Annotated in this window: 107 protein-coding genes and 1 tRNA gene (1 of these 108 cut by a window edge); 68 read left to right on the top strand and 40 right to left on the bottom strand. The window is 62.6% G+C overall.

From position 1 onward, the window contains the following. Window positions 1–3: 3 nt before the first annotated feature. From ATY77_RS21600 to ATY77_RS21580, 5 genes are read left to right on the top strand one after another with little or no spacing between them, the layout of a single operon-like run. Window positions 4–1,515 carry a tripartite tricarboxylate transporter permease gene (locus tag ATY77_RS21600; protein ID WP_088688768.1) on the top strand — a complete coding sequence of 504 codons (1,512 nt, stop codon included), beginning with the start codon at window positions 4–6 and terminating at the stop codon, window positions 1,513–1,515. A 33-nt stretch (window positions 1,516–1,548) separates the two neighbouring features. Then, the gene (locus tag ATY77_RS21595; RefSeq protein WP_088688767.1) at window positions 1,549–2,625 is read left to right on the top strand and encodes an Ldh family oxidoreductase; all 1,077 of its coding nucleotides are present in this window, start codon (window positions 1,549–1,551) and stop codon (window positions 2,623–2,625) included. Next, window positions 2,625–3,455 (top strand): TIM barrel protein, encoded by an 831-nt coding sequence (locus tag ATY77_RS21590; protein ID WP_088688766.1) that lies wholly within the window; start codon window positions 2,625–2,627, stop codon window positions 3,453–3,455. The genes ATY77_RS21595 and ATY77_RS21590 overlap by 1 nt, the downstream gene beginning before the upstream one ends. Then, window positions 3,452–4,831: an NAD-dependent succinate-semialdehyde dehydrogenase gene (locus ATY77_RS21585; protein WP_088688765.1), complete on the top strand. Its 1,380-nt coding sequence runs from the start codon at window positions 3,452–3,454 to the stop codon at window positions 4,829–4,831. The genes ATY77_RS21590 and ATY77_RS21585 overlap by 4 nt, the downstream gene beginning before the upstream one ends. A 12-nt stretch (window positions 4,832–4,843) precedes the next feature. After that, window positions 4,844–5,269 carry a cupin domain-containing protein gene (locus ATY77_RS21580; protein WP_088688764.1) on the top strand — a complete coding sequence of 142 codons (426 nt, stop codon included), beginning with the start codon at window positions 4,844–4,846 and terminating at the stop codon, window positions 5,267–5,269. Between the two features lie 148 nt (window positions 5,270–5,417). Here ATY77_RS21580 and ATY77_RS21575 read toward each other — a convergent pair. Further along, window positions 5,418–5,491, bottom strand: a tRNA-Gln gene (locus ATY77_RS21575). Between the two features lie 245 nt (window positions 5,492–5,736). Between ATY77_RS21575 and ATY77_RS21570 the strand changes: the two genes are divergently transcribed. Together ATY77_RS21570 and ATY77_RS21565 are read left to right on the top strand one after the other, a co-directional pair. Continuing rightward, on the top strand, window positions 5,737–7,296 hold the full coding sequence (locus tag ATY77_RS21570; protein WP_088688763.1) for a Ppx/GppA phosphatase family protein: 1,560 nt from the start codon (window positions 5,737–5,739) through the stop codon (window positions 7,294–7,296). A 10-nt stretch (window positions 7,297–7,306) separates the two neighbouring features. Continuing rightward, complete coding sequence (locus ATY77_RS21565; protein WP_088688762.1) at window positions 7,307–8,026, top strand: RlmE family RNA methyltransferase; 720 nt, start codon at window positions 7,307–7,309, stop codon at window positions 8,024–8,026. Between the two features lie 33 nt (window positions 8,027–8,059). On the opposite strand, the gene ATY77_RS21560 is transcribed toward ATY77_RS21565, so the two are convergent. After that, complete coding sequence (locus tag ATY77_RS21560) at window positions 8,060–9,484, bottom strand: MFS transporter (RefSeq protein WP_088688761.1); 1,425 nt, start codon at window positions 9,482–9,484, stop codon at window positions 8,060–8,062. A 245-nt stretch (window positions 9,485–9,729) separates the two neighbouring features. Here ATY77_RS21560 and ATY77_RS21555 point away from each other — a divergent pair, with 245 nt between their 5' ends. The 6 genes from ATY77_RS21555 to ATY77_RS21530 all read left to right on the top strand — a co-directional run bounded on the left by ATY77_RS21555 (window position 9,730) and on the right by ATY77_RS21530 (window position 17,778). Then, window positions 9,730–10,722 (top strand): MBL fold metallo-hydrolase, encoded by a 993-nt coding sequence (locus ATY77_RS21555; protein WP_088688760.1) that lies wholly within the window; start codon window positions 9,730–9,732, stop codon window positions 10,720–10,722. 242 nt (window positions 10,723–10,964) lie between these two features. Next, the gene (gene guaB, locus ATY77_RS21550; protein WP_088688759.1) at window positions 10,965–12,449 is read left to right on the top strand and encodes an IMP dehydrogenase; all 1,485 of its coding nucleotides are present in this window, start codon (window positions 10,965–10,967) and stop codon (window positions 12,447–12,449) included. 1 nt (window position 12,450) lies between these two features. Beyond that, window positions 12,451–13,005: a hypothetical protein gene (locus ATY77_RS21545; protein ID WP_088688758.1), complete on the top strand. Its 555-nt coding sequence runs from the start codon at window positions 12,451–12,453 to the stop codon at window positions 13,003–13,005. A gap of 103 nt (window positions 13,006–13,108) precedes the next feature. Then, window positions 13,109–13,525, top strand: a complete 417-nt coding sequence (locus ATY77_RS21540) for an MAPEG family protein (RefSeq protein WP_088678580.1) — start codon at window positions 13,109–13,111, stop codon at window positions 13,523–13,525. Window positions 13,526–13,775: 250 nt separating this feature from the next. After that, a complete protein-coding gene (locus tag ATY77_RS21535; RefSeq protein WP_088688757.1) occupies window positions 13,776–16,838 on the top strand; it encodes an autotransporter domain-containing protein in 3,063 nt (1,020 codons plus the stop codon). A gap of 298 nt (window positions 16,839–17,136) precedes the next feature. Beyond that, on the top strand, window positions 17,137–17,778 hold the full coding sequence (locus ATY77_RS21530; protein WP_088688982.1) for a TetR/AcrR family transcriptional regulator: 642 nt from the start codon (window positions 17,137–17,139) through the stop codon (window positions 17,776–17,778). Window positions 17,779–17,784: 6 nt separating this feature from the next. Here the strand turns inward: ATY77_RS21530 and ATY77_RS21525 are convergent, their stop codons facing one another. Beyond that, window positions 17,785–18,738 (bottom strand): LysR substrate-binding domain-containing protein, encoded by a 954-nt coding sequence (locus ATY77_RS21525; RefSeq protein ID WP_088678621.1) that lies wholly within the window; start codon window positions 18,736–18,738, stop codon window positions 17,785–17,787. Between the two features lie 202 nt (window positions 18,739–18,940). On the opposite strand from ATY77_RS21525, the gene ATY77_RS21520 reads away from it, so the two are divergent. Continuing rightward, window positions 18,941–19,240: a DUF1127 domain-containing protein gene (locus tag ATY77_RS21520; RefSeq protein WP_088688756.1), complete on the top strand. Its 300-nt coding sequence runs from the start codon at window positions 18,941–18,943 to the stop codon at window positions 19,238–19,240. 87 nt (window positions 19,241–19,327) lie between these two features. Here the strand turns inward: ATY77_RS21520 and ATY77_RS21515 are convergent, their stop codons facing one another. The 5 genes from ATY77_RS21515 to ATY77_RS21495 form a co-directional block, all read right to left on the bottom strand. Next, entirely contained in the window at window positions 19,328–20,197 is an 870-nt protein-coding gene (locus tag ATY77_RS21515; RefSeq protein ID WP_088688755.1) for a DUF937 domain-containing protein, read from the bottom strand. A gap of 106 nt (window positions 20,198–20,303) precedes the next feature. Continuing rightward, window positions 20,304–21,677, bottom strand: coding sequence for a glutamate--cysteine ligase (locus ATY77_RS21510; RefSeq protein WP_088688754.1), 1,374 nt, complete (start codon window positions 21,675–21,677; stop codon window positions 20,304–20,306). A 148-nt stretch (window positions 21,678–21,825) separates the two neighbouring features. After that, window positions 21,826–22,563, bottom strand: coding sequence for a 16S rRNA (uracil(1498)-N(3))-methyltransferase (locus ATY77_RS21505; protein WP_088688753.1), 738 nt, complete (start codon window positions 22,561–22,563; stop codon window positions 21,826–21,828). A gap of 17 nt (window positions 22,564–22,580) precedes the next feature. After that, window positions 22,581–24,080: an inorganic phosphate transporter gene (locus ATY77_RS21500; protein WP_088688752.1), complete on the bottom strand. Its 1,500-nt coding sequence runs from the start codon at window positions 24,078–24,080 to the stop codon at window positions 22,581–22,583. Between the two features lie 62 nt (window positions 24,081–24,142). Continuing rightward, window positions 24,143–24,655 (bottom strand): NUDIX hydrolase, encoded by a 513-nt coding sequence (locus ATY77_RS21495; RefSeq protein WP_088688751.1) that lies wholly within the window; start codon window positions 24,653–24,655, stop codon window positions 24,143–24,145. Window positions 24,656–24,918: 263 nt separating this feature from the next. Between ATY77_RS21495 and ATY77_RS21490 the strand changes: the two genes are divergently transcribed. Together ATY77_RS21490 and ATY77_RS21485 are read left to right on the top strand one after the other, a co-directional pair. Next, window positions 24,919–25,797 (top strand): LysR substrate-binding domain-containing protein, encoded by an 879-nt coding sequence (locus ATY77_RS21490; protein ID WP_088688750.1) that lies wholly within the window; start codon window positions 24,919–24,921, stop codon window positions 25,795–25,797. Between the two features lie 98 nt (window positions 25,798–25,895). Next, complete coding sequence (locus tag ATY77_RS21485) at window positions 25,896–27,053, top strand: adenosylhomocysteinase (protein WP_088688749.1); 1,158 nt, start codon at window positions 25,896–25,898, stop codon at window positions 27,051–27,053. 15 nt (window positions 27,054–27,068) lie between these two features. Here the strand turns inward: ATY77_RS21485 and ATY77_RS21480 are convergent, their stop codons facing one another. Then, window positions 27,069–27,965, bottom strand: a complete 897-nt coding sequence (locus ATY77_RS21480) for a LysR family transcriptional regulator (RefSeq protein WP_088688748.1) — start codon at window positions 27,963–27,965, stop codon at window positions 27,069–27,071. 258 nt (window positions 27,966–28,223) lie between these two features. Here ATY77_RS21480 and ATY77_RS21475 point away from each other — a divergent pair, with 258 nt between their 5' ends. From ATY77_RS21475 to ATY77_RS21460, 4 genes are all read left to right on the top strand, one after another. After that, entirely contained in the window at window positions 28,224–29,663 is a 1,440-nt protein-coding gene (locus ATY77_RS21475) for an FAD-linked oxidase C-terminal domain-containing protein (protein ID WP_088688747.1), read from the top strand. Further along, window positions 29,660–30,859 (top strand): glycolate oxidase subunit GlcE, encoded by a 1,200-nt coding sequence (glcE, locus tag ATY77_RS21470; RefSeq protein ID WP_088688746.1) that lies wholly within the window; start codon window positions 29,660–29,662, stop codon window positions 30,857–30,859. The genes ATY77_RS21475 and glcE overlap by 4 nt, the downstream gene beginning before the upstream one ends. Window positions 30,860–31,106: 247 nt before the next feature. Further along, window positions 31,107–32,417: a glycolate oxidase subunit GlcF gene (gene glcF, locus ATY77_RS21465; protein ID WP_088688745.1), complete on the top strand. Its 1,311-nt coding sequence runs from the start codon at window positions 31,107–31,109 to the stop codon at window positions 32,415–32,417. 42 nt (window positions 32,418–32,459) lie between these two features. Continuing rightward, on the top strand, window positions 32,460–32,900 hold the full coding sequence (locus ATY77_RS21460; RefSeq protein ID WP_088688744.1) for a hypothetical protein: 441 nt from the start codon (window positions 32,460–32,462) through the stop codon (window positions 32,898–32,900). A 107-nt stretch (window positions 32,901–33,007) separates the two neighbouring features. Here ATY77_RS21460 and ATY77_RS21455 read toward each other — a convergent pair whose 3' ends face one another. The 3 genes from ATY77_RS21455 to ATY77_RS21445 all read right to left on the bottom strand — a co-directional run bounded on the left by ATY77_RS21455 (window position 33,008) and on the right by ATY77_RS21445 (window position 35,464). Beyond that, entirely contained in the window at window positions 33,008–33,682 is a 675-nt protein-coding gene (locus ATY77_RS21455) for an outer membrane beta-barrel protein (RefSeq protein ID WP_088688743.1), read from the bottom strand. 122 nt (window positions 33,683–33,804) lie between these two features. Then, a complete protein-coding gene (locus tag ATY77_RS21450) occupies window positions 33,805–34,491 on the bottom strand; it encodes a L,D-transpeptidase (protein WP_088688742.1) in 687 nt (228 codons plus the stop codon). Between the two features lie 226 nt (window positions 34,492–34,717). Continuing rightward, window positions 34,718–35,464, bottom strand: a complete 747-nt coding sequence (locus ATY77_RS21445) for a L,D-transpeptidase (RefSeq protein ID WP_088688741.1) — start codon at window positions 35,462–35,464, stop codon at window positions 34,718–34,720. A gap of 226 nt (window positions 35,465–35,690) precedes the next feature. Here ATY77_RS21445 and ATY77_RS21440 point away from each other — a divergent pair, with 226 nt between their 5' ends. After that, entirely contained in the window at window positions 35,691–36,320 is a 630-nt protein-coding gene (locus ATY77_RS21440) for a DNA-3-methyladenine glycosylase I (protein ID WP_088688981.1), read from the top strand. After that, complete coding sequence (locus ATY77_RS21435; RefSeq protein WP_088688740.1) at window positions 36,317–36,820, top strand: hypothetical protein; 504 nt, start codon at window positions 36,317–36,319, stop codon at window positions 36,818–36,820. The genes ATY77_RS21440 and ATY77_RS21435 overlap by 4 nt, the downstream gene beginning before the upstream one ends. A 17-nt stretch (window positions 36,821–36,837) precedes the next feature. Here ATY77_RS21435 and ATY77_RS21430 read toward each other — a convergent pair whose 3' ends face one another. After that, window positions 36,838–37,542, bottom strand: a complete 705-nt coding sequence (locus tag ATY77_RS21430; RefSeq protein WP_088678562.1) for an HAD family hydrolase — start codon at window positions 37,540–37,542, stop codon at window positions 36,838–36,840. Between the two features lie 234 nt (window positions 37,543–37,776). Here ATY77_RS21430 and ATY77_RS21425 point away from each other — a divergent pair, with 234 nt between their 5' ends. Then, on the top strand, window positions 37,777–38,826 hold the full coding sequence (locus ATY77_RS21425; protein WP_088688739.1) for an aldo/keto reductase: 1,050 nt from the start codon (window positions 37,777–37,779) through the stop codon (window positions 38,824–38,826). A gap of 60 nt (window positions 38,827–38,886) precedes the next feature. Here ATY77_RS21425 and ATY77_RS21420 read toward each other — a convergent pair whose 3' ends face one another. The 3 genes from ATY77_RS21420 to ATY77_RS21410 all read right to left on the bottom strand — a co-directional run bounded on the left by ATY77_RS21420 (window position 38,887) and on the right by ATY77_RS21410 (window position 40,504). Then, window positions 38,887–39,246, bottom strand: a complete 360-nt coding sequence (locus tag ATY77_RS21420; protein WP_088688738.1) for a DUF305 domain-containing protein — start codon at window positions 39,244–39,246, stop codon at window positions 38,887–38,889. Window positions 39,247–39,320: 74 nt separating this feature from the next. Continuing rightward, the gene (locus ATY77_RS21415) at window positions 39,321–39,689 is read right to left on the bottom strand and encodes a hypothetical protein (protein ID WP_088688980.1); all 369 of its coding nucleotides are present in this window, start codon (window positions 39,687–39,689) and stop codon (window positions 39,321–39,323) included. Between the two features lie 59 nt (window positions 39,690–39,748). Next, window positions 39,749–40,504: a hypothetical protein gene (locus ATY77_RS21410; RefSeq protein ID WP_088688737.1), complete on the bottom strand. Its 756-nt coding sequence runs from the start codon at window positions 40,502–40,504 to the stop codon at window positions 39,749–39,751. Window positions 40,505–40,641: 137 nt separating this feature from the next. Between ATY77_RS21410 and hisS the strand changes: the two genes are divergently transcribed. The 3 genes from hisS to hisG all read left to right on the top strand — a co-directional run bounded on the left by hisS (window position 40,642) and on the right by hisG (window position 44,225). Beyond that, window positions 40,642–42,180 (top strand): histidine--tRNA ligase, encoded by a 1,539-nt coding sequence (gene hisS, locus ATY77_RS21405; protein ID WP_088688736.1) that lies wholly within the window; start codon window positions 40,642–40,644, stop codon window positions 42,178–42,180. 231 nt (window positions 42,181–42,411) lie between these two features. After that, window positions 42,412–43,533 (top strand): ATP phosphoribosyltransferase regulatory subunit, encoded by a 1,122-nt coding sequence (locus ATY77_RS21395; protein ID WP_088688735.1) that lies wholly within the window; start codon window positions 42,412–42,414, stop codon window positions 43,531–43,533. After that, window positions 43,530–44,225, top strand: a complete 696-nt coding sequence (gene hisG, locus ATY77_RS21390) for an ATP phosphoribosyltransferase (protein WP_088688734.1) — start codon at window positions 43,530–43,532, stop codon at window positions 44,223–44,225. The genes ATY77_RS21395 and hisG overlap by 4 nt, the downstream gene beginning before the upstream one ends. A gap of 80 nt (window positions 44,226–44,305) precedes the next feature. Here the strand turns inward: hisG and ATY77_RS21385 are convergent, their stop codons facing one another. Further along, complete coding sequence (locus tag ATY77_RS21385; protein WP_088678557.1) at window positions 44,306–44,719, bottom strand: DoxX family protein; 414 nt, start codon at window positions 44,717–44,719, stop codon at window positions 44,306–44,308. A 203-nt stretch (window positions 44,720–44,922) separates the two neighbouring features. Between ATY77_RS21385 and ATY77_RS21380 the strand changes: the two genes are divergently transcribed. After that, complete coding sequence (locus ATY77_RS21380; RefSeq protein WP_088688733.1) at window positions 44,923–45,633, top strand: glutathione binding-like protein; 711 nt, start codon at window positions 44,923–44,925, stop codon at window positions 45,631–45,633. Window positions 45,634–45,824: 191 nt separating this feature from the next. Here the strand turns inward: ATY77_RS21380 and ATY77_RS21375 are convergent, their stop codons facing one another. The 3 genes from ATY77_RS21375 to groES form a co-directional block, all read right to left on the bottom strand. Continuing rightward, window positions 45,825–46,271, bottom strand: a complete 447-nt coding sequence (locus tag ATY77_RS21375) for a hypothetical protein (protein ID WP_088688732.1) — start codon at window positions 46,269–46,271, stop codon at window positions 45,825–45,827. 633 nt (window positions 46,272–46,904) lie between these two features. Then, the gene (groL, locus tag ATY77_RS21370; protein WP_038687103.1) at window positions 46,905–48,542 is read right to left on the bottom strand and encodes a chaperonin GroEL; all 1,638 of its coding nucleotides are present in this window, start codon (window positions 48,540–48,542) and stop codon (window positions 46,905–46,907) included. Between the two features lie 72 nt (window positions 48,543–48,614). Continuing rightward, window positions 48,615–48,911, bottom strand: a complete 297-nt coding sequence (groES, locus tag ATY77_RS21365; protein ID WP_004675403.1) for a co-chaperone GroES — start codon at window positions 48,909–48,911, stop codon at window positions 48,615–48,617. A 283-nt stretch (window positions 48,912–49,194) separates the two neighbouring features. On the opposite strand from groES, the gene ATY77_RS21360 reads away from it, so the two are divergent. From ATY77_RS21360 to ATY77_RS21340, 4 genes are all read left to right on the top strand, one after another. Beyond that, window positions 49,195–50,043, top strand: a complete 849-nt coding sequence (locus ATY77_RS21360) for a TIGR01459 family HAD-type hydrolase (protein WP_088688731.1) — start codon at window positions 49,195–49,197, stop codon at window positions 50,041–50,043. Between the two features lie 14 nt (window positions 50,044–50,057). Beyond that, window positions 50,058–51,041: a bifunctional riboflavin kinase/FAD synthetase gene (locus ATY77_RS21355; protein ID WP_088688979.1), complete on the top strand. Its 984-nt coding sequence runs from the start codon at window positions 50,058–50,060 to the stop codon at window positions 51,039–51,041. 286 nt (window positions 51,042–51,327) lie between these two features. Continuing rightward, on the top strand, window positions 51,328–54,234 hold the full coding sequence (gene ileS / locus ATY77_RS21345; protein WP_088688730.1) for an isoleucine--tRNA ligase: 2,907 nt from the start codon (window positions 51,328–51,330) through the stop codon (window positions 54,232–54,234). Window positions 54,235–54,365: 131 nt separating this feature from the next. Beyond that, window positions 54,366–54,995: a hypothetical protein gene (locus ATY77_RS21340; protein WP_088688729.1), complete on the top strand. Its 630-nt coding sequence runs from the start codon at window positions 54,366–54,368 to the stop codon at window positions 54,993–54,995. 63 nt (window positions 54,996–55,058) lie between these two features. Here the strand turns inward: ATY77_RS21340 and ATY77_RS21335 are convergent, their stop codons facing one another. Next, a complete protein-coding gene (locus tag ATY77_RS21335; RefSeq protein WP_280950756.1) occupies window positions 55,059–55,514 on the bottom strand; it encodes a nucleoside deaminase in 456 nt (151 codons plus the stop codon). A gap of 72 nt (window positions 55,515–55,586) precedes the next feature. Between ATY77_RS21335 and ATY77_RS21330 the strand changes: the two genes are divergently transcribed. Genes ATY77_RS21330 through ATY77_RS21320 form a run of 3 tightly spaced genes read left to right on the top strand, consistent with a single transcriptional unit; the run spans window position 55,587 to window position 59,031 of the window. Next, window positions 55,587–57,593 carry a pseudouridine synthase gene (locus ATY77_RS21330; RefSeq protein WP_088688728.1) on the top strand — a complete coding sequence of 669 codons (2,007 nt, stop codon included), beginning with the start codon at window positions 55,587–55,589 and terminating at the stop codon, window positions 57,591–57,593. Continuing rightward, window positions 57,574–58,134 (top strand): 16S rRNA (guanine(966)-N(2))-methyltransferase RsmD, encoded by a 561-nt coding sequence (gene rsmD / locus ATY77_RS21325; RefSeq protein ID WP_088688727.1) that lies wholly within the window; start codon window positions 57,574–57,576, stop codon window positions 58,132–58,134. Before ATY77_RS21330 ends, rsmD begins: the two co-directional genes overlap by 20 nt. A 15-nt stretch (window positions 58,135–58,149) precedes the next feature. Beyond that, the gene (locus ATY77_RS21320) at window positions 58,150–59,031 is read left to right on the top strand and encodes a patatin-like phospholipase family protein (RefSeq protein ID WP_088688726.1); all 882 of its coding nucleotides are present in this window, start codon (window positions 58,150–58,152) and stop codon (window positions 59,029–59,031) included. Between the two features lie 3 nt (window positions 59,032–59,034). On the opposite strand, the gene ATY77_RS21315 is transcribed toward ATY77_RS21320, so the two are convergent. The 4 genes from ATY77_RS21315 to ATY77_RS21300 form a co-directional block, all read right to left on the bottom strand. After that, a complete protein-coding gene (locus ATY77_RS21315; RefSeq protein ID WP_088688725.1) occupies window positions 59,035–59,487 on the bottom strand; it encodes a copper uptake system-associated protein in 453 nt (150 codons plus the stop codon). Between the two features lie 13 nt (window positions 59,488–59,500). Next, window positions 59,501–60,877, bottom strand: a complete 1,377-nt coding sequence (locus ATY77_RS21310; protein WP_088688724.1) for a PepSY domain-containing protein — start codon at window positions 60,875–60,877, stop codon at window positions 59,501–59,503. 89 nt (window positions 60,878–60,966) lie between these two features. Next, the gene (locus ATY77_RS21305; protein WP_088688977.1) at window positions 60,967–61,371 is read right to left on the bottom strand and encodes a hypothetical protein; all 405 of its coding nucleotides are present in this window, start codon (window positions 61,369–61,371) and stop codon (window positions 60,967–60,969) included. A gap of 86 nt (window positions 61,372–61,457) precedes the next feature. After that, complete coding sequence (locus tag ATY77_RS21300) at window positions 61,458–63,272, bottom strand: monovalent cation:proton antiporter-2 (CPA2) family protein (protein ID WP_088688723.1); 1,815 nt, start codon at window positions 63,270–63,272, stop codon at window positions 61,458–61,460. Between the two features lie 118 nt (window positions 63,273–63,390). Here ATY77_RS21300 and ATY77_RS21295 point away from each other — a divergent pair, with 118 nt between their 5' ends. From ATY77_RS21295 to lpxK, 6 genes are all read left to right on the top strand, one after another. Then, the gene (locus tag ATY77_RS21295; protein WP_088688722.1) at window positions 63,391–64,737 is read left to right on the top strand and encodes a TldD/PmbA family protein; all 1,347 of its coding nucleotides are present in this window, start codon (window positions 63,391–63,393) and stop codon (window positions 64,735–64,737) included. Window positions 64,738–64,742: 5 nt separating this feature from the next. Then, a complete protein-coding gene (locus tag ATY77_RS21290) occupies window positions 64,743–65,552 on the top strand; it encodes a 3'(2'),5'-bisphosphate nucleotidase CysQ (protein WP_088688976.1) in 810 nt (269 codons plus the stop codon). Window positions 65,553–65,614: 62 nt separating this feature from the next. Beyond that, window positions 65,615–65,863, top strand: a complete 249-nt coding sequence (locus ATY77_RS21285) for a DUF4170 domain-containing protein (RefSeq protein ID WP_088678545.1) — start codon at window positions 65,615–65,617, stop codon at window positions 65,861–65,863. Between the two features lie 170 nt (window positions 65,864–66,033). Continuing rightward, window positions 66,034–67,353 carry a lipid IV(A) 3-deoxy-D-manno-octulosonic acid transferase gene (waaA, locus tag ATY77_RS21280; protein WP_088678544.1) on the top strand — a complete coding sequence of 440 codons (1,320 nt, stop codon included), beginning with the start codon at window positions 66,034–66,036 and terminating at the stop codon, window positions 67,351–67,353. A 9-nt stretch (window positions 67,354–67,362) separates the two neighbouring features. Beyond that, complete coding sequence (locus ATY77_RS21275; protein ID WP_088688721.1) at window positions 67,363–68,085, top strand: HAD family hydrolase; 723 nt, start codon at window positions 67,363–67,365, stop codon at window positions 68,083–68,085. 92 nt (window positions 68,086–68,177) lie between these two features. Continuing rightward, window positions 68,178–69,239, top strand: a complete 1,062-nt coding sequence (gene lpxK / locus ATY77_RS21270) for a tetraacyldisaccharide 4'-kinase (protein WP_088688720.1) — start codon at window positions 68,178–68,180, stop codon at window positions 69,237–69,239. Between the two features lie 36 nt (window positions 69,240–69,275). Here the strand turns inward: lpxK and ATY77_RS21265 are convergent, their stop codons facing one another. Together ATY77_RS21265 and mutL are read right to left on the bottom strand one after the other, a co-directional pair. Beyond that, complete coding sequence (locus tag ATY77_RS21265) at window positions 69,276–69,509, bottom strand: DUF2093 domain-containing protein (RefSeq protein ID WP_088678541.1); 234 nt, start codon at window positions 69,507–69,509, stop codon at window positions 69,276–69,278. Between the two features lie 67 nt (window positions 69,510–69,576). Continuing rightward, window positions 69,577–71,379 (bottom strand): DNA mismatch repair endonuclease MutL, encoded by a 1,803-nt coding sequence (gene mutL / locus ATY77_RS21260; protein WP_088688719.1) that lies wholly within the window; start codon window positions 71,377–71,379, stop codon window positions 69,577–69,579. Between the two features lie 183 nt (window positions 71,380–71,562). Here mutL and ATY77_RS21255 point away from each other — a divergent pair, with 183 nt between their 5' ends. Both ATY77_RS21255 and ATY77_RS21250 read left to right on the top strand, forming a co-directional pair. Next, a complete protein-coding gene (locus tag ATY77_RS21255; RefSeq protein ID WP_088688718.1) occupies window positions 71,563–73,284 on the top strand; it encodes a response regulator in 1,722 nt (573 codons plus the stop codon). A gap of 123 nt (window positions 73,285–73,407) precedes the next feature. Next, window positions 73,408–74,775: an EAL domain-containing protein gene (locus ATY77_RS21250; protein WP_088678538.1), complete on the top strand. Its 1,368-nt coding sequence runs from the start codon at window positions 73,408–73,410 to the stop codon at window positions 74,773–74,775. Between the two features lie 71 nt (window positions 74,776–74,846). On the opposite strand, the gene ATY77_RS21245 is transcribed toward ATY77_RS21250, so the two are convergent. From ATY77_RS21245 to ATY77_RS21225, 5 genes are all read right to left on the bottom strand, one after another. After that, a complete protein-coding gene (locus ATY77_RS21245; RefSeq protein ID WP_088688717.1) occupies window positions 74,847–75,455 on the bottom strand; it encodes a PRC-barrel domain-containing protein in 609 nt (202 codons plus the stop codon). 226 nt (window positions 75,456–75,681) lie between these two features. Further along, window positions 75,682–76,569, bottom strand: coding sequence for an SMP-30/gluconolactonase/LRE family protein (locus ATY77_RS21240; RefSeq protein WP_088688716.1), 888 nt, complete (start codon window positions 76,567–76,569; stop codon window positions 75,682–75,684). A gap of 4 nt (window positions 76,570–76,573) precedes the next feature. Further along, the gene (locus ATY77_RS21235) at window positions 76,574–77,206 is read right to left on the bottom strand and encodes a 2-dehydro-3-deoxy-6-phosphogalactonate aldolase (protein WP_088688715.1); all 633 of its coding nucleotides are present in this window, start codon (window positions 77,204–77,206) and stop codon (window positions 76,574–76,576) included. 13 nt (window positions 77,207–77,219) lie between these two features. Continuing rightward, on the bottom strand, window positions 77,220–78,134 hold the full coding sequence (locus ATY77_RS21230; protein ID WP_088688714.1) for a 2-dehydro-3-deoxygalactonokinase: 915 nt from the start codon (window positions 78,132–78,134) through the stop codon (window positions 77,220–77,222). After that, window positions 78,134–78,895 (bottom strand): SDR family oxidoreductase, encoded by a 762-nt coding sequence (locus ATY77_RS21225; protein ID WP_088688713.1) that lies wholly within the window; start codon window positions 78,893–78,895, stop codon window positions 78,134–78,136. The genes ATY77_RS21230 and ATY77_RS21225 overlap by 1 nt, the downstream gene beginning before the upstream one ends. A gap of 106 nt (window positions 78,896–79,001) precedes the next feature. On the opposite strand from ATY77_RS21225, the gene ATY77_RS21220 reads away from it, so the two are divergent. From ATY77_RS21220 to ATY77_RS21165, 12 genes are all read left to right on the top strand, one after another. Next, window positions 79,002–79,799 carry an IclR family transcriptional regulator gene (locus ATY77_RS21220; RefSeq protein WP_088688712.1) on the top strand — a complete coding sequence of 266 codons (798 nt, stop codon included), beginning with the start codon at window positions 79,002–79,004 and terminating at the stop codon, window positions 79,797–79,799. A gap of 250 nt (window positions 79,800–80,049) precedes the next feature. Next, window positions 80,050–80,784 (top strand): LuxR family transcriptional regulator, encoded by a 735-nt coding sequence (locus tag ATY77_RS21215; RefSeq protein ID WP_088678531.1) that lies wholly within the window; start codon window positions 80,050–80,052, stop codon window positions 80,782–80,784. Window positions 80,785–80,937: 153 nt separating this feature from the next. Then, a complete protein-coding gene (locus tag ATY77_RS32950) occupies window positions 80,938–81,312 on the top strand; it encodes a hypothetical protein (RefSeq protein WP_190237676.1) in 375 nt (124 codons plus the stop codon). A 7-nt stretch (window positions 81,313–81,319) separates the two neighbouring features. Further along, a complete protein-coding gene (locus ATY77_RS21210) occupies window positions 81,320–82,498 on the top strand; it encodes an Mrp/NBP35 family ATP-binding protein (protein WP_088678530.1) in 1,179 nt (392 codons plus the stop codon). 439 nt (window positions 82,499–82,937) lie between these two features. Then, window positions 82,938–83,915 carry a magnesium transporter CorA family protein gene (locus ATY77_RS21200; protein ID WP_088688975.1) on the top strand — a complete coding sequence of 326 codons (978 nt, stop codon included), beginning with the start codon at window positions 82,938–82,940 and terminating at the stop codon, window positions 83,913–83,915. An 18-nt stretch (window positions 83,916–83,933) separates the two neighbouring features. Beyond that, window positions 83,934–85,832 (top strand): potassium transporter Kup, encoded by a 1,899-nt coding sequence (locus tag ATY77_RS21195; protein ID WP_088678529.1) that lies wholly within the window; start codon window positions 83,934–83,936, stop codon window positions 85,830–85,832. 270 nt (window positions 85,833–86,102) lie between these two features. Beyond that, on the top strand, window positions 86,103–87,314 hold the full coding sequence (locus tag ATY77_RS21190) for a cell wall hydrolase (protein ID WP_088688711.1): 1,212 nt from the start codon (window positions 86,103–86,105) through the stop codon (window positions 87,312–87,314). 272 nt (window positions 87,315–87,586) lie between these two features. Next, the gene (locus ATY77_RS21185; protein WP_088678527.1) at window positions 87,587–87,925 is read left to right on the top strand and encodes an AtpZ/AtpI family protein; all 339 of its coding nucleotides are present in this window, start codon (window positions 87,587–87,589) and stop codon (window positions 87,923–87,925) included. Between the two features lie 62 nt (window positions 87,926–87,987). Further along, window positions 87,988–88,740 (top strand): F0F1 ATP synthase subunit A, encoded by a 753-nt coding sequence (locus ATY77_RS21180; RefSeq protein ID WP_003584570.1) that lies wholly within the window; start codon window positions 87,988–87,990, stop codon window positions 88,738–88,740. A 67-nt stretch (window positions 88,741–88,807) separates the two neighbouring features. Next, complete coding sequence (locus tag ATY77_RS21175; RefSeq protein ID WP_003588243.1) at window positions 88,808–89,035, top strand: F0F1 ATP synthase subunit C; 228 nt, start codon at window positions 88,808–88,810, stop codon at window positions 89,033–89,035. 78 nt (window positions 89,036–89,113) lie between these two features. Beyond that, window positions 89,114–89,737 carry a F0F1 ATP synthase subunit B gene (locus ATY77_RS21170; RefSeq protein WP_088678526.1) on the top strand — a complete coding sequence of 208 codons (624 nt, stop codon included), beginning with the start codon at window positions 89,114–89,116 and terminating at the stop codon, window positions 89,735–89,737. A gap of 3 nt (window positions 89,738–89,740) precedes the next feature. Continuing rightward, a complete protein-coding gene (locus ATY77_RS21165; protein ID WP_088678525.1) occupies window positions 89,741–90,232 on the top strand; it encodes a F0F1 ATP synthase subunit B in 492 nt (163 codons plus the stop codon). A 410-nt stretch (window positions 90,233–90,642) separates the two neighbouring features. Here the strand turns inward: ATY77_RS21165 and ATY77_RS21160 are convergent, their stop codons facing one another. Both ATY77_RS21160 and ATY77_RS21155 read right to left on the bottom strand, forming a co-directional pair. After that, complete coding sequence (locus ATY77_RS21160; protein ID WP_088688710.1) at window positions 90,643–91,332, bottom strand: ribonuclease HII; 690 nt, start codon at window positions 91,330–91,332, stop codon at window positions 90,643–90,645. 259 nt (window positions 91,333–91,591) lie between these two features. Next, entirely contained in the window at window positions 91,592–92,749 is a 1,158-nt protein-coding gene (locus ATY77_RS21155; protein ID WP_088688709.1) for a PA0069 family radical SAM protein, read from the bottom strand. Window positions 92,750–92,889: 140 nt separating this feature from the next. On the opposite strand from ATY77_RS21155, the gene ATY77_RS21150 reads away from it, so the two are divergent. Next, window positions 92,890–93,408: a glycosyl transferase gene (locus ATY77_RS21150; RefSeq protein WP_088688708.1), complete on the top strand. Its 519-nt coding sequence runs from the start codon at window positions 92,890–92,892 to the stop codon at window positions 93,406–93,408. 178 nt (window positions 93,409–93,586) lie between these two features. Continuing rightward, window positions 93,587–93,901, top strand: a complete 315-nt coding sequence (locus ATY77_RS21145) for a hypothetical protein (RefSeq protein WP_088688707.1) — start codon at window positions 93,587–93,589, stop codon at window positions 93,899–93,901. A gap of 37 nt (window positions 93,902–93,938) precedes the next feature. Here the strand turns inward: ATY77_RS21145 and moaB are convergent, their stop codons facing one another. The 4 genes from moaB to ATY77_RS21125 form a co-directional block, all read right to left on the bottom strand. Further along, the gene (gene moaB, locus ATY77_RS21140) at window positions 93,939–94,490 is read right to left on the bottom strand and encodes a molybdenum cofactor biosynthesis protein B (protein WP_088688706.1); all 552 of its coding nucleotides are present in this window, start codon (window positions 94,488–94,490) and stop codon (window positions 93,939–93,941) included. Beyond that, entirely contained in the window at window positions 94,490–95,374 is an 885-nt protein-coding gene (locus ATY77_RS21135) for a 4-(cytidine 5'-diphospho)-2-C-methyl-D-erythritol kinase (protein ID WP_088688705.1), read from the bottom strand. The genes moaB and ATY77_RS21135 overlap by 1 nt, the downstream gene beginning before the upstream one ends. 12 nt (window positions 95,375–95,386) lie before the next feature. After that, entirely contained in the window at window positions 95,387–97,219 is a 1,833-nt protein-coding gene (locus ATY77_RS21130; RefSeq protein ID WP_088678518.1) for a tetratricopeptide repeat protein, read from the bottom strand. Between the two features lie 133 nt (window positions 97,220–97,352). Then, window positions 97,353–98,369 carry a polyprenyl synthetase family protein gene (locus tag ATY77_RS21125; RefSeq protein ID WP_088688704.1) on the bottom strand — a complete coding sequence of 339 codons (1,017 nt, stop codon included), beginning with the start codon at window positions 98,367–98,369 and terminating at the stop codon, window positions 97,353–97,355. Window positions 98,370–98,477: 108 nt separating this feature from the next. On the opposite strand from ATY77_RS21125, the gene ATY77_RS21120 reads away from it, so the two are divergent. Both ATY77_RS21120 and ATY77_RS21115 read left to right on the top strand, forming a co-directional pair. Next, complete coding sequence (locus tag ATY77_RS21120) at window positions 98,478–98,705, top strand: DUF2007 domain-containing protein (protein ID WP_008536951.1); 228 nt, start codon at window positions 98,478–98,480, stop codon at window positions 98,703–98,705. A 7-nt stretch (window positions 98,706–98,712) separates the two neighbouring features. Continuing rightward, a complete protein-coding gene (locus tag ATY77_RS21115) occupies window positions 98,713–99,489 on the top strand; it encodes a methyltransferase (protein ID WP_088688703.1) in 777 nt (258 codons plus the stop codon). On the opposite strand, the gene ATY77_RS21110 is transcribed toward ATY77_RS21115, so the two are convergent. After that, window positions 99,486–100,826 (bottom strand): Nramp family divalent metal transporter, encoded by a 1,341-nt coding sequence (locus ATY77_RS21110; protein WP_088678515.1) that lies wholly within the window; start codon window positions 100,824–100,826, stop codon window positions 99,486–99,488. The two genes, ATY77_RS21115 and ATY77_RS21110, sit on opposite strands and share 4 nt — an antisense overlap. 185 nt (window positions 100,827–101,011) lie before the next feature. On the opposite strand from ATY77_RS21110, the gene ATY77_RS21105 reads away from it, so the two are divergent. From ATY77_RS21105 to ATY77_RS21060, 10 genes are all read left to right on the top strand, one after another. Next, window positions 101,012–101,872 carry a S49 family peptidase gene (locus ATY77_RS21105; RefSeq protein ID WP_088688974.1) on the top strand — a complete coding sequence of 287 codons (861 nt, stop codon included), beginning with the start codon at window positions 101,012–101,014 and terminating at the stop codon, window positions 101,870–101,872. 18 nt (window positions 101,873–101,890) lie between these two features. Beyond that, complete coding sequence (locus ATY77_RS21100) at window positions 101,891–102,082, top strand: hypothetical protein (protein ID WP_088678513.1); 192 nt, start codon at window positions 101,891–101,893, stop codon at window positions 102,080–102,082. Window positions 102,083–102,344: 262 nt separating this feature from the next. Beyond that, entirely contained in the window at window positions 102,345–103,301 is a 957-nt protein-coding gene (locus tag ATY77_RS21095; protein WP_088688702.1) for a glycine--tRNA ligase subunit alpha, read from the top strand. Further along, entirely contained in the window at window positions 103,298–103,849 is a 552-nt protein-coding gene (locus ATY77_RS21090; RefSeq protein WP_088688701.1) for an AAA family ATPase, read from the top strand. The genes ATY77_RS21095 and ATY77_RS21090 overlap by 4 nt, the downstream gene beginning before the upstream one ends. Before the next feature lie 61 nt (window positions 103,850–103,910). Next, window positions 103,911–104,462: a LemA family protein gene (locus ATY77_RS21085; protein ID WP_003588211.1), complete on the top strand. Its 552-nt coding sequence runs from the start codon at window positions 103,911–103,913 to the stop codon at window positions 104,460–104,462. Window positions 104,463–104,551: 89 nt separating this feature from the next. Beyond that, complete coding sequence (locus tag ATY77_RS21080) at window positions 104,552–105,814, top strand: 3-phosphoshikimate 1-carboxyvinyltransferase (protein ID WP_088688700.1); 1,263 nt, start codon at window positions 104,552–104,554, stop codon at window positions 105,812–105,814. 38 nt (window positions 105,815–105,852) lie between these two features. Continuing rightward, the gene (locus tag ATY77_RS21075; protein WP_088688699.1) at window positions 105,853–107,787 is read left to right on the top strand and encodes a DUF2207 domain-containing protein; all 1,935 of its coding nucleotides are present in this window, start codon (window positions 105,853–105,855) and stop codon (window positions 107,785–107,787) included. 65 nt (window positions 107,788–107,852) lie between these two features. Beyond that, the gene (purD, locus tag ATY77_RS21070) at window positions 107,853–109,136 is read left to right on the top strand and encodes a phosphoribosylamine--glycine ligase (RefSeq protein WP_088688698.1); all 1,284 of its coding nucleotides are present in this window, start codon (window positions 107,853–107,855) and stop codon (window positions 109,134–109,136) included. A gap of 93 nt (window positions 109,137–109,229) precedes the next feature. Beyond that, window positions 109,230–109,691, top strand: a complete 462-nt coding sequence (locus ATY77_RS21065) for a plant virulence effector HPE1-like domain-containing protein (RefSeq protein ID WP_088688697.1) — start codon at window positions 109,230–109,232, stop codon at window positions 109,689–109,691. A 363-nt stretch (window positions 109,692–110,054) separates the two neighbouring features. Beyond that, window positions 110,055–111,878: a methyl-accepting chemotaxis protein gene (locus ATY77_RS21060; protein WP_088688696.1), complete on the top strand. Its 1,824-nt coding sequence runs from the start codon at window positions 110,055–110,057 to the stop codon at window positions 111,876–111,878. Window positions 111,879–111,952: 74 nt separating this feature from the next. Here the strand turns inward: ATY77_RS21060 and ATY77_RS21055 are convergent, their stop codons facing one another. Beyond that, window positions 111,953–112,130, bottom strand: partial view of a DUF523 domain-containing protein gene (locus ATY77_RS21055; RefSeq protein ID WP_088688695.1) — the 3' portion only. 311 nt of this gene lie beyond the right edge of the window; only the last 178 of its 489 coding nucleotides appear in the window; the start codon falls outside the window, past its right edge; it ends in the stop codon at window positions 111,953–111,955.

The following is a 112,130-nucleotide window of genomic DNA, read 5'->3' as shown; positions in this document are numbered from 1 at the left end:
ATCATGGATACATTAGCAGCACTCTTTCACGGCTTCGCCGTCGCGGTAACGCCTTACAATCTGTTCTGGTCTCTCGTCGGAGTGACGCTCGGAACGGCAATTGGGGTTCTGCCAGGAATTGGCCCGGCGCTTACCGTGGCCCTGCTTCTTCCCGTCACCTACGGGCTCGACCCGACCAGCGCCTTCATCATGTTCGCCGGCATCTACTACGGCGCCATGTATGGCGGTTCCACCACCTCGATCCTCTTGAATACGCCGGGCGAATCCGCATCGATCGTGACTGCCCTGGACGGCCATGCAATGGCGCGAAAGGGGCGTGGCGCACAGGCCCTGGCGACGGCCGCGATCGGATCGTTCGTTGCTGGGACGATCGCCACGATCGCGCTGACATTCGTTGCGCCGCTGATGGTCAAACTGGCGCTGCTGTTCGGTCCGACCGAGTATTTTGCCTTGATGCTTCTCGCGCTGACGACCGTGACTGCGGTTCTGGGAGATTCGCTTTCGCGGGGACTGGCCAGCCTTCTGTTCGGCTTGGCGCTCGGGTTGGTGGGCATCGACCTGCAAACAGGCCAGGCGCGTTTCACGCTCGGCATATCGGAACTCCTCGATGGAATAGACGTCGTGGTGGTTGCCGTCGGCCTCTTCGCCGTCGGCGAAACACTCTTCACCGTCGCGCGCCATTGTTTCGAGACGGAGGAAATCTACCAGCTCAAGGGATCCAAATGGCTGAGCCGCGAAGACTGGGGCCGGTCCTGGAAGCCATGGCTGCGTGGTACCGCGCTCGGTTTCCCGATTGGCGCCTTGCCCGCCGGCGGAAGCGAGATCCCGACCTTCCTGTCCTATCTCACGGAGAAACGCCTATCGAAGAACCCGGAAGAGTTCGGCCACGGAGCGATTGAGGCGGTGGCGGGACCGGAAGCGGCAAACAATGCGTCGGCCGCCGGCGTTCTTGCTCCGCTGCTTGCTCTCGGGCTGCCGACGTCGGCGACCGCGGCGATCATGCTGGCCGCCTTCCAGCAATACGGCATCCAGCCCGGACCGCTTCTGTTCGATAACAATCCCGAACTGGTCTGGGGCCTCATCGCGAGCCTCTATATCGGAAACGTCATGCTGCTCCTTCTCAACCTGCCGCTTGCGGGTGTCTGGGTGAAGCTTCTGAACATTCCGCGGCCCTGGCTCTATTCCGGCATTCTGCTCTTCGCGACGATGGGTGCCTACACGCTCAACAACAACATCGTCGATGTTGCGATCCTCTGGATCATTGGCCTCGTCGGCTTCGGCATGCGGGTTCTGAACGTACCCGTCGCCCCGTGCATCGTCGGCCTGATCCTTGGACCGCTCGCCGAGCAGCAATTCCGCCGCGCACTGACGATCAGCCAGGGCGATTTGAGTGTCTTCTTCACCCACCCGATTTCGCTGGCGCTGCTGATCATTGCCGTAACGCTTGTCATTCTCCCGACCATCTATCGCTGGCGTGCCGCGCGCCATGAACGGGAAACGTCTCCAAACGTCTGAGCGAACGCCGCCAGCCAATTCAGGAAGCTTGCTATGTCTACAGTCAAATATTTCCAAGCGGACGAACTGATTGCCTTTGCGACGAAGGTCTTCGTTGGCACCGGCATGTCCGATGCGGACGCAGCCGTCATCGCTCGGGATCTGGTGAAGGCGAACCTTCGCGGCATCGACTCCCACGGCGTCTCGCGCATTCCCATGTATGTCGAGCGGCTGCAGCGCGGGCTTGTCAACCCGCGCCCTGAGGTCACGGTCGAGAAGGTGGCGGGCGCCGTGTCGATCGTCGATGGCAACAACGGCATGGGCTTCATCGCCTCCCACAAGGCGATGGCCGAAGCCGTTTCGCTCGCGAGCCGGAACGGCATCGGTCTCGTCGGCGTCCATCGCAGCACGCATTTCGGCATGGGCGCGCTCTATGCGCTGCAGGCAATCGAAGCCGGTTATATCTCGATGATCTTCACCAATTCGTCGCCTGCCGTCCCCATGTGGGGCGGCCGAACGACGTTCCTGGGTGCAAGCCCCATCGCAGCCGGAATACCTGGCGGCAAGTATGCTCCCTATGTCATGGACATGGCGATGACGGTGATCGCCCGCGGCAAGATTCGCCTTGCGGCCATGAAAGGCGAGGCGATTGCCGAAGGCCTCGCGCTCGATGTCCACGGCAACCCCACGACCGACGCCGCAAAAGCCTTCGAGGGCGTCTGCCTTCCGTTCGGCGGCGTGAAGGGCTCTGTGCTCGCGACGCTGATGGACTTGATGTCCGGGGTGCTCACGGGCGCGAATTTTGGCGGCGACGTGAGGAGCCTCTATTTCGATCACAGCGAACCGCAGAACGTCGGGCATTTGTTCTTTGCCATCAAACCCGACCTGTTCATGTCGCCGGAGAATTTCGAAGCCCGCATGGACGAATTCTACGAGCGCATCAAGAAACTGCCGAGGGCAGCCGGCGTCGACGAGATCATGATGCCTGGCGAACCGGAACAGCGGCGTGAAGAGGAGCGCTCGAAAACCGGTGTTCCGATCACCGCAAATGTCATCGCCGACCTGACGAGGGAAGGCGAGCGTATCGGGGTCGCTTTTCCCCGTGGACGGTCTGAGGGCGAGGCTGCCTGATGCCGCAAAACCGATGGTCAGCCCATATCGGCTATCTCTTTACCGAGCTGCCGCTCTTTGAACGGATTGCGGCTGCGGCAGATGCCGGTTTCACGGCGATCGAGCATCCGCAACCCTTTGCGATTCCCCCGGCGGATATGCGGGCGGAACTGGCACGCTGCGGACTTGTCCTCTCGCAGATGGCGGCTGCCGTCGGCGACGCCAACCGGGGTGAGAAGGGGCTCGCAGCCATCCCCGGACGGGAGGCGGACTTTCGTGAGCAATTCGATCGCGCCCTCGACTATGCGATCGCCGTCGATTGCCCTTTCGTGCACCCGATGGCAGGGGTTCCGTCGGCGAGCGACGGCGCTTCCATCGCCAAAACCTATCAGGGCAACCTGGCCTATGCGGTCGAACGTACGGCAGGCACATCGGTCAAGGTGCTGATCGAGGCGATCAGCGAAGTTGCCGTGCCAGGCTATGCCATGTCGACGCTTGAGCATGCCGCCGAGGTTCAGGACATGTTCGGACCGGGCAACATCTCGCTCCTCGTCGATACCTATCATGCCTGTGCGAATGGTGTCGGGCTTGAAGCCTGGATCGCCGCGAACCACTACCGGATCGGCCACATCCATATCGCCGACCATCCCGACAGACATGAGCCGGGAACCGGAACCGTCGATTTTGAAGCCTTGCTCAAGCTCCTGCTGTCCCAGGCCTTCGAAGGGGCGATCGGCTTCGAATACATCCCGTCGAAAACCACGATCGAGAGCGCTGCCTTCCTGCCGCGCTGGAAACAATTCATGGCAGCAAATGCCAAGCAAGAACGCAAAGACAGGAGGCCCGCATGATAACGGCGATCAATCCCACGAATGGAAGCGAACTGGCGCGCTTTGAGCTCCATGACGACAGCTATGTCGAGGCTGCGCTCTCTGCTGCCGCGGAGGCTCAGAAAACCTGGCGGAAGGTTCCCGTCAACGAACGAGTTGGCCTCTTGAAGGGGATGGCAGAGGTCCTCCGGGCCAACAAGTCTCGTTATGCGGAAATGATCACCCGCGAAATGGGCAAGCCGATCGTCGAGTCGGAAGCCGAAATCGAGAAGTGCGCCTATAACTGCGATTTCTATGCGGCGCATGCTCCGCAGTATCTGGCCGACGAGCCCCTCAAATCCAATGCGTCCGAGAGTGCTGTCGCTTTCGATCCGCTTGGCGTCGTCCTCGCCATCATGCCGTGGAACTACCCCTTTTGGCAGTTCTTCCGGTTTGCCGCGCCGGCCTTTGCCGCCGGCAACGGGGCGATCTTGAAGCATGCTAATAACGTGCCGCAATGCGCGCTTGTGATCGAGCAGGTGATGGCCGAGGCCGGCTGCCCCAGCGGCTTGTTCCGCACGCTTCTGATCGAGCCCGGGAAGGTTGCAGGCCTGATCGAGGACGATCGCATTGCCGCCGTCACCCTGACCGGCTCGACGGAAGTGGGCGCGATCGTTGCTGCACAGGCAGGCAAAGCGCTGAAGAAGCAGGTTCTCGAACTCGGCGGCTCGGATCCGTTCATCGTTCTTGCCGATGCCGATCTCGAAGAGGCGGCAGCGGTCGCGGTCAAGGCACGCTACATCAATGTCGGCCAGTCCTGCGTCAACGCCAAGCGCTTCATCGTGGAGGAAAGCGTCGCCGATCGGTTCGTCGAACTGTTCTGTGCCGGTGTCGCCAAGCTGAAGATCGGCGATCCCATGGAACGCGATACCAACATCGGTCCGATGGCGCGCGCCAACCTGATGACGGGTCTACATGTCCAGGTCGAGAAAACAGTTGCTGCCGGCGCCACGCTGATAGTGGGCGGAAAGCCGCTGGAAGGGGAGGGTTTCTATTATCCGCCCACCGTTCTCGATCACGTAACGCCCGAGATGACCGCGTTCCGGGAGGAGACCTTCGGACCGGTTGCCGCCATCGTTCGGGTGAAGAATGCCGAGGAAGCGATCCGCCTCGCCAACCAGACGGAATTCGGGCTTGGCTCGGCGATCTGGAGCCGCGACGTCAAGCGTGCCCGGGAGCTCGCCCGCGATCTCGATGCAGGTGCCGTCTTCATCAATGGCATGGTGGCGTCCGACCCCCGCTATCCCTTCGGCGGGATCAAGCGTTCCGGATACGGCCGCGAACTCGGCGTCTACGGTATCCGGGAATTCGTGAACATCAAGACCATCTGGATCGGTCCGGCCAGCGCCGCAAAATAAGGAATGACAATTATGACCTTATCCGCCCCGCCTGCAATTCTGCGCCCCCGCGATCTGAAGACGAACGACCGCGGCGGTGGCGCGCGCACAACTCCGCTCGTCACGCGCAAATGCGGCTCCACCAGCATGATCAACGGCATCACCGCCTTTGATCCGGGGGCTGCCATCGGCTTGCACAAGCACAATTGTGAAGAGAGCGTCATGGTCATCGAGGGGCAGGCGATTGCGGAGATCGACGGCATCAGGCATCACCTCGATACCAACGATACGACATGGATTCCGGCGAACGTCCCGCATCGCTTCATCAACGCCACGGATAAGCCGATGCGGATCTTCTGGATCTACGCATCGATCGACGCAACGCGAACCATGATCGCAACGGGCGAGGAACGCGCCATTGATGCGGAACACGGTCATCAGGCGGGCACGGGCCAATGATTGTCGAAGGTGCCGAGATCACCGTGGAGACCGGCAGCGAGCGGCCGTTCGAGGAGGGTGTCGGCAAGGCCGCAGCAGGTCAGCGATGACGCCCAAGAGGGATCCAGCACGACTGGAAGTCAATAAATGAAGAGGATTTAGGGAGAATTGGCTGGGGAACCTGGATTCGAACCAAGATCGACGGAGTCAGAGTCCGCTGTTCTACCATTGAACTATTCCCCAGCAGGCGAACCGGCGGGCGGTTCGGCTGGTGTGCGGCGCTTATAAACAAAAGCCCGAGGATTGCAAATACCTGTTTTGAAAAAAATCCGGCCCTGCTTGGGGCACGGCCAACTTATCCGCAAATCCCTTGTCCAAAAAAGAATTTGGCGATTTCGGCGGGCGCTGATATCTTCGCGGCAACGCAAAAATCGAATGAGCGCCAGCTGCATATCCCAGGGACTTGCGCGGCGCGATGGAAAACGAACGTGGAAGACCCCGAAGGCGGCGCCAAGCCGCAATTTGACGGGGCGTCGGCGGCAGGGCGCAGGGACGGCAAGAAGTCCAGGCGCCGCAAGGGCAAGCGTGGCGGGCAATCCCGCAGCGCGGCTCATCCCGCTTCGCATGAGCTTTCCGGCAATGCCGGACAGTCTGCGCGCCCAATAGAGGATGCAGCCGGGAATCCGGCCCGCAAGCGAAAGCGCCGCCGCCGTGGCGGCCAAGGTGCCGCGCAGGACGGTTCAACTCACCCTCAGGCCATGGAACAGGCGGCAGCGGCAGGTCACTCCGGCCGGGCCGATGGCGATTCGGCGCCGAGCCGGCGCAACCGCCGCAAGCACCGCGGCAAGCGCGGCCTGCAGGGCCGGCCGCTGGCGCCGGCAAAGCCTTCGCTGCAGCGTGAAAGCCATGTGGAGCAGACGGCGCGCAGTGTCGAGCCGCGCGATCAGCCGAATGGCGCAAGCGCGATCCGCAAGGGCCGTTCGGATGGTGATGCTCGTTCGGGTCGCGACGGCGATCGCCAAGCCGTGGAGCATGCATGGCCGGAAGAACTTTACGCCGCGCTCGATCTTGGCACGAACAATTGCCGTCTGCTCATCGCGCAGCCGACCCGCCCGGGACAGTTCCGCGTCGTCGATGCTTTTTCCCGCATCGTCCGTCTCGGTGAAGGCCTTGCGGCAAGCGGCCGTCTGTCGGACGAAGCGATGGACCGGGCAATCGAGGCCTTGAGGATCTGCGCCTCCAAGCTGCGGAACAGGGAGATCCGCCGCATGCGGCTGATCGCCACCGAAGCCTGCCGCCAGGCGATCAATGGCGAGGAGTTTCTCCGCCGGGTCGTTGCCGAAACCGGCCTTGCGCTCGAAATCATCGATCGCGAGACGGAAGCGCGGCTTGCCGTCTCCGGCTGCTCGTCGCTCGTCGGCCGGGAGACACGCTCCGTCGTACTTTTCGATATCGGCGGCGGCTCATCGGAAATTGCTGTCATCCGCATCGGCGACAATCGCTTCAGCCGGCTGGCCAATCATATCACCCACTGGACCTCGCTGCCGGTCGGCGTCGTGACGCTGTCGGAGCGCCACGGCGGGCGAGACGTGACGCCGGAGGTTTTCGAAGGCATGGTGCGCGAGGTCGAAGGTATGCTCGGTGGTTTCGACTGCCCGGAGATCGAGATCGCCCAGACCGGCGACTTCCACCTGATCGGCACATCCGGGACGGTCACGACGCTGGCCGGCGTCCATCTCGACCTGCCGCGTTATGACCGGCGCAAGGTCGACGGCATCTGGCTCTCCGATGGCGAGGTCTCAGCCATGCAGGCAAAATTGCTCTCCTGGGATTTCGAAAGCCGCGCCGCCAATCCCTGCATAGGACCTGATCGCGCCGATCTGGTTTTGGCCGGCTGCGCCATCCTCGAGGCGATCCGCCGCCGCTGGCCGAGCCCGCGCATGCGTGTTGCCGATCGCGGCTTGAGGGAAGGCCTGCTGACCGACATGATGGCCGATGACGGTGTTTGGCGGCGCAATCGCAATCGCCGCGGCCAGCGTGCGAAATGAGGGGTAAGGCATGACCAAGGCACCGATCGCGGGAAACCGCACCGGCCGCAAGCTCGGCCAGCGCGTCAAGAACAAGAAGATGAAGGCGTCCTCCCGCCAATGGCTGCAACGCCACATCAACGATCCCTATGTGCAGCGCGCCCAGCTTGAGGGCTATCGCGCCCGCGCCGCCTTCAAGCTGCTGGAGATCGACGAGAAATACCATATCCTGCGCGGCGCCAAGCGCATCATCGATCTGGGGGCTGCTCCCGGCAGCTGGTCGCAGATCGCCGCCAAGGTCACCGGCTCCACCGACGAGGATATCCGCGTGGCCGCGATCGACTTCCTCGAAATGGCCCAGTTGCCGGGTGTGAGGATCCTGCAGCTCGATTTCCTCGATCCCAGTGCGCCGGAAAAGCTGATGGAGGCCGTCGGCGGTACGCCCGATCTCGTCATATCGGACATGGCGGCACCCACCACCGGCCATCACCGCACCGACCATCTGCGCACCATGCACCTCTGCGAGGTGGCGGCCCATTTCGCCATCGACGTGCTGGGGGAAGGCGGGCATTTCCTGACCAAGACCTTCCAGGGCGGCACCGAGCGCGATCTGCTGGCCATGCTGAAGCAGAATTTCCGCCAGGTCGTCCATGTCAAGCCGAACTCGTCTCGCGCCGAATCGGTCGAGATGTTCCTGCTCGCCAAGGGCTTCAAAGGCCGCAAGGCGGAGGGCGAAGAGCAGGAAGCCTGATCTTCACGCCGATCCTGCCGACTTCGCGGCCGCCTATTTTACCGCCGGCTGCTCTGCTTCACCAGCCGATGCCGCCAGGTGCCTCGAGCGGTGGCCGGAAACGAGCGCGCCGGCATTGCGGTCCATCTTGAAAAAGGGAATGGTCGCAACGACGGTCAGCCCGGCGATGATGTAGAAGGCGAGGTGGAAATCGGCCACCTGCAACGCCTCGCCGCGGAAATAGATCGAGGTTTCCAGGATCGCGGCTGCGACCGCGACGCCGAGCGCCAGACTGATCTGCTGCATCACCGAACTCATCGATGTCGCCTGGCTGGCTTCGGCATCGTCGATCTCGGCGAAGGCCAGTGCATTGACGCCGGTGAACATGAAGGAGCGGGAGAAGCCGCCGAGAAGCAGCACGCCGATGATGACGAGATGCGGGGTTGCCGGTGTGAAGAAGCCGGTGATGACGGTCACTCCGGTCGTCACCATGGCGGCGCAGATAAGCGTTGTGCGGAAGCCGGTGGCGGCAAAGACGCGCTTGGCCATGAACTTCGTGGTGATCGCACCGATCGCCCCGGCAAAGGTGATGAGGCCGGATTGGAACGGCGTCAGCCCGAAGCCGAGCTGCAGCATCAGCGGCGTCAGGAACGGCATGGCCCCGACGCAGATCCGAAAGAGATTGCCGCCGGTGGTTGAGGCCCGGAACGTTGGGTTCCTGAACAGGTTAAGGTTGAGGATCGGTGCCGGGTGACGCTTGGCATGGCCGACATAAAGGAAACCGCTGGCAAGGCCGATCAAGGTGGCGGTGATGCCGATCATCGGGGGGAGGGCCGGCAGGCTGACCACCGACAGGCCGAAGACGACGCCTGCGGCCGCAAACGAGGTGAGCACGAATCCGGTGAGGTCGAGCTTCGGCGGCGCCGTCGCTTCCACCTCCGGCAGGAAGATCGTCGCAAGCCAGATGCCGATGATGCCGACCGGAACGTTGATCAAAAAGATCCAGTGCCAGCTGAAATAGGTGGTGATGAAGCCGCCGAGCGGCGGACCGGTGAGCGGGCCGACGAGCGCCGGAATGGTGAGCAGTGCCATGGCCGAGACGAGGTCGCTGCGTTGCGTCGTACGCACCAGGACGAGGCGTCCGACCGGCGTCATCATCGCCCCGCCCATGCCTTGCAGAAAGCGGGCGAAGACGAATTCGATGAGGTTGGACGACACGGCGCAGAAGATCGAGCCGACGACGAAGACTGAGATGGCAAGGCGGAAGATCTTCTTGGCGCCGAACCTGTCGGCCATCCAGCCGCTGACAGGAATGAACACGGCGAGCGCCACCATGTAGGAGGTCAGCGCGAGCTTCAGCGTGATCGGCCCGACATGGAGATCCCTAGCGATCGCCGGCAGCGCCGTCGAAATCACGGTGGAGTCCATCTGCTCCATGAAGAGGGCGACGGCAAGAATCAGCGGGACGATGCGGTTCATAGGGGAGCCTTGATAGGCTGCGGATTGGAGCAGGAAAGGTGCTTGCTGTGTAGTCCCACTTCCAAAGCCTGCCAATCCTTCAATCTGCCTGGATGACACGTTTGGTTCACGTCTGCGTGAGATGGCTTGTCCGACATCCTCGGCTGTCAAGATTGACATATGTTTGCTTCGCCGGCGCAGGGCCTCCGGCAGGCGAATTGTCGGGGGCAATGCGGCGAGACGCCGTGCATCATAGGGGAGTGGATATGACAATTTCAACGCGAATGAAGCGGCGCACGCTTTTTGCCGCGGGCCTCGGCCTGCTGGCGGCGCCGATGATTTTAAGACAGAAGGCCGAAGCGGCCGCGACTGGAGAAAGCAGCAATATGAATGCAACGCCTTTGCCCGAAATCAATCAATTCAAGCTCGGTTCCTATAAGCTCACCGTCGTACGAGACGGCATCAACATTTCCGAAAAGCCTTATGAAACCTTCGGGACCAATCAGGATCCCGAAGCCGTCAAGGCTTTGCTCGCAGCCAATTTCCTGCCGGCCGACAAGTTCGTGAACGGCTATTCGCCGGCTCTCATCGACACCGGTTCGGACGTCATTCTCGTCGATACCGGCTTCGGCGCCGGCGGCCGCGCGCGCGGCGCGGGCCAGCTTGCCGAAGGCCTGAAAGCCGCCGGATATTCGGCAGACGACGTCACCATCGTCGCGCTCACCCATCTGCATGGCGACCATATCGGCGGGCTGATGGAAAACGGCGCGCCGGCCTTCAAGAACGCCCGCTATGTCATCGGCCAGGCCGAATATGATTTCTGGTCGAACAAGGCGCGCGAGGGTACGCCTGCCGAAGGCGGCCACAAGGCCGTGCTCGCCAATGTGACGCCGCTCGTCGAAAAAGCCACCTTCATCAAGGATGGCGACAGCGTCGCGTCCGGCATGACGGCAATGCTGGCTGCCGGTCACAGCCCCGGGCATATGGTGTTCCATGTCGAATCGGAAGGAAAGCGCCTGGTGCTGACCGGCGATACGGCCAACCACTATATCCTGTCGCTGCTGCGCCCGGATTGGGAAGTGCGCTTCGATATGGACAAGGCGCAGGCCGCAACCGCCCGCCGCAAGGTTTTCGACATGATTGCCACCGATAAGATCGCCTTTCTCGGCTACCACATGCCGTTCCCGGCGGTCGGCTTCGCGGAGAAGCAGGAGACCGGCTATCGTTTCGTGCCGAAGACCTATCAGTTCGACATCTGATCGACCGCATGTCGCCAGTGTGCGGCGGTAGCGCATCGCAGCAACCAAGTTTGACGCGTTGCGCTTTGGATGCATGGCACCCATGACGAGCCCGGCGCACATGCCGGGCTTTTTGCTATTTCCTTCCTGCCATAGACGTGTTACCAGCCCTCGCCAACTTCCAAGCAACTCATGCACACCGCCGGGGCGGACGATTCGTTTCCGGGACGGGTTGCATTTTTCTTAACTGAAGGAATTTGGCGATGGCACGCATCATAGAAACGGCAACCGGCGCGGACGCGCTCACCTTCGACGACGTGCTGCTGCAGCCCGGCCATTCCGAAGTCATGCCCGGCCAGACGAACATCGCGACCCGCATCGCCCGCGACTTCGATCTCAACATCCCGATCCTCTCTTCCGCCATGGACACCGTCACCGAAAGCCGGCTGGCGATCGCCATGGCCCAGGCCGGCGGCCTCGGCGTCATCCACCGCAACCTGACGCCGGTCGAGCAGGCCGAAGAGGTCCGCCAGGTGAAGAAGTTCGAAAGCGGCATGGTCGTCAATCCCGTCACCATCGGCCCGGAGGCGAAGCTCGCCGAGGCGCTGGGCCTGATGAAGTCGCACGGCATTTCGGGCATTCCCGTCGTCGAAAAATCCGGCCGCCTCGTCGGCATTCTCACCAACCGCGACGTCCGCTTCGCCTCCGATCCGGAGCAGAAGATCCATGAGCTGATGACCAAGGACAATCTGGTCACCGTCAAGGAAAACGTCGATCAGCAGGAAGCCAAGCGCCTGCTGCATTCGCATCGCATCGAAAAGCTGCTGGTGGTCGATACCGAAGGCCGCTGCGTCGGCCTCATCACCGTCAAGGACATCGAGAAGTCGCAGCTGAATCCGAACGCCTCCAAGGATGGGCAGGGCAGGCTTCGCGCCGCCGCCGCCATCAGCGTCGGCGATGACGGCTTCGAGCGCGCCGAACGGCTGATCGAAGCCGGCGTCGATCTTCTGGTCGTCGATACCGCCCATGGCCATTCGCAGCGTGTTCTCGACGCCGTCACCCGGGTGAAGAAGCTTTCCAACTCGGTCAGGATCATGGCCGGCAACGTCGCCACCTATGACGGCACGAGGGCGCTGATCGATGCCGGCGCTGACGCCGTCAAGGTCGGCATCGGCCCGGGTTCGATCTGCACCACCCGCATCGTCGCCGGCGTCGGCGTTCCCCAGCTCGCCGCCATCATGTCGGCCGTTCAGGCCGCCGAGGATCAGGGTGTGCCCGTCATCGCCGATGGCGGCATCAAATTTTCGGGTGACCTTGCCAAGGCGATCGCCGCCGGCGCTTCCGCCGTCATGATCGGCTCGCTGCTGGCCGGCACCGATGAGAGCCCGGGCGAGGTCTATCTCTACCAGGGCCGTTCCTTCAAGGCCTATCGCGGCATGGGCTCCGTCGGCGCCATGGCCCGCGGCTCGGCCGACCGCTATTTCCAGGCGGAAGTGCGCGACACGCTGAAGCTCGTTCCGGAAGGCATTGAAGGCCAGGTGCCGTACAAGGGGCCGGTCTCGGCCGTCGTCCACCAGCTCGCTGGCGGCCTCAAGGCGGCCATGGGCTATGTCGGCGGCAAGGACCTGAAGGATTTCCAGGAGCGGGCGACCTTCGTACGCATCTCCGGCGCCGGTCTTCGCGAAAGCCACGCTCATGACGTGACGATCACCCGCGAAAGCCCGAATTATCCGGGCGCCGGTCTCTGACATGAAGGCGGGCAGCGGGATTCCCCTCTGGGTGGTCGCGCTGCTCGCAGCTCTCTGCCTTGCCGTGCTCGCCTGGACGACTTTCGGCTTCGTCGTGCCCTTCAAGCACGAAACCGGGCAGGCGGTGCTGGATACCTATTTCGCCGGTTACGACCAGTCGGCCGTCTTCCATATGCAGAAGCTGCTCGATGAGAACGAGACGGCGGCGAAACTGCTCAGCGCCATGTATTTCGGCCCGGAATTGATCTTTCCGGCCTTGCTGACGGCGCTGCTGTTTCTCGCCTTCCTCAGGCTTGGCGCTGTCGGCCCGTGGTTTGGCCGATCGCTCCATCCGCTGGTCGTGGGGGCGATCTATCTGCTGCCGTTCATCTACGGCATCGCCGACTACGGCGAGAACATCTCGAGCCTGGTCGCCTTTGGCGACGGCGCCTATGCAGGCGCTGCAACGCACCTGCTGCCGTGGATGACGCGGCTGAAATTCGCAAGCCTTGCCATCTGCTTCATCATCATTGCCAGACTTGCCATTGCCCGGTGGCTCTCGCCGGACGAAGGCTGAAGGCGTTTATGGCCCGTCTCTGCGATTTAAGGCCGCGTTGGCATCCGGGCTCCCTTTCGGCTACTGCTCGCAGCGACGGCAAGAGCGGAAAGGACGCGATCATATGACCGGCTATCAAATCTTCTGGCCACTCGTCGCCCATGTGGCTCTGGTCTATGGCCTTTATGCGCTTCTTGGGCTTCGACGCGCTAAAATGGTCCGGGCCGGCAGCGTCGCGAAATCCGATTACCGCGAAAATCGTGGCGAGCCCGCCGAAAGCCTGGTTGTGAAGAACTGCCTGGCCAACCAGTTCGAATTGCCTGTGCTCTTCTATGCCTGCTGTGTTCTTCTCTATGTCACCGAGGCCGATAATCTTGTCTCCGTCTGCCTCGCCTGGCTCTTCGTCGCCCTGCGGTATGTGCATGCCGGCGTGCATGTCACCAGCAACGACTTGCGCTACCGCAGCCCGCTCTTCGCCGCCGGCTATGGAGTGCTGGCCGTCATGTGGGGCTGGCTCGCCGTTTGGATGGCGATGGGCTGACGTTCGCCGAACTCCTGCATGGTTCCTTGGATCGGGATTGATTTAGCAGGGAAATTACACAAGAATTCAAGATGTTGCAGTGTTCGTTCCGCCTCCGCAAAGACGCGCGGGGCTGTGGTCGAAGAATAATTTCAGGAACATGGTTACTAATATTTAAATTGATTCGTCTATTTCTGCGCGAGCGAAGTGTGGTGAGGACGATTTGCGAGCGAAGATAGGCGAGAAGACAGGCGGGGCGACAATCCATCGGATGGCCACGCTTAGACTTGCGGGATCAGCCAGCAGCGTAGCGCTGGCGCTGATGCTGGCGGCAGAGCCAGGATGGGCGCAGCAGGTCATCGGCGGCAACGATACGGAGATCGTCGACGGCAACGATCCGGGCGGAACCGGTGCAGGCACGCAGCCAAGTCCATGGACGATCAACAACGACCTCCTCATAGGCGAGCAAAGCGGCGACGACGCAGCCCTCATCATCCGCAATGGCGGCGATGTCAGCAATGACACCGGCGTGTTCGGTGCCGATCCGGGCGCGGCCGGCACGGTGACGGTGACGGGGCCGGGCTCCACCTGGAGCAATTCCGACGACCTCTATGTCGGCCATCAGGGCACCGGCACGCTCAGCATCGAAGATGGCGGCGTGGTCGACAATGCGGTCGGATATGTCGGCTATTTCTCCGGCGCGAGCGGTTCGGTCACGGTCACCGGTGCAGGTTCGACCTGGACCAGCTCCCAGGACCTCACCATCGGCGACAGCGGCACCGGCACGCTCACCATCTCGAATGGTGGGACGGTCAACAGCGCCTCCGGCTATATCAGCAACGATTCCAGTGCTGTCGGCGAGGTCATTGTCACAGGTGCGAACTCGCTCTGGAACAATTCCGTTGAAGTGTCGGTCGGCACGGCGGGAGCGGGCACGCTGACCGTTTCAAACGGCGGCTCGGTCACCAGCAGCTTTGGTTATGTCGGCTTCAGTACAAACGGCAGCGGCGTGGCCAGCGTGACCGGGGCGGGGTCGAGCTGGATCAATTCCAGTGAGCTGTATGTGGGGGAATTCGGTTCGGGCAGCGTAACGATCGAGAACGGCGGCATGATTTCGGCTTCCGGAGTCATCGTCGCCGACGATTCGGGCGCCACGGGAACGGTAAACATCGCCGGAAGCGCCGGAAGCGGGCGTGGTGTCCTGGAGACCGGTTATATCGACCGGGGGGCCGGTGACGCCAGCCTCGTCTTCGATGGCGGTATTCTGCGCGCAGCGGGCAATGAGGCAAATTTCCTGGGCGGTTTCAACGCCGGGGATGTCATCTTCAATGCGGGCGGCGCTTTTATCGATACGAACGGTTTTGCCGTCGGTATCGCCACCGATCTGCAAGGCACGGGCGGTCTTACCAAGCAGGGCACGGGCACGCTGACGCTGTCCGGGACCAACATCTATACCGGCGTGACGACGGTGGACGCCGGCACGCTGCTGGCCGGCAGCGCCGGCGCCTTCGTGCAGAACAGCACGTATGCGATTGATGGCGGCATACTCGATCTCGGCGGTTTCGATCTGACAATGGCAGCGCTTTCCGGAAGCGGCGGCGAGATCGCGATCGGCAGCGCCGATCTCACGATCGATCAGGCAAGCAACAGCACCTATGGCGGCATATTCTCCGGCAGCGGCGATTTCACCAAGCTCGGCAGCGGCACTCTGCTCCTGACCGGCAACAGTTCGGGCTTTGCCGGTACGACGACCGTGGCGGACGGCCGCCTGACCGTCAATGGCAGTCTTGGCGGTATCCTGACGATGACGGGCGGCAGACTGGGCGGCTCGGGGTCCGTTGGTACGCTGAACGCCGGCGCGGGCGTCACTGTTGCGCCCGGCAACTCCATCGGAACATTGACCGTCGGCGGCAACCTCACTTTCGATCCGGGCTCCACCTATGAGGTCGAAGTCGATCCCGCCGGCACCGCCAGCGATTTCATCTCGGTCGCCGGCACCGCGTTTCTGAATGGCGCCACCGTCTCCCATGTCGGGATGAATGGCCACTACAAGCCCTTCTCCACCTATACGATCCTGACCGCTGCCGGCGGGATCAGCGGCACATTCGGCGCCGTCACATCCAACTACGCCTTCCTGGCAGCCGACCTTTCCTATGATCTGAACAACGTCTATCTGGAGATCGCGCGCAACGACGTGAGCTTCACCGACATGGCGGCGACGCGCAACCAGATTGCCGTAGCGGGGGCCGCCGAGCAGCTCGGAACCGGTAACGATATCTACGACGCGATCGTCACATTGCCGGACGACGAGTCGGAGATCCACGCGAGCTTCGATGCGCTTTCCGGTGAAATTCATGCCTCGATCAAGACGGCGCTGATCACCCAGAGCCTCTTTGTCCGCGAGGCCGCCAATGAGCGCCTGCGCTCCGCTTTCGGCGATCCCGGCGCCGTCGCGGTTCCGATACAGGCCTTCTGGCCGGGCGGCCCGGAACTGATCGCCGCCGATACGCCGGAAGGGCCGGTGTTCTGGAGCACGGCCTTTGGCGGTCTGAGCGAAGCATTCACGGATGGCAACGCCGCCACGCTGCGTCATCAGACCGGCGGGTTTCTCGCCGGCGTCGACACCACGTTCGATGAGGTCAGGCTCGGCCTGCTGGCGGGCTACAGCAAGTCGGGCTTCGACCCGCGCCACCGCGCCTCATCGGGATCGAGCGACGATTATCACCTCGGCCTCTATGCCGGCACGCAGTGGGGCAATCTCGCTTTCCGCTCCGGCCTTGCCCATACATGGCACGAGATCGAGACAAGCCGCCGCGTCGTGATCGGAAGCTTCGAGGACAGGCTCAATGCGAGCTATAGCGCCGGCACGCTGCAGGCCTTTGCGGAACTCGGCTATCGCTTCGATACGGCGGAGGCCTCTTTTGAGCCCTTCGTCAATCTCGCTCACGTGGCCGTTCGCACGGCGGGCTTTACCGAAGAGGGCGGGGCGGCCGCGCTCGACAGTTCGAGCCGCACGATCAACACCACCATCGCCACCCTTGGCCTGCATGCCGAGATGGATATCCGATTGGGTGGGACGCATGCCACCCTGCGCGGCATGTCGGGCTGGCGGCATGCGGCCGGCGATACCGTTCCGCTGGCGACGCATGCTTTTGCGGGAGGCGACGACTTCACGGTCGCCGGCGTCCCGGTGGCGCGCAACGCCTTCATCCTCGCTGCCGGGCTCGACTTCGACCTCAACCCAAGCTCCGCCCTCGGAATTGCCTATTCCGGCCAGATCGCCGAAGACGCGCAACATCATAGCGTCAAAGCGACGCTGCAGGTGAAGTTCTAACATCCGCTGACCTGCATCCCATGGCGACGAAGGGGCAGCGGCAGGCTACCGTGGTGCGGGGACGCCAATCGGCCCACGGATGAAATTATCCAGCAATTTTAAAGTGCTATGGTCGCCTTTTCGCGTCTGAGGAGACAATCGGTGCCATCGCGCGCCGATTTTCGCAGGCTTTTGCCGGTCGTTAAAATGCGAGCGTTTCCATTTACGGCGGATGAAGACCTGCATGTCATATCGGCCCGATGCGCTGGTTTGGGCGAGAGCTTCTTCCGCCGCGAAAAACGATAAGAATGGGAACGACATGGGCGCGGAAAGCGTAGATCGGATCGGCCTCCGCAGGAAGCCGAAGCAGGAGCGCAGTATCCAGAGGCTGGACCTCATTCTCGCCGCCGCTTCGAACATCATTGCGAAAAAGGGTGTCAGCGCCATGCGAATGACGGAACTCGCCGTCGCCGCCAAGGTGCCGATCGGCTCGGTCTATCAATATTTTCCCGAGAAGGCGGCGATCGTCAAAGCCCTGTTCGACCAGCACGCTTCGGCAATCCAGGCAAAGGCGGCGGCGATGTTTGCCGATGTACAGTCGCTGGACCAGGCGCTCGATCTCGTCTGCGCCACCATCGACTGGTACTATGAATCCTACCGCAACGACCCCGTTTATCTCGGTGTCTGGATGGGCACGGAGACGGATCAGGATCTCCTGCAGCTCAACATCGAGCATAGCGGGCGCGTCGCCGGCATCTTCCAGGACGCCGTCCGCCAGCTGGCGCCCGACCTCTGCGACGAGGAAATGTATGCGCGCACTTATCTCTTCAGCCACTTGATCGGCGCCGTCATCCGGCTTGCCGCCGTCAGCGAGGAGGCCTTGGCGCGGCGCATGCTCGACGAGTGGAAACGCGTTATCCGCGCCTCGCTTTTCGCCGCTACGGTGTCAAGCGCCGCCTGAGCGCCTCTACCAGCTTGGCACCATATTGGCGGCCTTCAGCCGCGGGTAACGCGCCTGGGCGGATTTGACGTCCGCCTCGAGATTGTCGTCGATGACGGCTGGCGTGATGTTGTCGAGGCAAGCGGTGATGTGGGCGGTGATCGCGTTCATCAGCGAGATCGAAACGCCCGGCCGCTTCATGATGCCGATCTGCACCGGCGGCAGCGCCGGAAAACCATCGGCCTGGCTCAGCACCTTCATGCCCGTCCGCAGAGCGGATTCCGGCATCACCGAAACCGCCATGCCGGCAAGCACGGCGGCGGCAACCACGGTGCAGGACCAGCTGGTGAACAGGATCTGGTGTTCGCGTCCCACAGCATCGAGTGCCGAGCAGGCGAGCTGGCGCCACTGACAGTCGCGCCGGCCGACGGCAAGCGGCACCGGCGCATCGTCGCGGATCGGATGGTTGGCCGATCCGACCCAGCAGAGCGGCTCGGTTCTGACCACATCCGACATACGCTCGCGCGGATTGTGAGTGACGAGCGCGATGTCGAGCTCGCCCTTGTGCATGCGCTCGGCAAGGTCCACCGAGGGCTCGCAGACGATGTAGAGTTCGACGTTCGGATGCGTCTTGGCGAAGCGGCCGATGATTTCAGGCATGTAGCGGTCGGCGTAATCATCCGGCGTGCCGATGCGCAGCGTCCCCTCCAGCCTGTTGTCGTCGAAGGCGGCGATCGCCTCATTGTTGAGGCGGATGATGCGCCGGGCGTAATTGAGCAGCTTCTCGCCCTCGACCGTCAGCCGGTTGCCGCGGCCGTCCTTGATGAACAGCTGCTTGCCGATGCGCTCCTCGAGACGGCGCATCTGCATGGAGACGGCCGATTGGGTCTTGTAGACCCTGTCGGCCGCCTTGGTGAAGCTGCCGGAATCGACGATGGCGATGAAAGTCTGCAACTGGTCGAGATCAAGAGGCGCGGACATGGTGTCACCCATAAAGATAGCTGATGATAATCATTAGAAACATTCGTTGGACTGATCAATAGGTCTTTGGCATCTTCGGGATGCAAATCAAGCAAAGTGAAGGACAGACACCCTGCCTGTCCAAGCAGAATCCAGCCTGATCCCTCCCGCATGACCTCGCGGGCGGGGTGGGTTGTTGCGTGCCCGAAGAAAGGAGAGTTCGATGCACACGACAGACCGAACAATAGAACTCGACTGCAGCAAGCTGACCCCGACGCTTTTCCAGCGTCTGGTGGCAGGCCTCGCTCCGCTGGTCTCCCTCTTTCGCGGGTTCCGCAATCGCATGGAGATCAATGGGCTGCATGATCTGAACGACAGTCAGCTGAGGGATATCGGCCTCACCAGGGCCGACCTCACCTCCGCGTTCCTGGCCTCGACCTTTTTCGAGGACCCGTCGGAACATCTGACGCGCTCGGCGCGCAGTCGCTGGCGCCTGCAGCTCTTCCGCCCTCACGAAGAGTAGGGCGTCGAGTTTCCCCGCAGGGTGATAGCCAATAGCCCTGCCGCTTGACCCGGTGATCGGCTTTTCCCAAGCCATCTCCGGGTTTTTTTATTCCTTGGTTTCAGAAGAGGGTTTCGGCCGGTAGGTTTCGAAAATCGCTTCCAGGTTTTTCTGGTAGCTCTTCTGCACTTCGAGCCCGCTGTCGAACATGGCGTTCAGCATCTCGGCATAGGTTTCGGCCGTGGCCTTCGCCTCCTCCCTCGGAGGTTCGGGGGGCTTTGCTGCCGGTGATTTGGTCGCTGGCTGCTGACCGAGACCTGCCATCATTTCTTGGAAGGCCTTGGCAAAGGGATTGTCGAGGAAGGGGTTCGGCGCGGGCGTCGGTTCCGGTTTCGGCGTCGAAAACATCACCTGCATCGCCTGCGTGAACGGATTGTCGAAGATGCTAGGCCCCGGGGCTGCCTTCGGCTTCGGCGCAAAGCCGGTGCTCTCCAGCCATTTCTGGATGCTCTCGCCCATCGCCGTGTTGACGAAGGGATTGACCGGCGAAGCCATCTGGCCGGTTGTCTGCTTGAAGAGCCCGCCCATCAGCGTGTCGGCCAGCACCGGCAGCATCTGCTTGTAGATGTCGTGGCCGATGCCGGTCATCTGCGCCGCCTGGGCGGCGATCGCACGCGAAACCTCCTTCGAGCCGAAAAGCTGGGCGAGGATGTTGTTGCCGTCGGAAATGCCTTCTGGCGTGAAGGCCCGGCTCATATCCTCGAAATAGCGCGCGTAGTTGCCGGAGGCGACGGCCTGCATCAGCCCGACGAAATCATAAGGGTTGCTGGTGCTGCGCTTCAGGCCGGCGGAAAAAGCGGGCATCAGTGCGGCCATCGCTTTGGTCGCCTGTTCCTGCGCCAGATTGAATTGCCGGGCGACCGCTTCCATCGCCGCGCCGTTCTGCGCCTGCATCATCATGTCGAAGAGTGGCAGCATGGAGGTCCCTTTCCCCGAGTCGTGACGCGTTGTAGCGTCACTATATCCGGAAATGGTAATGCGCAAACGGCTTTTTGCCAGAGGAACTTAGGGAGCTCGGGCGGTCTCAGTACTGATAGTCTTCGAAGACCGGCTCGACGGAACCCTGCCAGCGGCCGTTGTAGAGCGAAAGCAGATCCTCGGCGAGCGTCGCCTTCTTGGCGAGCACTTCGTCGAGCGGCGCCAGGAAGATGCTCTCGTCCTGGCCTTCCCCGTTGAGCTTGCCGCGTGCCTTGAGGCCGGCCCGCGATATGCCGATCACTTCGCGCGCCGTGTCGAAGAGCGCATGCCCACGGAACTCAGCCTTCAGCCCTTTCGCCGGAACGGCATCGCGCAGGGCGCCGATCTCGGCAAAACCCCAATCCTTGGTCAGTTCGTCGGCCGCCTCCAGGGCTGTGTCTTCGTAGAGCAAGCCGACCCAGAAGGCCGGCAAGGCACAGATGCGCCGCCACGGGCCGCCGTCGGCGCCGCGCATTTCGAGGAAGCGCTTCAGCCTGACGTCGGGGAAGAGCGTCGAAAGATGGTTGGTCCAGTCGCCCATCGTCGGCGCAGGATCGGCGACCTCGCCCTTCAAGGCGCCGTTCATGAACTGGCGGAAAGTGACGTGCGTACAGTCGTGATAGCGGCCGTCGCGGACGATGAAATACATCGGCACGTCAAGCGCCCATTCGGCATAGTCCTTGAAGCCAAAATCGTCGCGGAAGGTGAAATCGAGCAGACCGGCGCGGCGATTGTCGGTATCGCGCCAGATGTCGCCGCGCCAGGAAAGCAGCCCGTTCGGCTTGCCTTCGGTAAAGGGCGAGGATGCAAAGAGCGCGGTCGCCAGCGACTGCAGCTTCATCGAGACGCGCATCTTCTTGCGCATGTCGGCTTCCGAGGAGAAATCGAGATTCACCTGGATCGTACAGGTGCGGTACATCATGTCGAGACCCTGGGTGCCGACCTTCGGCATATAGCGGGTCATGATCTCGTAGCGCGACTTCGGCATCTGCGGGGTTTCCGCATAGGTCCATTTCGGGCTGCCGCCGATGCCGAGGAAGCGGATGCCCATCGGCTCGGCGATCTCGCGCAGCGTCGCCAGATGCTGGTTCGATTCCTTGCAGGTCTGATGGATCGTCTCCAGCGGCGCGCCTGACAATTCGAACTGGCCGCCGGGCTCGATCGAGATCGCGCCCATGCCGTTCTGTTCGGCAAGCCCGATGATGTTGCCGCCGTCCATGATCGGCTCCCAGCCGCTCTTTTTCTGCAGACCGGTGAGCAGGGCGGAAATGCTGGCATCGCCGAAGTAAGGAACCGGGCTGTTATCGGCGCGGAAGAAGGCGAACTTCTCGTGTTCGGTGCCGATCCGGAAGCGCTCCCGCGGCTTGTTGCCCGCAGCGAGGTAATCGGTCAGTTCCTGGACCGAAGAGAGCGGCGTCTGGTCGGTAGTATCGCGGGCCATGCGGGGTACCTGCATTCGAAAAAAGGCGCCCAGGGGGCCGGGCAATTGGAAGGTGATTAGGACCCAAGCCACGTCTGTTGCAAGTGAAATTCTTTCAATGACGCATCAAAAAAACAGCAGTGATTTCCGCGTCAACCCGTTTTCGGCGTCACATCCAGTCGCCGATCGCCGCCTGGACCACGGCGAGCGCCGCAACGGCTGCCGTATCGGCCCGCAGGATGCGCGGTCCGAGCGGAATGGCGGTGACGAAATCGAGGCTTCGAAGCCGGGCGCGTTCTTCCTCCGAAAAGCCGCCTTCCGGCCCGACCAGCAGAGCGAGGTGCCTTTCCCTAATGGCGGACAAGACCGGCAGCGGGTTCTGCCCGGCATCGCCTTCGTCGCAATAAATGATGCGGCGCTCGCTGGGCCAGCGGTCGAGCAGGTCGGAAAGCCTCGCCGGCTCGGTCACCTCAGGGATGCCAAGGACGCCGCATTGCTCCGCCGCCTCCACGACGTTGGCGCGCAGCTTGTCGAGATTGGTGATCTTTCCCTGCACGTGCTGGGTCATGACAGGCTGCAGCAGGCCGGCTCCCATTTCGACGGCTTTCTGCACGAGATAATCCATGCGCCCGACCTTCAGCGGCGCGAAGAGATAATGCAGGTCGCAAGGCGCCGGCTGCGGCCGCGTCTCTTCCTTTGCCGTCAGCAGGATGCGTTTGCGTGTGGGGAAGGAGAGGCTCGCCTTCCACTCGCCGTCACGGCCGTTGAAGAGCAGGATCTCCGCGCCATCCTCCATCCTCAGCACATTGGCGAGATAATTGAACTGGTCGGAATTTGCTTCCACGACGGCGCCGCGGGAAAGCGGCGCATCGACGAACAGTCGTTGCATGCGAAAATTGGCGCGCATTTGAAAACTCAGAAGTTTCAGACGAAGAGGGCGAACATAGCCCAATAAATCATGGCCGCAAGCGTGGCCGAAACCGGCACGGTGATGATCCAGGCAGCGATGATCGTCATGAAATGCGAGCGGCGCACCAGATAGCGCCGTCGTCTCTCATGAACGTTCGGTTCCTCCGGCTCGTCGAGCTCCCACGTTTCGGTCTTGCGTCTGATATAGGCGATGCGCCGCGTCGAATTGCGGGTATACCATTCGCGGAAGAAACCGACGCCGAACACCGAGCCGACGGCGATGTGTGTGGTGCTGACCGGCAGGCCGAGCCAGGAGGCGACGATGACGGTGAAGGCGGTTGACAGCGCGACGCAATAGGCGCGCATCGGGTTGAGCTTGGTGATCTCCTCGCCGACGAGGCGGATGAGGCGCGGCCCGAAGAGCAGCAGACCGACGGAGATGCCGAAGGCGCCGATCAGCATAACCCAGAGCGGCGGGTGGCCCGCACCTCCGTCACCGCCGATGGCGGCGGAGCGGACGATCGCCGACAGTGGCCCGACAGCATTCGAAACGTCGTTTGCCCCGTGCGCGAAGGAAAGCAGCGCCGCCGACCCGATCAGCGGCAGGCGGAACAGCACGCGCAGCGAGCTGTTGCGGTTTTCGAGGTTGCGCGCTTGCGCGAGCACGAGCGGGCGGGCGCAAAGCCAGCTCACCAGGCCGATACCGATCCCGATGAGGATGACGGTGAGAGACGGAAAATGGCCGGCGGGTGACAGCTGCAGCACCATATAGGCCATGAAGCTGCCGGCCATCACAGCCACCAGGACCGGCACCCAGTGTCGTGCCGCCGCGATCTTATCGTCGCGATAGATGATGAGCGTCTTGACGAGATAGAGCAGACCGGCGGCGATCAGCCCGCCGATCAACGGCGAAGTGATCCAGCTCGAGGTGATTTCCAGCATCACCCGCCAGTTTACCGGCTCGGGCCCGACGGCGGCGACGCCCGCGCCGATCACCGCGCCGACGATCGCATGCGTGGTCGAAACCGGCGCGTTCATCCAGGTTGCGAGATTGATCCAGAGGGCTGCCGCGGTCAGCGCCGCCATCATGATCCAGCCGAGCGCCACCGGCGGCACCTGGGCGGCATCGACGATGTTGGAGGAAATCGTCTTGACGACCTCGCCGCCGCCGATCGTGGCGCCGAGGACCTCGAAGATCGCGGCGATGATAAGCGCCTGGCCCATCGTCATGGCGCGTGCGCCGACGGCCGCGCCCACATTGTTGGTCACGTCGTTGGCGCCGATATTCAGCGCCATGTAGGCGGCAAGGGCGGCTGCCGCCACGACGAGCACGGCTCCCGGCCGGTCGAAGACGTAGACGCCGGCAAACAGCATGGCGAGACCAAGGAAAATCAGCCCGAGACCGGGCGCCACCAGCCGCCGCGCTACATGCTTTGCCGCGTCCTCGACATAGGTGATCTTATCGAGATCCTTGTCGAGCGTGCGTTTGGTAAGAACTGCTGGGCGTGGCGGCATTCGGTTTTCCAGAGATAAATCTGCTTCTACGCTGCTTTTTTAGCAGTGCAAGATGGCAGGATTCATTCCGCCGGAATTTGCTTCGCCGGTTTGGCCGAAAGTCTGTCGATCATCTTTTGCTTGAAGGCGAGGAAAAGGTGCCGCAGCTCCGGTTCGCGCACGCGCTTGGCCGCCTCGTCGAACGACACCCATTCGATGGTGCGTTCGCCCTTCTCTTTGAAATTCTTCGCCATGTCGGTGACTTCGAGCGCGTAGACCTGCACCTTGCAGATCACCTGCACCCCGTCGCGCAGCATCTTCGGATAGGTATAGGCGCCGAGCGTTTCCGCCTCGACGGAGCCGCGGACGCCGGCTTCCTCCAGGGCTTCCTGCATCGCGACTTCATGGGCGCATTTGCCATTCATCGGCCAGCCCTTGGGAATAACCCAACGGCCGGTGTCGCGGCTCGTCATCAGGAGTACCTCGACTTCACCGCTCTTCTTCTTCACCCGGTAGCACAGCGCGCCATATTGTTGTCGCGGCGGGCGCCGGAACATCAGTTGCACATCGGATGCCAATCTGGCGAGAAGAGTCAATTGTCGGGTCACCTTCGCAGCGGTTGTTAGGAATCACTCATATACGTGTATCACGGAAAGCTTACGCAATCCAAAACCGAGCACGGTCCGAAACGTGGTTTCACCGCCGGTCTTAGGGGAAATCGAGCAGGGGCAGGCTCAGAAATCCGTCACGACCTGTTTCGAATGCGCCATATTGCACAGGTGTACAATATGGCTTCGTCTTGCTTTCTAATCAATGGCGGGATCAATTGTTCCCCAATCATTTTGCGAATGTGGCAACTATGCGTCTACCGCCTCTCAATGCCGTGCGCGCCTTCGAGGCCGTTTGCCGTCACGGCAGCATTTTGAAAGCCGCCGAGGAGCTGAATGTCGTGCGCGGCGCCGTGCGCCAGCAGATCGCGACGCTCGAGAATCACTTCGGCCGCAAGCTCTTCACGCGCGAAGGCCGCAGGCTGGTTCCGACTGGCGAGGCAAGCGCTTTCGCCGAAGCCTCGGGCGCGGCATTCGACATCCTGCAGCGCGCCGCTTCGGAGTTCAAAAGTGCCGGAACGGGCCGCCTCCGCCTCGGCGTTCCCTCCGCCTTCGCTGTCTGGTGGCTGATGCCGCGCGTCGCGGACATGCAGGCCAGCCTCGGCGATTTCTTGGTCGACATCGTGCCGATGACCGTGGTCGAGCCGCTGCAGAAGCACCCGGAACTGGACGCGGTGATCATGGGCGGCGAATACCGGCCGGCTGCAGGGATTACCTCGCTACGCTTCATGGAGGATGAGTTCGGCCCGGTCGCCACGCCGGCGCTTGCGGCGATGCTATCGAAAGACCCTGTGGCAATGGCTGCGCAGACGATGCTGGTCAGCCGCAGCGCCCCGAAGCTCTGGGACGAATGGTTTGCCGAAAGCGCCACGCCGCCCGTCGTCTTTTCACGCCGCCAGGAATTCGAGGATCTGCTGCTGGCGCTCGGTGCGGCCCGTTCGGGGCTTGGTATCGCCCTTGCGCCGCGCGCCTCGATAGAAGACGATCTCGCACGCGGGCAGCTGGTCGCGCCTTACGGGTTCATATCCCGGCCGTCGGGCTACAGCCTTTGCTGCCGGACGCCCGATGCGAAACGGCCGGCCTTTGCCGCCTTATCCGGCTGGCTGCTTCGTTGCGGTAAGGGGAGCTGAAAGGGCAGATTTTCTGCTCTTTCTTCAGAATAATCTCCATGCTCGCCATCCTGTTGCTCCGCTAGAAATGGCCGGCATCAGACACAGAGGAGAAGATGATGGAAAGGACCGCGACCCGCATTGACTGGATCGGCAGCAGTTGCCGGCTGCTCAGGGCGACGGCAGCCGAATTCGAGCGTACGCGCCCTTTTAAGGGCCTGTCGATCGGCACCGGCATCCATCTGGAGCCGAAGACCGTGGCGCTGCTGATGACGCTTCGCGCCGGCGGGGCGCGTCTCGTCTGCACCGGCAACCTCAACAGCACCCAGCCTTCGACGGTCGAGTTCCTGCGCGCGCAGGGCATCACCGTTTTTGCCGCCCAGACGACCGATCCTGCTGCGCATCATCAGAGCCTGGAAGCGGTGATCGCCGAAAGGCCGGACCTGCTGCTCGACAATGGCGGCGATCTCTTCGCCATCGCCGCGGAAAAGCCCTATGCCAGCCTCATCGGCGGCACCGAGGAGACGACGTCGGGCCGCACGCGGCTGCTGCCGCTGCGCGAGCGTCTGAACATGCCGATCCTCGTCATCAACGACAGTCCGATCAAGCAGTTCGCCGAAAACAGGCATGCCGTCGGCCAGAGTCTGTTCGAAAGCTATCTGCGCTTCACCAACCGGTCCACCAACGGCAAACGCGTCACGGTTTTCGGCTACGGCGCCTGCGGCAAAGGCACGGCCGCCTGTTTCCGCAATGCCTTTGCGACCGTCAGCGTCGTCGATATCGATCCGGTGACGACGCTCGAAGCCCATCTCGACGGCTTCGTCACGCCGCTGCGCGAGGCGGCGATCCGTTCGGCCGATATTCTCGTCACCGTCACCGGCTTTGCCGACATCGTCACGGCCGCCGACCTGCCGCTCCTCAAGGACGGTGCGATCCTGATGAATGGCGGCCATTTTCCGCGTGAGATCGATGTCGAAGCCTTTCGCCGCCATCCGGATGTCGGCGGCATCGATCGTTACGAGGCCGAGCATATCGAGACTTTCCATCTGACGGACGGCCGGTCTTTTCACGTGCTCGGCGGCGGCCATATGGCCAATCTTGCCGGCCCGCGGCCGCTCGGCAATTCCGCCGAATCGATGGATCTCGGTTTCACGCTTCAGGCGCGCTGCCTGGAGCGCGTCGCCAAGGGCGAAGCCGGTGCCGGGTCCTGCGTCGTGCCGGTGCCGGCCGATATCGATGCGATGGTGGCGAACGCCTATCTCGATCTCTCGCGCTGACCCTGCCGCCTGCGGTCAGCGCTCCCAGTAGGGAACGGGTCCGTAAAGCTCGGTGAGATAATCGATGAACAGCCGCACCTTGGCCGGCAGGAATTGCCGGCTGGGATAGACGGCCGAGAGCGCGACATTGTGAGAGCCTTCATAGGCCGGCAGCACCTGCACCAGGCGCCCGGCCTTGAGCTCTTCGCCGATATCCCAGGTGGAGCGCAGTGCGATGCCGAGGCCGGCGATGACAGTCTCACGGATCACTTCGCTGGAATTGGTGATCAGCATGCCCTCCGGCCGCAGGCTGAGCGGCCCGTCCGGCCCGTTCAGCCGCCAGGTGTCGTTGTTGTGCGCCGGCAGGCAGCGGTGGTGTTTCAGCGCGTCGATGGTTTCAGGCTTGCCATGCGCGGCAATGTAATCCGGCGAGGCGCAGAGCAGCCGGCGCACCGGCGCGAGCCGGCGGGCGACGAGGCTTGAATCGGTGAGTTCAGCGATACGGATCGCCAGATCGAAGCCGCCGCCGACGATGTCGGAGAATTCGTCGGTCAGCACGAGGTTGAGTGCAAGATCCGGATGCGCCTCCATGAAGTCTTTGAGATGCGGCGCGATATGCATGCGCCCGAACGAGGTCGGCGCCGAGATCTTCAGCGTGCCATGCATCTGCGCCGAGCGGCCGGAAATATAGAATTCAGCCTCTTCCAGGCCGGCGAGGATGCCGAGCACGCGGTCGTAGAAGCCTTGCCCAGCTTCCGTCAGTGAAATCTGCCGCGTCGTGCGCTGCAGAAGCCGGGTGCCCAGCCGGTCCTCCAGCCGCTTGATGCGCTTGGAAACGACGGCGGGGGAAAAGCCGAGCGCCCGGCCGGCGAGCGACATGCTTCCTGTGGCCACGACCTTGGCGAAGATTTCGAGATCACCCAGATTGGTCATAAGGTTTTGCGGCTTTTTCCTCTTTTGGCATAAGTGCTTAGCATTTGCGCCGGTTTCGGGAAAGTGCTAAGCCGATCTCACGGCGGCAGGGAGGTTCGCGGCCGGTTCCCGCTGTCATTTTCCCGTCGCCAGGACTAGAACAGGATGATTTTAGGCCGGTTGGCCTGAGATCTGAATCCTGTTCTATTAAAGAGTGAGAGCATGATGTCGTCCGAAAACCCCGCACACTTTTCGGCATCATGCTCTGGGGAGAACTCCATGTCCGACGCCATTTCCTTTCTGCAGCCCCGTGCCGACGTGCTGGCGCGGCGGGCCCAGATCGTTGCCGATCTGACCGATCTCCTGCCGCCGGAATGCCTGGTCCACGAGGCGCGAGAACTGGTGCCGTTCGAGACGGATGCTTTTGTCTCCTATCGGCGCCTGCCGCTCGCCGTCGCGCTGCCGCGCACGACGGCCGAGGTGTCTGCGGTCATGCGTTATTGCCATCGCTACGGGATTCCCGTCGTGCCGCGCGGCGCCGGCACCTCGCTATCCGGCGGCGCCATTCCGCAGGAGGATGCTGTCGTGCTCGGCCTCTCGAAGATGAACAGCATCATCGAGATCGATTTGTCGAACCGCGCCGCCGTGGTTCAAGCCGGCGTCACCAATCTCAATATTTCCGAATCCGTCTCGGCCGATGGCTTCTTCTATGCGCCGGATCCGAGCTCGCAGCTTGCCTGCACCATCGGCGGCAATATCGGCATGAATTCCGGCGGCGCCCACTGTCTGAAATACGGCGTCACCACCAACAATCTACTCGGCGTCAAAATGGTGCTGGTCGACGGCACGGTGATCGAACTCGGCGGCAAGTCGCTGGATGCGGCGGGTTATGACCTGCTCGGCCTCGTCTGCGGTCACGAAGGCCAGCTCGGTATCGTCACCGAGGCGACGGTGCGGCTGATCGCCAAGCCGGAAGGCGCGCGCCCGGTGCTCTTCGGCTTCGAAGCGTCGGAGGAAGCCGGCGCCTGCGTCGCCGATGTCATCGCCGCCGGCATCATTCCCGTGGCGATCGAATTCATGGACAAGCCGGCGATCGAGATCTGCGAGGCCTTCGCCCATGCCGGTTATCCCCTCGATGTCGGCGCGCTCTTGATCGTCGAAGTCGAAGGTTCGGAAGCCGAGATGGACGCCACGCTGAGAGACATCGTCGAGATTGCCCGCCGGCACGGTGTGAAGACCGTGCGCGAATGCCAGTCGGCAACCGAAGCGGCACTGATCTGGAAGGGCCGCAAATCCGCCTTCGGCGCCACCGGCCGCATCGCCGACTATATCTGCATGGACGGCACCGTGCCGCTCAGCCAGCTTTCCCATGTGCTGAAGAGGACAGCGGAGATCGTCGATCATTACGGCCTGCGCGTCGCCAATGTCTTCCATGCCGGCGACGGCAACATGCATCCGCTGATCCTCTTCAATGCCAATGATCCCGAGGATGCCGCCAGGGCGGAAGCGGCCGGCAACGATATCCTGAAGCTCTGCGTCGATGCCGGCGGCTGCCTGACCGGCGAACATGGCGTCGGCATCGAGAAGCGCGACCTGATGCGGCATCAATATTCCGAGGTCGACCTCGCGCAGCAGATGGCGGTGCGCGCCGCCTTCGATCCCGGCTGGATCCTCAACCCCTCGAAGGTCTTCCCGCTTGAAGGACGCCCTGCCGCATGATCGATCTGATGCCGACGAGCGAGGAACAGGCGGCGGCGATCGTCCTCGCCCATGCGGAGATGAACCGGCCGCTCGCGATCTGCGGCGGTGATACGCGCTCGGGTTTCGGCAATGCCGTTGCCGCCGAAGACCGGCTGCGATCGACCAGGCTTTCCGGCATCCTCGCCTATAATCCCGGTGAGATGGTCATGACGGCCCGTTCGGGCACGCCGCTCGCCGAGGTCGAGGCGGCGCTCGCCGAAGCAGGCCAGATGCTCGCCTTCGAGCCGATGGATCATCGCCTCGTCATGGGCAGGTCGGGCGAGCCGACGATCGGCGGCGTCTTCGCCGCCAATGTCTCCGGCCCGCGCCGCCTCGTTGCGGGCGCTGCCCGCGACAGCCTGCTCGGGGTGCGCTTCGTCAACGGCAGGGGCGAGGTCATCAAGGCCGGCGGCCGGGTGATGAAGAATGTCACCGGCCTCGATCTCGTCAAGCTGATCGCCGGTTCGCACGGCACGCTGGGTTTTCTGACCGAAGTCACCTTCCGCGTGCCGCCGCGCCCGAAGACGGAACGGACGGTGGTTCTCTCCGGCCTCAACGATGCCGAGGCGGCAAAGGCCATGGCGGCGGCGATGGCGCTGCCGGTCGAAGTCTCGGGCGCGGCCCATCTGCCTTTGACGGTGACGTGGAAATTCCTCGCCGGCAAGCTTCCGGAAGGCGAGGCGACGGTTCTGCGCATCGAGGGTTTGGCCGGCTCCGTCGACGTGCGCGTCGAAAAGCTTGCGGCGGCAATGTCTGCCTTCGCCGCGGTCACGCGGCTGGACGAGAGCGAAAGCCAGAGGCTCTGGCAGGAAATCCGCGACGTGCTGCCCTATGCCGACGGCACGGCGCGGCCGGTCTGGCGCGTCTCGGTCGCCCCCGGAACCGGCCATCAGCTGGTCGCGGCGCTCCGCCTCGAAGCCGGCGTCGATGCCTATTATGATTGGCAGGGCGGCCTCGTCTGGATGCGCATGGAGGCGGATCCCGAAGCCGAACTGGTGCGTCGCTACATCAAGGCGCTCGGCGGTGGGCATGCCACCCTCATCCGCGCATCCGCCGCGGCGAGGGCGACAACCGCCGCCTTTCATCCGGAGCCCGAGGCGGTGACAATGCTGTCGCGGCGGGTGAAGGAGAAGTTCGATCCGGCCGGGATATTCAATCCGGGGAAGATGGGGTGAGAGGATGAGTTTGCGTCTGGGTTACCCCCCTCTGTCCTGCCGGACATCTCCCCCACAAGGGGGGAGATCGGCAAGAGGTTGGACCATTGCTCGCTCGCTGTTCTATCGGAGTTGCAGTAGCCCAGTTGTTTGGGGAAGCCATCACTCCGATCCGATCTCCCCCCTTGTGGGGGAGATGTCCGGCAGGACAGAGGGGGGTGCCATGGGCACTACGCCCGAGGTCTTCCCAAAGTGGAGGCCCCGCTAGATGCAGACGAACTTCACCCCCGCCCAACTCGCCGACCCCCATGTCGCCGAATCCGAGAAGATCCTGCGCAAATGCGTGCATTGCGGTTTCTGCACCGCGACCTGTCCCACCTATGTGACGCTCGGCAACGAGCTCGACAGCCCGCGCGGCCGCATCTACTTGATCAAGGATATGCTGGAAAACGGCCGCCCGGCCGACGCCGAGGTCGTCACCCATATCGACCGCTGTCTTTCCTGCCTTGCCTGCGTCACCACATGCCCATCGGGCGTCGATTATATGCACTTGGTCGATCATGCCCGCGCCCATATCGAGAAGACCTATAAGCGGCCGTTGATGAACCGGCTGACGCGCGCCATCCTTGCCGCCGTGCTGCCCTATCCCGGCCGGTTCCGCCTGGCGCTTAATCTCGCCCGCCTCGGCCGGCCCTTTGCCGGGCTGATGCGACGTGGCGCGCTGAAGCCCTTTGCCGCCATGCTGGCGCTTGCGCCGCGCCGCATTCCCGCTGCTTCGGCCTTCGCAAAACCCGGCACGCACGGGACTGAGACGGAAAAGCGCGGCCGCGTGGCGATCCTGACCGGCTGCGCCCAACCGGTGCTCGATCCCGCCATCAACGAGGCTGCGATCCGGCTGCTGACGCGGCTGGGCGTCGAGGTGGTGGTGCCGGAGGGTGAGGTCTGCTGCGGTTCGCTCGTCCATCACATGGGCCGGGCCGAACAGGCGCTCGAAAGCGCCCGGGCCAATATCGATATCTGGACGCGTGAGATCGAAGGGCAGGGGCTCGATGCGATCATTATAACCGCCTCCGGCTGCGGCACGACGATCAAGGATTACGGCCACATGCTGCGCCTCGATCCCGCCTATGCCGCAAAGGCCGCCAGGGTTTCGGGACTGGCCAAGGACATCACCGAATATCTCGCCACCCTCGACTTGCCCGCGCATATGCCGAAAGGCCTGACGGTCGCCTATCATTCCGCCTGCTCCATGCAGCACGGCCAGCGCATCACCCTTCAGCCGAAGCAATTGCTGAAAGCGGCGGGTTTTACGGTGCGCGATCCCGCCGAAGGCCATCTCTGCTGTGGTTCCGCCGGCACCTACAACATCACGCAGCCGGAAATCTCGGCGGCGCTGAAGGCGCGCAAGGTTAAGAACATCGAGGCGACCAAGGCCGATATCATCGCCACCGGCAATATCGGCTGCATCACCCAGATCGCCACCGGCACCGGCATTCCGATCCTGCATACCGTGGAATTGCTCGATTGGGCCTATGGCGGCGCTGTGCCTGAAAAATTAACGGGTTTGCCCTTAGCTTGATGCCTGCGACGGCCCGCCTGGCCGTTTTCGGGAGGTTAGGCGATGTGGCGCGGAATGATTGTTCTTGCGGGTTTGCTCGTGCAGGCGGGCATCGCCCACGCCGACAGCCGCTTTTTCTGTTCGGCCGATGACAAGCAAGCACGCTTCACGCTCGAAAGCGGTTTCGAAAGCGAAGCCGGCCATCGGCTCAACCATTTTCGCGGGGCGCTTGTTATCAAGGATGCCGCCCAGGCGACCGTCTTCGGAAAGCGTGTCTTCGAATCGCAGCATCTGACCAATCACTGGTCGCGTGACGGCGATCTGCTCCTGGAGGTTTTCGACGGGGGTAATGACGATACCGGCGGAGCGACGCTGGATCTGGTCGTGGTCGCCGGCGAGCGCGGCAAGGCCGCGGCCAATTTCAGCGGCACCTATTCCCTGACGATCGCAGGCGGCAGCGAGCCCTACGCCGCCGAGGGCAAGGTCAGCTGCGGCACGAAATAGAGCAATTTCAGGAAAACTGCGAAGCGGTTTTCCATCTCTCCAAAAAGGCTAGAGCGGTCCTGCCTAACGAAGCTGAACCGCTCTAACACCGCAGCCGAAATTCAATATTACCAGTGGAACGACACGCCGACGTTGACGGCATTCGTGAAGATATTGGTCTTCAGACGGTCGCCGCTGTCGATCGGAACGTCGACGCGCGAATAGGTGCCCTTGTATTCGACGAAGGTCGACCAGCGCTCGGTCACCTTGAAGTCGACGCCGGCCTGCGCCTGTAGCGTCACGCCGCCGAATTCATAAGCCCACGTCTTGCCTTCGGGACGAATGACTTCGACATGCGGAATGTTCACGCCGATACCGGCGCCAAGATAGGGCGTCCAGCGGCGGGCGGGATCCTGGAAGCGGTAGAGACCGTTCACGGTGAGAAGGTTCAGGCCGTCGGTGAATTCGAAATGCGACCAGCCAGCCTTGGCGAGCGTGTCGTCGTCGGCATAGACCTTGTCATGGGTGTAATCGAGCGAGATACCCCAGTTCGGCTTGTTGAAATCCTCGAGCCACCAGGTGACGCGAGCGCCGTAATAGGGCGGGCTGCCGAAGGACTTGCCTTCCCATCCGGCAGTAAAGCTCGTGCCGTCGGAGACATCGACGCCACTGTGCGGTGCGGTCTGATAGCCGCCGTAAATGGAAAATTCCAGGTCTTCCGCCGAGGCGGAGGCTGCAGAACAGATGGTGAAAAGCGCGATGCCCGCAAGCAGGGAGGCGGAGGAACGCAGCGCATATGTCATTGATTAGCCCCGATATTGCAAATATGTCGACTCTTAGGCAGCAGTGCCAGCTTTCCGCCGCAAAGTCTAAGGAAAAGAAAAGGCGCGTCAAAATGCGCCTTTCGTTTTTTCACAAGTGTTGCTCAGCCGCCGAACATCGTGCGCAGCACGTCGATGCCCCTGTCCTCGAACGCCACCTTGCCCTGCCGGTTGCCGGGGCCGATGACGATCACTTTCGTGCCGACGGGGGCGCGATCGTAAAGATGCATCACGTCGGCATTCATCATGCGGATGCAGCCGGAAGACATGTTGAGGCCGATCGTCCAGGGCTGGTTGGTGCCGTGGATGCGGAAGATGGTGTCGCGGCCGCCCTGATAGAGATACATGGCGCGGGCGCCGAGCGGATTATCCTCGCCGCCTTCCTGGAAAGCGGGAATGATGTGGCCCTTGGCGGCTTCGCGGCGGCGCATTTCGGCCGGCGGCGTCCAGCTCGGCCATTCGGCCTTGCGGCCGATCTTGACGATGCCGGACCAGCCGAAGCCTTCACGGCCGACGCCGATACCGTAGCGGGTGGCGCGGTTGCCGCCTTCGACCAGATAGAGATATTTGTTGTTGGTATCGATGATGACCGTACCGACCGGTTCCGTCGTTACCAGGCGCACTTTCTTGCGCTTGAACTGCGGCTTCACATATTTCGGCATCTGCGCCACGCGCACGATCTGCGTCGGACGCCGTGCGTTATCGGAGCCGGCAGGCGCGGCAAAGGCAGATGTAGACATCAAGGACAGAACAAGTCCGGCCGCAGCCAGACCTGACATCAATTTGATCATGATCGATTCCCCTCAAGCAAATCCGCCTGAAGCTACATGAACTTCTGTCCGATTCAAGATCGGTCCGGCCGGGGAAAGCAAATTCGGGAGGGCTGGCCGCCTGTTCTTGCGGCTTGCCAGAGCATTTCCGTTTTTCGGGAAAACACGGAAACGCTCTATCATTTTGTTTTTACAAGAAAAATACTGCACGCTTTTGCTGGAAACGCTCCAGCTATTATGTGTGCCATTACATGACGATGACGCGGGTCCCGACGTTGACGCGGTCGTAGAGATCGACGACGTCCTCGTTGCGCAGGCGGATGCAGCCGGAAGAAACGGCGCTGCCGATCGACCAGGGCGCGTTGGTGCCATGGATGCGGTAGAGCGTCGAGCCGAGATACATGGCGCGGGCGCCGAGCGGGTTTTCCGGGCCGCCGTCCATGCGCGCCGGCAGGTAGTGGCCCTTGGCGGCTTCGCGGCTGATCATCTCGGAAGGCGGCGTCCAGTCCGGCCATTCCGTCTTGCGGGTGATCTTGTGGACGCCTGCCCATTCGAAGCCGGGCTTGCCGACGCCTACACCGTAGCGCCGGGCCTTGCCGCCTTCCATGACGAGATAGAGAAAGCGGTTGTTGGTATCGATGACGATCGTGCCGGGGTTTTCCTTGGTGTCGTAATCGACCATCTGCGGCAGGAATTGCGGCTCGATCGGGTTGCGGATCGCCGGTATGCCGGGTCTGATCGCCGATACGGTCTGGGGTGCTGCCTGCGGCGCCTGGCGCAGGACGCGGCGCTGGAAGAGGCCGCGCTGCTGGCGCTGGATGACCGGCCGCTGGTAGACGACGGGACGAACCCTGCCGCCAAGCTGATTGATCCACGGCGCGGTCAAATCGGGGCTCAGGACGACAGGCGGGCGGGTGGCGTAGCGGTCGTCTGCAATGGCGGCCGTGGAGAAGATGCCGCAGAGGGATGCGGCAAGGACAAGGTGTTTCATCATCGGACGAACTCTCTACAAATGACCGAAAATGCGCTGGCGGCATATGTCCGCCCGCTGAGACGCTGCCACCTTTCCGCCAGCGAATGGTAAAGATCGATTCATGAAAGGCCGCCCGGCCGGATAAACTTTTCGTCAGGGTTACCGATCGGTTTGGAAAGACGGTTTTCAAATGGTAAAGCCGGAATCAGGCCGGAAAACCAAGCCGGCCACGGAGATCGAAGCGGACATGAGCACGACTGGCATCATCATCGGCGAGGACGGCAGGAGCCGCTGTCACTGGCACGCCAACCTGCCGGATTATCTCAAATACCACGATGAGGAATGGGGCCGCCCCGTCACCGACGATATCCGCCTGTTCGAGAAGATATGCCTCGAAGGCTTCCAGTCCGGCCTTTCCTGGCTGACCATCCTGCGCAAGCGGGAGAACTTCCGCGCTGCCTTCGCCGGCTTCGATTTCGAGAAGGTCGCGCGCTTCGGCGAGGAGGATGTGGCTCGCTGCCTTGCCGATGCCGGCATCATCCGCCATCGCGGCAAGATCGTCTCCACCATCAATAATGCCAGGCGCGCCATCGAACTTCGGGACGAATTCGGTTCGCTCGCCCATTATTTTTGGCGCTACGAGCCCGGCCACAACGAGCGTCCGGCGGTGGTCGATCGTGATCATATCGCAGCCAATCCGACGACGCCGACGTCAGCGGTTATTTCGAAGGATCTGAAGAAACGCGGCTGGACCTTTGTCGGTCCGACCACAGTTTATGCCTTCATGCAGGCGATGGGTCTCGTCAACGATCATCTGGAGGGCTGCTATTGCCGGCCCGAGGTGGAGGCGATGCGCAGCGCCCTGGTGCGCCTGTGAAAGATGCATTCATGAGAACGATGATCGCCGCCGCTGCCTTGTTTTTCCTGACCGCGCCCGCCATGGCGCAGGCGCCGCAGCTCGAGCCCGGCGAGAAGCTGGAAAAACTGCAGTTTCCAGCCGTCGCCATGCAGCTGAAGGGCTGGACGAAATTCGGCAACAGCCACGTCTATACGCTGCCGGTGCGCGCCGGCCAGCACGTGAAGGTCAGCTTTGCCACCAAGAGCAAGTTCGCCTTCCTGGCGATATTCGACCTGTCGAAACCCGATGACGAGGCCTTCTTCGGCACCGACGAGGACGGCTCGAGTTTCGAGACGACGATCAAGGAAAACACCAATTGGCTGTTGCGGCCCTATTATTCCAAGGTCTCGCCGCGCCGCGGCCTCGGCGCTCCCTTCAGCATCCTGATCGAGCCCTTGGCTGCTGCCCCGCAGCCGAAAACGCAGCCCGAACCGGAGCAACCATCGCTCTTTCCGAAGGCGCCCGCCAAGCCGCAATGAGGTTTGCTTGAATCCGGTCACGAAAGCCGGTCGATCAGCTCGCGCAATTCGCCGAGATGACCGATCTTGCGGAAGCGCGGCGCTTCCGTCGGCTCGTCGACATGCTCCAGCACCCAGGTCAGTTCGTGCGGCACGAATACGCCGTAGCTGCCGGCCGCGATTGCCGGCACGATATCCGATTTCAGCGAATTGCCGACCATCATCGCCCGCTCCGGCCCGTCGCCCACCTTGGCGAAGATGCGGCGGTAGGTGACGGCCGTCTTGTCGGAGACGATCTCGACGGCATCGAAGAAATCGCCGAGCCCGGATTGGGCAAGCTTGCGCTCCTGATCGAAGAGATCGCCCTTGGTGATCATGACAAGCAGATATTTGCCGGCAAGCGCCTCCAGCGTGTCGCGCACATGCGGCATGGTCTCGACCGGGTGGTTGAGAAGATCGCGGCCGGTATCGAGGATCTTGGCAATGACGCTCGCGGGGACCTTGCCCTCGGTGATCTCGATCGCCGTTTCGACCATCGACAGGGTAAAGCCTTTGATGCCGAAGCCGTAGTGACGAAGGTTGCGTTTTTCGGCTTCCAGCAGCCGCTCGGAAATCTTCGGTCCTTCGGCGAAATCGGCAAGAAGGCTGGTAAAATGGGCTTCCGTCAGTCGGTAATATTGTTCGTTCTGCCAAAGCGTATCGTCGGCATCGAAGCCGATGGTGGTCAGTGGACGCGTCGCCATATGCACACCTCTTGAAATAGGGCCGGCAATCTATCGGCCGCCTGTGTCGAGACGAGGGCGGTTGCCTCCAGTGCGGGACGCGCGTTGAAAAGCGCGGCCGCCGCACTACATCGAGTTTGCCTCACCCAGCAGCCAGCTACGGCTGTGCCTGTCATGCGCAGGCCAATAATTAAAAAAATGAAGTTCTTGAGTTCGCAAGCCCCCTTGCGGCAGACACAAAGGAATTTTTCGACCATGCGTTACAATCAACTCGGAAATACGGGACTTTTCGTCTCGGAAATCTGCCTCGGCACCATGACTTTCGGCGAAGCCAAGCAGGGCAGCGCCTGGGGCGCCATCGCCGATGTCGACCAGAATGCCGCCGACCGGATCGTCGAGCGTTCGCTTGCATCGGGCGTCAATTTCATCGACACGGCCGACGTCTATTCTTTCGGCGAGTCCGAAAGGCTGCTCGGCCAGGCGTTGAAGAACCTTGACGTACCGCGTAAGGACGTCGTCATCGCCACCAAGGTCTACGGCGTGATGGGCGACAAGCCCAACGACCGCGGCGCCTCGCGCGGCCACATCATGGATTCCGTCGAGGCGAGCCTGAAGCGTCTGCAGACGGATCATATCGACCTCTATCAGATCCATGCGACCGATACGGTCACGCCGATCGAAGAGACGCTGCGCGCCTTCGACGATCTCGTTTCCCGTGGTCTCGTGCGCTATATCGGCGTTTCCAACTGGCAGGCCTGGCGCATTTCCAAGGCGCTCGGCCTGTCCGAACGCCGCGGCTTTGCCCGTTTCGAAAGCGTTCAGGCCTATTATTCCATCGCCGGCCGCGATCTCGAACGCGACATCGCGCCGATGATGCAGGAGGAGAAGCTTGGCCTGATGGTCTGGTCGCCGCTCGCCGGCGGTCTGCTTTCCGGCAAATATGGTCCCGGCGCGCCCGGCAATGGCGAAGGCCGCCGCGCCAATTTCGATTTCCCGCCGGTCGACAAGGACAAGGCCTGGGCCTGCGTCGCGGTCATGCGCGAGGTTGCCGAAAAGCACGGCGTCGGCGTCGCGACAGTCGCGCTCGCCTATATCCTCGCCAAGCCTTTCGTCACCTCGGTCATCATCGGCGCCAAGCGTGTCGACCAGCTCGACCAGAATCTGGCCGCCGTCAAGCTGAAGCTCGATGAGGACGATCTGAAGAGACTCGACGAGGTGAGCGCGCTTGCGCCCGAATATCCAGGCTGGATGCTGACGCGGCAGGGCGCCGGTCGCCGGCCGGCGGACTTCGAGCCGAAGGACTGAACGGCATTGCCGTGAGGGAACGCCGGAGATTTCCGGCGTTCTTCTTTTGCCGGCGGCCGATTACTTGCCGCGGGCCTTGAGCCAGGCGTTCATCTCGGCGATCTCCGCTTCCTGCGCCTTGATCACAGCTTCCGCAAGCTTGCGGATTTCCGGATCCTTGCCGTATTGAAGCTCGACCTTGGCCATATCGATCGCGCCCTGATGGTGAGGGATCATGCCGCGAACGAAGTCCACGTCGGCATCGCCGCTATACTCGATCATCATATCCTTGTGCATCTTGTCGTTCGCCTCGCTGAAAGCGTGGCTGGAAGCACTGTGGCTGCCCATCGGCTTGCTCATATCCATGGTCTTGTCTTCGGCAAGGGCCGGGGCGGCGACGATGGCGAGCATTGCGGTAAGCGTGATGATTTTCAAAGACATGAGAGTTCCTTCCTCTGTCTGACAATAGATACGTCGGCGGTCGAAGCCGCCTGATCTGCGTGTAAAATCGGTTGTCAGCCCAGTCGGGGAGGGGGCGCCTGCGGAGCGGGTCTATTGTCGTCAAGGGCGCGGACGAGCGGCGGCGGGGGATAGCCGAAGGCGGATTTTCCGTCGGCCATAACAATCACCGTCGGGGGCAGCAGAAGGCAGGCGGCGCAAAGCGGCATATGCGCGGCGTCTCCGCTCGCACAGGGATCTTTTGCGGCAGTGGTTTTTCCCGCTCCTTCGTGCATATCCATGCCGGCCATTTCATGATGCATGCTGCCGCTTTCGACCGCGGCCGGCGCATTCATCGACGCACACGTCGGACAGCCTGCCCATGCGGACATGGCGCTATAGACCAGCCAGCCGAGAAACATCGCGATGAGAGCGAGCGTGCGCATGACGTCCATATAGGCGAATGCCGGCCGCAAGCCAAGGACGGCCGGCAGTCACATCTTGGTCACCAGGCGGCGATGACCTTGTGTTCGATCCGGTAATCCCGGCTCTCCTCGCCGAGCGGTGCGACCGGCCATGTCCAGGCCGCCTTTGCCGGCGGCGGCAGAACGCCGTCCAGCAGGTCGGCCTCCTCATGGATTTTGCTATTGCGGTCGATGACGGCATAGGCGATGTCGGTCACCAGGCAATGGCGGCAGGTAAGCCCGGAAATCCCGGCCAGATGCGCAGCGATCAACCGCTCTACAGTGTCGGCCGGCATCCCGCCGGTCGCGGTCTCGTAGCGCCGTTTCACGCCGCGGCCGATCTGCGACAGGAGATTGGCCGAAACCACGAGATCGAGATAGGGCACCGAACGCAGGAAGCCGAGCGGTTCGGGCTCTTTGCCGGCCGCAAGCTCGTCGTAGCCGGAAAGATCGCGCTCGATCAGCCGGACATTGCGGTAGCCCTTGGCCGACAGCCACAGGCGCACCGAGGCGAGGTGAACGAGATCGACCAGAACGACGGTGTCGAAGTCCCTCGCCAGTTCCTCGATCGGCACGTCGCGCAAGAGGCCGGAGCCGAGCACCACGGCCGTCCGCTTCTGCCTGAGACCGGCCGTCGCCGCACGGATCGCATTCCGGCTCATCTCCTCGTGTTCGGCCCAATCGAGGGCGCAGCGCCCGGCGCGCGACCAGAGATTGACCGAGTAACGGATGAACTTTCGATGCGCCTTGCCGGTGAGCGGCCATGTCGCGGCATAGAGAAGCGCTTCAGCGATCATGATGCATATCCCGACTTCTGATCAATGCCTTTCCGTTCAATCGATTCTCGTAGCGACATCAAGACCCTTCGCCCTTGCCGCTCCCCGTCCGATCGGTTAGGAAACCGCCACTATCACAGTCAGCGGAATTCCCGGAAATGAACGACAAGCAGAAGAAACCGCAAAAGCTCAAGGCCCGCCTGCCGCGCGGCTTCGTCGATCGTGCGGCCGGCGATATCCGCGCCGTCAATGAGATGACGGCAAAGATCCGGGAAGTCTATGAGCATTACGGCTTCGATCCTGTGGAAACACCGCTGTTCGAATATACCGATGCGCTCGGCAAGTTCCTGCCCGACAGCGACCGGCCGAACGAGGGCGTCTTCTCGCTGCAGGACGACGACGAGCAATGGATGTCGCTGCGCTACGACTTGACGGCGCCGCTCGCCCGTCATGTCGCCGAGAATTTCAACGAGATCCAGCTTCCCTACCGCACCTATCGCGCCGGCTACGTCTTCCGTAACGAGAAGCCAGGCCCCGGCCGCTTCCGCCAGTTCATGCAGTTCGATGCCGATACGGTCGGCGCGCCGGGTGTCCAGGCCGATGCCGAAATGTGCATGATGATGGCCGATACGCTTGAAGCGCTCGGCATCAAGCGCGGCGACTATGTCATCCGCGTCAACAACCGCAAGGTCCTGGACGGCGTGCTGGAGGCGATCGGCCTCGGCGGCGACGACAAGGCCGGCCAGCGGCTGAACGTGCTGCGCGCCATCGACAAGCTCGACAAGTTCGGTCCGGAAGGCGTTCGCTTGCTGTTAGGCGAAGGCCGTAAGGATGAATCCGGTGACTTCACTAAAGGGGCAGGACTTGACCCCGTAGCTGTGGAATTCCTAATCGCGGTAGTGCTACGGCAGCCTTACTTGGAAGGTGGAAAGTCCTCGAGAGCAGACGAGATTAATCAGGCGCTGAAAGAAAATAGCGTCTACAATCAGGGCTTCTCCGAACTCGATACAATCCATCATCTGGTAACGGCTGCAGGTTATCAGTCCGACCGCATCAAGATCGATCCCTCTGTCGTCCGTGGCCTCGAATATTACACCGGGCCCGTTTACGAGGCCGAGCTTCTCTTCGACGTCACCAATGAGAAGGGCGAGAAGGTCGTCTTCGGTTCGGTCGGCGGCGGCGGCCGTTACGACGGCCTCGTCTCCCGCTTCATGGGCCAGCCGGTCCCCGCGACCGGCTTTTCGATCGGCGTTTCCAGGCTGATGACGGCGCTGAAGAACCTCGGCAAGCTCGGCGCGAGCGAAGTGATCGAGCCGGTGCTGGTGACCGTCATGGACGGTGATGTCGAGGCGATGGGCCGTTATCAGAAGATGACGCAGCAGCTGCGCGCCGCCGGCATCCGTGCCGAGATGTTCCAGGGCAACTGGAAGAAGTTCGGCAACCAGCTGAAATATGCCGACCGCCGCGGCTGCCCCGTCGCCATCATCCAGGGCGGCGACGAGCGCGCAACCGGTGTCGTGCAGATCAAGGATCTGATCGAGGGCAAGCGGCTCTCCGGCGAAATCGAGGACAATGCCAGCTGGCGCGAAGCCCGCGTGGCGCAGGAGACGGTGTCGGAATCCGACCTCGTCGCCAAAGTGAAAGAGATCCTTGCCGCACAGGCGGAGGATTGCAAGAGGGCTGGCGGCGATGTCTGAGGCATACCCCCCTCTGCCCTGCCGGGCATCTCCCCCACAAGGGGGGAGATCGGCTAGGAGAGGCCTCTTGCTCCTACCAGACGCCTTAGATGGCCGAAACCATTTGGCGCACGCTCAATATTTCGGCAGGCCCGCGCGTCTTGCCGATCTCCCCCCCTGTGGGGGAGATGCCTGGCAAGGCAGAGGGGGGTGCGTTCCGACAAGCTCTTCGCCTACTATTCGGAGCGCGGCATGCCCCTGATCAACCTCCCCGAATTCGCCACTGAGCTGCTTTCCGAATTCGACGCCCGCAACGCTGAGCGCATCGATACGCCGGTCATTCAGCCGGCCGAGCCTTTCCTCGATATCGCCGGCGAGGATTTGCGCCGGCGCATCTTCATGACGGAGAGCGAAACCGGCGCCAGCCTCTGCCTGCGTCCGGAATTCACCATCCCCGTCTGTCTACGCCACATCGAGACCGCGACCGGCACGCCGAAGCGTTATGCCTATCTCGGCGAGGTCTTCCGCCAGCGCCGCGACGGCGCCAACGAATTCTATCAGGCTGGCATCGAGGATCTCGGCGACATCAACATACCGAGCGCCGACGCCCGCGCCATCGGCGACGCCACTGCCATTCTTGCGCGCCTGCTGCCCGGCCGGCGCCTGTCGGTGACGCTTGGCGATCAGGCGGTGTTCGAGGCGGTCGTCCAGGCGCTCGGGCTGCCGCTCGGCTGGCAGAAGCGGCTGATCCACGCCTTCGGCAACATGACACAGCTGGAGGCGCTGCTGGCCGGTCTCGTCAGTCCGCAATTCGTCACCGGCCTCGACGACGATATCGCCAAGCTCGTCGCATCAGGCGACGAGCAGGCGCTGATCGCCCATATCGAGCAGGAAATGCAGGCGACGGGCTATTCGACGAATGCCAGCCGCTCACCGCGGGAGATCGCCCGCAGGCTCAAGGAAAAGCTCATCCTGTCCGAAACGCGCCTCGACGATGCCGCCTTCCATGTGCTGGAAGAATTCCTGTCGCTCGACGTGCCGCTCGTCAATGCTTCCGCGGCACTGGCCGGTTTTGCCGATGCGGCCGGGCTGAAACTCGGCAATGCGCTCTCCCGCTTCAACGGCCGGGTCGCCGCCCTTGCCAATGCCGGCGTCGAGCTTTCCGGCCTTGGTTACCGCGCCGCCTTCGGGCGTCCGCTCGATTATTATACCGGTCTCGTCTTCGAGGTGACGGTGGAGGGATCGGCCGCGGTTCTGGCCGGCGGCGGACGCTTCGACAAGCTCCTGACCTTCCTCGGCGCCACGGACCGCATTCCGGCGGTCGGCTTCTCCTTCTGGCTCGACCGTATCGAAACCGAAAGGGCAGCCGCATGACCATCACCATTGCGCTTCCCTCCAAGGGCCGGATGAAAGACGACGCTTCGGCAATCTTCGAGCGGGCCGGCATGCCGATAACGGCCGTCGGCAACGAGCGCTCCTATCGCGGCCGCGTCGAAGGCTGGGACGATGTCGAGGTCGCTTTCCTGTCGGCTTCCGAGATTTCCCGGGAACTCGGCAACGGCACCGTCGATTTCGGCGTCACCGGCGAAGACCTGATGCGGGAAGGTTTTGCCGAGGTCGACAAGCGCGTCGAATTCTGCGCCCGCCTCGGCTTCGGCCACGCCGATGTCGTCGTTGCCGTGCCGGAGATCTGGCTTGACGTCGAGACCATGGCCGATCTCGGCGACGTCGCCGCCGATTTCCGCGCCCGCCACTCCAGGCGTCTTGCCATCGCCACCAAATATTGGCGCCTGACCCAGCAGTTCTTCTCGAGCCAGCACGGCATCCAGCTTTATCGCATCGTCGAAAGCCTCGGCGCCACCGAAGGCGCTCCCGCTTCCGGTTCCGCCGATATCATCGTCGATATCACCTCAACCGGCTCGACGTTGCGCGCCAACCACCTGAAGGTGCTTCAGGACGGTGTCATCCTGCATTCGCAGGCCTGCCTCGTGCGCGCCCGCAGGGAAAGCCATGCCGACGAACCCGTCGTGCAGGCGATTATCGAAGCGGTGCGCGCCGCTCTCTGACTGCAATGTTCAAGACATAAGAAAACCCGCCGTCATTCAATGACGGCGGGTTCTGCATGTCTGGGAGGACGTCTGCTGGATCAGGCAGCCGCATAGGCGCCGCGGCGGGCATCAATCGAATAGGCACCGGCACCGACGGTCGCGAGCAATATGTACGCGCCGGCAAGCGTGATGTTCTTCATGACCATGATCTGGTTGAGAATATTCACGAGTTCCGTGCCGCTTGCGTAGGGCAGATGGAAGGCAACGCCCGTGAAGACACAGAAGGCGGCGAGCAGCCAGCCGGCAATGCGGACCTGGAAGCCTGTGAGAACCGCAAGGCCGGCGAGCAGTTCGAAAAGGCCTGCGACATAGGCCAACAGGGTTGCTGCCGGCAGGCCGGCGCCGGCGATCATGCCCGCAGTACCGGCAGGATCGGTTAGCTTCATGAAGCCGGAAAGGATGAACATGAAAGACAGAAGAATGCGGGCGATCAGGATGAAGGCGTTCGACATGGATGGTGTCTCCGTTGAATGGCTCTGGAGATCTTAGTGCCCCCGGGCACGCTGTGGATCTCTGATATTCCTATTTCGCCTTTTTCTTTCGTTATGCAAAGATAGACGGATGGGGACACTTCGTTCAATAATATGAAACGATGCCCTCACTTGCTTTTCCAGAGCCTCGTCTCCTATGGTCGGCGCCCAACATGGAGAATCCGATGGCAGATCTGTCCGCATTTCCGATCACGACCCGCTGGCCGGCGAAAAACTCCGACATCATCCAGCTCTATTCACTGCAGACGCCGAACGGCGTGAAAGTGTCCGTCGCCCTCGAAGAACTCGGGCTCGCCTATGAGCCGCATTATATTTCCTTCGCCGCCAACGAGCAGAAATCGCCGGAATTCGAATCTCTCAATCCGAACGGCCGCATTCCGGCGATCATCGACCCGAACGGGCCGGGGGGAAAGCCGATCGGCCTTTTCGAATCCGGCGCCATCCTGCTTTATCTCGCGGAAAAGACCGGCAAGCTCATCCCTGAGGATGCCGCCGGCCGCTACGAATGCATTCAGTGGGTGTTTTTCCAGATGGCGGGCATCGGCCCGATGTTCGGACAATTCGGGCATTTCCACAAATTCGCCGCCGACAAGGTCGCGAATAATTCTTACCCAGTGGAGCGCTATCGCGATGAATCCAAACGCCTGCTCGGTGTGCTCGAAGGCCGGCTGAAGGACCGCCAATGGATCATGGGCGATCAGTATACGATCGCCGACATCACCACCTTCACTTGGGTTCGCGGCGCCGATATCTTCTATGGCGGCCGCGAGGTTCTCGAATATGCGAAATTCCCCGCCGTCTCGGATTGGCTGGAGCGCTGCATCGCCCGTCCGGCGAGCGCCAGGGGGCTCAATATTCCCGTCAAGCCGGAGTAGCGATCCCCGCGCAAAAGGCCGCTCTCGGAAGCGGCCTCAACTGCGTGACAGCCCTTGGCCTTGCGCCGAGGATATGCTGCCCTATCGATCCCAGGCAGATACTCGGGACCCGAGTATGACGAAAGAGGAGTTGGCGGGCTTTCCGGCAGTCTGACCGCTTTCAGCGGAGAAGTTATTTCACCCGCCCGCTTCTATCGCCAACTCGTGATCTGGTTTGCGCCTTCGAGCTTGAAGCGCGGGAAGATGAAGACGCCAGCCATGCTGCCGCTGTATTTCTTCTCGAGACCGTTCGACTCGCCCATGCAGAAGAGCGGCTGGCGGAAGCCGTTCGGCATCATGATCGTCGTCGAAAAGCAGAATGAGGAGCAGCGCGTCGCCGCCTGCTCGAACAGTTCCAGCACGTGGCTGCGATCCTTCGTGTCGTAACAGCGGATCAGGTTGAGCAGCCCGCATTCCGGTGCGGAGAGACCGTGCAGCATCGAACTCCATTCGCCGAGACGGATCACGCCGGTCGAAAAATCTCCGGCCCAGGCTTCGGAAACGGAAAATTGCGCCAGCATTTCGCGATTGCGATTGTTGTCGTTCAGCGAGCCGGGCATCAGGGGCGTGGCTGTATTGGCTTTGGCGATCTTAAACAAGGCGTTCCCCAGTTTGGATGCGGCTCCTCCGCCGCACGCTCGGCAAACACAAAGAAACAGAATCACGCAGCAGCGGGCATGATGCCCGCGCTTCATCCGGCGATCGTTGCCACAGCCAGAAGCTCTCCGGAAACGGAGCCTTCGAAAGCCGAACCTTCTCGTATCGCCTTTTGCGCTCCGGCCTCGTCCATTGGCGAAAAATTATCGCCGGGCGCACGTCAATTGCAGCGCGGATTTATAGGAGCTTTTGCACAAACGGCAACGGCTTTTTAAGGGGTGTTCGGATTGGCGTCTCTCGTTGGAGCGCCTCAGCTCTCGATTTGCCCCGCGAGCGATCGCGGCAAAAACACGTCTTTGAGTGCTTTGAAAACGTTTCCAGACCCTTCCAAAGCCGAAATCCCGCTGCAACACGGCATTTCTCTTGTTATTTCCGCAGAGGGAGAAATACGCAGCCACGCAAGTTTCGCGAAAGCTTGCCGAGCGGAAAAGGCAACTCGCGCCATAAAATAGCACGCAACGGATCGAATCGCTGGCGCGGGGGAATTGGACGTAAAAAGAAAAGGGCGACCCGAAGGCCGCCCTTCCCATTCCGGAGGTGCCGGAATGGATATGTCAGTGACGGCTTTCAGCCTATCACATCATGTCCATTCCACCCATGCCGCCCATGCCGCCCGGCATAGCCGGAGCGTCCTTCTTCGGCAGCTCGGCGATCATGGCTTCGGTGGTGATCAGCAGCGATGCAACGGAAGCGGCATCCTGCAGGGCGGTGCGAACGACCTTGACCGGGTCGATGATGCCCATGCCGATCATGTCGCCATATTCGCCGGTCTGGGCGTTGTAGCCCCAGTTGTCCTGATCCTTGTCGAGGATCTTGCCGACAACGATCGAGGCTTCGTCACCTGCGTTTTCAGCGATCTGGCGGGCCGGAGCCTGCAGAGCGCGGCGAACGATGTTGACGCCGGCTTCCTGGTCGTCGTTGATACCCTTGGAGGTGATCTTGACGGAAGAACGCAGCAGGGCAACGCCGCCGCCCGGTACGATGCCTTCCTGAACGGCAGCGCGCGTCGCGTTGAGGGCGTCGTCGATGCGGTCCTTCTTTTCCTTCACTTCGACTTCCGTCGAGCCGCCGACGCGGATGACGGCGACGCCGCCAGCGAGCTTGGCAAGACGTTCCTGCAGCTTCTCGCGGTCGTAGTCGGAGGTGGTCTCTTCGATCTGGGCCTTGATCTGGGCAACACGGCCTTCGATGTCGGACTTGGCGCCCGAACCGTCGACGATCGTGGTGTTTTCCTTGGAGATCGAAACCTTCTTGGCGCGGCCGAGCATGTCGAGCGTAACGCTCTCGAGCTTGATGCCGAGGTCTTCGGAGATCACGGTGCCGCCCGTCAGGATGGCGATGTCTTCCAGCATGGCCTTGCGGCGGTCGCCGAAGCCAGGAGCCTTGACGGCAGCGATCTTCAGGCCGCCGCGCAGCTTGTTGACGACGAGCGTTGCAAGAGCTTCGCCTTCGACGTCTTCAGCGATGATGAGGAGCGGCTTGCCGGTCTGGACGACGGCTTCGAGAACCGGGAGCATCGACTGCAGGTTCGAGAGCTTCTTCTCGTGGAGGAGAATGAAGACGTCTTCGAGGTCGGCGACCATCTTTTCCGGGTTGGTGACGAAGTAGGGGCTGAGGTAGCCGCGGTCGAACTGCATGCCTTCGACGACTTCGAGCTCGGTTTCGGCGGTCTTGGCTTCTTCAACCGTGATGACGCCTTCGTTGCCGACCTTCTGCATGGCTTCAGCGATGTCGAGACCGACCTGGCGCTCGCCGTTTGCCGAGATCGTGCCGACCTGAGCGACTTCTTCCGAGGTGTTGATCTTCTTGGCCTTGGCCTGGAGATCCTTGACGACTTCGGCGACGGCGAGATCGATGCCGCGCTTCAGGTCCATCGGGTTCATGCCGGCGGCAACGGCCTTGGCGCCTTCGCGAACGATCGCCTGGGCAAGAACGGTCGCGGTCGTGGTGCCGTCGCCGGCGATGTCGTTGGTCTTCGAAGCAACTTCGCGGACCATCTGGGCGCCCATGTTCTCGAACTTGTCTTCGAGTTCGATTTCCTTGGCGACCGAAACGCCGTCCTTGGTGATGCGCGGCGCGCCGAAGGACTTGTCGATGATGACGTTACGGCCCTTCGGGCCGAGCGTTACCTTGACCGCATCGGCGAGAATGTCGACGCCGCGCAGCATCTTTTCGCGCGCGGTGCGGCCAAACTTGATTTCTTTAGCTGCCATGTTTGTGACTCCTGAATTCGATTTGTTCGGGCGAGAAGCCCGTCAGCCATTTCGGGAAAGCGGATCGGCCAATCAGCCGATGATGCCCATGATGTCGGCTTCCTTCATGATCAGAAGGTCTTCGCCGTTGATCTTGACTTCGGTGCCGGACCACTTGCCGAACAGGACGCGGTCGCCAGCCTTGACGTCGAGAGCCACGACTTTGCCGGACTCGTCACGAGCGCCGGAACCGACGGCGACGATTTCGCCTTCCTGCGGCTTTTCCTTGGCGGTGTCGGGAATGATGATGCCGCCCTTGGTCTTCTCTTCGGACTCGACGCGACGAACAACGACGCGGTCGTGAAGCGGACGGAAATTGGTGCTTGCCATTGTCTAATCCCTCGATCGAATGACATTCGCGGACCGGAGTGGCCCACATGGATAGATGTTAGCACTCCCTTGCGGTGAGTGCTAGCGACGAGCATTTAGGGATGGCTCCAAGAGGAGTCAATGAGAGCAATCACGAATTTTTGTGCCGGAATTGTGAAGAGGCCGGAGAATTGCGGAGATTGCCGCCGAAACCCGGCCCGTTGCAGAATGGCGAAGAAAATGCCTTGCCATCGCCTTGCGCCTTTGCAATGTCACCGATGCTGAAGCAAATCGGGAAATTGAAATGGCCAGGCGGATAGAAAACTTCTCCGAGATCACGGATCGCTATGATGTGGTGCTCTGTGATGTCTGGGGCGTCGTTCACAACGGCGTCGATCCGTTCCCCAAGGCCGCAGCCGCCCTTCACGCGGCACGTGAGAGCGGCCTTGCCGTCGTCCTCATCACCAATTCGCCGCGTCTTTCCTGGCAGGTGGTCGAGCAGCTGCGCCATATCGGCGTGCCCGACAGCGCCTATGACAGGATCGTCACCTCGGGCGACGTCACGCGCGGGCTGATTTCGGAAGGGCCGAAGACGGTCTTCCTGCTCGGCCCCGAGCGCGACAAGGCGCTTCTTGAAGGCATCGGCGTCGAGCGGGTGCCGGCGGGCGAGGCGCGATCGCTGGTCTGCACCGGCTTTTTCGACGACGAGACCGAGAAGCCCGAGGATTACACCGATATGCTTCTGGATTTTCAGGCGCGCGAAGTGCCGATGATCTGCGCCAATCCCGATCTCGTCGTCGAGCGCGGCCACCGCATCATTCCCTGCGCCGGCGCCATGGCCGCCTATTACGAGCAGCTTGGCGGCAAGACCCGCATCGCCGGCAAGCCGCACCGGCCGATCTACGAGGCGACGCTGGCGGCTGCCCGTGAGCTGCGCGGCGATTTCCCCACCGAGCGCGTGCTCGCGATCGGCGACGGCATGCCGACCGATGTGCGCGGCGCCTTGAATTTTGGCCTCGACCTTCTCTACATCAGCGGCGGTATCCACGCCAAGGAATACACCCTGAACGGCGAGACCGACGAGGCGATCCTCAATGCCTATCTCGAACGGGAAAAGGCGGCGCCGAAATGGTGGATGCCGCGCCTTGCATGAAGAGAAGCCAGCCGATGACCGTCTTCCACCGCAATGAAACCCGCGATCCCTTACCCGCCCATCTCAAGGGCGGGGTGATCGCCATCGGCAATTTCGACGGTGTGCATCGCGGCCATCAATCTGTTCTCAACCGCGCGCTCGAAATTTCCAGGGCGCGCGGCATCCCCGCTCTGGTGCTGACCTTCGAGCCGCATCCGCGCACGGTCTTCCGGCCTGAGACGCCTGTCTTCCGCCTGACGCCCGCGCCGCTGAAGGCCCGCATTCTGGAAACGCTCGGCTTCAACGCCGTCATCGAATATCCCTTCGATTACGAATTCTCGCAGTGCTCCGCCGAGGATTTCATCCATTCGATCCTGAAGGACTGGCTCGGTGCTTCGGAAGTCGTCACCGGCTTCGATTTTCATTTCGGCCGTGGCCGCGAAGGCGGTCCCGCCTTTCTGATGAATGCCGGCCAGACATACGGCTTCGGCGTCACTCTGATCGATGCCTTCCGCGACGAAAATGCCGATGTCGTCTCTTCGAGCCATATCCGCGCTCTCCTGGGGGAGGGCAGCGTCAGCGAAGTCGCCGGCATGCTGGGCTATCGCTATACTGTGGAGGCCGAGGTGATCGACGGCGAAAAGCTCGGCCGTCAGCTCGGTTTCCCCACCGCCAACATGCGCCTGCCGCCGGAGGCCGAACTCGCCGCCGGCATTTATGCCGTCCGCTTTCGCCGCCAGGATGGAACGCTGCATGATGCGGTCGCAAGCTACGGCCGCCGCCCGACGGTCACGGAAAACGGCGCGCCGCTGCTCGAAACCTATATTTTCGATTTTCACGGCGATCTCTACGGCCAACTCTGCGGCGTCTCCTTCTTCGGCTATCTCAGACCCGAGCTGAAATTCGACGGCCTCGATCCGCTCGTCGCCCAGATCAAGCGCGACGAGGAAGAGGCGAGAGCGCTGCTTGCCGGGGTGAAGCCGCTCGGCGAGCTCGACCGGAAGCTCTGCTTTTCCTAAGTTTGCTCCAACTCCGACATATCGCCCATGGCAGCTGGAAACGACCGGGCCGCGATCGCGGCCGGGCAATTTCTTCTCTTCCTTTTCCCGGCAAAAACGCCTATGAACCGGCGCTATGACGAAACTTCGGCTGGCGATCACGATACGAATTATCGGCCCGGCCTTCCGCGCGCGCTAAGCGGCCGGGAGGTCCGGGTTTTCGGCGCTTGCGAGCAGGCGCTTCCGCCGCCACCTATTTCCATGTCCGTCGCGCCCCTTCCTGGGCCGCCAGAAACGATTGTCACACATGACCGACACAGCCGAAAAAATCGATTACTCGAAGACCCTCTATCTGCCCGAAACCGATTTCCCCATGCGCGCCGGCCTGCCGCAGAAGGAGCCGGAGCTCGTTGCCCGCTGGCAGCAGATGGATCTCTACAAGAAACTGCGCGCCTCTGCCGCCGGCCGCGAGAAATTCGTCCTGCACGACGGCCCTCCCTACGCCAACGGCAACATCCACATCGGCCACGCGCTGAACAAGATCCTCAAGGACGTCATCACCCGCTCCTTCCAGATGCGCGGCTACGACTCCAACTATGTGCCCGGCTGGGACTGCCACGGCCTGCCGATCGAGTGGAAGATCGAGGAAGAAAACTACCGCGCCAAGGGCAAGGCCAAGCCTGACCTGACCGAGCCGTCGGCGATGATCGAATTCCGCCGCGAGTGCCGCGCCTATGCCGAAAAATGGATCGCCATCCAGGGCGGCGAGTTCCAGCGCCTCGGCATCGTAGGCGATTTCGAAAACCCGTATCTGACGATGAACTTCCACGCCGAAAGCCGTATCGCCGGCGAGTTGCTGAAGATCGCCGCCAGCGGTCAGCTCTATCGCGGCTCCAAGCCGATCATGTGGTCGGTGGTCGAGCGCACCGCGCTTGCCGAAGCCGAGGTCGAGTATCATGACTACGAGAGCGATACGATCTGGGTGAAGTTCCCGGTCGCGAAGAGCACCGCTGCCCTCAAGGATGCCTTCGTCGTCATCTGGACCACCACGCCCTGGACGATCCCCGGAAACCGGGCGGTCGCCTATTCCTCGCGCGTCGCCTACGGCCTCTACGAAGTCACGGCTGCCGAGAACGACTTTGGCCCGCGCCCGGGCGAAAAGCTGATCTTCGCGGACAAGCTGGCTGAAGAGTCCTTCGCCAAGGCCAAGCTTCAGTACAAGCGCCTTGCTGACGTCACTGCTGCGGATCTTGCTGACATCAGCTGTGCACACCCGCTCAAGGGGCTCGGCGGCGGCTACGAATTTGCCGTGCCGCTGCTCGACGGCGATCATGTCACCGACGATGCCGGTACGGGCTTCGTGCATACGGCGCCGAGCCACGGCCGCGAAGACTTTGATGTCTGGATGGCGCATGCCCGCGAGATCGAGGCACGCGGCATCGAGACCAAGATCCCGTTCCCCGTCGATGACGGCGGCTTCTACACGGCAGATGCGCCCGGCCTCGAAGGCGGGCGCGTCATCGACGACAACGGCAAGAAGGGCGATGCCAACGACCGCGTCATCAAGGCGCTGATCGAGCGCAGCGCGCTTTTTGCCCGCGGTCGCCTCAAGCACCAGTATCCGCATTCCTGGCGCTCCAAGAAGCCGGTGATCTTCCGCAACACGCCGCAGTGGTTCGTCTATATGGACAAGACGCTGTCGGATGGAACGACGCTGCGCACCCGTGCGCTGAAGGCGATCGACGACACCCGCTTCGTGCCGGCTGCCGGCCAGAATCGTCTGCGCGCCATGATCGAGCAGCGCCCGGACTGGGTTCTCTCGCGTCAGCGCGCCTGGGGCGTGCCGATCTGCGTCTTCGTGAGTGAGCAGGGCGAAGTGCTGCAGGACGAGGCCGTCAATCAGCGCATCCTCGATGCTTTCGACGCCGAAGGCGCCGATGCCTGGTTTGCCGAAGGCGCCAAGGAGCGTTTCCTCGGCAATGAGCATGACCCGGCCAAGTGGTCGCAGGTCATGGATATCCTCGACGTCTGGTTCGACTCGGGCTCGACGCACACCTTCACGCTGGAAGACCGCCCCGACCTGAAATGGCCGGCCGATCTCTATCTCGAGGGTTCCGACCAGCATCGCGGCTGGTTCCATTCATCGCTGCTGGAATCGGCTGCGACCCGTGGCCGCGCGCCTTACGACACCGTTCTCACCCATGGCTTCACCATGGATGAGAAGGGCGAGAAGATGTCGAAGTCGAAGGGCAACGTCACCTCGCCGCAGGAAGTGATGAAGGACGCCGGCGCCGACATCCTGCGTCTCTGGGTCATGACCTCGGATTATGCGGACGACCTGCGCGTCGGCAAGACGATCATCCAGACCAATGTCGATGCCTACCGCAAGCTGCGCAACACCATCCGCTGGATGCTCGGCACGCTGGCCCACGACAAGGGCGAGGTCATCGCGCTCGCCGATCTGCCGGAGCTGGAGCAGCTGATGCTGCACCGGCTCTCCGAGCTCGATCAGCTGGTGCGCGAAAACTACGACGCTTTCGACTTCAAGAAGATCGCCCGCGCACTGATCGACTTCGCCAATGTCGAGCTCTCGGCCTTCTACTTCGACGTCCGCAAGGATGCGCTTTATTGCGATGCGCCGTCGAGCCTTCGCCGCCGCTCGGCGCTCTATGTCATCCGCATGATCTTCGATTGCATGGTGACCTGGCTTGCGCCGATGCTGCCCTTCACGACGGAAGAGGCATGGCTTTCGCGCAATCCATCGGCCGTCTCGGTGCATCTGGAGCAGTTCGCTCCGGTCGCCAAGGAATGGCGCAACGATGCGCTCGCCGAAAAATGGAAGAAGATCCGCGCGATCCGCAGCGTCGTGACCGGCGCGCTGGAAATCGAGCGCAAGGACAAGCGCATCGGCTCCTCGCTGGAAGCGGCCCCGGTCGTCCATGTCGCCGACGCGGAGCTTCGCAAGGCGCTCGAGGGGCAGGATTTCAGTGAAGTCTGCATCACCTCGGGCATCGCAATCGTGGCGGATGCCGGCCCGGCCGAAGCCTTCCGCTTGGCCGAAGTGGCTGATGTCGCCGTCGTTCCGAAGCTCGCCGAAGGTGTCAAATGCGCCCGTTCGTGGCGCATCACCACCGATGTCGGTTCCGATCCCGGCTATCCCGACGTCTCGGCGCGTGACGCTGCGGCATTGCGCGAACTCGGCATCCGCGCCTGAAGATATTTGCCGGGTGAATTGCCTTTATGGCGTGCATCCGGTAAAAGCTGCCTGAAAATGGCCGGATTTTTGCGTCAGGGGGACGGTTGTCCGGTTGGGCAACGATTGCACCGGTGGCTGGAAGGGTTTTCATGTTCGCAACGCATTGGTTCCGTATGGGCGCCTGCCTGTCTGTTGTCATGGCGGGATGCTCCTTGGTGTCCAGTTGCGCCAGCAGCCCGACCTACGGCACCGACAAGACCGCCATGGAGCAGCTGACCGACGACCTCGGCCAGTCCGTGTCGCTGACCGGACCAGGCCCGAAGAACAAGGGCGTCAAATATTCCCCGCGTCCGACGCTGGTGATGCCGGCCGAGGGCCAGAGAGAGACTCTCGTGGCGCCGCAGCAGACGATCGCCAACAAGGACAATCCGCAGTGGCTTGAATCGCCGGAGGAAACCCGCGCTCGCCTGGTTGGAGAAGCCGATGCAAACTCCGACAATCCGAACTATCGCTCGCCGCTCGCCAGCTCGGCGATCGAAGGCGGCCGCCGCACGACGGAAGCCCAGACCCAGGCCTATCGCGAAGCCCGCGCCCTGCAGAAGGGCTCCTATGTCGATCAGCGCCGCTCGATCTCCGATCCGCCGCCCGGCTATCGCACCGTCGACGACCCGGCGAAGCTCGACGATGTCGGCGAGCCCGAGCTCAAGAAGCAGAAGAAGCGCAAGAAGGACGCGGCGATTGCCAACTCCGGCAAGCAGTGGTGGAACTTCCTGCAATAACGTGTGCGGCGCTTAGGCGCCGCTTCCATTCAGGCCTCGGGAGAAGACGATGGCGCCCCGGCGCTACGGCGTCTCTCTCCGTTGCGAAAAGAATGTCCGCAAGATTTCGGCCGACTGAATCTCGTTGAAGCCGGAATAGACCTCCGGAACATGATGGCAGGTCGGCTGTGCATAGAATCGCACGCCATTATCGACAGCCCCGCCTTTTGGATCTTCGGCGCCGTAATAGAGCCTGCGGATACGCGCAAACGAGATGGCTGCCGCGCACATGGTGCACGGCTCCAGCGTCACGTAGAGATCTGCGCCGGTAAGACGCTCCTGCCCGAGGGCTTCGCAGGCGAGCCGGATCGCGACGATCTCGGCGTGCGCGGTGACGTCTTTCAGCTCGCGCGTACGGTTTCCGGCGTGTGAAACGGCGATATCGTCGACCACCACGACGGCGCCGATCGGCACTTCACCGCGCTCGCCGGCCGCGCGCGCTTCCTCAAGCGCCATCTCCATGAAACGATTTGTCTTCATGATCGCGACAATTTCCACTTAACCGCAGATGCGTGACCTGATAGACAGGCCCAAAAGGCAGGCAAACAACAAATGACATCCAAAGACAAGCCAAAACGCCCGGGCGCAAAACCCTTTTCACGGGATGACAGGCCGAAAGCCGGCCCCAAGACAGGCGGCGCGAAGCCGGCAAAGACTGCCGCCGCGCGCCCGATCGCGGCCGAAGCCGATGGCGAGGCCAAGGCCGAGCGCATCTCCAAGGTGATGGCGCGCGCCGGCGTCGCCTCCCGCCGCGACATCGAGCGCATGATCATGGAAGGCCGTGTGACGCTGAACGGCACGGTTCTCGACACGCCCGTCGTCAACGTCACGCTCGCCGACCGGATCGAAGTCGACGGCGTGCCGATCCGGGGCATCGAGCGCACCAGGCTCTGGCTCTATCACAAGCCGGCCGGGCTGGTGACCACCAATGCCGATCCGGAAGGCCGGGCGACCGTCTTCGACAACCTGCCGGAAGAATTGCCGCGCGTCATGTCGATTGGCCGCCTCGACATCAATACCGAAGGCCTGCTGCTGCTGACCAACGACGGCGGCCTCGCCCGCGCGCTGGAGCTGCCGGCGACCGGCTGGCTGAGGCGCTACCGTGTCCGCGCCCATGGCGAGATCGATCAGGAAGCGCTCGACAAGCTGAAGGATGGCATCGCCGTCGACGGCGTGCTCTACGGATCGATCGAGGCGACGCTCGACCGCACCCAGGGCTCGAACGTCTGGATCACCATGGGCTTGCGCGAAGGCAAGAACCGCGAAATCAAGAACGTGCTCGGCGCGCTTGGCCTCGACGTCAACCGCCTGATCCGCATTTCCTATGGGCCGTTCCAACTCGGCGATTTGCCGGAAGGCCATGTCATCGAAGTGCGCGGCCGCACGCTGCGCGACCAGCTCGGCCCGCGCCTGATCGAGGAAGCCAAGGCGAATTTCGACGCGCCGATCTATAACGCCCCGGCCGTCGCCGCGGAGGAAGAGGCCGAGGCCGTTGCACCCGAGAAGCGTGAGCGGCCGCGCCGCGACGAAGACAAGCGCGAAAGGGCGCTGAGCCGCCTCGACACCAAGCGGGACGACCGCCGCAGTGGCGGGCGCCGCGATGACGATCGCCGCGACGGTGGCCGCCGGGATGATGAGAAGCCGAAGCGCTCCGAGCCGCTCGGCCAGCGCCGCAGCGCCAATGTCTGGATGGCGCCGGGCGCCCGACCGCTCGGCGAAAAGGCGGCCGCGAAAGCCGCCAAGAATGAGCAGACCGCGCGCCGGCGCGGCGAACAGGCGCCGGCAAAGAGTACCGGTTCCCACCACATCGAGGATCGACCGCGCACCCAGATCAATCGCGTGCGCGAGGAGGACGGCGAATGGATCCGCTCGAGCGAGCAGCCCAATCGCAAGGATGAAGGCGAAGGCCGCGGCCGCAAGCGTCCGTTCGGGGATCGTCCGGGCCGCGAAGAGCGCGGTTTTGGCGACCGCCCGGCGCGCGGCGACCGCCGTCCGCGCGAAGCAGGTGACGAACGTCCGCGTGCCAGAACTGCCGGCGAAGGCCGTCCCGAGCGTCCGCGCGGCGACCGGCCTTTCGGCGATCGTCCTTCGCGTAGCGACCGCCCCTTCGGCGACAAGCCGCGCGGTGATCGCAAGCCGCGTACGGATGGCGACGAGCGTCCGCGTGCTGCCAGAGCCTCCACCGGTGAGGCCCGTTCGGAGCGTCCGCGCGGCGACCGGCCTTTCGGTGATCGTCCTTCACGTGGGGATCGGCCCTTCGGCGACAAGCCGCGTGGTGATCGCCGGCCGCGCGAGGATGGTGATGAGCGCCCGCGGGCAGCCAGAAGTTTTGCCGGTGAGGGGCGCTCGGAGCGTCCGCGTGGCGAGGGATCGTTCCGCGACAAGCCTTCGGATGACAAGCCGCGCGGCAAGAGCTTTGCGGCCAAGCCGGGCGGGCCGAAGAAATTTTCCGGCAAGCCGAAGGGCGCCAAGCCGGGCGGCGACAGGCCATCAGGCGGCCCGTCCAGAGGTGGTGCTAGAGGAAAGGGAATGACGCGCGGTGCGGATCGTCGGCGGTGAGTTTCGCGGACGGCCTCTCGCCGTGCCGAAATCCAACGATATCCGGCCGACTGCCGACCGGACGCGCGAGAGTCTGTTCAATATATTGAGCCATGCCTATCCGGATTGCGTCGACGGCACCCGGATCCTCGACCTTTTCGCCGGAACCGGCGCTGTCGGTCTGGAAGCGGTCTCGCGCGGCTGTCGCCATGCGCTCTTCGTCGAAAACAGCGTCGAGGGCAGGGCGCTGCTCTGGGAAAACATCGATGCGCTCGGCCTGCACGGCCGCACGCGCATCCTGCGCCGCGATGCGACCGATCTCGGCAGCGTCGGCAATCTCGAAGCTTTCGACGTGCTTTTTGCCGATCCTCCCTATGGCAAGGGTCTCGGTGAGAAGGCGATGGCGGCGGCGGCCGAGGGCGGCTGGCTGCGGGTGGGCGCGATTGCCGTGCTCGAAGAGCGCGCCGACGTTGTCGTTTCCGTCCACCCTTCCTATGTTTTCCTCGAAAGCCGCATCTTTGGCGATACGAGGGTGCATTTTTTCCGGTATCAGCCGCAATAGGCGGGAGCGCGGGGCGTGCAGCAGGCAGAGATCATCAGTCCGAAACTGCCTGCAATCAGCGATCTTCCAACGGTCGCGGTTGCCTTCGGCGGCGGCGGCGCGCGTGGACTTTCCCATATCCATATCATCGAAACGCTTGATGAGCTCGGCATCCGCCCCGTGGCGATTGCAGGTTCGTCGATCGGGTCGATCATGGGGGCCGGCATGGCCGCCGGCATGTCCGGCGCGGAAATCCGCGAACATGCGCTGGCCACCGTCGGCAACAAGACGGCCGTCGTCAGCCGCATCTGGGGCCTGAGGCCGGCGACCGTGCGTGATGCGGTGGCGAAAGGGATCCGCATCGGCCAGTTCAACCTGGAACGGATCCTCAAGGCCTTCCTGCCGTCCGAGCTGCCGGCGCGGTTCGAGGATCTACTCGTCCCGATGAAGGTCATCACCACCGATTATTACGGCCAGCACGAAGTCATCGTCGAAGGCGGCGAATTGTTCCCGGCGCTCGCTGCCTCTTCCGCCATTCCCGCGGTCTTCATGCCGGTGCGCTTGCACGGCCGGGTGATGATCGACGGCGGCATCAGCAATCCGGTGCCCTATGAATGCCTGATGGATCTCGCCGACATCGTCGTCGGGATCGATGTCGTCGGCGCACCCGAAGGCGACGGCACCCATATTCCGAACCGCATGGAAAGCATCTTCGGCTCCGGCCAGCTGATGATGCAGACGGCGATCACGCTGAAGCTGAAGCTGCGTCAGCCGCACATATTCCTGCGCCCGACGGTCGGGCGCACCGGCGTTATGGATTTTCTCAAAGCCCGCGAAGTGCTCGCCATGTCCGTCGGGGTCAAGGACGACCTGAAATTCGCCCTCGACCGCGAGATCGAAGCGCGCTTGAAACGCTAGTTCTTATGGGGCATGGCCCTCATGGCCGCCGCCTGCGTCCTTCGATGCCTCATCCATCATCATGACAGTGCCTTCGAAGCTCGAGAAGAGCGCAAGCGCGGAAGAATCAAGGCTTGCCTCAGCCTCCTTCAGTCCGGCCGCCAGCCCGGCGGCGTCATTCGCCGAAAGCCCGAGCTTCTCCAGCGTCCCGGCCTCCCTGAGGCTGTCGCCGCTGCAGAGATAGGCGCTCCAGCCATGATGCGTCTTCTTCATCAGGACGCGCCCGCCGCGCCCATCCTGTCGCCAGCCGGCGATCGCCCAATCGGCCTGAACGACGACCGGCGTGATATCGAGAGGTTTCTCCGGCCTTTCGAACATCGTCTTCAGCGTTGCAGCTATCGCCTGCCGGGGGTCATCATCTGCGGATACTGTGGATGCAAACAGAACGGCGAAAAGGATAGCGATGATCGTCTTCATCTGATGCCCTTCCTCAAGCAAGAACGCGTTTCAAGGGCGGTACGAACCGCACGACGATCTGGTCGAAGGCGATCATGGCGACAATGGCGAGCCCGCTCATCGGAAAAGCGAGGGAAAAGATGACGACGATCACCCACAGGCCGGAATAGACCGAGCGCCTTGGCGGCATGGGCGGCACGCCGAGGCGGCCGGCCGGGCGCCGTTTCCACCACATGACGACGGCGGTCACGCAGCTCAGGATGATGGCGAGGCAGGTTGCAAGCATCAGCAACTGGTTGAAAAGCCCCCATTCCTGTCCCTGGTGGACATTGATGCCCCACTCGAGTGCTTGGCCAAGGAAGGGATATTGGCCGAAGCCGATATCGATCAATGGCTTGCCGGAATATTGGTCGATATGGACGGTGCGTTCGCCGGAGAGATCGTCGGGATAGACGGAAGCGGTATAGACGCCCGTCTCGTCGGAAGGGATTGTCATATCGAAGCCCGGCGTCATGCCGAGCCGCCTGGCGATCTCCACCGCTCTGTCGAGGCCGATCGGCTTGGCTGACTGCGCCGCGGCGATATCGGAAAGCGGGACGGGCGCCTTCTCGATGATCCAGCCGCTCTTCGGGAGAATATCCTCGGTTACTTTGCGCGACTTCGGCACGTCGTCCCAGAGCTGAACGGGGTAGCCGAGGCCCTGCTCGGTCAGCCAGGCATTGGCATTGGCTCCCCAATAGCCCGACCAGGGCATGCCTGTAATCGCCAGGAAGAAGATCAGCACACCTGCGAAAGCGCCGGTCACCGCGTGCATGTCGCGCCAGAAAACGCGGCGGCTCGGCGTTCCCCGCACGGTGATGACGCCGCCCGTCTGGCGTCGCGGCCACCAGAGATAAATGCCGGTGACGACGAGCACCATGGCGAAGCCGCCGGCAATTTCGGTCAGCAGGTTCGTCCCGCGGCCGAAATAGGCGAGGCTGTGGATGCGCTTGACGACATAGTTGAACTCGTCGGTCGGTCCGACCGCGTCGAGCACCTTTCCATCATAGGGGTTGACGAAGACCAGCGTCGCGCCGGCCTCGCGGGAGGCGACGGTGACGATGGCCGATCGTTCCGGCAGGGCCGGATCCTTGTAGGAGGTTACGATGGAGCCCGGCACCGCAGATGCGGCGATCGCTGCGATCCGCTCGGCCGGGAGCGCCTTGCCGGCCGGCTGGACGACGTAACGGTAGCCGAAGAAGGTGCTGTTGATCTCATCCTTGAAGAGATAGAGCGATCCTGTGATCGCCAGGTTGAGCATGAAGGGTATGACGAGAAGCCCGGCAAAGAAATGCCAGCGCCAGATGGCGCGATAGAGCGAAACGCCATCGATGGCGCCCTCCACCGGTTCGGCAGCAGGAATGGTCGACATGAGAATGGATCCGTATCCACGGCCGATGGCACGCATGCAGGTCGGCCGGTGTTGAAAGGCGCGTTACGGCGCCCGCCGCAACACGAGGTTCAGGCAGGGATCGGATGGAAAGGAGGCGCGCGAGGGCCGGTATTGGGCGGGAAAAGCTGGCGCTGGAAGGGCTCGTCGGGGATCGGCAGTTCGGCCGCGACGGCAAAGGGTATCGGAAGACCGGCGACATCAGCCGGCGCCGGCAACAGGGTCGAAGCGCTGATCCGGCAGGCCTCGCAACCATGCGAATGGGCTTTGCCGTGCTGGCCGTGGTCGGACGTGTCGCTGACGGTCACGCATAGCGTCGGCAGCGTTCCATCGGGAAGCACATATTGCGAGAATTCAGCCGGACCGGGATCGGCGGCTGCGGCGGGAGCCTGATGGGCGAAGCCGACGAAAACAAGCGCGACGGCGCAGAGGATGCGCAGTGCCCATTGTTCGATTTGTCCTGCCCGCCTGATCAACATTCCCTCACGGATCATTCCGATCGCCGGTTGATAGACGCTGCTCAGCGCTTGTTCAATGCGTCAATTTTGCAAACGGGAGGCGGTCACGCATCCGCCGTCACATCCACCGTTCCGGCCAGCGGATCGTCCTCGAAGGGATCGGTAGCCCGTTTCGGCTTGACCAGCGGTTCGGGATGGACGGGGTGGGAAAACAGCATGTCGCGCCCGGCCTGCAGGCCTTCGGATACCTGCAGCACCAGACGCGCCTCGTCGCGCTTGCGGATATCCTCGCCGATTTCATAGGCGTCGACCTCGGCAACGCCCAGCGCCTCCAGCGTTCGCCGCCCGAAGAGCAGGCCGGATTCCAGCGTTTCGCGCAGCTCGTAATCGACGCCCTTGTTGCGCAGTTCGATCGAGTGGATGCGATCGTAGGAGCGCACGTAAAGCCGCGTGTGCGGATAGTCCGCCTGCACCAGTTCGACCACCTTGTCGGTGATCTCCTTCTTCTGCGTGCAGACAAGCACGATCTTCGCCCGGTCGATGCCGGCCGAGCGCAGCACGTCCTTGCGCGTGCCGTCGCCGAAATAGATGCGGAAACCGAAGGAGGAGGCCTGGCGGATGCGGTCGGCCGAAAAATCGATGACCGTGACGCTGCGCCCGCCGGCAAGCAGGATCTGGGCGGCGATCTGGCCGAAACGGGAAAAGCCGACCATCAGCACGTCGGCACCTGCGCCTTCGAAATCCTCGTCCAGTTCTTCCTCTTCATCGGCGCTCAGCAGCCGCTTCGAAAGCGCGGCGCCGATCGGCGTCAGCGCCATGGACAGCGTGACGATCGCCACCAGCAGAGAAGCCGTGCTCGTCGACATCAGCCCGACCACGCCCGCCGTCGTGAACAGCACGAAACCGAATTCGCCGCCCTGCGGCAGGAGGAACGCGATGCGGATCGCATCATTGTGCGAAGAGCCGGAGATCCGGCAGAGCCCGTAGATGATGATCGCCTTGACCGCCATGACGATCGGCACGGCGACGAGGACGAAGACGGCGTTGTCGACGAGAACCTCGAGTTCCAGCGACAGGCCGACGGCGATGAAGAAGATGGCGAGCAGCACGCCGCGGAACGGCTCGATATCGGCCTCCAGCTCGTGCCGGTAGGAGGATTCGGCCAGCATGACGCCGGAAAGGAAGGCGCCCATGGCCATCGAAAGCCCGGCAAGCTGCATCAGGCTCGCCGATCCCATGACGACGAAGAGCGCGGCTGCGATCATCGCCTCGCGCGCGCCGGTCCGGGCGATGACCTGGAAGAGCGGCGTCAGCAGATAGCGGCCCATGACGATCATCGCCGCGACCGCGCCGATCGCCACCGCGAAATCCAGGAGCGGCGCGTTGCTGCCCTTGTCGCCGCCGTCGAGAATGGTGATCAGCGCCAGGAGCGGCACGATCGCCAGGTCTTGAAACAGGAGCATCGAGAAGGAGCGTTGCCCGTATTTCGTGTTGACGTCGCCGTCACCCTCGAGGATCTGCATGGCGAAAGCCGTCGAAGAGAGCGCCAGGCCGAATCCGGCAACGATGCTGCCGCGCCAGTCGACGACATGGGAAAGCCAGGCGAGCGCCGTCAGCGCCAGTCCCGTCAGCACCACCTGGGCGGTGCCGAGGCCGAAGATATCGCGCCGCATCTGCCAGAGGCGGCTGGGCTTCAGCTCCAGCCCGATGATGAAGAGCAGGAAGACGACTCCGAGCTCGGCCACGGCGAGGATCTGTTCGCCGTCCGTGATGCCGTGGAAGACCGGGCCGATGACGATGCCTGCCGCGAGATAGCCGAGCACCGTCCCAAGCCCGAGCTTCTTGAAGATCGGGGCTGCGACCACTGCGCCTCCGAGCAGCAGGATCGTTTCGGAAAAAAACTCGTTGGGCGCGGACATGCTGCAATTTCTTTCCATGGCGGGGAGCATGCGGGCAGCCCCGACAAAGAATCGGCGGCGGCGGCCTTGATGCCTGGGAGAGTGCACAATAAATGGAAGCCGAAGGAAAGGCCAAATCATGTCCTCTGAAATCGATTCCTCGACACTTCTTTCCCGCGCAACTCAGTTGATCGATCTGGCAAGGAAGGCTGGGGCCGACGCTGCCGACGCCGTCGTCGTCCGGTCGCGCTCGCAATCGGTCAGCGTGCGCCTCGGCAAGGTCGAGGGAACGGAGTCTTCCGAAAGCGACGATTTTTCGCTGCGCGTCTTCATCGGCAAGCGCGTCGCCAGCGTTTCTGCCAATCCGGGTTTCGATCTCCAGGCGCTTGCCGAACGCGCCGTCGCCATGGCGAAGGTTTCCCCGGAGGATCCCTTCGCCTGCCTGGCGGATGAGGAGAACCTCTCGAAATCCTATCCAGACCTGCAATTGCTCGACACGACAGAGGTCTCCTCCGAGATGCTGCGCGAGGCCGCTCTTAGCGCCGAGGCGGCGGCGCTTGCGGTCGAGGGTGTGACCAATTCTTCCGGCGCTGGCGCATCGGCCGGCATGGGCGGCCTCGTTCTTGCGACCTCCCACGGTTTTGCAGGCAGCTACATGGCCTCCCGTTTCGGCCATTCCGTCAGCGTCATTGCGGGCGAAGGCACTGGCATGGAGCGCGACTATGATTTCGACAGCCGCCTCTATTACGCCGATCTCGACGATCCCTCCGAAATCGGCCGCCGCGCCGGCGAGCGGGTGGTCAAACGCATCAATCCGCGCCAGGTGCCGACCGGCAAGGGTGTCACCGTCGTCTTCGATCCGCGTGTCGCGCGCGGCTTCGTCGGCCATATCGCCGGAGCGATCAACGGCGCCGCGGTTGCCCGCAAGACCAGCTTCCTGCGTGACAAGATGGGCCAGCAGGTGCTGAAGGCGGGCCTGTCGATCACCGACGATCCGCTGATCGTCCGCGGCCCGTCCTCGCGGCCCTTCGACGGCGAGGGCGTCTCCGGCGAGCGGCTGGTGATGATTGAGGACGGCGTGCTGAAGCACTGGTTCCTTTCGACCTCGACCGGCCGCGAGCTCGGTCTTGAAACCAACGGCCGCGGCGTGCGCGGCGGCAGCTCCGTCACCCCTTCCTCGACCAACCTTGCCCTGGAACCCGGCGACGTCTCGCCGGATGAGCTGATCCGCAGCGTCGGCAACGGTTTTTACGTCACCGAACTGATCGGCCACGGCGTCAACATGATCACCGGCGAATACAGCCGCGGCGCCACCGGCTTCTGGATCGAGAATGGCGAACTGACCTTCCCGGTGTCCGAGGTGACGATCGCCTCGAACCTCAAGGAGATGTTCATGCGCCTGACGCTGGCAAACGACATCGACCGCAAGTTCGGCGTCGCAGCCCCGACCTTCGCCATTGAAGGCATGACGCTCGCAGGGCGCTAGAGATGATGAGCGAGAGCGATAACAGCCGCTGGCAGAGCGATCTCGCACTGATCGCCGATGCGGCGAGAGAGGCAGGCGCGGTCGCTTTCAGCTTCTTCAACCAGTCTCCCGAGGTCTGGTGGAAAAACGAGGACCGCTCTCCCGTCAGCGCCGCCGATTTCGCCGCCAACAAGACGCTCGAAACGATCCTGCGCAAGGCCCGTCCGGATTATGGCTGGCTGTCTGAGGAAACCGAGGACGATGCCGACCGCCTCTCGCGTGAGACGCTGTTCATCGTCGATCCGATCGACGGCACGCGCGCTTTCCTCGGCGGACAGAAGGTCTGGTGCGTCAGCGTCGCGGTCGTCCATCACGGCCGGCCGGTCGCCGGCGTGCTCTATGCGCCGGCGCTGGAGGAGCTCTATGAAGCCGCCGAAGGCGGGGTTGCGCTGAAAAACGGATCGGCCTTCACCGTCTCCAATGCCGGACCGGAGGAGACGAGCCGCATTGCGATCGGCGAGGACCTGCTGAAAACCTTTGCGCCGGAGTTTCGCGATCGGGTCACGCGCCACAAGCACGTTCCCTCGCTCGCCTATCGCATCGCCATGGTGGCGGACGGTCGCCTCGAAGGCACCTTCGTCAAGGGCAATTCGCACGATTGGGACCTTGCTGCCGCCGATCTGATCCTCGCCCGCGCCGGCGGCGCTCTCGTCGATCTCGCCGGCAGGCCGATCCTCTACAACCGCGCCGACGTGACCCACAAGGTTCTCTGCGCCGCGCCCGCGTCCCGCATCAATGAGTTCCTCGCGGCCTTTCCGGGACGACGAGACAGTTGACGTTTCCGTCAAAATCCCGCAGATGGATTGGCGGAGGAGACTAGCAGAAAGAGAACAAGAAAATGACCGACTCCGGTGACAAGAAGCAGCTTTTGCACCTCGTTTTTGGCGGCGAGCTGGAAAACCTCGATGATGTGCAGTTTCGTGATCTAAGCGGTCTCGATATCGTCGGCATTTTCCCCGATTATGCCACGGCGCTGACGGCCTGGAAGTCGAAGGCGCAGCAGACGGTCGACAATGCGCATATGCGCTACTTCATCGTCCACATGCATCGTTTGCTCGATCCGCAGGAAAAAGCCAAAGGCAACTGACCTTTGGTCCATGCCGACGGCCAAACGCTCCTTGAGCGGAATTCGCGCGTCGGCCGCCCGGCAGGCGGCTCGTTTGACGCATTCTGAACAAAATGATCGGCCATTCCGGCCGCAACGATAATTAGGGAATGGGGTTTGATGGCGATCGCTTTTGATCGGAGGCAGGCGCAATGAGCTCCCGGATGGCGCGGTTCGGTCTGAGCGCATATCGTCTGGCGGGAACCGTGGCCTCTCCTGTCGTCGGCCTCTATCTCACCTACCGCACGGCCAAGGGCAAGGAAGACCGCGCGCGCCGCCTGGAGCGCTTCGGCTATCCGAGCGCCAACCGGCCGCAAGGCCCGCTCGTCTGGTTCCACGCCGCAAGCGTCGGGGAAACCAACGCCGTCATCCCGCTGATCCGTGAAATCCGCCGCCGCGATATCCATGTCATCCTGACGACCGGCACCATCACCTCCGCCAGGCTCGCCGCCGAGCGCATTGGCAATGAGGCGATCCATCAATATGTGCCGCTCGACCTGAAACCCTCCGTCAGCCGTTTCCTCGATTACTGGCAGCCCGATTGCGCCATCATCGCCGAATCCGAGATCTGGCCGGCGACGGTGCTGGAGCTCGGCCGCCGCCGCATTCCGCAGATCCTGGTCAATGCCCGCATGTCGGACCGCTCCTTTGCCCGCTGGCGCCGCCGCCCGGCAATCGCCGAGGCGCTGTTCGAGAATCTCGCCCTCGTCATCGCCCAGTCGGACGTCGATGCCGAACGTTTCCGTGATCTCGGCGCCGTCCCCGTCATCACCTCGGGCAACCTCAAGGTCGATACCGACGCCCCGCCTTATGACAGCGCTGTCTTCGCCCGCTACAAGAAGCAGATCGGCGAGCGCAAGACCTGGGCGGCGATCTCGACCTTCGACGGCGAGGAGAATGCCGCCGGCATCGTTCATCGCGCCCTGAAGGAGCGTGATCGCCAGTTGACGATCATCGTGCCGCGCCATCCCGAGCGCAGCGACGAGATCGAGGCGGCTCTCGTCAAGCAAGGACTGAAAGTTGCCCGCCGCACCCGCGACGATGTCCTGTCGGCCGATGTCGATGTCTTCCTCGGCGATACGATCGGCGAAATGGGCCTTTATTTGAGACTGACGGAGGTCGCCTTCGTCGGCCGCTCGCTTTTTGCCGAAGGCGGCCAGAACCCGCTGGAGCCCGCCATGCTCGGCTGCGCCATCCTCTCCGGCGGCAATGTGCAGAATTTCCGCGAATCCTATCAGAAACTTGCCCGCAGCGGCAGCGCCCGCATGGTGCGCGATACCGAGATGCTGGCCAAGGGCGTGCATTACCTGCTGACCAATGATGAGGCCCGCCGCAGCATGATCGAGGCCGGCATCACCGCCGTGCACGACATGCGTGGCGCATTGTCGGCGACGGTCAGAGGGCTGGAACCCTATATCAATCCGCTCACCGTCAAGGCGCGACTGCTGCCGAAAGCCATGGCGCAGGTCTGAGGAGGCACGATGTCGGCTGCGGCGCATATCAAAGGCATTCTCTTCGACAAGGACGGCACGCTGCTCGATTATGACGAGAGCTGGCTGCCGGTGAACCGCGAGCTTGCGCGCATCGCTGCCGAAGACGACGCCGCCCTGGCGGACCATCTTCTCGCCGCATGCGGCATGGATCCGGTGACCGGCCATATCGTTCCCGACAGCCTGCTTGCCGCCGGCAATACCCGCCAGATCGCCGAAGGCCTCGTCGGCGCCGGCTCCAAGGTCGACGTCATCGAGCTGACGATCAAGCTCGACAATCTCTTTGCCAACGCGGCCGAATTCTCCGTGCCGGTCACCGATCTCGCGGCTTTCTTTTCCCGCCTGAAACAGCGCGGCTTCAAGCTCGGTATTGCCTCCAGCGACAATGAGCGCTCGATCCGCCAGACGGCCCAGCGTTTCGGCATTTCCGAATATGTCGATTACATCGCCGGTTACGACAGCGGCTTCGGCGTCAAGCCGGAGCCCGGCATGGTCCTCGGCTTCTGCGCCGCGACCGGTCTTTCGCCGGCCGAAGTCGCCATGGTCGGCGACAACAATCATGATCTACATATGGGCCGCAATGCCGGGACGGGGCTTAAGATAGCGGTGCTGACAGGCACGGGTTCGCGCTCCTCGCTTGCCGCCGCGGCCGATCACGTGCTCGACGATATCACCGGCATCGAGACGCTGCTGCCGGACCTGCAGCCGGCCTGATCGGTAAGGGCTTGCATTTTCATCGGTTTTGACCTCTCAATCCGGCCGGGAAAACGGAAATTCTCCGGCCGGTCAGGGAGCGGAACGGCAAAATGATTTCAGAAGCGCCGCCGTTCTGGTGGAGGAAAGCCGATTGGAGGGCCTGGCTGCTCTCGCCGCTTTCTTTTCTCTATGGCCGTATTGCCGGCCACCGCATGGCCCATGCGCGCCGTGCCTCCGTTCCCATTCCCGTTATCTGCGTCGGCAATTTCACCGTCGGCGGCGCCGGCAAGACGCCGACTGCGCTGGCAATCGCTCGCGCCGCCAAGGCCAAGGGGCTGAAGCCGGGTTTTCTCAGCAGGGGTTATGGCGGCTCGATCGATGTGACGACGGTGGTCGATGCCGACCACCACCGGGCGCTCGCCGTCGGCGACGAGCCGCTGCTGCTTGCCCGGGAGGCCCTGACGGTGATTTCCCGCAGGCGCGTCGACGGGGCTCGGCGGCTGGTGGCGAAGGGCGCCGATCTCATCATCATGGATGACGGCTTCCAGAGCGCTCGGCTGGCGATCGACTATGCCCTGCTCGTCATCGATGCGACGCGCGGCCTCGGCAATGGCCATATCGTGCCGGGCGGACCGGTACGCGCGCCGATCCGCCAGCAATTGCGCCATGCGACGGCCCTGCTGAAAGTCGGCAGCGGCAATGCCGCCGACCGGATCGTGCGCATGGCGGCGCGGGCGGCCAAGCCCTATTTCACCGCCTCGCTGAAGGTGCGCGGCGACAATACGCTCGCCGGCACCAAGGTTCTCGCCTTTGCCGGCATCGCCGATCCCGCCAAATTCTTCCGCACCGTTGAGTCGCGCGGCGCCGAAATCGCGGTCGCCAAAAGCTTCGGTGATCACGAGCACCTGACCGAGGACGAGATCGACGACCTCCTGGCGACCGCCGAGCAGCAGGGTCTGCTGATCGTCACCACTTCTAAGGATTTCGTCCGCCTCGCCGGTCATCAGGGCAAGGCCGAACAACTGGCGCAAAAATGCCGGGTGATCGAGGTTGATATGGTGTTCGAGGATCATCTCGCAGCGGGACTGATTATCGACCGGGCGATCGTCGCCTGCCGCGAACGGCGCCTGCGGGAAATGAAGGCGGGGAACAATTCCCGCCCGAGCGCTTAATTCAGCGGTCGGCAGCCGCCCTGGGTAAAGTAAAATTCACGAACGTCGCTGGTTCGGCAGCACGCCGGCGCGTTTGTCGGCTTCGAGCGAAGTGCCGACGTCTGCGTAGGGTTCCTGCCGGGCGACGCTCCAGTAGCGCAGCTCGTCGAGCGGAATATGCTTCCCGCTCATCGCGCAGACGACGTAGGAACCGGGAGAGAGAATCTGGAAATCGCCATCGAGATAGCGGATCTTCGCCTCGCGGTTCCCGTGCCCTTCGAACAAATTCATGTGCTCCGTTCCCTGCAGCCTGTCATCAGTCTGCCATACTCCCGGCAGGGCCGCTTTTCCAGCTTTTTCAGCTTCGGCCGAAAAGCCGCTCGATATCGCTGAGCTTCAATTCGATATAGGTCGGCCGGCCGTGATTGCACTGGCCGGAGCCGGGAGTTACTTCCATTTCTCTCAGCAGCGCGTTCATTTCCTCCGGCCGCAGCCGCCGCCCGGAGCGCACCGATCCATGGCAGGCCATGGTCGCCGCGACATATTCGAGCTTCGCCGAAAGGCCGGAGGCCGTGTCCCATTCGGCGATCTCGTCGGCCAGCTGGCGGATGAGGCCATGCGCATCGACCTCGCCGAGCATGGCCGGCGTTTCGCGCACGGCGATCGCCCCGGGGCCGAAGCGCTCGATCGCAAGGCCGAGCTCGGCAAGTTCGCCGGCATGCTGCATCAGCCGGTCGCAATCCTCTTCCGGAATGTCGATGATCTCCGGAATGAGCAGCACCTGTGAGGCGAGCCGCTTCGAATGCAGCGCCTTGCGCATCGCCTCGAAGACCAGCCGCTCATGGGCGGCATGCTGGTCGACGATGACGAGGCCGTCCTCGGTCTGGGCGACGATGTAATTTGCATGGATCTGCGCCCGTGCGGCGCCGAGCGGGTATCGCGTGATTGTTTCGGCGGCTGCCGGCGCGGCGGCAGGCTGCGGCTCGGCTCGCGCCGTCGGCATCGAAAGCCCGTCGAAGGAAGGTTGCGGCCGTTCGCTGAAACCGGCTGCCGGCTGATAGGGCCGGAAAGGCGAAGTCTCGGCCGACCATCCGCCCCGCGGCCGTTCTGCACTCGGCTGGAAGCCGGGGCGGAAGGCGCGCAGCATGTCGCTCGCCCCTGTTGTCGCCGCCCGGCTGCCGTCGCGCGCCAGAGCCTCGCGGATGGCGCCGACGATCAGGCCGCGCACGAGACCCGGATCGCGAAAGCGCACGTCGGACTTTGCCGGATGCACGTTGACGTCGACGAGCGCCGGATCGAGCGTGATCGACAGCACCGCGACCGGAAAGCGTCCTGAAGGGATCGTTTCGGCATAAGCGCCACGGATCGCCGACAGGATCAGCTTGTCCTGCACCGGCCGGCCGTTGACGAAGGCATATTGGTGAGCGGAGTTGCCGCGATTGAAGGTCGGCACGCCGGCAAAGCCGGTCAGCGAAACCTCCTCGCGCACGGCGTCGAGCGCGATGGCGTTGTCGCGGAATTCCTTGCCGAGCACCTGCGCCATGCGGGCCAGATGATCGTCGCCGGTCGCCGGAAATTCCAGCGTCGCGCGGTCCGAACCCGACAGCACGAAGCGCACGGCCGGAAAGGCGATGGCCATGCGCTTGACGATTTCGGTGATGGCGCCGGCCTCGGCTTTTTCCGTCTTCAGGAATTTGAGCCGCGCCGGTGTGGCGAAGAACAGGTCGCGCACTTCGACGATCGTGCCGGGATTGGCCGCGGCCGGCCTGATATGCATGATCTTGCCGCCGGTCACGGCGATCTCGTTGCCGCCTGCGCTGTCGCGCCTGCGGCTGGCGATGCTGAGCCTTGCGACGGAGCCGATCGAGGGCAGCGCTTCGCCGCGAAAGCCGAGCGTGCGGATATCCTCGAGCGTCTCGGAAATTTTCGAGGTGCAGTGGCGCCTGACCGCCAGCTCCAGATCGGCCGCGTCCATGCCGGAGCCGTTGTCGCTGACGCGCAGAAGCGCCTTGCCGCCGCCAGCGGTGGCGATCTCGATGCGCGTCGCGCCGGCATCGAGCGCGTTTTCGATCAGTTCCTTGGCCGCGCTCGCCGGCCGCTCGATGACTTCGCCGGCGGCGATCTGGTTGATGAGCGTTTCGGAGAGCTGTCTGATGGCCATGCGCTATTTTCGGGGATTCGCGGGCTGGAGGGAAGGGGCTTCGGATCGCTTCGCGCAACTGTGATGCGCGGCTCCCCCAAATTGGGGGATCGGTAGTGTTAAGCCGGTTTTAACAGAAAAATGGCATTTCTAATCACACACCTCCGGAAGCCGCGAAATCGAACAGATGTGGGACGAAATGGAATGAGTGCCGGCTTCGAAAAGGCGGACACATCATCGCAAACCGACGGGACGCTCGCCGGGGCCGATCTCCAGACGGCGCTTTTCGACGCGGTGTGCGACAGCCTTTCGGCGGCTTTCATTATTTACGACAAGAACGATCATCTGATCTTCGCCAGCCGCCAGACTCTCGACTTCTTCCCGCTGCCGCCCGAGATGCTGAAGCCCGGCACGCGGCTGCGCGATTTCCTGGGCGCGGTTTATGACACCGGCATCCGCCAGCAATATGATGTCAGGCAGGGCGGCTCGCTCAGCCGCGAGGACTGGCTGTCGCAGAAGATCGCCTCGCATTGGCGCGAGCGCTTCGACGCGGTCGAGCGCCATGGCACCGACAGCTGGGTCCGTTTCGTCAAACGCAGGCTGCCAAACGGCTACGGCGTCACCGTGATCTCCGACATTTCGGAGGACAAGAAGCGCGAGCAGCAGTGGCGCTCCGATCTGGAGCGCGTGCAACTGACCGAGGACATTCTCGACAATCTGCCGTTCCCGCTTTTCGTCAAGGACCGTAATCTCACTTACGTCGCCGTAAACCTCGCCTTCTGCGAGAAATACCAGACGAGCGCCGACGAGGTGCTCGGCCGCAAGAGCGCCGATCTTTTTTCTCCGGAGATCGCCACGCGGTTCGAGGAAAGCGATCGTCACGTGCTGGAGACCGGCGAAATGTCCGTTTCCCGCCAGCGCCAGATCTCTCGGGACGGCATTGAGCGCGACATCGTCAGCCGCAAGCATCGCATCGGCAAACCCGGCCGCTATTTCCTGGTGTCCACCACCCAGGACCTGCCGCGCGACGGCGCCGATCTCGACGAGTTCGATCGGGCGTCGGCGATCACAACATCGAGCAACCAGAGCTATCGCCGGGCCTATGTGCCGTTGCCGAGCGGTGTCGAACGGCGCGAGCCGGCGGCGATGGAAGCGATCGTTCCGGAGAATTTCTCCGGCCGTAAGATTCTCGTCGTCACCGCCGATCTTGCCGCCGAAACCGCCGCTTTGCGCACGCTGTCGAAATACGGCTTCGAATCCTGCTCGGTGCGCGGCGAGGACGAGGAGGAGCGGTTCCTGGAAATCGCCACCTCCTCCGGTATTTCACTCGACCTTCTGATCATCGACAACCAGATGGGCATGCGCTGCCTCGAACTCGCCGAACAATATGGCATTCCGACCCTCGTCATGGACGGATTCCAGATCGCCAACGAACTGACCTTCCAGATCGCCCGGCATTTCAACCGCAACAGCCGCGGCGCCATCGGGGCGGATGCGGATTGGGAAATCAGCATTTCCGACGAAGTCACGGGGCTGCAGGTTCTCGTCGCCGAGGACAACGACATCAACCAGATCGTCTTCTCGCAGATCCTCGAGGGCCTCGGTTATCGCCACATCATCGCGGCGACCGGCGATGAGGCCGTGCGCCTCTGGGCCGAACACAGGCCGCAGATCGTGCTGATGGATATTTCCCTTCCGGGCTTCAACGGCTTTGAGGCCGCGCGCCTCATCCGCCAGATGGAAGAAACCGGTGACGCCTTCCGCACGCCGATTATCGGCGTGTTGACCCAGGCCTTCGAGCGCGACCGCGCCGAATGCGTCAAATCAGGCATGGATGATGTCATCATGAAACCGGTCAGCCCTGACATGATCGAAATGGTATTTCAAAAATATCTGATAGGGGAGGCTGCCCGGGCGCGAAACTAGCGAATGCCGGTCACCCCCTAGATTTTGGGCGGTCCGTGCCGCAACGGCCGCCGATTTACTATCGAATTGTTAAGATATGCCGGTCATTCTCTGCACGGCTCCGGAGGAAAAGCTCGGGTTTGGATGATGAAGTCGGCGGAAACAGCTTCTTTCTTGACCGTGAGTCAGAATGAGCTTCAGGCGATGGCCTATACCGATCCGCTGACCGGATTGGGAAACCGCAACCGCATGCGGGAGAAAGTCCTGCAGATTTCCGCCGAGCGCGCCAGCGACCCGGCCCCATTTACCATCGGCATCGCCAATCTCGACAGCTTCAAACCGATCAACGATCTTTTCGGCTCTGCGGCCGGTGACGAGATTCTTTGCCAGGTCGCCCATCGCCTCAAGGCCTGCATTCCCGATGGTGCATTGGTGACACGCCATGACGGCGATGAATTCGCCTTCGTGCTGCCGTTGATCTTCGAGCGGGCGAGTGCCGAGAAATTCGGCCAGATGATCCGTGAAGTGCTGTCGGCCCCCTATGACCTCGGCGACCGCAACGTCCGCCTCTCCGCCTCCTTCGGCTTCGCCATCTATCCCTTCGCCGGCGAGGATTGCGAGGAACTGCTGAAGAGCGCTGAAACCGCGCTCTACCGCTCCAAGCGGCGCGGCCGCGGCCAGATCACGGTTTATTCGCGCGAGATCGCACAGGAGATGAAGCGCGCGACGCAGCTGGAGCAGGCGCTCAGAAACGCCATCATATCAGACGCGATCGACGTGCATTTCCAGCCGATCGTCTCGCTGTCCAACAACCAGGTTCTCGGCTTCGAGGCGCTGGCCCGCTGGAACGATCCCGATCTCGGCTTCGTTTCGCCCGGCGTCTTCGTGCCGCTCGCCGAAGAGCGCGGCTTCATCGATGCGCTCTCGGAAGCGCTGCTGCGTAAGGCCGCGGAAGCAGCGCTTTCCTGGCCGCGCGAACTCTTCCTGTCGTTCAACCTCTCCTCGGCGCAGCTGATGGATCCAGGCACCAGCAGCAGCATCCTGTCGATCCTCGGCCGCGTCGGCTTCGATCCGCATCGCCTGGAGCTGGAGATCACCGAGACCGCAGTGATGAGCTCGGCCGATACCGCTCACCGTATCATCGCCGATTTGCGTGCCGCGGGCGTACGCATTTCGCTTGACGATTTCGGCACCGGCCAGTCGAGCCTCGGACGCCTGCGCGACTTCATCTTCGACAAGATCAAGATCGATCGCGCCTTCGTCTCGCGCATCAATTCCGACCGCGCCTCCGAACACATCATCAAGGCGATCCTCACCATGTGCGAGGGCCTCGACCTGGAAGTCGTGGCGGAAGGCATCGAGGATTATACGGAAGCGGTGAAACTGCGCACGCTCGGCTGCGGCATGGGGCAGGGCTATCATTTCGGCCGCCCGGCGGACGGTATCGCCACGTTGCGTTTCCTGCACGAGAACTATTACGACGCGGCGATCGTGGAGCGGGTCAGCGCATAGGCACTTTCTCAAATGAATAAAGCGATGGCGCCCCTAGGAGCGCCATCGCCTACGCTATACTACCGCGCGGTTTACTTCGGCGTGGTCGAGCCGGTCGCCGTGGTGTCGGTGCCGGTCGCTGCCGGAGCCTTTTCGGCCGACTGCATTGCCAGCGTCTTGAACTCAGGTGCGGCCTTCAGCGATTCAGCCGTTTCGCTGGTCGTCAGCTTGACGCTGCCGTCCTGGGTGTTCTGGGCGATGGTGATCTTTTCCATCGGGACGGCGACGTTCTTTTCGCCGATACCAAGGAAACCGCCGACGCCGACGATCGCGGCAACCAAGCCGCCATCCTTCTTCATGATCAGGTCGTTGACGCTGCCGATGCTTTCATTGTTGGCATTGTAGACCGACTGGCCGATATAGGTGTTGGCGCTGACCTGGTCGGGAGCCTGTTCCGTCAGATAGGAAGCCTGAGCAGTATCGGCGGTCGGTGCCGGTGCAGGAGCCTGGGCGGCATCGCCTGCGGGCTTCGTGACATCAGGCGTGACCGGCGGCTTCGGGGCTGCCGGATCGGCGGGAGCTGCCTGCGTCGGAGCGGCGGGATCCGCCGGCTGGGGTGCCGTCTGCGAGAATGCCGCCGGTGCGAAAGCCGTGGCAAACAATGCGCCAGCGGCAACGGTCGTCAGAAGTTTGCGTGTCATTTCGAACCTACCTTCGTTTCTCTAGAGTCATCGCTGACCCGGCAATGCATGTTTGAACCATCCTTGCCGCGCCGGTTCGAAGAGGAAATGACTGGTGCGCCTATTGGTTCCGGTTGAAAACACGGAAAATTTCTCGATTTTCACGGAACATTTATCGAAAAAGGCCCTCCAAAAAGCAAAAAAGCGCCCCCTCGGGAGCGCCTCTCGCATTGCGGCCGGGCATGTCTCAGATCACGTAGACGGGATCGAATATGCCTTTGACGTCGATGCCGAGTTCCAGGAGGGCGCCGGCGCTCGGCTGCGCCGAACGGGCATCCTCGTCGAGCCCTTCCCAGGCCGTCGTCACCGCCAGCCGCTCGGCATTGACGCCGATGAATGCAGGGCAGGAGGGCTGCACCGCAGGAACCTTGTAACGCGAGATCCGCAGGCCGTCCGGATTGTACCGGTCGACGACGCCGGCTCCCCAGCGCGCGTTCCAGATATAGCCGTCGGCGTCCACCACCGAACCGTCGATGTCGCCGGGCTCGTTCATGCTGTCGACCAGCACGATCGGCTCGCCCGAGGGCAGGCCGGTCTGCGGATCGACCATGACGCGCATCAGCCGGTTGATGCGGGAATCCGTATAGTAGCCGATCGTGCCGTCGGGCGAGAAGCAGATCGAATTCGGAATGCTGATGCCGCTGAAGATCTTCGTCACCTTGCCGCTGGCGACATGATAGATGGCGCCGGCCTGGTTTTCCGCCCGCTTGCTCATCGTGCCGATCCAGAGCGCGCCGGAGGGATGGGTGCGGCCGTCGTTCGAGCGGTTCTCCGGCCGGTCGTTTTCGAGCGCGGCATAGAAGGTGAGGTTGCCGCTCGCCACATCGCGCACGAAAAGCCCCTCTTCCGTCGCGATTAGCTGCCGTCCGGCGTCGATGCGGGCGAGCACGCTTGCCATCACAGGCAGCGGATGAACCTTCTTCTCACCCGTTGAAAGTCTGAGCTCGTGCAGCTCCTTGCCGAGGATGTTGAACCACCAGACCGTATCGGTGTCCGGGTCATAGGTCGGGCCTTCGCCGAGAACGGAATTGGTATTGCAGAGTGTCTTGCCTTCGAACTCGTAGATGTCGGTCATACGTTCACGCTCCCATGGCTGCGTCATAGGCGTAAATGGTTGCCTTGGCGCGCTCGGCAACCTCTGCTGCGGTCATTCCCGGCTTGTAGAGGCTGGTGCCGAGGCCGAAAGCGAAGATGCCGGCCTTGGTGTAATCGGCGAAATTCTTGTCCGATACGCCGCCGACGGCCGCGATCACCAGTTCCGGCGGCAAGATTGCCCGGATCGCGGTGATGCCGGAGGGGCCGAGCACGCTGGCGGGAAAGAATTTGAGGCCGGTGGCGCCAGCGCGCGCCGCGGCCAGGGCCTCGGTCGGCGTGAAGACGCCGGGCATCGTCACCATGCCGTATTCGCGTGCCCGGATGATCACTTCGGGCTCGACATTCGGGGTGACGAGCAGCTTGCCGCCGGCCGCATTCAGGCTGTCGACCGCCTCGACCGTCAGCACCGTGCCGGCGCCGATCAGCACGTCTGCCGGCGCCATCTTCGCGGCGATCTCGATGGATTTGAAAGGGTCCGGCGAATTCAGCGGAATCTCGATCGCCGTCAGGCCGTTTTCGATCAGGGCACCGACGACGCTTTCGGTCTCGTCGGGCCTGATCCCGCGCAGGATGGCGATCAGCGGGCGCTTCATGTCGGGGAAGGGGATACGGTTCATCGTGTCAGCTTTCTCAGTTCGGCCAGATGGCTTCGGCGGCGGCCGAGAGCCCGCGGCGCACGGCCGCGTCGGCATCGATGGCGGTGAAGTCAAGCGAAAGGGTCCTGAAGGCCTGCTCGTAGAGCCCCTGCAGGCGCCCGGAGGCGACGAGGGTGATGTTTGAGTTGGCGGCATCCTGCAGCGCGCCGGCGATTTCGAGGCCGATCAGCGTGCCGGAAAGCCGGGCTTGCGCGGCCGCAGCGGAAATCCCGTGCAGAAGCTGGCCGGAGCGGGCGGCAAAGAGCAGGTTGGAGGCAAGTGCGGGCTGCGCGAAGGCCGCTGATACCGCCGCTTCGAAGGCAGCGGCATCCGCCGGCTGTTCCTCGGCGCCTGCGACGGCATGCGAAAGGATCGTGTGTTTGCTGATCGCGTCGAAAAGCTCGCCGGTCATGAAGGTCGAAAAGCCGGTCACCTTGCCGTCGTTCACATGCACCCATTTCGAATGCGTGCCGGGCATGCAGACCGCCTGGGCGCCAACGCTTGCGCGGCCGAGGGCGCCGAGCAGCTGGGTCTCCTCGCCGCGCATGACGTCGGGCCTCGCCGCGTCCCGCTGGGCAAGTCCCGGCAGGATGCGGATGTCGCGGCTTTCCCCGGGCACGGAGACGGCGCCGGTCAGGATCGAGGCCAGGGATGCCGGCACGTCGATATAGCCGGCTTCGAACCAGCCCTGCTTTGCGCCGGCCATGCCGCAGATGATGACAGGCAGGCTTGCCGGCGCCTCGACGGCGGCGAGATGGCCTGATAGCACGGTGGAAAAGCCGGTCTTTGCCGCGCTCGTCATGCCTTCGCCGCTGCGGCGTTCGGCAAGAATGCTGCCGTTGCTGCCGATCAGCCAGAGCCGGAAGCTGCTGGTGCCCCAGTCCACCGCGACATAAGCGGAATTCGTCATTACAGAATGCCTCCATCGACAATCAGGGACTGGGCGGTCATCGCAGCCGCGCAGTCGGATGCAAGAAACAGGCAGGGCCCGACGATCGCGTCAGGCTTGAGCGCGGTCTTGAGGCATTGCTGCTCTACCGAGCGCGCGATGCTCTCTTCGGTCAGCCAGAGCTGCATCTGCCGCTCGGTGACGACCATGCCGGGCAGGATGCAGTTGACCCGGATATTCTCCGGCCCGAGCCTGCCGGCCATGCTCTTCGTCAGCCCGACGACCGCTGCCTTCGCCGCGGCGTAGGAGGGGAAACCGCCCATGTTCAGCTTGAAGGCGATCGACGACATGTTGACGATCGCCCCGCCGCCGGCCGTTCGCATCGACGGCGCCACCGCCTGCGAGGTGAAGAACACATGCCGCAGGTTGACCGCCTGGTTGTTGTCCCAATAGGCTTCGGTGACCTCGTCGAACTCGTGGCGGTCGTCCCAGGCGGCATTGTTGACGAGCACGCGGATCGGCCCCGAAGCGGCAACGACGCTGTCGACCGTGCGCCGGATCGCCTCGATGTCGCGCAGATCGGCGTGGTAGAAGGCGACAGGATGCGCCGTTTCGCGCGACAGCTTTTCCGCAAGCGCGGTGCCCGCCGCTTCTGCGATGTCGATGAAGGAGACCTTGGCGCCCTGCAGCGCGAAGCCTTCGACGATCGCAGCGCCGATGCCCGATCCGCCGCCGGTCACGAGCACGGCTCGGTCTTTGAACTCGGGAAATTGTGCTGGCATTGCGGTCCCATTCCCTCCCGATATTTTGTTCCATTATGTGGAACTTAATTTGACTATATGGAATTATCGAATTAGGCTGCCCTGTCTGTCAAGGGCGGAAGAGGCGATGAATTCAAACGGCGATGGCATGACGCAGGCACGCGAGACCGGCACGCTCGGCAAACTGATGGTTCTGCTCGATCTCGTGACCCATGCCGATGCGCCGCTGCGCTTCACGGATATCCTGGCGCTCGCCGGCCAGCCGCGCGGCACGCTGCACCGCCAGCTGAGCCACCTGGTGGAGGAGGGGCTTCTCGAACTCGACGGCGACGGCCGATACGCCCCCGGGCTGCGCCTGCTCGATTTTGCCGCGCGCAGCTGGGCGCGCAACGAATTCCGCATGATTGCCGAACCGCACCTCGCCGATCTGCAGCAGGCGACCGGCGAAACGGTCCATCTCGGCGTCCTCAGGGGATCGTCGATCATCTATCTCGACAAGGTCGAAGGCCGCCAGCCGGTGCGCATGTATTCGCAGATCGGCAATGCCTCTCCCTGTTACTGCACCGGCGTCGGCAAGGCCGCCCTTTCCCTGCTGCCGCCCGACAGTCTGGCTGATCTCCTGGCCGGCCTGAGCTTCACCCGATTCACCGCCTCGACGCATGCTTCTGCCGAAACGCTGCTTGCCGAGATCCGCGAGATTGCCGATCAGGGCTACGCCTTCGATCGCGAGGAGCATGAGGCCGGTATCCGCTGCGTGGCCGCGCCTGTCTGGTCTGAAGACCGGACTTTTGTCGGCGGGATATCGATTACCGGCCCCGCCTATCGATTGTCGATGGAACTTCTGCGCGAATGGGCCGTTCCAGTACAGCTGGCAGCTGGAAGGATCATGGAAGGCATGCGTATCCGCCTGGGGCCGCGTCGCTGACGGAAAATCCGGTTTGCTGGACCCGATCGCAGAGCATGCTTATGATGAGGGCGATATTGAGATTTACAGGCGAATCATCACAACTAGAACGGTCCGCGAAATCCACAACCATTCACCGGCCGAATGCTGTACGCCGAGGCCGATTCCATTTGATCCAACCAGCGATCGTCATGCCGATGCAATCGAACCGGCCGTGGGCCAGGTTCTGCACACGGTTTGCCGGTCGCTGTGCCGAAGATGAAGAAATGTGATGGCACCCTTGTCGCAAACATCCCCGGAAGAAGATGACTATGTCCAGGAGATAGCAGGCCTGAAGACGCAGTTCGATATTTTCCGTTTCATGAAGCGCGTGACGGAAGCCTATCGCAGCCGTGCCTTCATGGTTCTCAACCTTCCGCCGATCACCTCTTTCGATCTTCAGGGCAGCACTGTCATTACCAGCTGGCCGGCCGAGCTTCTGGCGATCTACGACCAGGAGGGGCTGATGGTGAATAGCCCGGTTCTCCGGCGGCTGAGGACGTCGGCCCGGCCTTTCTTCTATGACATGACGCGGCCGGACTGGTCGCGGGACGACGGCAAGTCCGGCCTTGTCTCCACGCTTTTCGAACGTTTCAAGATGATGCGCTGCGCCTACTTCCCGACCCATGAGGCATCAGGTCTGCGCGGCGCCGTTTCCTTCGCCGGCGATCGCGAGCCCTTCAGTCCGGCCGAGATGCGCGAGCTTTGCTATATCGCCATCCATGTCTTCGACAGGCTCGCCGAGATCCGCCACCTCGACACGCGGATGACCGATACCTTGACCGACCGCGAGATCGATTGCCTCAACTGGACGGCGGCCGGCAAGACCAGCGCGGAAATCGCCGAAATCCTTTCCCTGTCAGAACACACGGTCAACCACTACCTCAACCGCGCCACCAAGAAGCTTGATACGGTCAACCGCACCCAGGCAGTCGCCAAGGCGCTGCGGATCGGGCTGATCAAATAAGTTGCAAAAAACAAGGTACCGTTGCGCCGTCCGCTCAGCGCATAGGCACGCCCTTCTCGAAAGGGCACGATTGCCGCCGTATTTGCGCGGCTTTCCTGATTTTTCATCTGGCACGCTTTCTGCTTCTCCTTTGACAGAGGTCCAGAGGGGACTTTGAAACAGCGCCAGGAAATGGCGCGGCTGACACAACCGCCGCCCGCCGCCGATGCCGATTCTCTCCGGTACTTCGGCGTCGGCGGTGGTTGTTGCGTTTTCGCACCGCCCTTTGCGCAGCTGTTCACGATTCCGGCTTCCTCCATCACTTTTTGCTGGCCTTTTTTCCAGCTTACTCTAGTTCGCCCGCATTGCGCCGGTTCCAGGGGAGACCGTTGCGGCCATCAGGGCGAAAGCCCGGCGGACTTGATGGCCGCAACGGATTCCGATTTTTTGCCCGCTTTTGCGCAAGCCGGCAGATCGATTTTCCCGCCCGATGATTTTGTTTGGCGAAGACGTGCGCCTCCACTATCTGTGATCGAGATGAAACAGTGAGGGTGGAATGACCGACGTCACCAAGGAACAGGTTCTCGAGACGCTGAAGACCGTGCGTGGGCCCGATCTCGAGCGCGATATCGTCGAGCTTGGCATGGTCTCCGACATCTTCATCTCCGACGGCAAGGTTTATTTCTCCATCACCGTTCCGGCCGAACGCGCCAAGGAGCTGGAGCCGATGCGGCTCGCCGCCGAGCGCGTCATCAAGGAAATGCCCGGTGTCAAAGGCGCCCTCGTCACGCTGACGGCGGACAAGAGGGCGGCCGCAGCCGCTCCCGCGGCGCGCCCGGCGTCGAACCCGCCCCATGGCCATGCCGGCCACGATCATGCACACGACCATGCCGGCCACGCGCACGCGCCGCAACAGGCGCCGCGCGCCGGCAAGATCGGCGTTCCCGGCATCGGCGCCATCATCGCCGTTGCCTCCGGCAAGGGTGGGGTCGGCAAGTCGACCACCGCCGTCAACCTGGCGCTCGGCCTGCTCGCCAACGGCCTTCGCGTCGGCATCCTCGATGCCGATATCTACGGCCCCTCGATGCCGCGGCTGTTGAAAATATCCGGCCGGCCGACGCAGATCGACGGCCGCATCATCAATCCGATGGAAAATTACGGCCTCAAGGTCATGTCGATGGGCTTCCTCGTCGATGAGGAGACGGCGATGATCTGGCGCGGGCCGATGGTCCAGTCGGCGCTGTTGCAGATGCTGCGCGAAGTCGCCTGGGGCGAACTCGACGTCCTCGTCGTCGACATGCCGCCCGGCACCGGCGATGCGCAGCTGACCATGGCCCAGCAGGTGCCGCTCGCCGGCGCCGTCATCGTCTCCACGCCGCAGGATCTCGCTCTGATCGATGCCCGCAAGGGCCTCAACATGTTCCGCAAGGTCGAAGTGCCGGTCCTCGGCATCGTCGAGAACATGAGCTATTTCATCGCCCCCGATACCGGCACGCGTTACGACATCTTCGGCCATGGCGGCGCCCGCAAGGAGGCCGAACGCATAGGCGTGCCCTTCCTCGGCGAAGTCCCGCTGACGATGAACATTCGCGAGACCTCAGACGCCGGCACACCGCTCGTCGCCTCCGAGCCAAACGGCATCGTCGCCGGAATCTATCGCGGCATCGCCGCCAAGGTCTGGGAACAGGTTGGCGGCCAGCCGCAGCGCCCGGCGCCGACGATCGTTTTCGAATAAGGTGTCGCCGGGACGCGCTTTGGAGGTCCGAATCACCGCGGCCAATACCCCAAATTGTGGGTGAAACGTGGTGAAAAGCCGCGCTTCACGGAAGATGTCTTGATTATTTCGCGGCTTTGCTTCATATGCCCCGGCGCCATGATGGCGTTTGCTGCAGATGCTCACTGACGGCCGTCTTCGTTCCGAAGCATCCGCCTCGCCTGCAAGTTCGGAGTTGTCTTGTCGATCGAAGGATTGGTAACTGCGATGCGGTGGAGCACAACGCGCATACCGGCCCCCGAGGCTGGATGCAGCCGGAGTTGTATGAGCTTTCTTGATCCGCCTCCGGTTCTATCGATGACGAGCGATCTTCGCGCTGCCGCGCTTGCGGGCGCATGGAAGGGCTTGTTATGACAAGGGTTATGGCCGCCAAGCGGCGCAAGCATTGGAGGCAGTGCCGGTGATCACCGCTTACTGTTCCAATTGCCGGTCGGTCGAGATTCGCGACATCTCTCACATGGCGCCCTTTCCCGAGGATGTCGTCTGGATCGACATGGTCGACCCGAGCCGCGAGGAGGAACTTTATGTCGAGAAGGTCCTCGGCATCGAGGTTCCGACCCGCGACGACCTGAAGGATATCGAGCCCTCCGCCCGTCTCTATGTCGAAAACGACGCCGTCTTCATGACCGCCTCGCTCCTCTGGAAGGCCGATACCGACGCGCCGACGCTGACCGATGTCGCCTTCATTCTGGCCGGAAACCGTCTGGTCACCATCCGTTACGCCCATCCAAAGTCCTTTGCGCTCTTCATCGCGGCCCTTCACCGGCTGCCGGAAAATTGGCGCAGCGGCGCGGCCCTTCTCGCCAAGCTCTTGGAAACGATCGTCGACCGCACCGCCGAGATTCTCGAGACCTCCGTCTCGCGCATCGATATCTTGTCCATGCATGTCTTCGGCGACCGGGCCAAGAAGGTGCGCAGGCCTTCCAACTATCTCGAGGAGAAGCTGAAGGATATCGCCGGCCATCACCGGATGATCAGCAAGCTGCGCGATAGCCTCGGTTCGCTTTCGCGCCTCTTGACCTTCTTTCACACGATCCCGGCGATTCAGCAGGACCGTGAGGCGAAGGAGCTCTGCCGCACCGTCTCGCGCGATATCCAGTCGCTCTCCGAGCATGCCTCCTTCGTGGCCGCCAACATTACCTTCCTGCTCGACGCTTCGCTCGGCCTGATCAACATCGAGCAGAACTCGATCATCAAGATCTTCTCGATCGCATCGGTGGTGTTCCTGCCGCCGACATTGGTCGCCTCCGTCTATGGCATGAATTTTCAATTTATGCCGGAGCTGGCCTGGGCCGCGGGTTATCCCTTTTCGCTGGCCTTGATGGTGATATCGGCCGTCATTCCCTTTTTCTTTTTTCGCTGGAAAGGCTGGCTCTGAGGAGCCTGTTGAAACTTCATGTCCGAAGATAGCCATCCGAACGAACGCGATATGACCCCGAAAAAGCTGTTCTATCTCGCACTGGGTTCCGTCGGCGTCGTCTACGGCGATATCGGCACGAGCCCGCTCTACGCTTTTCGCGAAGCACTGAAGCCCGTGGCCCATGACGGCGTCACCCGTTTCGAGGTCATCAGTTTGATTTCGCTGATGATCTGGGCGCTGACGATCATTGTCACCATCAAATATGTGCTCTTCCTGCTGCGCGCCGACAACGACGGGGAAGGCGGCACGCTGTCGCTGCTTGCCCTTCTGATGAAGACCGCCAACGGCCATACCGCTTTGCTGATGCTGCTCGGCCTGATGGGTGCGGCGCTCTTCCTCGGCGATGCGATGATCACGCCCGCACTATCGGTGCTTTCGGCTGTCGAGGGCCTGAAGCTCGTCACGCCGAGTCTCTCCGAATATATCGTGCCGATCTCGGTCGTGATCCTGGCGCTGCTTTTCGTCGTGCAATCGCGCGGCACCGGCGCCGTCGCGAAGTTCTTCGGTCCGATCACCGCCGTCTGGTTCATCGTCATGGCAGCGGCCGGCATTTCCCATATCTCGGACGATTTCGGCATCCTTGCCGCCTTCAACCCCTATTACGCCGTCAGCTTTCTGCTGCATGAGGGCTTCTATGGCATCGTCGTGCTCGGCGCCGTCTTCCTGACCGTAACGGGGGCCGAGGCGCTCTATGCCGACCTCGGCCATTTCGGCCGCCGGCCGATCCAGTGGGCGTGGTTCCTGCTGGTCTTCCCGGCGCTGACGCTGAACTATCTGGGGCAGGGGGCGCTCGTCCTCGGCAATCCGATGACGATGTCCGATCCATTTTATCTGATGTTCCCGAAATGGGCGCTGCTGCCGGCCGTCATTCTGGCGACCGCCGCGACGATCATTGCCAGCCAGGCGGTGATAACAGGCGCCTTCTCGCTGGTGCGCCAGGGCATCAACCTCGGCTTCCTGCCGCGCATGGAAATTCTCTTTACCTCTGAAACCAATACCGGGCAGATCTTCCTGCCGTCCGTCAACGCCGTGCTGTTCATCGGCGTCATCTTCCTGGTTCTGAGCTTCCAGACCTCGGATGCGCTGGCGACCGCCTATGGCATTTCGGTCACCGGCGCCATGGTCGTCACCTCGATCATGGCCTTCGAATTCGTCCGCGCCCGCTGGAACTGGTCGATGCCGGTCGCCGTGATCGCGCTCGCGCCGCTGGTTGTGCTCGAAATGATCTTCCTCGGCGCCAACCTTCTGAAGATCCACGACGGCGGCTATATCCCTATCCTGATCGCCACGGCCTTTACCGTCATCATGTGGACCTGGCGGCGCGGCACCGCGATCCTCATGGAAAAAACCCGCCATACCGATATTCCGCTTCCCTCCTTCGTCAGCTCCATCGAGCGCAAGAGCGAACATTCGCCGGCCCAGGTTCCCGGCACCGCGATCTTCCTGACCAGCGATCCGGAATCTGCTCCCGCCGCCTTGCTGCACAATCTCAAGCACAATCACGTGCTCCACGACCGCAACGTCATCCTGACGATTCGCACGGTCAACAAGCCCCGCGTTCCCAGCCAGGACCGCTACAAGGTCGAGCAGATTTCCGAGCGTTTCTCCCGCGTCGAACTGCTCTTCGGATTCATGGAATCGCAGAACGTCTCGCAGGCGCTCGCGACCCTGCGCAAAACGGGGCTGAAGTTCGACATCATGTCGACCTCCTTCTATCTCGGCCGCCGCAAGCTGGTGCCGGACGCCAAGTCCGGCATGCCTTACTGGCAGGACCGGCTTTACATCGCCCTTGCCAATGCGGCCGCCAACCCTTCGGATTACTTCCGCCTGCCGGCAAACCGTGTGGTGGAACTGGGCTCGCACGTGATTATTTGATGGGTGGGTCAAAGACCCCGCCCCAAACCCCTCCCCACAAGGGGGAGGGGCTTAACTTGTGGCACCGGCTTTCCACCTCTTCGACGTTTCGGGAGGAGCGAGGCGGTGCCCCGGGTTAGTCCCTCCCCCTTGTGGGGAGGGTTGGGGAGGGGACTTTGCAAGGATGCAGACACCCGGCATTTTCAACCACATTAGAACATCCAGAACTTCGCATGGCCATATTCCGGCACGCTCCGTTAACCAGACATCAAGGTTAATAAGGGATTTTCGATGGAATGTTTCAGCGTTCCATGCCCGGAGTTCGTGTTGCGTCGAAAGCGTCTCTCCCATAGCAAGCTGCGTCTTTTTCCCGAGAACTGGGTATCGCCCGTTCTCTTCGGGCTCGCCGGCTGGCTGATTTTCCCGACTGTGGCATCCCATGCCGATCTTGCCGCCATGCTCGGCGGCCTCGACCGCGAGGGCGAGAACTGGCGCATGGTGCTGACCAACTCCCCCGCCGGCTCCATCCACCAGGCCGAACTCGCTTTTGCCGAGCCGATGGTGACGGGTTCGATTTCATCGGGCGCCGGCATGGTGCTGCCGGACGGCCGCAAGGTCGCCTTCACTGCCAAGGGCAAGGGTCACGAGGACACCCCGGACGAGGAGCGCGTCAACCGCGGCACGAAGAAGGGCCGCATCGTCGCCGTCGAGAAGATGCAGCCACCGAAGGATTTTTCCGCCGGCTCCATTCTCGAGCGTACCAAGATGCTCTTCACGCCGAGCCTCGACCTCAAGGACAGGTCGGCCTTCGTCAAGCCGAAGATCCTGGGCAAGGAAATCGAGATTGCGACTTCTTTCTATAGGAAGCAGCCGGTGATGCCGGATCGCGGCGTGCCTGCGATGCTGGCGAGCCTCGTCACCAGCAGTAAGGCGGACGTGCTTGCCACGGCCTATGCGCCGGCAGCACCCGACTATTCCCGCCAGTCGCCGTTCGATTCCATTCTGACCGATCAGCAGAGCGGCCGCTTCGTGCCCGAGATCGGTCCGCGCGATCATGCCTGGGCCGCAAGCGTGCTGTCGCCTGACGTCTTTTCCGCCCGCGAACAGCAGTGCCTTGCTTCCGGCATCTATTTCGAAGCGCGCGGCGAATCGGTGAAAGGCCAGGCGGCCGTCGCGCAGGTCATTCTCAATCGCGTTCGCAACCCCGCCTATCCCAAGACGATCTGCGGCGTCGTCTATCAGAACGAGGATTGGCGCAATCGCTGCCAGTTTTCCTTCGCCTGCGACAGCATCAAGGACCGGGTGAACTCGGAATATCACTGGCGGGTCGCCCGCGATGTGGCGCTGGCGGTGACGGCAGGCAAGATCTGGTTGCCGCAGGTGGGCTCGGCGACGCATTACCACGCCGTTTACGTTCGTCCGAAATGGGCAAAGACCATGGAAAAAGTCGGCCGCATCGGTCTCCACGTCTTCTATCGCACCTATGGCGGCGGCTGGAGCTGAGATAAACCGTCCGGGCAAAGTCGTTTTCCGGCCCGGAAAAGCGGATTCTTTCAATCGAATTTGCCCGATCGATCGGAAATCGATCTAACGCTTTGATTCGATGAAATTATTTTCTGGCTGGACAGAAGCTGTCTACGCCTTGACTATACTAATCCCTAAAACTATGTTGCGCGCGACTTCAGAACGGGCCGGAAGGTTCTCAACCTTCGCGTCCTAAGTCCGAATGACCGGGGTAGCGGGAGTGCGGGCGACGGGCAGGCGAGGAGAGATCCATGGCGGACGACCGCGAGGAAAGTCTTGAAAAGCGCCGTGCGCAACTGGGAGCGGAACTCGCGACCAAACGCGCTGAGGCGGGAGTGGAACGTGCAAGCGAGGCCCAAGCCGAGGTAAGCCGCAAAGGTTATGCCCAGGCGATGAAGCTCTCCAGCGAGTTCATTGCCGCGATCATTGTCGGTGCCGTTCTTGGCTATGTCCTCGACCGTTTTGTTGGCACGGCGCCTTGGGGTTTGATTGTTCTTCTGCTTCTCGGATTTTGTGCCGGCGTTCTGAACGTGCTGCGTTCTGCGGGGGTGGTGGCCCATCCCCTGGAAGGCAAGGACGACAAGAAATAAGGACCGGTCCCGGTCCAGTGCAATGATCCCGCGTCCTGCGGGCCAAAGAGAGAGAACAAGCGGTGTCCAACGATCCGACTCATCAGTTCCAGATCTTCAAGATTGTGCCGATCGAAATCGGTGGGATTGATTTCTCGTTCACCAACGCATCGCTCTTTATGGCCGCTTCGGCTGCCGTTGCCGTAGGCTTCCTTTATTTCGCGACCTCGAACCGCGCCATCGTGCCGGGTCGCTCGCAGTCGGTCGCGGAAATGTCTTATGAATTCATCGCCAATATGCTCAAGGAAGGCGCGGGCAAGCAGGGAATGAAGTTCTTCCCGCTTGTCTTCTCGCTCTTCATGTTCGTGCTGACGGCGAACCTGCTCGGCATGTTCCCGTATTTCTTCACGATCACCAGCCAGATCATCGTCACCTTCGCGCTGGCAATCCTCGTCATCGGTACGGTTCTCGTCTACGGTTTCTATAAGCACGGCTTCCACTTCCTGAATGTCTTCGTGCCCTCAGGCGTGCCGGGCATTTTGTTGCCGCTGGTCGTCTCGATCGAAATCATTTCGTTCCTGTCCCGTCCGATTTCGCTCTCTGTTCGTCTTTTCGCAAACATGCTCGCCGGTCACATCACGCTCAAGGTGTTCGCAGGCTTCGTCGCCTCGCTTGGAGCCCTCGGTGCAGTCGGTGTCGGCGGAGCCGTTCTTCCCCTCATCATGACCGTCGCCCTGACGGGTCTCGAGTTCCTCGTCGCCTTCCTCCAGGCTTACGTCTTTGCGGTGCTGACTTGCATGTACCTCAACGACGCGATCCATCCGGGCGGGCACTAAGGATAACGACATCGACGTCAAAGGGCGTCAGTCATTCGCCGCAACAACCATTTCAAAGGAGTTCAACATGGAAGCGGAAGCAGCAAAGTTCATCGGTGCAGGTCTGGCTTGCTTTGGTATGGCCGGTACGGCTCTCGGCCTCGGCAACATCTTCGGCAGCTACCTCTCCGGCGCTCTGCGCAATCCGTCTGCCGCTGACAGCCAGTTCGGCCGTCTGGTATTCGGCTTCGCCGTTACGGAAGCTCTGGGCATCTTCTCGCTGCTCGTCGCTCTCCTCCTCCTCTTCGCCGTCTGATATCGGCGGATAGATGGATCACGGCCTGCTGACCGCAAGCCGTGATCCTTTGCATTTGCAGTCCACCTGGAGGTGAGCATGTTTTTTGTGACCCCGGCTTACGCTGAAGAAGCACCGGCGGCAGCGACCGGCACGGATGCGCATGCCGCTCCGGCCGCAGGCGAGGTCCATACGGAGACCGGCGTTGCCGAAGGCGAACACGCCCGCGGCCCGTTCCCGCCTTTCGATTCGACGACCTACGCATCCCAGCTGCTCTGGCTGGTGATCACGTTCGGCGTCTTTTACCTCCTTATGCAAAAGGTCATCGCGCCGCGCATCGGGGCCATTCTCGATCAGCGCCACACGCGCATCTCCCAGGATCTGGAAGAAGCAGGCCGCCTGAAGGCGGAAGCCGACGCTGCCGTCGTGACCTATGAAGGCGAACTGGCCGCTGCCCGCGCCAAGTCGAATGCGATCGGCTCCGCCGCGCGCGACGCCGCCAAGGTCAAGGCCGAAGCGGATCGCCGCGCCGTCGAAGCGAGCCTTTCGGAAAAGATCAAGGCTGCCGAAGCCCGGATCGCCGATATCAAGACGAAGGCTTTTGCCGATGTCGGCACGATTGCCGAGGAAACGGCCGCTGCTGTCGTCGAACAGCTGATCGGCGGCACGGCCGCCAAGGCAGATGTCGCCGCCGCCGTCGCGGCCGCCAAGAAGGAGGCTTGATCGATGGAATTTCACTTTGACGCGACCTTCTTCGCTTTCGTCGGCCTCGTCCTGTTCCTGGCGCTGGTCGTCTATTTGAAGGTTCCGGGCATGATGGCAAGGTCGCTCGACGACCGCGCCGATCAGATCCGCAACGAGTTGGCGGAAGCCAAGCGCCTGCGCGAGGAAGCTCAGCACCTGCTCGCCGAATACCAGCGCAAGCGCAAGGAAGCGGAAGCCGAAGCGGCCCACATCGTTGCCGCCGCCGAGCGCGAAGCCGAAATGCTGACCGCTGAAGCGAAAAAGAAGACGGAAGAATTCGTCGCCAACCGCACGGCGCTCTCCGAGCAGAAGATCAAGCAAGCCGAGGCCGATGCGATGAAGGCGGTCCGTTCCGCCGCCGTCGATCTGGCGATTGCGGCCGCCGAAACGGTGCTTGCCAAGCAGGCGGACGGCAAGGTCCAGTCCGAGCTCTTCGGCAACGCCGTCGGCCAGGTCAAGACGCGGCTCAACTGAGTGCTGTCGAATGGAATGAGCGAAAGGCCGGGCATGTCCCGGCCTTTTTTGTTGAATGCTCGGTCTCGCCGGTCCTTCGGACGCCCGCTTGCGGGCGAAGAGACAGTCCGCTCCCTCTCGATCCCCTCTTCTCCCCAGCGGGGAGAAGGTGCCCGTAGGGCGGATGAGGGGGCCGGCGAAGCCGGTCTTTTCCAACAACGTTCTTACGTGCCGTTGTCGTCTCGACCATGTTCAGGGCGCTGGGCGCTATTGTTTAGCGTCGCGGAGGTTTTCAGTGAGTGTATGTGCCGTGCGGCCCCCTCATCCGCCTGCCGGCACCTTCTCCCCGAGGGGAGAAGAGATCATGCCGTGCCGTCACCGTTCCTTGCGCTCCCTCCGGCAGTCCTGGCTTCTTATTCTCTGTGGGCGACTTATCCCGGAATCAGCTCATCCGTCTCAGGACCATCCTCGCCCTTGCGCAACGGCCTGAAGGTCATCCGGTGCAGCGAGCAGGGGCCGTGTTTCTCGATGCCGGCGCGATGCTGGGCCGTGCCGTAGCCTGCATGCGCGGCAAAGCCGTAGTCTGGAAAGACGTTATGCGCCCGTGCCATCATCCGGTCGCGCGTCACCTTGGCGACGATCGAGGCGGCGGCGATCGAGACCGATCGGGCATCGCCCTTGACGACGGCCTGTCCGGGGCAATCGAGCCCGGGCGGTACGTCGAGCCCGTCCGTCAGCACGTAGCTTGCCGGAACGGCAAGGCTGCAGATGGCGCGGCGCATGGCGTCGAGGCTCGCCTTGCGAATATCCGTCTCATCGATGCGCGTGGAACTGGAGGAGGCGATGGAGACGGTCGCGGTCGCCAGAATCTGTGTGAACAGTTCTTCGCGCCGCTGCGCGGAAAGCTGTTTGGAATCGTTCAGACCTTCCGGGATGCGTTTCGGATCGAGGATGACGGCCGCAGCCACGACAGGTCCGGCCAGCGGCCCGCGGCCTGCCTCGTCGGCACCGGCAACGGGCCAATGGCCAGCCTTGCGGGCTTTCAGTTCCAGGCGGAAATCCGGCACGAGCGGAACCGTGTCGAAAAGCAGGGGAGAATCGGGTGGCGTGCGACGTTTCATGCGGCTGAACCTCGCACGCCAACCCGATTTCCCGCAAGTCCCCGGATCAGGGCGGCGGCCGGGGACGGTCCGGCGGATGGTGGCGGTCAGGGCCATCCGCGGGAATTGCGCTCGGGCTCGAAAACAGGGCGGTTTCTCGATGGGCCGATGCGCAAGCTTGAAGAAAATCCAAGAGAAGTGAGAGAGCGCTCCAGAAGTTGCCTAAAACAAAGGGTCTGAGCGGTTCTAGGCTTCCACGAAAGCCGAACCGCTCCGACAATCAAAGCAGCGACAGCTGCACGCCGCTGCCGTCGGGCGGCACGAACAGATCGTCGCGCAACGGCACGCTGCGCCGCGTCAGTTCAAAGCGTCTGGCCGCCATTTCGAAACGGCGCGCGATCTGCCAGGCATAGGGACCCGCACCTTTCATGCGCTTGCCGAATTCGGCATCGTAATCCTTGCCGCCGCGCATCGAGCGCACCAGCGACATCACATGCCGGTAGCGATCGGGATAATGCTGCAGCAGCCAGTCGCGGAAGAGCGGGCTGACTTCGAGAGGAAGCCTCAGGATGACGTAGCTCGCCTCCGCGGCGCCGGCGGCCTTGGCCGATTCGAGGATACGTTCCAATTCATGGTCGTTCAGCGCCGGAATGAGCGGGGCGGCCATGACAGCCGTCTGGATGCCTGCTTCGGCGAGCGCGTGGATCGTCTCCAGGCGCCGCGGCGGTGTGGCGGCGCGCGGTTCCATCGCCCGGGCAAGCTTGCGGTCGAGCGTGGTCACCGAGATGCCGACCCGCACCAGGTTTTTCTTCGCCATCTCCTGCAGGATGTCGAGGTCACGCAGGATCATCGCCGACTTGGTGACGATCGACACCGGATGGTTCGCCTTGTTCAGCACTTCGAGAATGCCGCGCATGATGCGCCATTCCTTCTCGATCGGCTGGTAGGGATCGGTATTGGTGCCGATCGCGATGACCCGCACCTTGTAGCCCGGCTTGGCGAGCTCCCGCTCCAGCAGCTTTGCGGCATCGGGCTTGGCGAAGAGCTTCGTCTCGAAGTCGAGCCCGGCGGAAAGCCCCATATAGGCGTGTGTCGGCCGCGCGAAGCAGTAGATGCAGCCATGCTCGCAGCCACGATAGGGGTTGATCGAGCGATCGAAGGAAATATCAGGCGATTCGTTGCGGGTGATGGCCGTGCGCGGCTTTTCGACCTGCACCTCGGTCTTGAAAGGCGGCAGGTCTTCCAGCGTCTGCCAGCCGTCGTCGAAGGTCTCCCGCTGCAGCGCCTCGAACCGCCCTGTCGGGTTCAGCCCGGCGCCACGACCGCGCCGGCGATCGACTTCGATCCTGAGACCGGAGGAAACGATCATCGCATCGGCAATATCTGCCGTATGGGCAGGCGCGAACGCGGCCTGCCCTGCCAGGGACTGCTCTCTCATCGGATTCTCCCGTGACGGAAAAGCCAGTGCTTCCGTCCGTTTTGATGATTAAATTCCTATCTGCAAAACAAGAACAATGCAAGAACAAAATACGGGAAATGCTGCTGGTAGAAATTTGTGCGGCGCATTATAGATAGCCGATGTTGACGGTAATTCTCGAATGTCAGGATCAGGAATCCGAGCTGGCCCAGACGCTATCGGTGCTGGTGGCGGGCGCGGTGGAGGGGCTCGTGAGCGATGTGGTCGTCCTCGATCACGGCTCGTCCGACGGCACCTCGCGGGTGGCGGACGCGGCCGGCTGCCGCTTCTATTCAAATTGGGATATCAAGGACATCGTCCGCTCAGCGCGCGGCGAATGGCTACTCTTCGTCGAGCCGGGCGCAAGGCCCCAGGCCGGCTGGATCGATGAGATTTCCGAATATGTGGCATTGAACAAGCTGCCGGCGCACTTTACCGCCTCGCGCGGCTACCGGCGCCCGTTCTTAGAGCGCGTCCGCCGCGCCGCTCCACCGCTGGAACTCGGTTTGCTGATGCCGAAGAACCAGGCGCTTGCCGCGGCAAGAAGCGGCATGTGCCTTGCCGAATTCGTCAAAGGGCAGAAGCCGCGCAAACTCTCCAGCGAACTGATTCCCTCCTGGGTCGCCCGCGCCGCGCGATGATGCGCCCTTTCCGTCGTCGCGCAAAAGATGGCGCCCGATACGATTTCGCGCTATAATTTCCCATGGCGCCGTCGAAGCGCCTCGCTTCGTAACGGATGGCCATGGAATGCCGGTGGACGGCAGAACAGGTCAGCGGAAATCTCCTCTTCTGCCGGGCTCCGGCGAAAGGAGGTGCGTCATGGTACGCGGTATGATCTACGGCCTGCTGGCCGTCATATTGCCGATATCGCTGATCGCGCATCCGCATCCGGCAGCATCGCAGATGGTGCGCAGTTGCGCAGGCCGATCCGAGATCGTCAATTTCCTGGACAAGAACTTCGGCGAAAAGCTCACGGCAGTCGGATTGATCAATCAGAACGCCATTCTCGAGGTCTATGCCGCCGAAAGCGGCACCTGGACGCTCATTGTAACGGATGTTCACGGCATAAGCTGCTTCCTGCTGTCGGGTGACAGCTGGGATACCATGCCCGCTCTGCCAGGCATTGCCACATAGGCAATGGTGCCGTTTGCGGTGCCCGGTTTTGGCCGGCCTATTTCGCCGCGCCGCGCTTCAGATGCTCGTCCAGCCGCGGCATGATCTCGACGAAGTTGCACGGCACGCTGCGATAGTCGAGCTGCGATTTCAGGATGCCGTCCCAGGCATCCCGGCAGGCGCCGGGCGAACCCGGCAGGGCGAAGATGAAGGTGGAATTGGCAACGCCTGCCGTGGCGCGCGACTGGATCGTCGCCGTGCCGATCTTCTCATAGGAGATGCGGTGAAAGATGGCGGAAAAACCGTCCATGCGCTTTTCGAACAGCGGCTCCAGCGCCTCGGGCGTCACGTCGCGGCCGGTAAAGCCGGTGCCTCCCGTGGTGATGACGACGTCGATTTCGTCCCGTTCGGTCCAGGCATTGACCGTTGCGGCGATCTTCTCCCGATCATCCGGCACGATCGCCCGGTCGACGAGCCTGTGGCCCGCCTCGGTGATTCGCGCCGCCAGCGTATCGCCCGATTTGTCGGTCTCCGGCACGCGTGTGTCCGAGACGGTGAGAACTGCTATACCGACGGCGATGAAGGGCCGCTTCTCGTCCAGACCTGCCATCATCCGCCTCCCGGGATCGTTTCCGTTGCCTGGAAATACCAGTCGGGCCGCTCGCCGTGAAGGGCTGCCGCCACGTCTTTCGCCTCGGTCATGGTCTTAAAGATCCCGAAGCAGGTGGCGCCGGAGCCTGACATGCGGGTCATGACTGCGCCGCGGCCTTGCAGCATTGCCGATATTGTTGCGATTTCAGGCACAAGTTCGCGCGCCGGCGGCTCAAGGTCGTTGCGGGCAGCGGCAATCGCCGTAAGCCAGCCTGCACTCTGAGATAGTTCCAGAGCCGGATTGTTCTTCGTCGCGAGCCGGCGGAAAACATCCGGCGTCGACGCTCCCTTCAGGGGATTGGCGAGCACCATGGCAAAGGCCGGAAGATCAGACACCGGTTGGATCTTTTCACCGATGCCGCGGGCAATCAGCGGCCGGCTTTCAAGGCACATCGGCACGTCGGCGCCGAGCTTCAGCGCGAGCGCGGCAAGCGTCCCCTTGGGCAAGGTCGTGTCCCAGAGCCGCATCAGCCCGCGTAGCGTCGCGGCCGCATCGGCCGAACCGCCGCCGATGCCGGAGGCGATCGGCAGATTCTTTTCCAGGTGGATGTGGACGGGGAAGGCGAGGGAGCCGGATTGCTCGCGCAGAAGATCGCGCGCCTTCAGCACCAGGTTCGTGCCGCCGTCGTCAGCGAGCATCCCGCCGAAACGGCCAGACAGGGTGAAAGCATCGGCCTGCGATGGCGTGAATCCCAGACGGTCGCCATAACAGGCGAAGGTCACCAGCATATCGAGCAGATGATAGCCGTCCGGCCGCTGGCCCGTCACATGCAGGGCCAGGTTGATCTTCGCGCGAGCCTCTTCGGTGACGCTAAACGCGCTGGCCAAGCCCTCGTCAGGCATGCTTTTCGCCCGTCAGGATTTCTTGTCGACGGGCGGCGGGGTGACGGGCGCCGGGTCCGGCTGCTTCTTGTCGGCCGCTTTGGCATCGTCGCTGACAGGAGGCAGGCCGTTGGCGATCTTGTCCTTGATCTTCGGGATTTCGGCTGCCTCGGGCTCGGAGCTGAGCGCCCGGTTCCACTGATAGACGGCCTCGAGCTTGCGTCCGACACGCCAATAGGCGTCGCCGAGATGGTCGTTGATCGTCGCGTCGCCGGCTTTGATCTGCGCTGCCCGCTCCAGTTCGTCGACGGCATCGTCGAATCGGTTGAGGCGGAAATAGGCCCAGCCGAGCGAATCGATGATGTAGCCATCGTCGGGGCGAAGGTCGACGGCCTTCTTGATCATGCTCAGGCCCTCGTCGAGGTTCCTGTTCATGTCGATCCAGGAATAGCCGAGATAGTTCAGCACCTGCGGCTGATCGGGATTGAGCTCCAGCGCCTTGCGGAAGTTCGGCTCCGCCTGTTCCCATTTCTTCAGCCGCTCATAGGCAATGCCGCGCTGGAAGAAGACGCTCCAATTGGCGCGGCCGGGGAGGGGACCGATCGCTTCGACGGCCTTGTCGTAATTGACGGCCATCGCCTCGTAATCCTTGGCGTCGGAGAGAACGCTGCCATAGGCCAGGTAGCTGCGGATGTCCTTCGGATCGGAGGCGATCAGCGCCTGAAGGTGCTTGCGCGCTTCCTCCACCTTGCCGCCCTGGGCAAGGGCGAGGCCGAGCTGCAGCTCGGAGATGCGCCGCATCGGCGAATTCTCCGGCACTTTCTTGTAGAGCGAGATGGCGCGGTCCATCTGGTTCTGCTTTTCGGCGATGCCGCCGAGCAGCACCAGCGTATCGGCGCTGTTCGGATCGAGCGCTTTGGCCGTCTGCAGGTAAAGCGAGACGATGTCCTCGGCGCCGTCGCGGTTCAGCGCGCCGCCGACGGAAAAGAGCACGCCGGCAGCCCCTTCTTCGGCTGTCTTGACCTGCTGTTCCTGCTTCTCGCCCTTCTCGATGCTGTCGCGCAGCGCGTTCAGCGGTGCGTAGTTCGGCAGCAGGTTGTCGCCGACAGAAACGGCGTCGAGCGCCTTCTGCTTGTTGCCCTGCGTGGCTTCGAGGCGGGCAAGCGCCATGACCGCACGCATGAAGGTGTCTGGCGCGGTCGCACCGCCTTCCTTGTCGAGCACGGCGTCGTTCAGATGCTGGCGAGCGGATTTCACGTCGCCGGTGACGATGGCGATCGCGCCGGCATTGTAGTTCTGGAAGATGCGGAACCAGTCCGGGCCCTTCATCTTCTCGACCGCGGTAAGCGCTTCCTTGCCGCGGCCGGCGCCGACGCGGGCCCAGGCGAGCAGTAGGTCGTTCATCATCCGGTCGAGATCGTTCGGACCCTTGTACTTCAAGATGGATTCGGCGGTCTTGTAGTCACCGCGGCGCACGGCATCCATGCCGCGCACGATCGTGGTGATGCGCTCGACGGACGGATCGCCCTTCAGGTCGTTGGCATAGTTGACGCCGTCCTTGATGTCGCCGTTGAGCAGCAGCGAGATCATCAGCCGCTGGCGAATCTCCGGATTGCCGGGTTCGATCTGCAGCGCCTTCTTGTAAAGCTCGATCGCCGTTTCGTAGTCGTGATCGACATCGGCCGTGCGCGCGGCGAGGAAAGCGCCGGAAAAGGTTGTGACGCTGTCGGCATCGAAGCTCTCGGCCTTGCCGGCATCATCCGCCTTGGCCGCATCCTCGGCACTTACGCCGCCGACACTGCCGAGCGAAAGAACCGCCGCCAGCGCTGCGCCCGCAAGAAGACGGATGGCAAATCTCTGCCGCATTAGCAAACCTTTCTTCGAGAGCGTCCCGGCCATGGCGCCGGTCGCAAAACCAGTTGCGATCACTGATTCATAACAGGATGGCTTTTTTGAAGCGGCGCCGCAACAAAATCAGACTGCGATCGAGGACGTTTGATCAGTTGACGCGTTCGATGCAGAAATCGATCACTTCCATCAGGGCGGATTTCCATACCGTGTCGGGAAGCGGTGCAAGCGCGTCCCGCGCGATCGTGCCGTAGTGAACGGCGCGGCCGATCGTATCGCTGAGCGTCCCGTATTTGGTGATCAGCCCCAGCGCTTTTTCGAGATTGGCGTCGCTGCTGTTGCCGGCTTCGATCGCATCGCGCCAGAAGGCGCGTTCGTCCTCGGTGCCGCGGCGATAGGCAAGGATGACGGGGAGCGTGATCTTGCCCTCGCGGAAATCGTCGCCGACATTCTTGCCGAGATCGGCGGCCTTGCCGCCATAATCCAGCGCGTCGTCGACGAGCTGGAAGGCCAGCCCAAGATTCATGCCGTAGGATTTCAGTGCGTTGCGGCCGGATTTGCCGGCATCGGCGACGATCGGGCCGACTTCGGCGGCGGCGGCAAAGAGGGCCGCGGTCTTGGCCCGGATGACGGCGAGGTAATCGTCCTCGGTCGTCTCCATGTTCTTGGCGACGGAAAGCTGCAGCACCTCGCCTTCGGCGATCACGCACGCGGCGGATGAGAGAACGTCGAGCGCATCGAGCGAGCCGACATCGACCATCATGCGGAAGGCCTGGCCAAGCAGGAAGTCGCCGACCAGCACGCTGGCCTGGTTGCCCCAGATCATCCGCGCCGTCGATCGGCCGCGGCGCAGGTCGCTTTCATCGACGACGTCGTCATGCAGCAGCGTCGCCGTGTGCATGAATTCGACCGATGTGGCGAGCTTGACATGGTTCTCGCCGCGATAGTCGAACAGCGAGGCGGCAGCGAGCGTCAGCATCGGCCGCAGGCGCTTGCCGCCGGAGGAAATCAGATGGTTCGCCACTTCGGGGATCATCTGCACGTCGGAGCCGGCCTTGGATAGAATGAGCTGGTTCACCCGCTCCATGTCGGCCTTGGTGAGATCGACCAATGGCTTTATGGATGCCAGTTTGTTTTTGCTTTCTTCAAGCGGTATGACCACGCCCAACGACCCGGACTCCTGTTCATTCATTACAGCTGACAATAGAAAGGGGCGATGGGCGCGGCAAGGGGTGAATTGTCGCGCTAGGCGAAATTGGAAGGAAAACGACGGCAAATGCATGAACTTATCCGCGCCAACGACCCTGTGCTTCTCTCCTTTGCCGAAAGTTTGATGAAGGATGCGGGAATTCACTGCTTCATCGCCGATCAGGGCATGAGCGTGCTGGAAGGCTCGCTCGGCATGCTGCCGCGCCGCCTGTTGGTGGACGAGGAGATGGCCGATCAGGCGCGCCGCATCCTGATCGACGCCGGCCTCGGTGGCGAGCTGCGCGAGCGGAAGTGAGCAGGCGATGACCGGCAAGCCCGTTGACACCGTCGATGCCTTCCATCGCGGCGCCTTTTATCTGGTGCAGCCGAAGGGCAGGGGCCATCGCTCCGGCATGGATGCGATGCTGCTTGCGGCCCTCGTCGCCGACGGGCGTCCGGTCCGGGTCGCCGATCTCGGCGCCGGTGCGGGTGCTGCCGGCCTTGCCGTCGCTTCACGCCTTCCCAATACGCAGGTGGTGCTCTTCGAGCGCTCGGCCGAGATGGCCGATTACGCCCGCCGCAGCATTTTCCTGCCCGAAAATGCGCATGTCGCGGGCCGCGTCAGCGTCGTCGAGGCTGATGTGACGCTGACCGCCAAGGCGCGCAACGATGCCGGCCTTGCCGACGAGAGCTTCCACCACGTCATCATGAACCCGCCCTTCAACGATGCCGGCGACCGGCGCACGCCCGATGCGCTGAAGGCCGAAGCCCATGCGATGACCGATGGACTGTTCGAGAGCTGGATCCGCACGGCCGGCGCCATCATGATCCCGGGCGGGCAAATGTCGCTGATCGCGAGGCCGCAATCGATCGCAGAAATCATCGATGCCTGTGGCCGGCGCTTCGGCGGCATCGAAATCACCGCCATCCATCCGCGCGAGCGCGAAAGCGCCGTTCGCATCCTGGTGACTGCTATCAAGGGATCGCGCGCGCGGCTGTCGCTGCGCGCGCCGCTCATCATGCATGAAGAGGGGAGCCACAAATTCTCCCCTCTCGTCGATGATTTCAACAATGGCCGGGCGGCATACGCCAGGCTTTAGCCGGTCACAAAGTCGAGGAGCAGCTTGATGTTCAGCCCCGCGATCACGATGGCGATCAGATAGGCGATGCCGCTCAGCCAGAGCGGCGACACGAGCTCGCCCATCTTGGCCTTGCTGGCGGTGAACATGACCAGCGGGAAGACGGCGAAGGAAAGCTGCAGGCTGAGCACGACCTGCGTCAGGATCAGGAGTTCCGCCGTGCCCTGGTCGCCGTACCAGATGGTGACGATCGCCGCCGGCACGATGGCGATGGCCCGCGTGATCAGACGGCGCACCCAGGGTTTCAGCCTGATCTTGAGGAAGCCTTCCATGACGATCTGGCCGGCAAGCGTCGCCGTCACCGTCGAGTTGAGGCCGCAGCACAGAAGCGCGATACCGAAGAGCGTCGGCGCGATGGCAAGTCCGAGCAGCGGAGACAGCAGCGAATAGGCGTCACCCAGCTCCACCACGTCGGTCTTGCCATGCGCATTGAAGGCGGCGGCCGCCAGAATCAGGATCGAGGCATTGATCAGCAGTGCGAAACAGAGGGCAACGGTCGAGTCGATCGTCGCATAGGTCAGCGCCTCTTTCTTCTCCGGAACCGTATGGCCGTAAGCCCGCGTCTGCACGATGCCAGAGTGGAGGTAGAGGTTGTGCGGCATGACGGTGGCGCCGAGAATGCCGAGCGCGAGATAGAGCATTTCGGGATTGGTGACGATCTCTGTCGTCGGGAAGAAGCCGGTGATGACGGCACCCCATTCCGGATCGGCCAGGAGGATCTGCACGCCGAAACAGAGCGCGATGACGCCGAGCAGCGCGATGACGAAGGCCTCGACCCAGCGGAAGCCGAGCTTCTGCAGGAAGAGGATCAGGAAGACGTCGAGCGCGGTGATCAGGACGCCGAGTTCCAGCGGGATGCCGAAGAGCAAATTGAGGCCGATCGCCGTGCCGATCACCTCGGCGATGTCCGTGGCGATGATGGCGATTTCCGCGAATGCCCAGAGCGGCACCGAAACCCATTTCGGAAAGGCGTCGCGGCAGGCCTGGGCGAGATCGCGGCCGGAGGCGATCGCAAGGCGCGCGCAGAGCGATTGCAGCACGATCGCCATCAGGTTGGAAAGCAGTGCGACGGTGAGCAGCGCATAGCCGAATTTCGAGCCGCCGGCGAGCGAGGTCGCCCAGTTGCCGGGATCCATGTAGCCGACGGCGACCATATAGCCCGGCCCCGCGAATGCCGCCGCCCGGCGCCACATCGAACTGTGACGCCCGGTTCCCACCGTGCGGTAGACATCGGACAGCGATCCCTCTCCGCGTTCGTGCCGCCAGCCGCTCTTTGTATTGGGATTCAGGACGTCCATGCGATTTCCACCTGTTTGGCCATGAAGGCCACTATGATCATTAAGAATGATAATGCAAGTCATTCGCAACAAGAAAATCATCTCGCGGTTTTCAGGAACGCGGCCATTGCGTTTGTCGTTCCAGCGCATACATGGATGCCGATTGCGGTTTGAGCGATCGTGCGACCCGAAGCGAAGGATGGGAAATGACCGGATTCTTGAGAAAGCTGATGCCGAAACGGTTCCGCAAGGATGGCGTCGTCATTCCGGTCGTCAGATTGCAGGGCGCGATCATGAGCGGCGGCGGCCAGTTCCGCCCGACCCTAAATCTCGCCAATGTCGCCCCGGTTCTGGAAAAAGCCTTCGCCATGAAAGATGCGCCGGCGGTCGCCCTCTCGATCAATTCGCCGGGCGGCTCGCCCGTCCAGTCCCGCCTGATCTTCACCCGCATCCGCGAACTCGCCCGCGAAAAGCAGAAGAAGGTTCTGGTCTTCGTCGAGGATGTCGCCGCTTCCGGCGGTTATATGATCGCGCTTGCCGGCGACGAGATCATCGCCGACGCCACCTCCATCGTCGGCTCGATCGGCGTCGTCTCCGGCGGTTTCGGCTTTCCCGAACTCCTGAAGAAAATCGGCGTCGAGCGCCGAGTCTATACGGCAGGCGAAAACAAGGTGATCCTCGATCCTTTCCAACCGGAAAAGGAAAAGGATATCGAGTACCTGAAGAGCCTGCAGCTCGAAATCCATCAGGTCTTCATAGCGATGGTGCGCGAACGCCGCGCCGGCAAGCTGACGGACGATGCGACGGTGTTTTCCGGCCTGTTCTGGAGCGGCACGCGCGGCCTCGAGCTCGGCCTCATCGACGGCCTCGGCGACATGCGCCAAGAACTGAAGAGGCGCTATGGCCAAAAGGCGAGGCTGGAACTCGTCACCGCCGGCCGCGGCCTGCTCGGCCGCCGCATTCCCGGTGTTTCGTCCGTCACACTCGACGGCGCCGCGTCCAGTCTCGCAACGGGGCTTGTCGAAGCGGCGGAAGAAAGAGCATTGTGGAGCCGGTTCGGGCTTTGAGAGGAGCAAGAGAGGGACATGGCGCAGCTTATCACGATCCTGGTCCTGGTCTTTTCCGCCTGGTGGCTCTACCGCCGCTTCGTCTCCGATGCCCGCAAGCTCGCCGAGAAGTCGCGCCGCACGGAAAAGGAGCGCCAGACCGGCGCGATCGGCACGTTGGTCAAGGATCCGGTGACGGGGGAATACCGGCTGAAGCGGGATGGGGAATAAGAGGGTCACTACTGCACCTGCCTCTCATCCGGCGTCCTAGACCCCTCCCCAACCCCTCCCCACGAGGGGGAGGGGCTTAACTTGCCGCACCCGCTTTCCAGACATTCGACGTTTTGGGAGGAGGGAAGCCGGTGCTCCGGGTTAGTCCCTCCCCCTTGTGGGGAGGGGTCTTAGATCCGGCGACCGCCGCAAAAGCCTTGACCCCTGCGGCCCTCCATGGCACCAGTCGCGCCGATAATCCCTACGCAACCGGTGTCATCCCATGTCAGCTCTTCCCGACCATATGAACCCGAAGCGCTCGTTCCAGGCGCTGATCCTGACCCTGCACAGCTACTGGGCGGATAAGGGTTGCGCGGTTCTGCAGCCTTACGACATGGAAGTCGGCGCCGGCACTTTTCACCCGGCCACCACGCTGCGCGCCCTCGGCCCTAAGTCCTGGAAGGCGGCCTACGTCCAGCCGTCGCGCCGCCCCTCCGACGGCCGCTATGGCGAAAACCCGAACCGCCTGCAGCATTATTACCAATATCAGGTCATTCTGAAGCCGAACCCGCCCAACCTGCAGGAGCTCTATCTCGGCTCGCTGGCGGCGATCGGTCTCGATCCGCTGCTGCACGACATCCGTTTCGTCGAGGATGACTGGGAAAGCCCGACGCTCGGCGCCTGGGGCCTTGGCTGGGAATGCTGGTGCGACGGCATGGAAGTCTCGCAGTTCACCTATTTCCAGCAGGTCTGCGGCATCGAATGCTCGCCGGTCGCGGGCGAACTGACCTACGGTCTCGAGCGCCTCGCCATGTATGTCCAGGGCGTCGACAATGTCTACGACCTGAACTTCAACGGCCGCGAGGGCGACGAGAAGATCAGCTACGGCGATGTATTCCTGCAGGCCGAGCAGGAATATTCGCGTCATAACTTCGAATTCGCCAATACCGAGATGCTACATCGCCACTTCGTCGATGCCGAGAAGGAATGCCGGGCGCTGCTCGATGCCGGCGCTCCCGGCGACAGCGCCAATCTGCGCCTGCACAAATGCGTCTTCCCGGCCTATGACCAGTGCATCAAGGCCAGCCACGTCTTCAATCTGCTGGATGCCCGCGGCGTCATCTCGGTCACCGAGCGCCAGAGCTATATCCTGCGCGTGCGCACGCTCGCCAAGGCCTGCGGCGAAGCCTTCCTGCTGACCGACGCCGGCGGCGTCAATCTGGGCAAAGAGGCGGCGTGACGCAAAAGCCTGCCAGCCGTATCGTCCATATCAACGGCTGGCCAGGCACCGGGAAGCTGACGGTCGGCCGTTTGCTGGCGCAAAAGCTCGGCGCGCGGCTCATCGACAATCACATGCTGCTTAATCCGGCCGAAGCGCTTTTCGCCCGCAGCAACCCTCTGTATGCGTCGCTGCGTGAGCAAATTCGGCGGGCGGTTTTCGATCACGCCGTGCGCGCCGATCCGGCCGAAAGCTTCGTTTTTACCGATGCTCTTTCCGATGACGAGCATGATAGTGCGATGTTCTCCTGGTATCTCGATCTGGCTGCCGCGAGAGGCGCGGATCTGGTTGCTGTTCTCCTCGATTGCGCGCCGGAGGAGAATGCCAGGCGCCTCGTCTTTCCCGGCCGATCCGAGGCGCTCAAGCTGACGGACACGGCGAAGCTGCAACAGCTCCGGGCAAACTATAAATTGCTGCGCGGACTGGCTGAACACACCGTCGAAATTGACACGACGGACCTTTCGCCGGAGCGGACGGCGGCCCGAATTCTCGCGCATCTCGGTGTTTGACGACAGCCGGGAATCCTGCGTAGTCTTTGTCCAAACATTACTTCGTTGCAGGGGATTCGCGATGTATATTGCGCTTGGCGTCATCGTTTTGGTCGCACTCTATGTCGTCTTCATCTATAACGGCCTGGTTCGCTCGCGGCAGATGGCGGAAGAAGCTTGGTCCGGTATCGATGTGCAGCTCAAGCGCCGTGCCGATCTGATCCCGAACCTGATCGAGACCGTCAAGGGCTACGCCGCTCACGAAAAGTCGACGCTGGAAGAGGTGGTTGCGCTTCGCAACAAAGCGCAGGCCGTGCCTGCAGGCGATGTCGCGGGCAGGGCGCAGGCGGAAGGGCTGCTCGGCCAGGCGCTCGGGCGGGTCATCGCGCTCGCTGAGGCGTATCCCGATCTCAAGGCCAATCAGAATTTTGCCGAGCTCCAGGCTTCGCTCGAAACCATGGAAGGCGAGCTGCAGATGGCGCGGCGTTATTACAATGGTGCTGCCCGCGATCTGAACGTCAAGGTCGAGAGCTTCCCCTCCAATCTCGTCGCCGGCCAGTTCGGTTTTGCCAAGCGGGAATATTTCGAAATCACCAACGAGGCCGATCGCGCCGTCCCTAGCGTCAAATTCTGACGATCCGGCATTTTGCCTTTGCGAAAAAGCGATTAAGAGCAGGAGCAGATTGCGGCCGATAAGGCTTGCCCATGGACGGAAGACATAGCATGACACGCACAGCCAAACTCACGATCATCCCGCCGGGTAAACCGCTTTCGGGCCGCGCCATGCCGCCGGGTTCGAAGTCGATCACCAATCGCGCGCTATTGCTCGCCGGCCTCGCCAAGGGCACGAGCCGGCTGACCGGCGCGCTGAAGAGCGACGATACGCGCTATATGGCCGATGCGCTGCGCGCCATGGGCGTTGCGATCGACGAGCCCGACGATACCACCTTCGTCGTCACCGGCAGCGGCAGGCTCGCGCCGCCGAAGGCGCCGCTCTTCCTCGGCAATGCCGGCACGGCGACCCGCTTCCTGACGGCCGCTGCTGCCCTGGTCGACGGCACGGTCGTCGTCGATGGCGACGAGCACATGCGCAAGCGCCCGATCGGCCCGCTGGTCGAGGCGATGCGTACGCTCGGCATCGATGTGAGCGCCGAGACCGGCTGCCCACCGGTCACTGTCCGGGGCACAGGCCGCTTCGAGGCCGACCGAATCCTGATCGATGGCGGGCTGTCCAGCCAATATGTCTCGGCGCTGCTAATGATGGCAGCCGGCGGCGACCGCCCGGTCGACATCGAACTCGTCGGCGAGGATATCGGCGCGCTTGGCTATATCGATCTGACCACGGCGGCGATGAAGGCCTTCGGCGCCAGGGTCGAGAAAACAAGCCCCGTCACCTGGCGCGTCGAGCCGACCGGTTACCGTGCTGCCGATTTCGTCATCGAGCCGGATGCATCCGCCGCGACCTATCTCTGGGCCGCCGAAGTGCTGAGCGATGGCAAGATCGATCTCGGCGTGCCGAACGATGCCTTCACCCAGCCGGATGCCAAGGCCTACGACACGATCGCCAAGTTCCCGCATCTGCCGGCTGAAATCGATGGCTCGCAGATGCAGGACGCCGTTCCGACGATCGCCGTGCTTGCCGCCTTCAACGAGACGCCGGTCCGCTTCGTCGGCATCGCCAATCTGCGCGTGAAGGAATGCGACCGCATCCGCGCCCTGTCCACAGGGCTCAACAATATCCGCGAAGGCCTCGCCGTCGAGGAGGGTGACGATCTGATCGTCCATTCCGATCCTGCTCTTGCCAGCCAGCATCTGCCGGCCGAGATCGATACCTTCGCCGATCACCGCATCGCCATGAGCTTCGCGCTCGCCGGGCTGAAGATCGACGGCATCACCATTCTCGACCCCGATTGCGTCGGCAAGACCTTCCCGGCTTACTGGCGGACGCTCGCCGCCCTCGGCGTGACATATCAGGACAAGGATTGAGGTAGCGCGCAGCCGAGGCTGCCGGCGGGGAGATGGGGATGAGGCGTCGGTTTTTCGGATTTTGTTTGGCGCTCATCTGGATGCTCGCCGCTCCGGCGGCCTTTGCCGCCGAAGTGATCGAGAGTTTCGACTCCTTGATCGTCCTCGAAAAGAGCGGCGCGATGACGGTGGCGGAAACGATCACCGTCAATGCCGAGGGCAATCGTATCAATCACGGCATTTTCCGTGATTTCCCGCTCTATTTCACCGATGCCGAAGGCCGTCGCCGCAGCGTCGATTTCGATGTTGTGTCGGTCAAGCGCGATGGCAAGGACGAACCTTGGCACACCGAATCGATCACCGGCGGCATTCGCATCTATGCCGGTTCGGCCGATGTGACGGTAACGCCGGGCCGTCATCAATATGTCTTCACCTACAGGACCAACCGTCAGATCCGCTATTTTGACGATCATGACGAACTCTACTGGAACGTCACCGGCAATGGCTGGATTTTCCCGATCCGCTCTGCCACCGCGACGGTGAAGCTGCCGCCCGGTGTCGCCGCCACTGAGACGACGTTCTTCACCGGCCCCGAAGGCGCGACGGAGAAGAATGCCCGCGTCGGCGAAACCGGCGGCGGCCTTCTGTTTTCCACGACTGCGCCGCTTGATGCCGGTGAAGGCCTGACCTTCGCGATCCGTATGCCGAAAGGCTCGATCGATCCGCCGAGCGCGGATATGGAAAGCACGTGGTGGCTCAAGGACAACCGCAATTATTTCATCGGCTTCGGCGGCTTGATCCTGGTTTTCGCCTATTATCTCAGATCATGGCTGAAGGTCGGCCGCGATCCCGCCCGCGGCGTCGTTGTGCCCCGCTGGGATGCGCCGGACGGCATCTCGCCGGCGTTGGTCAACTATATCGACAATAAGGGCTTCTCCGGCGGGGGCTGGACAGCGCTTGCCGCCACCGCGCTCAACCTTGCAGTTCGCGGCTACGTCAAGCTCGAAGACCTGAAGAATTCGATCGTCATCCGCGGCACCGGCAAGCCGCTCGGCAAGGAGAAATTCCAGGCCGGCGAAAGCGAACTGCTGAAGGCCGCCGGCGGCGCCGGCGCGACGCTGCGGATCGACAAGGCCAATGGCGAACGGGTGAAATCCGTCGGCCAATCGTTCCGTTCGGCGATTGAGAAGGAGCATCGCGGCAAATATTACAACTCTAATCTCGGTTATACCGGCGGCGGCATCGCGCTCAGCGCCGCCGCTCTGGTGGTGCTGTTCGTCTACGGTTCGCTGGAGCCCGACACGATCGCGCTGATGCTGATCCCGATCGCCGTCTCGGTCTTTGTTGCCGTCTTTGCCGCCGGCCTGGTCAAATCGCTGCATCGCGGCGGCTCGCTGTTCGGCAAGATCATGGCCGTCATCGCCGCGGCGGTCGGCGTTTTCGTCGGTATCGGCATTCTGGCGACCATGGTCCTGATGCTCACCTCTTCGCTGGTGGAGCTGCACGAAACCCCGATGCTGTTTGCCGTCGGCGGCATCGTGCTCCTGAACATCCTTTATTTCTTCATCATGGGCGCGCCGACCCCGCTCGGCGCCAGGATGATGGACGGCGTAGACGGCCTGCGGCAATATCTGACGCTGGCCGAAAGGGAACGGATGAACATGGCTGGCGCGCCTGAGATGTCGCCGCAGCATTTCGAGACGCTGTTGCCCTATGCGGTGGCGTTGGGTGTCGAAAAGCCCTGGTCGCGCACCTTCGAGACCTGGCTTGCGGCGGCGGCGGCCGGTGCGGCCGCGGCCTATGCGCCCTCCTGGTATTCCGGCAATTTCGACGGCGACAGTTTTTCCGATCGTGTCGGCGGCTTTTCCTCTTCGATGGCCTCGACCATCGCCTCGACGATACCTTCGCCGCCGCCATCGAGCTCATCCTCCGGTTTTTCCGGCGGTGGCTCCTCCGGCGGAGGGGGTGGAGGCGGTGGTGGCGGCGGCTGGTGAGCTTTCCCGCTTGACCTTTCCGCCCTTCGCCCTTAACCGCCAGAGGCAAAAGGAAAGGGTGGCGCATGAAGGTTCTGTTGATCGGATCGGGCGGACGCGAGCACGCACTCGCCTGGAAGCTGGCGCAATCGCCGTTGATGAGCGAATTCTACGCCGCGCCCGGCAATCCTGGCATTGCCGAACATGCCGTCCTGGTGCCGATGAACATCGAGGATCACGAGGCGATCGCCGCCTTTTGCCGGGAGAAGGGGATCGATTTCGTCGTCGTCGGCCCGGAAGCGCCGCTGGTTGCCGGCCTCGCCGACCGGCTGCGCGCCGATGGCCTGACGGTTTTCGGCCCGTCCGCCGCTGCCGCCCAGCTCGAGGGCTCCAAAGGCTTCACCAAGGATATCTGTGCCCGCTACGGCATTCCCACCGGCGCCTATCAGCGTTTCAACAATGCGCCGAAGGCCAAAGCCTATATCCGCGCCCAAGGCGCGCCGATCGTCGTCAAGGCGGACGGCCTTGCCGCCGGCAAGGGCGTGACCGTTGCGATGACGCTGGACGAGGCGCTTGATGCGGTCGACGATTGCTTCGAGGGTGCTTTTGGCGCCGCCGGCGCCGAAGTCGTCGTCGAAGCCTATCTCGACGGCGAGGAGGCAAGCTTCTTCTGCCTTTGCGATGGAAAACATGCGCTGCCGCTGGCAACCGCCCAGGATCACAAGCGGGTGGGCGAGGGCGATACCGGCGTCAATACCGGCGGCATGGGCGCCTATTCGCCGGCGCCTGTCATGACCGCCGAGATGGTCGAGCGCACGATGAAGGAGATCATCGAGCCGACGATCAGCGGCATGGCCGAAAGCGGCCATCCCTTCTCCGGCGTGTTTTTCGCCGGATTGATGATCACCAAGAAGGGGCCGGAACTCATCGAATACAATGTCCGCTTCGGCGATCCCGAATGCCAGGTCATGATGATGCGGCTGAAAAGCGATCTGCTGCCGCTGCTTCTGGCCACCGCCAACGGCACGCTCGATCAGGTGAGCGCCGAATGGAGCGACGATCCGGCGCTGACGGTGGTCATGGCCTCGAAGGGTTATCCCGCCGCTTATGAAAAGAACACGCCGATCCTCTCGCTGCCTGAGGCAGGCGAGGGGGAGAAGGTGTTTCATGCCGGCACGGCTCTCAAGGACGGCGCATTGGTCGCGACCGGCGGCCGTGTGCTGAACGTGACCGCGTCAGGCGGCACGGTCGCCGAGGCTAAAGACCGCGCCTATGCGCTGCTCGACAGGGTGGAGTGGGAGAACGGCTTCTGCCGGCTCGACATCGGCTGGCGCGCGGTCGAGCGCGAAATGGCGTCGGATAAGGCATAATTTGCCGCCTTCCTTAAATTTTTACCTTTTGCCCTGACGGGATGGAAACAAAGCTGCGTTATTTTGCTCCTGAAGTGAGACGGAGTAGCTTTGATGCGGCAGATTTTCTTCGGTGCGGCAATCCTGCTGATGGCGGGTTCGGCGATGGCATCCTCGATAGAGGTGATCGGCACGGCTGCGCCACACCGTGACGGCAGCATCGTCACTGAATCCTGCCCCAATTGTCCCCCGCTCCAGGCCGATGTGACCAAGAAGGATTATACCGTCCCGGAGCTGACGCCCGGCGCCTTCCAGGCCACTGAAGTCCGCGATGTCGACGGCGAAAAGAAGATCTACCGCACCGAAAACTGGATGGGCGGCTCGCCGGTTCTCTTCGTCAGCAAGGCGACCCCGGAAACGCAGCTTGCCGCCGAGCCTTCGGTCGTGCCGGCCGACGGGATTGACATGAACGCCAAGACCGCGGCCGTCATCGGCAGCGATGCCAAGCCCGTTGCAGCAGGCATGGTGCAACAAACGGCGCCTCTCGACGTTTCTGAATTCAAGCTGCGTTTTTAAAAGTTCCCTGCCCCTGCCCGATCAAGGTTTCGATCGTTTGGGGTTCCACCTCGGTGGACCGAATGCACCCTCGAAGAGAAGCGGGGGTGCATTCTTGCTTCGAGACGCTCTTTGAAAACCGATCGGTCTACGACCAGCGGATGAAAGTCCGAGGTTTTCCGGGTCATCCCCACCCCAGATTTTTAGGGAAACTTTGCATCGTTTTTCGTTAAATTAAAGATTTCTTATGGGGTGAGCAGTGATGGTTCCTCGCCGGTCGCAGCATGTTATTTAGCAGCAGTAGACGCGTCGTCCCTTCGGCGCTCGCACAGGCGGTAGAAGACCGCACCGGAATGTATTTTGCCGTTCCCGTTGCGAGGAATCATGAAAAATCTGAAAATATCGAAGCAGCTTATATTGCTGGTCGTCGGCCTGATGATCGCCTTTGCGGTCGCCACCTCCCTGCAGATCCGCTCCTCGGTCGATGCGATCTACAAGGAGCGCTACGACATGCTCCGAGCCGAGGTTCAGTCGGCGGTCTCCGTTCTCAAGCTTTACCAGGCCAAGGTCGCTGCGGGCGAAATGACGCTCGAGGACGCCCAGAAGCAGGCCTATACCACCGTCAACGGAATGAAATACGATCCGGACGGCTATTTCTTCGGTTATAGCTACGACGTCCAGATGCTGTTCCACTACGACGCCGCGAAGGTCGGACAGAACCTGAAGGGGCAGGCGGATAGCAAGGGCAAGCTCTATCGCGAAGAGCTGGTCAAGCTCGGTCAGCAGGGCGGAGGCCTTGTCGAATTTTATTCCACCAGCAAACCGGGCCAACCGGCCGGCGATTACCGCAAGACGGCCTATGGACAGGCCTTCGACCCTTGGAAAGTCGTCGTCGTCACCGGCGTCTACATGGACGATCTCGATGCGCAGATAGACAGCACGATCCTGACCGCGCTCTCCGGCAGCATCGTTCTGTTTTTCCTTGCCATGGCAGCCGCCTACGTCGTCATCCGCGGTATTTCAGGACCTCTCAACAACGTCCATGCCGCCCTGAAGGCTGTCTCCGAAGAGGATGTCTCCATCGCCATCCCGCATACGGCCATGAACAATGAAGTCGGCATGATGGCGAAGGCGACACAGTCGCTGCAGGAAAAGATCAGGGAGCGTCACGCGATGTCGGATCGCGAAGCGGCCCAGCAGCTGGCGCTGGAAAGCGAGCGTGAAAACAATCTGCGCCAGCAGCACGACGAAGCCGCACTTCAGGCCCGGGTCGTGGCGACGATCGGCCAGGCGCTGGAGATGATCGCCCGCGGCGATCTCACCGTCCGCTGCGCCGATCTCGGTCAGAAATACGCCGCCCTTCGCGACAACTTCAACGATGCGCTGTCGCATCTGGAAGCCGCCATGGCCAAGGTCAGCGCCAAGGGCAGCGATATCGGCACCAGCAAGGAAGAAATCCGCCGCGCTTCCAACGAGCTGTCGCAGCGCACCGAACGCCAGGCTGCAAGCCTGGAGGAGACCTCAGCCGCTCTCGACGAGCTGACAGTCGCCGTCCGCCAGACAGCCGATGGCGCACACGAAGCCAGCCAGCGCGTCCATTCCGTCAGCACCGAGGCCACCCATAGCGATGCCATCGTCAGCCAGGCGATCGAGGCGATGAGCGGTATCGAGAAGTCGTCCTCGGAAATTTCGAAGATCATCGGCGTCATCGATGAGATCGCCTTCCAGACCAACCTCCTGGCGCTGAATGCCGGCGTCGAGGCGGCCCGCGCTGGCGAATCCGGCAAGGGCTTTGCGGTCGTCGCCCAGGAAGTGCGCGAACTTGCCCAGCGGTCCGCCGCCGCGGCAAAGGAGATCAAGGACCAGATCGCCCGCTCCTCCACCCAGGTGGATCACGGCGTCCGTCTGGTCGGCGAGGCAGGCGAGGCGCTGAAGCGCATCTCCGACCAGATCAAGGCCGCCAACGAGATCGTCGCCAAGATCGCCCACAGCGCCTCCGAGCAGGACACGACGCTGCGGTCGATCTCATCTTCGATGAACCAGCTCGACGCTGCCACCCAGCAGAACGCCGCCATGGCCGAAGAGACCACGGCCTCGGCCGAAACGCTGGCCAGCGATACCGACGAGCTGGTCGATCTTATCCGCGGCTTCCGCGTCGGCGCCGCCGGCGCTCAGCCGGCCATGCATCGAGGCCGCCGCGCCGCCTAACAGACCGGGCGACCTGTTTTCATCGCCAAAGACTGGACGGCCGCCGGTTTCCGGCGGCCGTTCCTTATGGATGATCAGTCGGAAACACGTTCGATCAGCCGCTCGATCTCGCGATCGGAAAACACCTCGACGCCGGCCGCTTTCAATGCCGCCGCCGTCACGCCGCTGCCGGCCTGCTTGCGTCTGGAAAACGTCCCGTCATAGATGAAATCGGATCCGCAGGACGGGCTGCCTTCGATGAGCAGCGCGTAG

This window comes from Rhizobium sp. R634, assembly GCF_002211305.1.
Classification (GTDB): Bacteria; Pseudomonadota; Alphaproteobacteria; order Rhizobiales; family Rhizobiaceae; genus Rhizobium.
The sequence above is the reverse complement of the archived record's forward strand: the minus strand, read 5'-3'. Positions and strand labels throughout refer to the sequence as shown.

Coding starts and splice junctions, on each gene's coding strand:
- ATY77_RS21600 (WP_088688768.1), top strand. CDS start 4: ATGGATACATTAGCAGCACTCTTTCACGGCTTCGCCGTCGCGGTAACG.
- ATY77_RS21595 (WP_088688767.1), top strand. CDS start 1,549: ATGTCTACAGTCAAATATTTCCAAGCGGACGAACTGATTGCCTTTGCG.
- ATY77_RS21590 (WP_088688766.1), top strand. CDS start 2,625: ATGCCGCAAAACCGATGGTCAGCCCATATCGGCTATCTCTTTACCGAG.
- ATY77_RS21585 (WP_088688765.1), top strand. CDS start 3,452: ATGATAACGGCGATCAATCCCACGAATGGAAGCGAACTGGCGCGCTTT.
- ATY77_RS21580 (WP_088688764.1), top strand. CDS start 4,844: ATGACCTTATCCGCCCCGCCTGCAATTCTGCGCCCCCGCGATCTGAAG.
- ATY77_RS21565 (WP_088688762.1), top strand. CDS start 7,307: ATGACCAAGGCACCGATCGCGGGAAACCGCACCGGCCGCAAGCTCGGC.
- ATY77_RS21560 (WP_088688761.1), bottom strand. CDS start 9,484: ATGAACCGCATCGTCCCGCTGATTCTTGCCGTCGCCCTCTTCATGGAG.
- ATY77_RS21555 (WP_088688760.1), top strand. CDS start 9,730: ATGACAATTTCAACGCGAATGAAGCGGCGCACGCTTTTTGCCGCGGGC.
- guaB (WP_088688759.1), top strand. CDS start 10,965: ATGGCACGCATCATAGAAACGGCAACCGGCGCGGACGCGCTCACCTTC.
- ATY77_RS21545 (WP_088688758.1), top strand. CDS start 12,451: ATGAAGGCGGGCAGCGGGATTCCCCTCTGGGTGGTCGCGCTGCTCGCA.
- ATY77_RS21540 (WP_088678580.1), top strand. CDS start 13,109: ATGACCGGCTATCAAATCTTCTGGCCACTCGTCGCCCATGTGGCTCTG.
- ATY77_RS21535 (WP_088688757.1), top strand. CDS start 13,776: ATGGCCACGCTTAGACTTGCGGGATCAGCCAGCAGCGTAGCGCTGGCG.
- ATY77_RS21530 (WP_088688982.1), top strand. CDS start 17,137: ATGGGCGCGGAAAGCGTAGATCGGATCGGCCTCCGCAGGAAGCCGAAG.
- ATY77_RS21525 (WP_088678621.1), bottom strand. CDS start 18,738: ATGTCCGCGCCTCTTGATCTCGACCAGTTGCAGACTTTCATCGCCATC.
- ATY77_RS21520 (WP_088688756.1), top strand. CDS start 18,941: ATGCACACGACAGACCGAACAATAGAACTCGACTGCAGCAAGCTGACC.
- ATY77_RS21515 (WP_088688755.1), bottom strand. CDS start 20,197: ATGCTGCCACTCTTCGACATGATGATGCAGGCGCAGAACGGCGCGGCG.
- ATY77_RS21510 (WP_088688754.1), bottom strand. CDS start 21,677: ATGGCCCGCGATACTACCGACCAGACGCCGCTCTCTTCGGTCCAGGAA.
- ATY77_RS21505 (WP_088688753.1), bottom strand. CDS start 22,563: ATGCGCGCCAATTTTCGCATGCAACGACTGTTCGTCGATGCGCCGCTT.
- ATY77_RS21500 (WP_088688752.1), bottom strand. CDS start 24,080: ATGCCGCCACGCCCAGCAGTTCTTACCAAACGCACGCTCGACAAGGAT.
- ATY77_RS21490 (WP_088688750.1), top strand. CDS start 24,919: ATGCGTCTACCGCCTCTCAATGCCGTGCGCGCCTTCGAGGCCGTTTGC.
- ATY77_RS21485 (WP_088688749.1), top strand. CDS start 25,896: ATGGAAAGGACCGCGACCCGCATTGACTGGATCGGCAGCAGTTGCCGG.
- ATY77_RS21480 (WP_088688748.1), bottom strand. CDS start 27,965: ATGACCAATCTGGGTGATCTCGAAATCTTCGCCAAGGTCGTGGCCACA.
- ATY77_RS21475 (WP_088688747.1), top strand. CDS start 28,224: ATGTCCGACGCCATTTCCTTTCTGCAGCCCCGTGCCGACGTGCTGGCG.
- glcE (WP_088688746.1), top strand. CDS start 29,660: ATGATCGATCTGATGCCGACGAGCGAGGAACAGGCGGCGGCGATCGTC.
- glcF (WP_088688745.1), top strand. CDS start 31,107: ATGCAGACGAACTTCACCCCCGCCCAACTCGCCGACCCCCATGTCGCC.
- ATY77_RS21460 (WP_088688744.1), top strand. CDS start 32,460: ATGTGGCGCGGAATGATTGTTCTTGCGGGTTTGCTCGTGCAGGCGGGC.
- ATY77_RS21455 (WP_088688743.1), bottom strand. CDS start 33,682: ATGACATATGCGCTGCGTTCCTCCGCCTCCCTGCTTGCGGGCATCGCG.
- ATY77_RS21450 (WP_088688742.1), bottom strand. CDS start 34,491: ATGATCAAATTGATGTCAGGTCTGGCTGCGGCCGGACTTGTTCTGTCC.
- ATY77_RS21445 (WP_088688741.1), bottom strand. CDS start 35,464: ATGATGAAACACCTTGTCCTTGCCGCATCCCTCTGCGGCATCTTCTCC.
- ATY77_RS21440 (WP_088688981.1), top strand. CDS start 35,691: ATGAGCACGACTGGCATCATCATCGGCGAGGACGGCAGGAGCCGCTGT.
- ATY77_RS21430 (WP_088678562.1), bottom strand. CDS start 37,542: ATGGCGACGCGTCCACTGACCACCATCGGCTTCGATGCCGACGATACG.
- ATY77_RS21425 (WP_088688739.1), top strand. CDS start 37,777: ATGCGTTACAATCAACTCGGAAATACGGGACTTTTCGTCTCGGAAATC.
- ATY77_RS21420 (WP_088688738.1), bottom strand. CDS start 39,246: ATGTCTTTGAAAATCATCACGCTTACCGCAATGCTCGCCATCGTCGCC.
- ATY77_RS21415 (WP_088688980.1), bottom strand. CDS start 39,689: ATGCGCACGCTCGCTCTCATCGCGATGTTTCTCGGCTGGCTGGTCTAT.
- ATY77_RS21410 (WP_088688737.1), bottom strand. CDS start 40,504: ATGATCGCTGAAGCGCTTCTCTATGCCGCGACATGGCCGCTCACCGGC.
- hisS (WP_088688736.1), top strand. CDS start 40,642: ATGAACGACAAGCAGAAGAAACCGCAAAAGCTCAAGGCCCGCCTGCCG.
- ATY77_RS21395 (WP_088688735.1), top strand. CDS start 42,412: ATGCCCCTGATCAACCTCCCCGAATTCGCCACTGAGCTGCTTTCCGAA.
- hisG (WP_088688734.1), top strand. CDS start 43,530: ATGACCATCACCATTGCGCTTCCCTCCAAGGGCCGGATGAAAGACGAC.
- ATY77_RS21385 (WP_088678557.1), bottom strand. CDS start 44,719: ATGTCGAACGCCTTCATCCTGATCGCCCGCATTCTTCTGTCTTTCATG.
- ATY77_RS21380 (WP_088688733.1), top strand. CDS start 44,923: ATGGCAGATCTGTCCGCATTTCCGATCACGACCCGCTGGCCGGCGAAA.
- groL (WP_038687103.1), bottom strand. CDS start 48,542: ATGGCAGCTAAAGAAATCAAGTTTGGCCGCACCGCGCGCGAAAAGATG.
- groES (WP_004675403.1), bottom strand. CDS start 48,911: ATGGCAAGCACCAATTTCCGTCCGCTTCACGACCGCGTCGTTGTTCGT.
- ATY77_RS21360 (WP_088688731.1), top strand. CDS start 49,195: ATGGCCAGGCGGATAGAAAACTTCTCCGAGATCACGGATCGCTATGAT.
- ATY77_RS21355 (WP_088688979.1), top strand. CDS start 50,058: ATGACCGTCTTCCACCGCAATGAAACCCGCGATCCCTTACCCGCCCAT.
- ileS (WP_088688730.1), top strand. CDS start 51,328: ATGACCGACACAGCCGAAAAAATCGATTACTCGAAGACCCTCTATCTG.
- ATY77_RS21340 (WP_088688729.1), top strand. CDS start 54,366: ATGTTCGCAACGCATTGGTTCCGTATGGGCGCCTGCCTGTCTGTTGTC.
- ATY77_RS21335 (WP_280950756.1), bottom strand. CDS start 55,514: ATGAAGACAAATCGTTTCATGGAGATGGCGCTTGAGGAAGCGCGCGCG.
- ATY77_RS21330 (WP_088688728.1), top strand. CDS start 55,587: ATGACATCCAAAGACAAGCCAAAACGCCCGGGCGCAAAACCCTTTTCA.
- ATY77_RS21315 (WP_088688725.1), bottom strand. CDS start 59,487: ATGAAGACGATCATCGCTATCCTTTTCGCCGTTCTGTTTGCATCCACA.
- ATY77_RS21310 (WP_088688724.1), bottom strand. CDS start 60,877: ATGTCGACCATTCCTGCTGCCGAACCGGTGGAGGGCGCCATCGATGGC.
- ATY77_RS21300 (WP_088688723.1), bottom strand. CDS start 63,272: ATGTCCGCGCCCAACGAGTTTTTTTCCGAAACGATCCTGCTGCTCGGA.
- ATY77_RS21295 (WP_088688722.1), top strand. CDS start 63,391: ATGTCCTCTGAAATCGATTCCTCGACACTTCTTTCCCGCGCAACTCAG.
- ATY77_RS21290 (WP_088688976.1), top strand. CDS start 64,743: ATGAGCGAGAGCGATAACAGCCGCTGGCAGAGCGATCTCGCACTGATC.
- ATY77_RS21285 (WP_088678545.1), top strand. CDS start 65,615: ATGACCGACTCCGGTGACAAGAAGCAGCTTTTGCACCTCGTTTTTGGC.
- waaA (WP_088678544.1), top strand. CDS start 66,034: ATGAGCTCCCGGATGGCGCGGTTCGGTCTGAGCGCATATCGTCTGGCG.
- ATY77_RS21275 (WP_088688721.1), top strand. CDS start 67,363: ATGTCGGCTGCGGCGCATATCAAAGGCATTCTCTTCGACAAGGACGGC.
- lpxK (WP_088688720.1), top strand. CDS start 68,178: ATGATTTCAGAAGCGCCGCCGTTCTGGTGGAGGAAAGCCGATTGGAGG.
- ATY77_RS21265 (WP_088678541.1), bottom strand. CDS start 69,509: ATGAATTTGTTCGAAGGGCACGGGAACCGCGAGGCGAAGATCCGCTAT.
- mutL (WP_088688719.1), bottom strand. CDS start 71,379: ATGGCCATCAGACAGCTCTCCGAAACGCTCATCAACCAGATCGCCGCC.
- ATY77_RS21255 (WP_088688718.1), top strand. CDS start 71,563: ATGAGTGCCGGCTTCGAAAAGGCGGACACATCATCGCAAACCGACGGG.
- ATY77_RS21250 (WP_088678538.1), top strand. CDS start 73,408: ATGATGAAGTCGGCGGAAACAGCTTCTTTCTTGACCGTGAGTCAGAAT.
- ATY77_RS21245 (WP_088688717.1), bottom strand. CDS start 75,455: ATGACACGCAAACTTCTGACGACCGTTGCCGCTGGCGCATTGTTTGCC.
- ATY77_RS21240 (WP_088688716.1), bottom strand. CDS start 76,569: ATGACCGACATCTACGAGTTCGAAGGCAAGACACTCTGCAATACCAAT.
- ATY77_RS21235 (WP_088688715.1), bottom strand. CDS start 77,206: ATGAACCGTATCCCCTTCCCCGACATGAAGCGCCCGCTGATCGCCATC.
- ATY77_RS21230 (WP_088688714.1), bottom strand. CDS start 78,134: ATGACGAATTCCGCTTATGTCGCGGTGGACTGGGGCACCAGCAGCTTC.
- ATY77_RS21225 (WP_088688713.1), bottom strand. CDS start 78,895: ATGCCAGCACAATTTCCCGAGTTCAAAGACCGAGCCGTGCTCGTGACC.
- ATY77_RS21220 (WP_088688712.1), top strand. CDS start 79,002: ATGAATTCAAACGGCGATGGCATGACGCAGGCACGCGAGACCGGCACG.
- ATY77_RS21215 (WP_088678531.1), top strand. CDS start 80,050: ATGGCACCCTTGTCGCAAACATCCCCGGAAGAAGATGACTATGTCCAG.
- ATY77_RS21210 (WP_088678530.1), top strand. CDS start 81,320: ATGACCGACGTCACCAAGGAACAGGTTCTCGAGACGCTGAAGACCGTG.
- ATY77_RS21195 (WP_088678529.1), top strand. CDS start 83,934: ATGTCCGAAGATAGCCATCCGAACGAACGCGATATGACCCCGAAAAAG.
- ATY77_RS21190 (WP_088688711.1), top strand. CDS start 86,103: ATGGAATGTTTCAGCGTTCCATGCCCGGAGTTCGTGTTGCGTCGAAAG.
- ATY77_RS21185 (WP_088678527.1), top strand. CDS start 87,587: ATGGCGGACGACCGCGAGGAAAGTCTTGAAAAGCGCCGTGCGCAACTG.
- ATY77_RS21175 (WP_003588243.1), top strand. CDS start 88,808: ATGGAAGCGGAAGCAGCAAAGTTCATCGGTGCAGGTCTGGCTTGCTTT.
- ATY77_RS21170 (WP_088678526.1), top strand. CDS start 89,114: ATGTTTTTTGTGACCCCGGCTTACGCTGAAGAAGCACCGGCGGCAGCG.
- ATY77_RS21165 (WP_088678525.1), top strand. CDS start 89,741: ATGGAATTTCACTTTGACGCGACCTTCTTCGCTTTCGTCGGCCTCGTC.
- ATY77_RS21160 (WP_088688710.1), bottom strand. CDS start 91,332: ATGAAACGTCGCACGCCACCCGATTCTCCCCTGCTTTTCGACACGGTT.
- ATY77_RS21155 (WP_088688709.1), bottom strand. CDS start 92,749: ATGAGAGAGCAGTCCCTGGCAGGGCAGGCCGCGTTCGCGCCTGCCCAT.
- ATY77_RS21150 (WP_088688708.1), top strand. CDS start 92,890: ATGTTGACGGTAATTCTCGAATGTCAGGATCAGGAATCCGAGCTGGCC.
- ATY77_RS21145 (WP_088688707.1), top strand. CDS start 93,587: ATGGTACGCGGTATGATCTACGGCCTGCTGGCCGTCATATTGCCGATA.
- moaB (WP_088688706.1), bottom strand. CDS start 94,490: ATGGCAGGTCTGGACGAGAAGCGGCCCTTCATCGCCGTCGGTATAGCA.
- ATY77_RS21135 (WP_088688705.1), bottom strand. CDS start 95,374: ATGCCTGACGAGGGCTTGGCCAGCGCGTTTAGCGTCACCGAAGAGGCT.
- ATY77_RS21130 (WP_088678518.1), bottom strand. CDS start 97,219: ATGCGGCAGAGATTTGCCATCCGTCTTCTTGCGGGCGCAGCGCTGGCG.
- ATY77_RS21120 (WP_008536951.1), top strand. CDS start 98,478: ATGCATGAACTTATCCGCGCCAACGACCCTGTGCTTCTCTCCTTTGCC.
- ATY77_RS21115 (WP_088688703.1), top strand. CDS start 98,713: ATGACCGGCAAGCCCGTTGACACCGTCGATGCCTTCCATCGCGGCGCC.
- ATY77_RS21110 (WP_088678515.1), bottom strand. CDS start 100,826: ATGGACGTCCTGAATCCCAATACAAAGAGCGGCTGGCGGCACGAACGC.
- ATY77_RS21105 (WP_088688974.1), top strand. CDS start 101,012: ATGACCGGATTCTTGAGAAAGCTGATGCCGAAACGGTTCCGCAAGGAT.
- ATY77_RS21100 (WP_088678513.1), top strand. CDS start 101,891: ATGGCGCAGCTTATCACGATCCTGGTCCTGGTCTTTTCCGCCTGGTGG.
- ATY77_RS21095 (WP_088688702.1), top strand. CDS start 102,345: ATGTCAGCTCTTCCCGACCATATGAACCCGAAGCGCTCGTTCCAGGCG.
- ATY77_RS21085 (WP_003588211.1), top strand. CDS start 103,911: ATGTATATTGCGCTTGGCGTCATCGTTTTGGTCGCACTCTATGTCGTC.
- ATY77_RS21080 (WP_088688700.1), top strand. CDS start 104,552: ATGACACGCACAGCCAAACTCACGATCATCCCGCCGGGTAAACCGCTT.
- ATY77_RS21075 (WP_088688699.1), top strand. CDS start 105,853: ATGAGGCGTCGGTTTTTCGGATTTTGTTTGGCGCTCATCTGGATGCTC.
- purD (WP_088688698.1), top strand. CDS start 107,853: ATGAAGGTTCTGTTGATCGGATCGGGCGGACGCGAGCACGCACTCGCC.
- ATY77_RS21065 (WP_088688697.1), top strand. CDS start 109,230: ATGCGGCAGATTTTCTTCGGTGCGGCAATCCTGCTGATGGCGGGTTCG.
- ATY77_RS21060 (WP_088688696.1), top strand. CDS start 110,055: ATGAAAAATCTGAAAATATCGAAGCAGCTTATATTGCTGGTCGTCGGC.